The sequence below is a fragment of the Brevibacillus sp. 1238 genome, from assembly GCF_029892995.1.
Lineage (GTDB): Bacteria > Bacillota > Bacilli > Brevibacillales > Brevibacillaceae > Brevibacillus > Brevibacillus parabrevis.
Window position 1 is genome coordinate 1 of the sequence record NZ_JARXWC010000005.1, and the last position, 115,343, is coordinate 115,343.

Here is a 115,343-nt window from a genome sequence, read left to right on the forward strand (position 1 = left end):
CAGGATCAAACTCTCCAATAAAGTTTGTTACTGGTTCAAAGCTGGCAAATCATTTAATGATAGACTCATCAACGCTTTCGCTGTTCAGTTTTCAAAGAGCATTTTTTGTCGAACGTTTTACATCTTATCACGTTCGTCATTTGCGAGTCAAGAACTTTTTTATCGAAAGTTGTTATCTTTTCTCGTTTTTTGTCGTCGTTCTTGGCGACAAGGAATAATCTATCACATATAAAAAATGAAATCAATAGTAAATTTCAAAGTTTTTTTCTTCCTGTGCAATCAATGCCCGCAATAGAGCCTTGCTAATCGCTGCATTCTCCAAACAAAAAAGAGCTGTTTCCGCTACATACAGCGGCTAACAGCTCCTTTGCACCTAATGGCTCAAAGCGAACTCTTCGCGTAAAATTCCCATCATAATCGTATCGTAATACTGCCCATTCACGTACTCGTTCTGGCGAAGCCGTCCTTCAACAACAAACCCGCATTTCTCATAAGCGCGAATCGCCCGGGTATTGCCGCTCCACGTATCGAGTTGCACACGATTCAGATTCAACCGCAAAAACAGAAAGCGAAGCAAAGTCTTCAACGTATCTGTCCCGTACCCTTTGCTCCAATACTCTTTTGCCAAAATCGCGATGCCAATCGTCGCTGTCCGCGTGACCGGATTGACATTGCGATAGTCACAATTGCCAATGTGAACACCTTCAAGCGTGTAAATCGAAAAAGCGAACCGATTCCATTTATCATCCAAACGAGACGTTCTCACGCTTTCCTCATACAAAGCCCGCAGCGTATCAAGCGAGACATTGCTGTACACCGCCATAGACGTTCCGGCGGCCAATGTTGCTGCCTCTTCGTCATTGCGCCACAGATACATTCTCTCCATATCCTCCGCCGCTACCGGGCGCAGTTCCACTACATTTCCTTTGATCAAATCGTTCCCTGCCTTTCAATCGGTGATTGTTTTCGTTACCAAGTCGTTCATGCTTGACGCTTGTTGTCTTCATAAGACATCACACCTTTCGAAAGTCAGATATTGGAATCTTAACAAAAAACCACCCTACTGTACATAGAGTGGCTTCCAAACAAACTCAGGTGAGCGCCTGGAACGCTTAACGCCTGCCCCGCAACTCAGCAAGCACATCATCCAAAGGCAGCTTCTGTTCCCGCAACAAGACAAGCAAGTGAAAAAGCAGGTCGGAAGCTTCGTAGCGCAATTCCTCGTGGCTGCGATTTTTGGCCGCAATAATGACCTCCGCTGCCTCTTCCCCTACCTTTTTCAAGATTTTGTCGACGCCTTTTTCAAACAAGTAAGTCGTATACGAACCTTCCGGCCGCTCCGCTTCACGCTTCGCGATCAATTCCTCCAATTCGCCCAGAATCGCAAACCGCTCGCCTGCTTCTCCCTTTTCAAGCTCCTTTTCTCCTGCCAAAAGCTCTCCGGAAAAACAGCTGTAGGCCCCGGTATGACAAGCCGGACCATTCGGCACTACTTGCACGACGAGCGCGTCGCTGTCGCAATCCACCTGCATGGAAACAATCCGCTGGGTATTTCCCGACGTCGCTCCCTTATGCCACAGCTCTTGCCTGGATCGGCTCCAAAACCACGTTTCTTTCGTCTCCACCGACCGCAAAAACGACTCCTCATTCATATAGGCAAGCGTCAAAACAGCCTTGCTCTGTGCATCTTGAACAATGACAGGAATCAATCCGTTTTCGTCAAACCGCAACTTCTGCGCTGCAAGTGCAAGTTCTACTGTCATGGCCGCACGACAACTCCTTTTGTCTGGAGATACTCTTTCACCGATTGAATCGATGTCTCATCATAGTGGAAAATCGAAGCTGCCAAAGCAGCATCGGCCTTCCCCGCTGTCAGCACATCGTAAAAATGTTCCTTCGACCCCGCTCCCCCAGAGGCAATCACCGGAATGTTTACCGCTTCCGAGACTTGCTTGGTCAATTCAATTCCAAAGCCTTTCTTCTCGCCATCATCATCCATGCTGGTCAAAAGAATTTCGCCAGCTCCCAACGCTTCTGCTTCCTGCGCCCAGCTGATGACATCTTTTCCCGCAGAATTGCGCCCGCCGTGCGTATACACGTCCCAACGCCCTTCTCCCACCGCTCTGGCGTCGATCGCAACCACGATGCACTGGGAACCGAACACACTCGCCCCTTCGCGAACCAGCTCCGGTCGAAGCACCGCAGCCGTATTCAACGAGATTTTATCCGCACCCGCCCGCAAAATCCGCTTCATGTCCTCCACGCTGTTGATCCCGCCGCCAACGGTAAAAGGAATCGTAATATTCGCTGCCGTCCGCTCGATGACGTCCACCATTGTCTTGCGCCCTTCGTGGGAAGCGGAAATATCGAGAAAAACAAGCTCGTCCGCCCGCTCCCCGCTGTATTTTTTCGCCAGTTCGACCGGATCTCCGGCGTCGCGCAGCCCTACAAACTGAACCCCTTTTACGACACGACCGTCTTTTACGTCGAGACAAGGGATGATTCGTTTAGCCAACATTGCTTTCACGTCCCTCCATCCGACCAAGCGCTTCTTCCAATGTAAAAGCGTCCGTGTAGAGCGCTTTTCCGACAATCGCCCCGGAAACACCGTCGGCTGCGTGCTGGGCCAACACCAGAAGATCGTCAAGCTGGCTTACTCCTCCCGATGCGATCACCGACTTGCCTGTCGCTTGCGCAAGTGCAGCAATTTCCGCGACATTCGGCCCTGTCATCGTACCGTCACGGGCGATATCTGTATAAATGAACGTTTCCGCGCCATACGTGACGAGCCGCTTGGCCAGCTCAGTCGCTGACACGTCAGTCGTCTCCAGCCACCCCCGCGTCGCCACCATGCCGTTGCGGCAGTCCAGCCCGATGGCGATTTGGTCGCCATAAACTTGCAAAATCCGCTTGGTAAAAGGCTCGTCTTCAATCGCCGCCGTACCGACGATCACCCTCGCCACACCTGCTTCAAGGTAGTCCTTGATCTGCTCTTCCGTGCGGATGCCGCCGCCGACTTGCACAGGTACGGAAATCGTACGGGCAATTTCCTTGATGATCGCAGCGTTGACCGGCTTCCCTTCCTTGGCGCCGTCCAGATCAACGAGATGTACCCAGGATGCTCCCTGATCCACCCAACGCTTTGCCATGGCAAGCGGAGAATCGGCGTACACCGTTTCCTTTGCATAATCTCCTTGAAACAACCGCACGCATTTTCCACCGCGAATATCAATAGCTGGATAAATGATAAAACTCACGCCAAAACCCCCTCGCATTGAACGGCAAAATTGCGCAGCAGCCGCATTCCGGTCTCGCCGCTTTTTTCCGGGTGGAACTGCATCCCGTACACTTCGCCCTGCGCCACAATCGCTGTCACATCCTGATAGTAGTCGCTCGTCGAAAGCAGCGCCTCTGGTTTGCACTTCACATGATAAGAGTGGACAAAGTAGACATAATCGCCTTCTGCAACTCCCGCCAAAAGCGGATGCTCGCGGTGCAGACGCAACTGATTCCAGCCCATGTGCGGCACCTTGTAATCCCCTTGGAAGCGGACTGCTTCTCCGCCAATCAAGCCAAGCCCGGTATTTTCCCCATGCTCCTCGCTTTTGTCGAACAAGAGCTGCATCCCCAGACAGATGCCCAAAATCGGCCTGTTTGTAGCCGCGTACGAACGGATGGCTTGATCCAGCCCCAGCTCTCTGATGTTCGCAATAGCGTCGCCAAAAGCCCCTACTCCGGGCAAAATCAACCCGCTATACTCCTGCAAACGCTCAGGGGCGGACACAAATTCGTACGAATAACCGAGCCGCTCCAGAGCCTTGCTCAAGCTGTACAAGTTGCCCATGCCATAGTCGATGATGCCAATCATGCTACAAAACCCCTTTGGTAGACGGGACCCCTTTGACACGCGGATCGATCGTCGTCGCTTCGTCCAGAGCGCGGCCGAGCGCTTTGAAAATGGCTTCGATCATATGGTGCGTATTGTGGCCGTAATGCAAAATCACGTGCAAGTTGATCCGCGCTTCAAGCGCCAGCTTCCATAAAAACTCGTGCACAAGCTCAGTCGGAAACTGCCCAACCATGTTCGTCGGATAGGCAGCCCGATACTCCAGATGCGGCCGATTGCTAATGTCGATCACCACTTGGGCCAGCGCGTCATCCATCGGAACAAAAGCGTTGCCGTACCGTTTGATTCCTTTTTTGTCCCCCAACGCCTCGCGGATGCAATGTCCGAGACAAATGCCGATATCCTCCACCGTGTGGTGATAGTCGATCTCGATATCCCCTTTTGCTTTTACCGCCAGATCGAAATGCCCGTGACGCGTGAACAAGTCAAGCATGTGATCCAAAAAGGGTACGCCTGAAGCCTGACTGCTTTCCCCGGAACCATCCACCCCAAAGGAAAGGGCGATTTGCGTCTCATTTGTGTTGCGCTCTATTTCTGCTGTACGCAGCGTACGTTCACTCATCATTTGTCACACTCCTGCTCTTCGCGTTCAAAGTCGCGCAGCCTTTCCGCTATGGCGCGCCCATGTCCTGCCAACCCTTCCTGTTCAGCCAGGGTAACGATCTTTTGTCCGTTTTTTCGCAAATCATGCTTGCTGTAGGAAATGACACTGGACTTTTTAATAAAGTCATCCACTGACAGAGGAGAGGAAAAACGCGCAGTGCCATTGGTCGGAATGACGTGATTCGTTCCGGCAAAATAATCCCCGACAGGCTCCGAGCTGTACGGGCCGAGAAAAATAGCCCCGGCATTTTGTACCTTCCCAAGCTGTGCGAATGGCTCGGCAATCATGATCTCCAAATGTTCGGGAGCGATCTGGTTGATGACCGCAAACCCTTCGTCCAAATCCTTGACAAGCAAAATGGCTCCGTAGTCGCGAATGGCTGCCGCGGCGATCGCATGGCGGGGCAAATCCGCCAACTGCCGTTCTACCTCAACAGCTACCTGCTCGGCCAACTCCTGCGACGCAGTGACCAGGATGGCAGCAGACATCGGATCGTGCTCAGCCTGCGACAGCAAATCCGCAGCTACATAACGCGTATTGGCCGTTTCGTCAGCCAATACGGCAATCTCGCTCGGTCCTGCCACCATGTCGATACTGACCAGACCAAACACTTCCCGCTTTGCCAGAGCGACAAAAATATTTCCCGGTCCGACGATCTTGTCTACCGCCCTGATTTGCTCCGTTCCATAGGTGAGTGCCGCAATGGCTTGCGCTCCGCCCACTTTGTATATTTCCGTTACCCCCGCAATTTGCGCTGCGACGAGAATCGCCGGATTTACTTTGCCGTCCGCTCCGGGAGGCGTTGTAATCACTACTTCCGGAACGCCCGCAATTTTTGCCGGAATCGCATTCATCAGCACACTGGAAGGATAGGCTGCCGTGCCCCCTGGCACATACAGTCCCGCCCGCTGCAATGGACGAACCAGCTGCCCCAGCATCGTGCCGCTTTCTTTTGTCACAAACCACGACTGGCGCACCTGACGACTATGATAATCGCGGATGTTCTCTGCCGCTTCCTCCAGTGCAGCTTTGACCTGTGCAGATACTTGCCCGTTCGCTTCGGCAAATTCCGCCTCCGTCACCCGAAACTGTTCCAATCGCACGCGGTCAAATCTCTCTGTATACTCCCGCAATGCTTCATCTTTGCGCTCCCGAACATCCGTCAAAATGGCTCTGACAGCTTCTTGCTGTTCTCTCGTACCCGACTCCACTGACCGCTTCCCGTCAAACTCGCTGGCTGCCATAATTCGCATGGTCGCTCTCCTCTCCCCGTCTCTATTTTCTGCCTGGAATGACCTCAAGAAATTTTCCGGCGATGTCATCGACCGCTTCACTTTTCATCCGATAGCTCGCTCGATTGGCAATCAGCCTTGTCGTAATCTCGCAAATATGCTCCAGCTCCACCAAGCCATTTTCCTTGAGCGTCCGCCCCGTAGAGACAATATCCACGATGCGGTCAGCCAGTCCGATCATCGGAGCCAGCTCAACCGAGCCATTCAGCTTGATAACTTCGACCTGCTGCCCTTGCTCGCGAAAATAACGAGAAGCAATCTTCGGGTATTTCGTCGCTACTCGCGGCGAGTCGGTCGGCTTCCAATCGGGCAATCCTGCCACCATCATGCGACAGTAGCCAATCTGCAAATCCAGCAGCTCGTACACATCCCGTTCTTCTTCGAGCAAAACATCCTTGCCGACTACACCCACATCAGCAACTCCGTACTCCACGTATGTCGGGACATCGGCAGGTTTTGCCAGGATGAACTCAAGACTGGCATTTTCCACCGGAATGACCAGCTTGCGCGAGTCCTGCAACTCAGCCGTTACTTCCAGCCCAGCTTGCTGCAAAAAGTGCACAGCCTCTTCAAAAATCCGCCCCTTGGGCATGGCAATCGTCAGCTTTTGCTCATTTGCGAAAAACGCCATCTGCTAATCCTCCTGTTCCGTCATGCAAATCACCCTGCTGTATCCTTGACCATTTTCTGCCGCGATCTCTGCCCTGCCGCCAACGAGTCTCGTGATAACCACGACTCCTTCCGCCCTCAGTTGCTGTGCCTTTGCCAGCGCTTCCTGACGCCGTTTTTCCGTATACAGCAGCAAAATTCGTTCGGTAGTTTCCCCTTTTACAGAGGGAGTAACGGTCAAAAGCCGATCCATTTTGATCGCAAATCCGGTGGCAGGAGCGGAACGTCCGAATTGCGCCAAAAGCTGATCATAACGGCCGCCACCCAACAGCGGAGAGCCGAGATCGGCTGCGTATCCTTCAAACACGACACCCGTGTAGTAATTCAGATTGATAATCAAATTGAAGTCCAACAGCAAATCTTCGGTGACGCCGTAAGCTTCCAGTGAGTCCCACAGCGAAGCAATCGTTTCTACCGCCAGCCCCGCTTTTCCATCCCCTGCTAAGGCTCTCGCCTCGGCAATCTTGCCTTTTCCGCCGCGCAAACGAAGCAAGGCATCCAGCCGTTTCTGCGCTTCGGAATCAATCCCGATCGTCTCCAGCAATTGGCGAAAACCAACAAAATCGCGTTCGTACAAAAACTGGCGGAATTGCTGGCGCGTGTCCTCATCGGCAATCACATCCTCCAAAAGCCCGTCAACAAAATCAACGTGTCCGATGGCAATGCGGAACGTCTCTACCCCTGCCGCACGCAGACAAAATACAGCAAGCGCGATGGCCTCGGCATCCGCATCAACTGAGCCATCCCCGATCAGCTCAATTCCCGTTTGAAAAAACTCCGCATTCCGGCCAGCTTCCTTTTCCTGCGCCCGAAATACATTGGCCTGGTAAAACAGCCGGATCGGCAGCGGCACATCCTTATATAAAGAAGAAACAACGCGAGCGATTGGCGTAGTCATATCCGGCCGAAGCACAACGGTATGCCCCTGTTTATCCAAAAGCCGGAACATTCGGTCCGTCAATGTTGCGCTCGCCGTCCCGACCGTATCGTAATACTCCAGAGAAGGCGTGGAGATTTCCTCGTATCCCCAACGCTCGATACAATGTCGCAACGACCGCTCCAAATGCCGTTGTTTCGCCAGTGATTCCGGTAATATGTCCCGCATCCCCAGCGGTTTTTCAAATCCCAACGGCTTCGCCATCGTCATTCCCTCCACCCATTCGCTTTACTATGCTAATATGGTAACAAACTAAAGTGTTATGAAGAAGATTACCACGAAGCTCCGTTTAAGGTCAACAGAGATAAGAATAGTCGAAAAATTCTTTACCATGATCTTGCGCTACATAAAAATAGAAAAGAAGCCCGCCAATCAACGGACTCCCTTTTCTACCTAATTCTTCTACTCGCTGACGAACAACCCTACTCCCTAATGGTCCGCAAGCCCTCCGGCGCGGATCACTTGCATCGGATTGCCGCCGACAAAAGCCCCCGGCGCTACGTCTTTATGTACCACGGTTCCTGCTGCTACGATCGCTCCGTCCCCAATCGTCACGCCTGGCAAGATAGTCGTATTGGCTCCAATCAACACTCTGTCGCCGATGATTACTTCGCCCAAGCGGTATTCCTCGACCAGATACTCATGAGCGAGGATGGTCGTATTGTAGCCAATCACACTGTTCTTGCCGATTTTGATCAACTCCGGAAACATCGTATCCATCATGACCATCAACGCCACGGCAGTCTCATGCCCGACCTCCATGCGCAAAAAAGTACGGTACATCCAGTTTTTCCAGGCCGGAAAAGGCGTATAGCGGGCAAGCTGGATGACAATGAAGTTTTTCATGACTTTCCAAAAGCTGACCGTGCGATACATTTGCCAGAGAGGGTTCGCTCCCTGGACCGGATAACGTGTTGTCTTTCTCATGCGCTGCTCCTCGTCCTACAAGTCCGAATCGGCATCTTCCAAAATCGCGTTGGACTGCTTGCGCGAGAAGTGCATCGCCGCATTGTAGCCCATCCGCTTCAAGCGGAAGTTCATCGCCGCCACTTCGATAATGACAGCCAGATTTCGTCCTGGGCGCACTGGAACGGTAATGATCGGAATTTCCGTGTCCATGATCTTCAACGTTTCTTCGTCCAGCCCCAGACGTTCGTACATTTTGTGTGGCTCCCACAGCTCCAGTTGAACCACCATTTCAATATTTTTCACATTGCGGACCGCACCTGCTCCGAACATGGTCATCACGTTGATGATCCCCACCCCGCGAATTTCAAGCAAATGCTGAATCAGTTCGGGGGCGCTGCCGCTAAGCTGACCACCTTGCGTCTGGCGAATCTCGACAGCGTCGTCTGCAACCAGGCGATGCCCGCGCTTGACCAGCTCCAGAGCCGCTTCGCTTTTCCCGATTCCGCTCGACCCCATAATCAGAACCCCGACGCCGTAAATGTCTGTGAGCACCCCGTGAATCGTGGTAGTAGGCGCGAGGCGATTCTCCAGAAAGTTGGTCATTTTGCCGACAAGCGTAGTCGTAGCCAGAGGGGATTGAAGTACAGGCACGCCCCAGTTGTTCGACGCCTCGATCATTTCCTCAGGTACAGGCTGGTTGCGGGTGACGCAAAAACATGGCGTCTGCCCTTGCATCAAAAAGTTCATCCGCTCCAGTCGTTCATCTCGGTTCAACGTTTGGAAAAAGTTGATTTCCGTCAAGCCAAACAGCTGAATCCGCTCTTCCGCGTAATAGGAGTAGTAGCCAGCCAACTGCAATCCGGGACGGCTCAAATCCGTCACTGTAATCTCGCGTCCCAGCCCTTCCTCGCCACTCAAAATCGTCATATTGAAATGATCCACAATGTGGCTTACATTTGTCCTTCGCATCAAAGCTTCCCCCTTGTCTGGGATAACCGTCCCCGGTAGTTCTTCTATTGTATCGAAACCGTCTTGCCTCCGACAACCTTTGCCAGGCAAGTCCTCGTGTCTATCGGATCAATTTGTCGTATCATTTACATTTTTCTTGTTATTTCATAAGATAGAAAATGAGGTTGGTATCAGGCAAAATCCGAGTTACAGTTCATATATAGACTGTTTTTCCGAATGTCGGACAAAAAGAGGAGGCAACAACTTGGACTTTTTACTCCGTTTCTTACTCGTAGACCTACCCGAAGCCTTCTTGCTACTGACGATTAGTTTAGCTTTTTTCAACCTGTCGGTGTTTGAGAAGAAAAAACAAGCTATTCTCTTTAGCCTGTTGTTTGCCGTGACTGGTGAACTGCTTGCTTTGTTGGAGGTGCCGTATCAGCCAAAAGTAATATTGATGTTTCTTACTGCAACTTTGCTTTTCCTCACCATCTACCGATTTAATACTCTTAAAGCAGTTTTTATGGGGACAGTTGATCTTGGCGTCATGATTCTCACCGAATCGATCATTCTCGCCATTTTCAACAGTCAGCAATATTTTTTAGAAGAGATTTTGTCTACCACTATGCTGACTGTCTTTGCTCGCATATTTTACTTGGGTATGTTCCTGACTATAGCCGTTGTGTTACGTGTCAATAAGTTCGATATCCATCAGCTCTTCAGACAAAATCGCTTAAATCGGTATTTGCTTCTGCTGATTCTACTGGGAAGCATCGAGTTCTTGCTTATATTGTTCATGAATACCTCCTTTTTCCTAAGAGAAAATAATTCATCACTATTTGCAATCTATACACCACAGTTCCAAATGTTTATTCAACTAGCCATTCTAGCTTTGTTTATTGTCATTGTTGTCTTATTCAGGATTTATCTCAATTTAACGATTAACCGAGTGGAAGAAGAAACCGGAACACCTTATTTAAACAGCATTCATGATCTTTTTACCGCTGTTCGCTCCATGAAGCATGACTCTTTAAATCATTACACAGCAATCAATGGCTTTTTGAAGAAAGACTTACATAGCTACGCCAAAGAATACGTAGAACAGTTGCTAAAAGAAACCGTCCTGATTGAAAGATCAGCTGACTCCAGTGTTCAAGTATTGGAGCAAATCAAAAATCCGGCTGTTGCCTCTTTACTGCAATCCAAAATGGTGGTCTGTCTGGTTGAGAGAATCTCGCTCACACTAGAAATAAAAGAAATTACTCAGTTCTCTCAATACAAAACGTACGATCTTGTCAAGATTTTAGGTAACCTGCTTGATAATGCAATTCGTGCCACCTCGTATGAGCTAGAAGAAAATCGTTATATCCTTTTTGAATGGGGACAAACAGAGGACGAGCATTACCTGTATATCGAGAATAGTGGACCAACAATTCCTGAAAATCAATTGCAAGAGATTTTCCAAGTTGGGTATACCACGAAAAAGAATGGTGAAGGTGGACTTGGTCTCGCCATCGTAAAAAATGTTGCAGAGCGTTACAACGGCAAAATAAAAGTCAGTTCCGTCGATGGTATCACCAGTTTTCGCATTACTTTTGCCAATCGATAACAGGAGGCAACATAATGACTTGGACACAGCGGATATCCGAAAGAATTGCCCATTTCATTAAAACGAGCGACTCTCCTTACACAGTGGAGCAATTGGCACATGGAATTGAACTCTTCTTGCTTAATACTCTCAATCTTTTCGTCATTCTTCTCATATCGGCTGGATTCGGTTTAACGGGGGAAGTTTTTCCTCTGCTGTGTCTATTCTTTTTGTTCCGATTACTAACGGGCGGAGTACACCTAAAAAACCCGTGGTCATGTTTAGCCGCCACGATTGTGCTTATGATCTCAGGTGGTGCCATTATCAATTACTCCCCCGTTGTTTCCGATTCTCTCTTAATGCTTATGATACTTGCATCGACCTTAATAGCCCTTGTGATCAATTATTTATATGGCCCTGCAAAACGTGCCTACATAAACGAAGATAGCAAAGTTCGAGAAAAGCTTCGAAGAATCGTCATAATCATCATCCTTATGAGTTGTTTTCTGTCAATTATATTGGTACAATATTCCTACAAGCTACCTATGATTTACATACTAGCAGTTTTATATCAGTCTCTTCTTCTTACCCCCTTTTCATTTCATCTTGTATCTTTCCTAGAAAAATCTTTTTCGAGAGGATGATACCATTGAAGAAAATTCTTTCAGCTTTTTGTAGTTTCTTTGGAGCCATTTCTGCTTTGAATATTGCAGGGGTTTTAAAAGCTGGCTTCCTTTACGAACCACTTCCCCCGCACATGAGAGAAGAAAGCTCAAAACATCAGACATAACCCGCTTCCACTAACAAACCCGCGCACTCCTCAACGAGCACGCGGGTTTTTTGATGCTTGCTACCTTTTCTCTTTTTTCATGCCGACGACCATTTCAATCAGCCAGCCGAAAATACTCATCAGCGCAGCGGCTACCATCACGATGCCGATGTTGTCGGGCCACGGTCCTACCTCGAAACCGTCGATGAAGTAGGCTGTCAAAGCAAACGTCAGGGCGTTGATGACGAACCAGAACAGCCCCATCGTCAAGATCGTCAGCGGCAAGGTGAAAAACGTCAAAACGGGGCGGATCAACGTGTTCACGACACCCAAAATCAGAATGGCCCACAAGGCCACGGTGAAATTGGCAACATAGATAGACGTAAACCATTTGCTGATCAGAAGCAAGGCCGCGCCGTTCAGTAGCATTTTGATTATCCAACGGATCATTCTCATTCCTCCTTTGGCTGGCGTCACCAATGTCTACAAGAGCCCTTTTCCTTCCAAGTCCCAGCGCTCAAAAAATCGAACCATGAACTCGTGACGCTCCTCGGCAATTTGCCGGGCTGTTTGCGTGTACAGCCTGTCTTTGATGTGTCTCAGCTTCCATTCGTATTCTTTTGCCGGAGTATGCTGCTCCTCGTCGTCGGATTGGATAGGACCTCCAATAACACCAGTATAAGCAAAAACTCTGGCGACTCCAATAGCGCCTATTGAATCGAGTTTATCTGCATCAAACAAAATTTTCTCCTCCAACGATGCCGGAGGACGGTCTTTGCGAAAGCGATGAGCCAATATAGCCGACTGCACTCGCTTGATCTCTGCTTGCTCCATTCCCCGCTCTTGCAGCCATGCTCCTGCTGCTCTTGCGCTGATCTCGGCATGGCATTCGCCGGTTGCACGCTCTTGTGCCCTTCCGACATCGTGCAGCAACGCTGCCAGCCGCAATACCTGCATGTCCGCCCCTTCCTCGCAGCCAATCCGCTCGCACATCGCCATGACGCGCAGATTATGCTGCCAGTCATGAGCCGGGTCCTGCCCGTCAAAACAGCGCTCGGCCTCCTGAACCAAATCGGCCGGAAGCGCAGCTATCGCTTGCTTTGCGTAATCCATAGCTTCTCCTCCTCCGTCTCGCCCTTGCATTACCGCACGACCATGTGCCAGTTGCCAGTCACTCGTTTTCTTTTTTAAACAGCAAAAGACGCCCCCCTGAACAATCAGAGAGGCAGTCTTTGGTTTACTTCGACACCAGCTGTTCCAGCTTGGCAATCGTTCTCGCTTTGTCTCTTTCCAAAATCGGCTTGAGGTATGTTCCGGTATACGAGCCTTCCAGCTTCGCCACTTCTTCCGGAGTACCCGAGCCGACGATCTGACCGCCGCGCGTACCGCCCTCTGGCCCCAGATCGACGATGTAGTCAACTGTCTTGATGACGTCCAGGTTGTGCTCGATGACCAGTACCGTATCGCCATTTTCCACCAGACGCTGCAACACCTTCAACAGACGATCAATATCGTCTGTGTGCAACCCTGTCGTCGGTTCGTCCAAGATGTACAGCGTACGCCCAGTGCTGCGGCGATACAGCTCGGATGCGAGCTTGACACGCTGCGCTTCGCCACCGGAGAGAGTCGTCGCAGGCTGTCCAAGCTTCATGTAGCCAAGACCTACATCCACGATCGTTTGCAGCTTGCGCTCGATCTTCGGCAGGTTGCGGAAAAACTCAACCGCATCCTCAATCGTCATCTCCAAGACGTCTGCGATGCTCTTGCCTTTGTATTTCACATCGAGAGTCTCCCGGTTGTAGCGCTTGCCGTGGCACACTTCGCAAGGCACGTACACGTCCGGCAAAAAGTGCATCTCGATTTTGATAATCCCGTCGCCGCTGCACGCCTCGCAACGGCCGCCTTTGACGTTGAAGCTGAAACGGCCCTTTTTGTAACCACGCACCTTGGCTTCGTTCGTCGAGGCAAACAAATCGCGAATGTCATCAAAAACACCCGTATACGTCGCCGGATTGGAGCGCGGCGTCCGGCCAATCGGCGATTGGTCGATGTCGATTACTTTGTCCAAATGCTCCAGCCCGACGATTCGGCGGTGTTCGCCCGGTTTTACTTTGGCGCCGTTCAGATCGCGCGACAGCACCTTTTGCAAAATCTCATTGATGAGCGTACTTTTCCCGGAGCCTGATACCCCTGTCACAGCAACGAACAGCCCCAGTGGAAATTTGGCCGTAACGTTTTTCAGGTTGTTTTCCTTCGCGCCTTCGATCTTCACCCATTTGTCAGATGGCTTTCTGCGCTCCAGCGGAACAGGAATGAACTTTCTGCCACTCAAATAAGCGCCTGTCAGCGAGTTTTCATCTTTCATCACTTCTTCCGGCGTGCCGGCAGACACTACTTGACCGCCGTGGATGCCTGCTCCCGGACCGATATCGATAATATAATCGCAAGCCATCATCGTATCTTCGTCGTGCTCGACGACGATCAGCGTGTTCCCCAGCTTAGTCATATGCTCCAACGTTTTGATCAGGCGGGCGTTGTCCCGCTGATGCAGACCAATGCTCGGCTCATCGAGAATGTAGAGGACGCCCATCAAGCTGGAGCCGATCTGGGTAGCAAGCCTGATCCGCTGCGCCTCTCCCCCGGACAAAGTCCCTGCCGCCCGGCTCAAGGTGAGATAATCCAGTCCGACATCAATCAAAAAGTTAAGCCGTGCCTTGATTTCTTTCACGATCAGATTGGCGATCTTCGCTTCCCGCTCCGTCAGCTCCAGTCCGTCAACGAACTGATGGGCATCGAGAATAGACAAAGTCGTCAGCTCCGAAATGCTGCGCTCGCCGATCTTCACAGCGAGGCTCTCCTGGCGCAAGCGATGCCCTTTGCAGACAGGACAAGGCTTTTGGCTCATGAAGCCTTCGATTTGCTCGCGAATGTAGTCGGAGCTGGTCTCCAGATGACGCCTTTGCAGGTTGGGCACGACGCCCTCGAATGGCACGACTGCTTCCCGCACTTGCCCGAACTCATTTTCATAACGGAACTGGATTTTCTCTCCTTCGCTGCCGTACATCAAAATCTGCACCTGCTCAGGAGTCAGCTCCTCGTACGGGATATCCATGCGAATATGGAAGTGGCGGCAAGCCGATTCCAACAACTGCTGGTAATACGTCGACGACTTCGGCTCCCATGCGCCGATCGCCCCTTCGTGCAACGTCTTGGTGGCATCTGGAACAACCATATCCGGGTCTACTTCCAGCTTTACTCCCAACCCGTCGCACTCCGAGCACGCACCGAACGGGCTGTTAAAGGAGAAAATCCGCGGCTCCAGCTCGCCAATGGAAAATCCGCAAATCGGGCAAGCGTGCTTCTCGCTGAACAACAGCTCCTCTTGTTCCATCACGTCGACGATGACCTTGCCATCTGCCAGACGCAAGGCCGTTTCCAGGGAGTCCGCCAGGCGGGACTGCACATCCGGCTTCACGACAACGCGGTCCACCACAACCTCAATGTTGTGCTTCTTGTTTTTCTCCAGCTTGATGTCCTCGGACAAATCGGTAATCTCGCCATTTACGCGCACGCGAACAAAGCCTTGCTTGCGGATATCTTCCAACAGCTTGACGTGCTCGCCTTTGCGCCCCTGAACCATCGGAGCGAGAATTTGCATTTTGGTGCGCTCCGGATACTCCATCAGGCGATCGACCATCTGTTCAATCGTCTGGGATTGAATCTCGATGCCGTGTTCGGGACAAATCGCCCGGCCGACACGCGCATACAACAGGCGCAAGTAGTCGTAAATCTCCGTGACCGTACCAACCGTAGAGCGCGGGTTGCGGCTCGTTGTCTTCTGATCGATGGAGATCGCAGGAGACAGCCCTTCGATCGAATCGACATCCGGCTTGTCCATCTGCCCGAGAAACTGGCGGGCATAAGCAGACAGGGACTCGACATAACGGCGTTGTCCCTCTGCATAAATCGTGTCAAAAGCAAGCGAGGACTTCCCCGAACCGGACAAACCCGTCAAAACGACGAATTTGTCCCGCGGGATCACTACATCAATATTTTTCAGATTGTGGGCACGAGCGCCCTTGACGACAATATGTTCCAATGGCATGAAAGTACCTCTCCTTAGAGTTCCGCCTTCAGTTCCAAAATCAAATCACGCAGTTCGGCCGCACGTTCGAACATCAAGTTGCGCGCTGCTTCCTTCATTTCTTCTTCCATACGCTCGATAACAGCCAGTCGATCCTTCTTCGGCATCTTCTTGAAGTCCGCATGTGGCAAATAGTCTGCTTTTTCCTCTGCCACCTTGGTCGCCTCGATCACTTCGCGCACGGCCTTTTTCACCGTTTGCGGCGTAATTCCGTGTTTCTCGTTGTAAGCAATCTGAATGGCGCGCCTGCGCTCTGTCTCGCGAATCGCGGAGTTCATCGAATCTGTCATTTTGTCGGCGTACATGATGACGCGCCCCTCAGCGTTACGGGCTGCCCGGCCGATCGTCTGAATCAGCGAACGCTCGTTGCGCAGGAAGCCTTCTTTATCGGCATCCAAAATCGCCACAAGCGATACTTCCGGCAAGTCCAAGCCTTCCCGCAGCAGGTTGATCCCGATCAGCACGTCAAATTCGCCCAAACGCAAGGAACGCAAAATTTGCATCCGTTCGATCGTCTTGATGTCGGAGTGCAGATAGCGTACCTTGATTCCGATTTCCTTGAGGTAGTCCGTCAAGTCCTCGGACATTTTTTTCGTCAGAGTCGTGACCAGTACGCGCTCGTTTTTGGCAATCGTCGCCTGGATTTCCCCGATGAGATCGTCAATCTGTCCTTTGATCGGGCGAACCGAGATCGTCGGATCGATCAGCCCTGTTGGACGGATGACTTGCTGCACCACTTCCGGGCAATGCTCCAGCTCGTACGGGCCGGGTGTTGCAGAAATGTAGATAGCCTGGTTGACCTTTTCCTCAAACTCCTGGAATTGCAGCGGCCGGTTGTCCTTCGCAGACGGCAGGCGGAATCCGTGCTCAACCAGGACGTTTTTGCGCGCCTGGTCGCCGTTGTACATCCCCCGCACTTGCGGCAAAGTCATGTGCGACTCGTCGATCAGCAAAAGGTAGTCCTCCGGAAAGTAGTCCATCAAAGTGTACGGAGCGTGCCCTGCTGGCAGCCCTGTCAAATGTCGCGAGTAGTTTTCAATCCCGGAGCAAAAGCCCATCTCCAACATCATTTCGACATCGTAGCGCGTGCGCTGTTCCAGTCGCTGCGCTTCCAGCAGCTTTCCCGCCGCTTTAAGCTCGGCCAATCGCTCTTCCAGCTCCACTTCGATGCTTTGAACGGCCAGCTTCATTTTTTCTTCGCGGGTGACATAGTGAGAAGCAGGGAAAATGGCTACGTGGTCGCGCTGTCCCAAAATCTCTCCGGTCAACACATCGATAGAGGTAATCCGCTCAATTTCGTCCCCGAAAAACTCCACACGAATAGCCTGTTCGCTCTGCGACGCGGGAAAAATCTCCACGACGTCTCCACGAACCCGGAAGGTCCCGCGTGTGAAGTTGATATCATTGCGCGTGTACTGAATGTCGACCAGGCGATGCAAAATCTCGTCTCGGCCTTTTTCCATCCCCACTCGCAGCGACAGCAACAGTTCCTTGTACTCTTCAGGCGAACCCAAACCGTAAATACAAGAGACAGAAGCGACAATGATGACGTCCCTCCGCTCAAACAACGCACTGGTCGCCGAGTGACGCAGCTTGTCGATCTCGTCGTTGATGCTGGAGTCTTTTTCAATAAATGTATCCGATTGGGGAATGTATGCTTCTGGCTGATAGTAGTCGTAGTAGCTGACGAAGTATTCCACCGCGTTATTCGGGAAAAACTCCTTGAACTCTGCGCAAAGCTGGGCAGCCAGTGTCTTGTTGTGCGCCATCACCAGCGTCGGCTTGTTCACCTGGGCAATTACTTGGGCAGCCGTAAACGTCTTTCCCGTACCTGTTGCACCGAGCAGTGTCTGGTGCCGCTTGCCTGCCTGGATGCCTGCCACCAGTTCGGCGATAGCGGTCGGCTGGTCACCGGACGGTTGATACTCCGATACCAATTCAAAACGCTCCATTCCCTCGTTCATCTCCTCGTTGCAAGACTGTTCTATTTCCATTATAACACAATTTAAGCTCTGATAAGCCAGAAATTCGAACAAATGTTTGTCTTCATCCTTCGACAGATTATACCGATAATAAGTAGTAGTGCACAAGTATGTACGGTTAGACTCGCCACCTTCAGGGAGGATCGACATGTCAGATATCGGAACCACCGTTAAAAATAATCCTTATATACAGCCACACATGAGCTACCAGGGCAAAAAAGAGTTCTCGGCAGAGCTGGATAACAATGCGTTCATGAAACTTTTGCTGGAACAGTTGAAGCATCAGGACCCTACATCCCCGATGGATAACTCGCAGTTCATTCAGCAAACGAGCATGATGACCATGGTGGAGCAAATGAAAAAGATGTCCACCTTGATGGAGCAATCCAACAACAGCATGCTGACGCTGGAAAAATACGAAGCGCTGACCGGTCGCACCGCAACCTACTCCCTCACGACCAAAGACGAAGTGACGGGAGAAACTGCGACTCAAACAAAAGAAGGCGTGCTGGAAGCCGTCTACATGGACAAGGGCAAAATATACTTCCGCATTACTGGAGAGACTAACCCGATTCCGCTTGCAGACATCAAAGGACTGGAGTCGCAAGGCATGACGGGGAATGCGCTGGACAGCAGTCTCAAGTTCATGAATATGATCGGCAAAGACGTTTCGTACAAAACGACCAAAGAAATAGACAAAGACGGAAACCCGGCTACTACGGACGACATCACAAAAGTCGACGAAATCGCCAACGCCGTCATCACCGGGTTCACAACAAAAGACGGAATCACTCAGTTCTCGCTGAACAACGGTCAGACGGTCAAGCTCGATCAGGTCGTCGGCATGAGCGTGAAGCCGGAAAACAATGCCATGAGCAACTCGTTGCAATATGCACAAATGATCGGTTTCAACGTCACTTACACAGAAAGCCAAACCAACACGGACGGTTCAAGCTCAAACAACAGCCTGAATGGCGTCATCAAGGCTGTCAGCATGAAAAACGGCATCGTAGAGTTCGTCTTGGCTGATGACAAAAAAATTGCGCTGAATCAAATCACCGGATTTGAAGCGAGCGCCTAGTCTAGTTACACACAAAAGCCGCCTCTTCTGTAACGCAGAAAGAAGGCGGCTTCTTATTTTTGCTTATTCTTTGATAATGGTCTGCCCCGTCAAAGCATCAACATACACCGTCGTGTCAATCTTGGCATTTGCTCCGCAGAAGCAGTGCGAGCGAGTTTGCCGGAAAGACAGGTCGTAGCCCAGTTTAAAGGTAATCGCATTCGTCTGCGCATCCCGCTGGTGAATGTAGTTCAGTTCAAGCGGCAATACGCCGAGCAACCGATCCATGGCAGCCTGCTCCTTGATCGCCTTGGAGCTTGCAGGGTACACCACGTTTTCCGGACGGTTTATGCTGACTTCTTCGATTTTGCCCGTCCATGAATTTACTTTGACCGTATACATGCCAGCTTCTTCACTCTGTCCGATTCGGTAGACCGGGACATTTCCCAGCAGTGGATCAAGAGCCAGCGAGGTGTACTTCTCGTCGCCGATATCCGTCACTCGCAGCTGGTTGCTGCCGGAAAGAACAAGCCGCTTCAACAGCATTTCCACTGTTTTGCGATCGCGGTTTTTGTCGGTTTTGGCAGCAGCCCCTGGTTCATTCGCCTGTCTGTAAATAAACTGCTGCATCTGTCCCGTCTTGGCATCTGTTACGAGCATGATGTGCTGCCCCTCAGCCTTACTGACGCCCTCTGGGAACTGGCCGATTTGGTATTTCTTGTCCTGGTCAGTTGCGTCCTTTTGGAAGTGGCCCCAGATAAAATAGCGCACAGCCTCACCGTTGTCGTGTTTCTCCTCCAAAATGGTCATCGGCAATCTTGCCGTTTCCAGTTTGAACAGGATGCGCAGCAAGTTGCGTGCCTCTTTCTCCGTTTGGGCCGTCCATTTTTCTCCTGTACCGGTTACATTTAAAATTTGCGGCAATTTGTCAGGTGCGGCCAACTTTTTACCGCTCGCGGCATCCACTGCGCTTCCTGTATGTTCATTCGCAATGATGCCGCCTTTAACGATATAGGCAAGCTTCGCTTCCGTCCGGTTTGGCTGGTCCTGCTCCGGCAACAAATAGACCAGCTCCAGCGGTCGGCTCGCCTTCCATTGCGTCAGAGCTTGTGCAGGAGACAAGACGCGTTGCGCGGAAGGAAGCGTCGCAGGATTTATTTTTTCGTACAAGCGTCCGTCAAATGTTTCAAACGCGATGATCCGTCCCGCTGCGTCAAAGCTGACAAAGTTGTCGTAGGCGTCGTCCAACGCTACATTGTTTACTTTGCGGACGAGTCTGACCGTGAGTTTGCCGCCTGCGTTCGTCACTTCTCTGGCCTGATACGTGCTGCCTGATGCAGCCAAGCCCGCGACAAACGCCTGCGCCCGAGCCTTCGCCTGCTGCTCGGTAGGAAAAGCCGGCTTCGTAGCCGCTTTGGGAGCAAGTTCGAGTTTGAGCAAATTACCTGTGGCCGAATCAAAAATGGCTCCGTCGACTGCCTTGTTTGCCTCAGCAGCGGAAAGCGCAAAAGAAACCTTTGCTCCACTGACTCCGGGACCATCCACATCCCCAACGTACACAACGTGCCGTGCAGACAGTTCAGGCAAAAGGCGAACCAGTGTTTGAATCCCTTTTGTTACAGGAACAGGGACAGCAACAACTTCCTGGGCACGCGCTACTGCTCCTGACGCAGCCGCCTTGTCAGGGCTAGTGCTGGCTCCCGCAAGTGGCACCACGATCAGACTTGTCGCGGCTAATGCTCCAGTCAAGACACACAGGACCGTTTTTTTGATTTCGGACAAATGTCTCACTCCCCTTTTTTCCTCGTACATTAAGACGTTCCAGTTCCGCATAAGTTTCTGAATAGACAAACATATCAAGAAAAAAATTTTTATCGAATCCGTCCCTTTTATGAAAAAAAGGCGTGCAACATCTGTCGCACACCTTCTCTTCCCCTTTGCTCAAGCGCCTACATTCAGTTTTTCAAGCTTTTGCTTGATCAGCTCAACTACGCTGGAGCGTTTCAAATCGACAAATACGCGAGTGGTTGCATCCGGCACTACGATAATGCCCAACTGATGATGGTTGCCAGCGTAGACTGCACACTGCACGAACTTCAGCTCTCCATCGCGCGTGAGCACTTCCATTTTGCAAAAAGCCGAGTTGGCTTGCAAGGCCGGATACAAATCCGTCTTATCCCGCACAGGAATGCCGTTCACTTTGACGATGATCTCCCCTGGAGCAATCCCGATTTCTTCCGCCCGCGTGCCCGGAATGACTCCCATCACCTTGATGCCTCGCGAGGATTGGATGAAATACGGTGACCGCTGCCGCTCTTTTAGCTGACTCCAGAAAAATAACGCTTCGTGTCCGAATAACGCGAACAAAGCGGCGAGCAGAACAAGCGGCATGAACAACACCGACAAGGCGCAAAGCGCCAAAAGCCCGATAGCGTACCAGATAAGGCTTTTGGAAATTTGCTTTGCCTTGCTGCGTGGTGTCATCGTTTGGGTCATATCGGAAAAACCGGTGACCGTAGGCAACAGCAACAAGCCAAAGGAAGCAAGCTCACCCGAAAAAAACGGCCAGCCCGGATACAAAGTGCCGCTGATCGTTCCCGGCTCGACCTGAACAAACAGGGCAAGCGGAGTCAGCCAGAAAGAATGCAACAAATACGCACCGACAATGCGCCCGCGCTGCCCTTCGACAAACAGCGGAGAAGCATCTCTGCCTCCGTTCCAGCGGACGAGCATCGCTTCAATCAAATGCATGATCGCCACCAAAGCAAGCACCGGCACTGGCTTGGCTTGCAGCAACATTGTCCAGACAGGACCGATGACCTCGACGTCTTTCAGCCCCGGAGCTACTTGGGCAATTGTGTGCAAAATCGCGAGCAAGCCTGCGGCATACGCGAAGCAAAGAAAACGTAAACGAATCAGCGCCAACAGCAGAGCCAATCCCCATAAAATCCATAAATCTTGCGCCTGTACAACTACTCCCAGTCCTGCGGCGAGAAGAGAGATGCAAAGTCCCCCTACTACGCCCATGCCTGCCGCCCGGATTGTCGAAAGGAGCGGTGTTTGCATGCGTGCGGCAAACAGCTGCCTTTCCAGGTTCATTTGCCTGCGATAGTGCAAGTAAATGAAGCCGAGAAACAGGTAAAAGACAGGGTTGAGAAAAAACGCGGCAAAGCCATATGCAATGGAAAGCATATCTGCCTGAATCGCCAAATGCCTCACCTCAAATAGAAAAAAGAAAACCACGACATGTGATTTGCCGTGGTTATCATTTCTACGGAAACAAGGGGATTCCCTGCTTCCATATTCTTGTTATTTTCATTACTTGCCGCTGACAACGTCCAGAGCCTTTTGCAATTGCAGGTCATTCTCCGGTTTGCGCATGGTCTCGCGCAAGCTGTCTTCCAGTTGACTGCGCGTGGCAGCGTCCACTTTCCCGGTTACAGGAAGCTTCTTCGCGGTTTGGAACTGCTTGATTGCCTGCTCCGTCTTCTCATCGAAGTAGCCGTCATCACGACCTGGCGACAAATTCAGTCCGGTCAGGATCAGTTGCAGATTCTTCACGTCGTTGCCCGCCATGTCCTTGGCAAGCTCCTTGTCCGCTGGCAGTTGCGTCGCATTGAAATACTCAGGCTGCGCGACTTTGAAGTCCGGTTCGATCCCTTTTTTGTGAATCCATTCGCCGCTTGGCGTAACCCATTTGGCGATAGTCAGCTTCAACTGGCTCTTGTCTGTCATTTCCATCGTGCTTTGGACAGTTCCTTTGCCGAAGCTCTTTTCACCGACCAGCTTGTAGTGTCCGCTGTCGCGCATCGCGCCCGCCAAAATCTCCGAGGCACTTGCGCTGCCCCCGTTGATCAGGACAGTGATTGGATACGGTTTGGCCGCATCTGTCGTAGAACGATACTCTTCTTTTTGCTGTCCGCCAGTACCGTATTCAATAGCGACGATGACTCCTTTTTTCGGCACGAGCACTTCGCCGATTTCCTTGACTGCGAGCAAGTAACCGCCCGGATTGCCGCGCACGTCAATGACGAGTCCGCCAATCCCCTTTTTCTCCAGGGAAGCCAATTGATCTTTGAAGTGTTTCGCTGTCTCCGTCGAGAATTGGGTAATGGCGATCACGCCAACCTTCACGCCGTTTTTCTCAAGGATTTGGCTGTTCACTGTCTCGATCGGAATATCGTCACGGATGCACACGATGTTCAGCGGTTCCGCTACGCCTGCCCGAACGACTTTCAGTACTGCCTTCGTACCTTTTGGCCCGCGAATTTTCGTCACGGCCTGGTGCAAATCCAGACCCTCCAGCGATTCGCCGTTGACGCTCAAAATCTGGTCGTTTGGTCTGAGACCTGCCCGTTCAGCCGGAGAGCCTTTGAATGGCGAGACGACGGTAACCCGTCCATTTTGCATCGTTACCTCTGTCCCGATTCCCTGGAAGGTCGAATGCAGTGTAGAGGTAAACTCTTCGGCCGATTTCGGGTCCATGTAATCGCTGTACGGATCTTCCAAAGCCCCAACCATGCCGCCGATTGCGCCTTCTACCAACTGATCGTTGGTGACGGTTTGAATGTAATCTTTTTTAATCGCTGTAAAAGCTTCGTACAGCTTTTTGAACTCCTGCGGATATTCCGAGCTTCCCGAAAACACTGTGCTGGTAGAAGCCGTCAAGGCGCCACTCTGTGTTGCGTTCGCGCTGGCTGAAGTCTTCATCAGCGCTATGGTCAAAAAGCTGCTGGCTACCATCGAAATGAGCACAAGCGCTAATACAGTACGTCCTTTCCATCTCACTACTCACGTCACCATCCTTTGTGCTACCGGCAAAAAGATATGCTGCTAGTGTATGCATTCCCCGTTAGCAATATTTGTCTGGCTGCCCGCTGCATGACTATTTCAGGTACGGCATTGGGTTGACAGCAACGTCATTTTTGTAGACGGTAAAATGAACGTGATTTCCGGTAGATCGGCCTGTGGAGCCGACTTCTGCGATCTTCTGGCCTCTCGATACAGACTGTCCCGTAGACACTTTGATTCCGCCCTCGCGAATGTGTCCGTAGAGAGTGACCAGATCAGCGCTGTGCCTGATCATGACCGTATTGCCAAAACCATTGTAATACCCGGCATAAATTACGACACCGTCAGCCGCAGCCATGATCGTCGTTCCTTTATGAGCTGCCATGTCTACACCATTATGCCCAGCTGAACGTCCTGTAAACGGGTCGGTTCGCACCCCGAAGCCCGAGCTGAAGCGAAATTGTCCGTCTGCAACCGGCAAGGCCAGCTTGCCGCCCTTGTAACCCGTGCTAGATGCGCTCATCGCCCGCACACGCTCCGCGTACTTGGCGGATTCTTGCTTCGTGAACTCGATCAACTGCTGTCCATACTGCTCCAGGTCTTCTTCCAGAGCAGCTTCTTTCTTCTTCAGTTCAGCCTTGACCACGAGACTGTGCTTGTACTGCTTGTCCAGTTCGGCTTTGAGTGCTTCCGCCTCGTCAAGCATCCCTGCATAAACAGTCAGCTGGTGCTCGATCTCTTTCTTTTTTGTCTCGACTGTTTCTTTGTCGCGAATATTGTCTTCTAGAATACGCGTATCCTGCTCAAGAATCAACTGCAAACCCTCCATGCGGGTCAGGAAGTCGCCGAAATCGGACGATCCGAGAAGAACGTCCAGATAGGAGACATTTCCGCGCTCGTACATGGATTTTACCCGGGTTTTCAACAAGGTTTCCCGTTTTGCCACCCGATCTTTTGCTTCATCCAGTTCATCTTGCGCATTGGCAGCCTTTTCCTTCGTTTCATTCATTTGCTGCTCCAGCTTGTCCAACTTGCTTTGTGTTTCATTGCGGCGCAAGTCGATCGTCATGAGCTGTGTTTGCAAATCTTGCTGCTCCTTTTGCACGGCACCGATTTGCTGCTCAGCTTGCTTCATTTGCTGTTGCTGCTGCTTTTTCTTCTTTTGTATTTCCTTCAACTCTCGATTGATCTTGTCCAAAGATGCTTTGCTGGCTGCCCAGCTCACGTTAGTCGGGATCGCTGAACCGGCCAAAAGGCCAGTGATCAAGAGTGTTGCTAGGATCATCCTCTTTCTCATGATACTCCTCCCACGTTTTCCAATGTTAAACTCGCAGGAAGCGGCGAACTGACACCAGGCTTCCCCAGATTCCGATAAACGCGCCAATCGCCAGCAAAGCGAGGGCTACCTGATACACCAATGGGAACAATGGCAATAGATTGAACAGTTGGGAAGCTTCAAAACTGGAATGAATGGCATCCAGCAGGTAGTAGTAGCCAACTGCCAACAAAATGATCGGGATTAATGCCCCGGTTACACCCATGAGCAATCCTTCTACAAAGAACGGCCAGCGAATAAACCAGTTCGTGGCGCCAACAAGCTTCATGATCTCGATTTCTCTGCGCCTTGCTACAATGGTCAGCTTGATCGTGTTGGCGATCAGGAACATGGCGGTGAAGCCCAGACCGATAATGAAGGCGATCCCTACGTTTCTTACCGTGTCAGTGGCAGCAAACAGCTTTTCGACTGTTCCTTCCCCGTAGTTCAAGCTTCTGACCGATTTCATTTGCTTGATTTGATTGGCGACAGCAGGCGTGTCCTGCGGCAGCTTCGTCTTGACGACAAACGAGTCGGGAAGCGGGTTCCCTTTTTCCAAGCCGTCAAAAAGGTACGCCTTGTCCCCCATACTCTCCTTGAACTGCTTCAAGCCTTCGTCCTTGGAAATAAACTCGACAGACTCCACTGTCGGCATGTTGCGCACGCTTTGTTCAAATTTTTGCAAGTCTTCCTTGGAGGTAAGATCCGCCATGAAGACCCTGATTTCCACTTGTTTTTCGACTGATTTCGCAAAATAGTTGACGTTCATCGCCAAAATCAGGAAGACGCCAAGAATGAACAGAGTAAACGTAACGGCACTGACTGACGCGAACGACATCCAGCCGTTCCGGTTGAGGTTTTTGACCCCTTCACGGACGTGGCGTCCCAGCGTTCTAATCTTCATAACCGTAATCCCCTCTCTGCTCATCACGGGCAATTTGTCCTGCTTCGATGGCAATGACCCGTTTTCTCATGGTGTTCACAATCTCCCGGTTGTGCGTAGCCATGACGACTGTTGTGCCGCGCTGATTGATTTCCTCAAACAGCTTCATGATCTCCCACGACGTCTCGGGATCGAGGTTCCCTGTCGGCTCGTCGGCAATGATGATGCCAGGGCTGTTCACCAGCGCCCGTGCCAGTGCCACCCGCTGCTGTTCGCCACCGGACAGCTCGCTTGGCAACATTTTCGCCTTGTGCTTCAATTTGACCAGACCCAGCACATCCATGACACGCGGCTTGATCTGTTTTGGATTGCTTTCAATTACTTCCATCGCAAATGCGACATTTTCGAATACAGTGAGTGTCGGCAACAGTTTGAAATCCTGGAAGACAACCCCGATGCTGCGGCGAACGAGCGGAATTTGCCGCTCCTTGATCCGGCTTACGTTGAAGCCGCCCAGAAAAATTTGGCCTTTGGTCGGTTTCTCTTCGCGGTACATGAGCTTGATAAACGTGGACTTCCCTGCTCCACTCGGCCCAACCACATACACAAATTCGCCTTTTTCAATCCGAATGTTGATACCCTTTAGTGCATTCGTGCCGTTCGGGTACGTTTTCCAAACATCAAACATCTCGATCAAGCAAATCACATCCTACATAGTCAGATCCTTCTATATTCTCTTGATCCTGATTTTTATTTCTCTGCCGAAATGCTGCTGATTCAGGCAAAATCGACAAAACCCCTCTTCCCTCTGGCAACCTCTGTTGTTCGATGTTGAAAAACAGCGAGATTACCCATCTTATTTATTATACCACCCTGTTTCGCGGATGGTATCCACTAAATCTCTTATTTCTTGTCGAAAGCGTCGCGTTTTCTCTTCCATCCGACACGATTTGTTACCGAAAAGTTTACGAAACGCCACCAAGCCAAACTTTTTTGGCGAAGCCTCAGCACATCGCTGGCTGGCATGCATCCGGGCAGTTCGTTAAAATGTAGCTATGCAAGACGATGAAGGAGCTGACATGATGGAAAACTTCGTTTACTATAACCCGACTCAACTCATTTTCGGCCGAGGCCAACTGGCCCAGCTGGAAGATAAAGCGAAGCAGCTTGGCAGCACGGTTCTGCTCGTGTACGGCGGTGGCAGCATCAAGCGCTCCGGCCTGTATGACAAGGTTGTCTCGCTGCTTCAAGCTGCTGGCAATCGCGTGCTGGAGCTTCCAGGCGTAGAGCCAAACCCGCGTCTTGGCACTGTGCAAAAAGGGATCGACCTGTGCCGCGCTGAAGGCGTCGACTGGATTTTGGCAGTGGGCGGCGGCAGCGTGATTGACGCAGCAAAAGCAGTTGCGGTCGGCGTTCCTTACGAAGGCAACGTGTGGGATTTCTATACGCGCAAAGCAGTAGCCGAAAAAGCTTTGCCGCTCGGCACCGTCCTGACGCTCGCTGCGACCGGCTCGGAAATGAATCGCGGCAGCGTCGTAACCAACTGGGACACACAAGAAAAGCACGGGGCTGGAACTACTTTCCCGACCTTCTCCATTCTCGATCCGGAAAATACGTTCAGCGTCCCGCGCGATCAGACCATTTACGGAATCAGCGATATTTTGTCACACGTTTTTGAGCAATACTTCACGCACACGAGCGAAATCCCGCTCCAAACCCGTTTTGCCGAGGCGATCATGAAAACCGTCATCGAAAACGCCGAGCGCGTTCTGGACAATCCGCAAGATTACGACGCGCGCGCCAACATCCTGTACAGTGGGACGATGGCTTTGAACGGAACGTTGCCTGTCGGCGTGACGACTGACTGGGCTACGCACTCCATCGAGCACGCCGTAAGTGCCGTGTACGATATTCCTCACGGCGGCGGCCTGGCGATCATTTTCCCGAAGTGGATGCGGTATGTGTATAAGGAGAACGTGGCGCGATTCGTCCGTTTTGCCGTGGAAGTATGGAATGTCGATCCCATCGGAAAAACGGATGAGGAAGTGGCGCTCGAAGGAATCGCGGCGGTTGAAGCGTTCTTTGCCCGAATCGGAGCCCCTACCCGTCTCGCTGACTATCAAATTACGGACGAGCATCTGGAACTTATGGCCCAGAAGGCAACTCCTTTTGGTCCGATTGGTCAGTTCAAAACATTAACCAGTGCAGACGTCCACGAAATTTTGCGCATGTCTCTGTAAAAAATCATAGCTGCCGACCAAAGAAAAACGCCGCGCTCTCGCAAGAGTCGCGGCGTTATTGTTTCGTGTCGTGGATTTGCGGCCCGGCCAATTTGCTCCTCCACTTGTACACGATCAGCATCAGCACGGGAAGCCCGATCGAATAGGTAAAGTCGTAATACGGCCAGTATTGCGAGATGATGCTGCCATACACAACCATGTTTGGCGTAAAAATATTTGCCATGACCAACAGCATGACCATGTACGGCAACGTAAGCACAGGCATATCTTGAATGCGGAAAACATGGCGAAGTCCCAGTTGAAAAAACACACTGTAAATCGTGATCTTGGCGTTCACAGCGATGAACCAGACCACGGCGAGAATGACTTCCAGCCGCTGAATGAACGTCCCGATCTTTATTTGCTTCGCCAGGACGTACGACGGGTACATATGGCGCGCTGTCTGGTCAGCGCCCAGTACGAGGATGCACATAAAAATAACGATCGCAAGCACCATCCCGCCCAAAAAAGCCCCTTTCAAAAAATGCCGCATTCGCTTTTGAATGGGTGAGACGTACGGCAGAATCGCCAAAAATATAACCAACTCTGAAAAAGGAAACGCAACGGAAGGGATGGCACCTGCCACAATCGGCTTCCAGCCATTTTCCATCACAGGCTGTAGCCGGGAAAGATCAGCTTGCGGAATCAGGGAAAGGATGAGCAGCACGAACAGGAAAAAGAAGGTGTAAAAATAAATTTGCGCAGAGTAGGCCACCGTTTGCAGCCCGAGCCGCACTCCGAACATGATGAGAATAACGAGCAACAGCTGAATCGCGATGCTCGGCGTGTCATTCAAAAGATACGTCCCGACAAAATCTCCTGTTTCCAAGACGTGAGCTGAGGCTGAAAAAAACGTGTACCAGACGAAGGAGAGCGTAATCATGGTGCCCAGGACACGCCCGAATAATCGATCGATAAACGAAAAAAAGCTTACATTCGGATAGCGCTTGCCCACTGCGATCAGCAGCAGCACATTGCCCAGTCCGATGACAAGCCCGATCATGACTGCAATCCAGGCGTCCTGTTTCGCGAGATCGGCTGAGATAGCCGGCAGGACAAGTACAGAATCTCCAATCGTTACGAGGGTAACCAGCATCATAAATTGTCGGGGACTGATTTTGTAATTGTCCAGCATGATGATTTTGCCCGCTTTCGACCTTATGACCTTTTCACAATTATTTCCCCATACGCCCCCCGCTAAACGCCAAGCCCCGCCTCCGCTCCCCTCAAATTCATTTTTGCATGAAAAAAACGGACAGGCTCGCTGCCTATCCGTCCTCATGCTTTAGTCAAACTGCTCGATTATGCGGGTGATCCGACATCGATCAACGATTCAATCATCACTTTTTGACTGTTTTTATCTACCCAGACGTGTGTCTCTTTCAGCTTGTTCTGGAACCAGGCAATCTGTGCTTCTACCTGATTGCGCGCTGTACCGCCCAGCACGTTGCGGGCATTTACGACCGTCTCTACTGCCAGCGCATCGTACACGTCTGCCCCGATCACGCCCGAGAAGCTTTGGAACTCCTCCAAAGTCAAGTCGAGCAAATATTTTTGCTGCTCGATGCAGTACAGAACGGTTCTGCCCACGACTTCATGCGCCTGGCGGAACGGCATGTTTTTGCGCACCAAGTAATCCGCCAAATCAGTCGCATTGGAGAAATCGTTGGTGACAGCCTGACGCATGCGTTCTGTTCTCACCTGCATGGTCTGGATCATCGGCGTGAGCAGAGCAAGAGCGCCATGAATCGTCGCCACGGTATCGAACATGCCTTCCTTGTCTTCCTGCATGTCTTTGTTGTACGCCAGCGGCAAGCCTTTGAGCACGGTCAACAAACCAAACAGATTGCCGTACACACGGCCCGTTTTTCCGCGCACAAGCTCGGCGACATCCGGATTTTTCTTCTGCGGCATGATGCTGGAACCTGTGCAAAAGGCATCATCCAGCTCGACAAACGAGAACTCCTGGCTGCTCCAGATGACGAGCTCTTCACACAGACGGGACAAATGCGTCATCAACAGCGAAGCGTCAGCCAAAAACTCGACGATGAAATCGCGATCGCTTACCGCGTCCATGCTATTTTGATAAATGCCGTCAAATTGCAGCATCTCAGCCACAAACGTACGGTCGATCGGGAACGTCGTGCCTGCCAGGGCACCGGCGCCAAGCGGCAGCACATTCACGCGATTCCACGTCTCGGTCATCCGCTCGATGTCACGCTGAAGCATCGAAACATACGCCATCAAGTGGTAGCCGAACAGGACAGGCTGCGCACGTTGCAAATGCGTATAACCCGGCATGACGGTATCGAGGTGCTGACTGGCTTGCGCAAGCATCGCTTCCTGCAGGTACATCGCCAACTGGATGATCTCCATCAGCTTCTCTCTGAGGTACAGGTGCATATCCAGGGCAACCTGATCGTTGCGGCTGCGTCCGGTGTGAAGCTTGCCCCCCACCGGACCGATTTCCTCAATCAGCATTTTCTCGATATTCATATGAACATCTTCGTGCGCGACCAAAAACTCGGCCTGCCCACGCTCGATTTTGTCTTTTACTTTTTTCAAGCCCGCGATGATTTGACGTACTTCCTCCATCGGCAGGATGCCGCACTTACCCAGCATGGCAACATGAGCCAGGCTGCCGACGATGTCCTGACGCCACATCTTCTGGTCAAAAGAGATAGAAGCTGTATACTCTTCTACGAGCTGATTCGTCGGCTTCGTGAAGCGTCCTCCCCACAGTTTCATTGCGTGATCGCATCCTTTTCATCCAAAATCTTGATCGCCGTATTTTTGTTCTCATGCAATACGCCTTCGTTCACTTGCGCGTATACTTTTGTCGGCAATCCCCACAGCTTGATGAAACCAAGCGCTGCTTTGTGATCGAACTGATCGCCTGCATTGTAAGTAGCCAGCTCGTGGCTGTAGAGTGTCGAAGCAGATTTGCGGCCCACTACAATCGCATGTCCTTTGTGCAGCTTCACGCGAACGACACCTGTTACGTGCTTTTGCGTTTCTTCGATGAACGCCTGAACGGCATTGCGGATTGGCGAATACCACAGACCTTCATAGATCACTTGCGCCATTTTTTGCTCCACAATCGGCTTGAATTGCGCTACTTCACGAGGCTGCGTCAAAAATTCCAGCTCGCGGTGCGCGAGAATCAGGGTAGTCGCAGCAGGTGTTTCGTACACCTCGCGGGATTTGATGCCCACCAGGCGGTTTTCTACGTGGTCGATGCGGCCTACGCCGTGGTTTCCGGCAATTTTGTTCAGCTTCAGGATCAGTTCGGACAATGGCAGCTCCTCGCCGTTCAGCGCAGTTGGCTTGCCCTGGACAAACGTGATCTCGATTTCTTCCGCTTCTTCTGGAGCGTCTGCGATTGATTTCGTCAGATCGTACGCACCTTCTGGCGGCGCTGCCCACGGATCTTCCAGAACACCGCACTCGCAGCTTCTGCCCCACAAGTTTTGGTCAATGCTGTATGGATTGTCCAGATCAATCGGGATCGGGATATTGTTCTTTTTCGCATATTCAATCTCTTCGTCGCGAGTCCAGCCCCATTCGCGAACAGGCGCCACGATTTTGATATCAGGATTCAAGGCAGTGAAGGATACGTCGAAACGCACCTGGTCGTTTCCTTTTCCTGTGCAACCGTGCGCTACCGCTACAGCGCCTTCTTTTTCTGCGATCTCAACCAGCACGCGAGAAATAAGGTAACGCGACAAAGCCGACACGAGCGGGTATTTGCCTTCGTACATCGCATTTGCTTTCAGGGCAGGCAGGACAAATTCTTCTGCGAATGCTTCCTTCGCATCAACAACGATGGATTTGAGCGCTCCTACTTGAAGTGCTTTTTTCTGAACGAAATCGAGGTCTTTGCCTTCCCCTACATCCAAAGCAACCGCGATGACGTCAAAATTGTACGTGTCTTGCAACCATTTAATTGCTACCGATGTATCTAAACCGCCAGAGTAGGCCAAAACAATTTTATCTTTTGCCATTATTCTCTCTCCCCGTTTCAAGTGATCTCTTATGTGAGTAATTATACAAACGAGTTAATAAAAATACAACCACTTTTCGCATTTATTTGCGAGATTTTCACAGACAAAATTAGTCAGCCGTTTTTTACCCGAAAAAGCGGCAAGCTACCCGCTTTTTCCACATGTGCCATTCGCCAGTTCCCATCGCATAGGCGTTTTTCGCCATTTTATCGCGCTCTGAGCCGATCCAGACTTGCCGCTTGTGCCTTTTGTATAGGCAAAAAATTCTGTTTATTCAAAACCGACTCTGTGCTGCCTCCCGCTCGCTTCTCGCCCGCTTTTTGGCGTGCATAAAACTGTATTTATGCATAGAAAAGTGTATTCATGCGAAATGAAGCTGCGGCGACGATAGGAATGACTCCCATTCAGGGAGAATCCATATAGTTATACGCTTTGGGACTTTCAAAGCCGGATGGGAGGAACAGATGAAGCAAATTTTTCTGGTGCGCCACTGCCAGGCTACAGGCCAAGAACCAGAAGCGGCGCTCACTGAACGTGGAGCGGCCCAAGCCGAGCAGTTGGCATCTTTTTTTGCCGCTTACCCGATCGACCGCATTATCTCCAGTCCGTATCGGCGGGCGCTGGCTACGATCGAGCCATTTGCTCGCAAGCAAGGCATCCTGATAGAAACGGACGAGCGCCTGGAAGAACGCGTGCTTTCCAGCGTGCCTCGCCCTGACTGGTATGAGCGGTTGCGCGATACGTTCGCTGACCTTTCTCTCAAGCTGGAGGGTGGCGAGTCCAGCCAGGAGGCAATGGATCGGGCCTGCGCAGTCATCCACGAACTGTTGCAAAGCGAAAGCGACCAGACTTTTGTGCTTGTCACACACGGCTGTCTGCTCGCCCTCGTCCTGAAAGCTTTCGACGAGCGGATTGGCTTTTCCGACTGGGAGCAGCTTCGCAATCCAGACGTATTTCACCTCACACAAAGCCGGGAAAAATGGCAGCTAACCAGGATCGAGCTGTAGCTGAGCGTGCGTCCAAACAAAAAACAGTTACAAGGGCCAGGTTCAAAACACTGTGCCTCTTGTAACTGTTTTTTTAGTTTGCCGCTTCTTCGGCAAGCGCAAATCATAAATTCACGGCCTGTTCGGCTTCATTACGCGTATCTCTACACGAGCGCTGCCAAAACGGCTTTTTGTGCATGCAAGCGGTTTTCAGCCTGATCGAAAATAACCGAGCTTGCGCCGTCAATGACTCCCGCGCTCACTTCTTCGCCACGGTGCGCTGGCAAGCAGTGCAGGAACAAGTAATGGCGATCCGCGTGTGCTACCAGTTGCTCGTTCACCTGGTACTCGGCGAATGCTTTCAGGCGCACTTCGTTTTCTTCTTCAAAGCCCATACTGGTCCATACGTCTGTGTAAACAGCGTCTGCCCCCGCGACTGCCTCTACCGGGTCATGCGTCACGATCATTTTTCCGCCGCTCTTTTTCGCGTACTCGACCGCTTTTGCTACGATGGCAGCATCCATCTCATAGCCAACCGGCGTTGCCACGCGCACTTCGAGTCCGAGCAAAACGGCTGCCAGAACGAGCGAGTTGGCTACGTTGTTCCCGTCGCCCACATAGGCGAGCTTGACGCCTTTGAGCTTGCCTTTGTGCTCCCAGATCGTCAGCATGTCAGCCAGTGCCTGGCATGGATGGTACAAATCCGTCAAACCGTTGATGATCGGAATAGAGGCGTGTTCAGCCAACTCTTCCACGTAAGAGTGCGAGAACGTGCGAATCATGATCGCATCGACGTAGCGCGACAATACTTTTGCCGTATCGCTGATTGGCTCTCCGCGTCCCAGTTGCAATTCCTTGCCGCTCATGAACATTCCGAGCCCGCCAAGCTGGTGCATCCCCACTTCAAAGGAAACGCGCGTACGAGTCGAAGCCTTGTCAAAAATCATGCCCAACGTCTTGCCTTGCAAAGGCGTAAACGGCTGTCCCAGCTTTTGCAGCTGCTTGATGTGCGCCGCAAGATGGAGCAGCTCCATCAATTCTTCACCGCTGAACTCATCGACACGCAAAAAGTCTTTTCCTTTATGCTTTTGCAGGGGCAAGTTTTGAAAGTGTTCCAATATCTTCACTGGCTGCATGAGAGCCACCTCTTTTCATCATAATGGACTTCACATATAACGAGAATGTATCTGTTGCACAGAACAGCGGAACTCCTTGCTGGACCATGCGGCTGCGCAAGGCAAACCCTCTTCTGCCCTGTTGGTTTCCTTTTGTAGCGGTAATCAGCGCAAAGGCTGCCTGCTCTTTTTGCAGCAATTGATTCCAGGCCGCTTCGTCTTCCACGACATGTTTGACCGAAACGCCCGACGCTACCAGCCATTCGGCCGTACCAGCCGTTGCCGCTAGAGCCGCTCCTTCTGCTTGCAGCTGTCCGATCAGCTTGCCGACTTCTTCCTTTTTGTCCGCGTCAGTCAGCGAGACCATGACCAGCTTGCCTGTTTGCCAGTCGCCGTACAGATTGTCCTTGAAGGCAAACGCTTTTCCGGCCGCTTCCTCAAACGTCCGTCCCAGTCCCAACACCTCTCCGGTAGACTTCATCTCAGGACCGAGAACCGGGTCCACGCCATTCAGTTTGATCGTGGAAAAGACAGGTGCTTTGACGACGGCAAATGGAATGTCCGGCAGCAAGCCTGTTCCGTATCCCATATCCGCCAGCTTTTCACCCAATTGAGCCTTTACAGCCAACTGGACCATCGGGATGCCTGTCACCTTGCTCGTGATTGGCACTGTACGCGATGCACGCGGGTTTACCTCCAGCACATACACGGTATCCGTGTCGATGACGAACTGGATGTTGATCAGACCGACCGCTCCCATTTCACGGGCGATCGCTTCTGTATAGCTGGCGATTTTGCTCTTGATTTCAGCAGATAGGGCCGGAGCCGGGAAAAGCGCCACACTGTCACCAGAGTGAATCCCCGCTTTCTCCACGTGTTGGAAAATTCCCGGGATCACGACAGACTGCCCATCGCAAACCGCATCAACTTCGGCTTCCCGACCTGGTACGTATTTATCGACCAAAAGCGGGAAAAACGCGCTGCTTTGCGGATGATTCAGCCATTCACTGATCGTCGCTTCCAGCTCTGCGATGTCGTGTACAACCACCATTCCTTGTCCGCCGATGACGTACGAGGGCCGCATCAAAACAGGGAAGCCAATCTCTTCTGCGATCGCGGTCGCATCTTCCAGAGACGACACCCCTTTGCCCGGGATGTGCGGAATGTCGAGCTTGCGCAGCATGGCGTAGAACAGCTCGCGATCCTCTGCCCGTTCAATGGCAGCAAGTGACGTGCCCATTACCTTCAACCCGGCCTGCTCCAGCTTTGCCGCCAGATTGATCGCCGTTTGCCCGCCAAACTGAACCATGACTCCTTCTACCTGTTCACGTTCGGCAACGTGCAGCACATCTTCCACATGCAGCGGCTCAAAGTAAAGGTGGTCAGCCGTCTCATAATCCGTACTCACAGTTTCCGGGTTGTTGTTTACGACGACAGCGGAAATTCCGCTTGTTTGCAAAGCTTTTGCGGCGTGGACAGAGCAGTAGTCGAACTCGATGCCTTGCCCGATGCGGATCGGGCCGGAGCCGAGCACCAGAACTTTTCGTCCGGTCAATGTCTCGACTTCATCTACTCCTTGCCAATCCGAATAGTAGTACGGTGTCTGTGCGTCGAACTCTGCCGCGCACGTATCCACAATTTTATAAGTAGGCGTAATGTTCGCTGTCTCGCGCTGTTGTTTGATTTGCAAAGGCGTTGCTCCGGTCAGCGAAGCGATTGTTTCATCAGCAAAACCGAGACGTTTGGCAGCCAACAGCAGCTCTGTGGAGAGCGTGCTGCTGTCGTGAGCCGACAGCTCGACTTCCATGTCGACGATTTTGCGCAAGCTCCGCAGGAAAAACGGATCTACCCCTGTCAGGCCGTGCAACTGTTCTTCTGTGAACCCTTTGCGGATCGCTTCGGCGAAAACGAACAAACGGATATCAGTCGCATCCTGCAAAGCTTGAGCCAGCTCTTCATTCGTCCATGAAGCAAGCTCCGGGCGAGACAGGTGTGTGCAGCCTTGCTCCAGCGAGCGAACGGCCTTCAACAAGCCAGCCTCCAGATTGCGGGCGATGGACATGACTTCGCCCGTTGCCTTCATCTGCGTACCCAGCTTGCGGTCAGCGTGCGGGAACTTGTCAAACGGAAAGCGCGGAATTTTTACCACGATGTAGTCCAAAGCAGGCTCAAAGCTGGCATACGTGTAACCCGTAATCGGGTTGATCACTTCGTCCAGCCCATAGCCCAATGCCAGCTTGGCAGCGATCCGCGCAATCGGATAGCCTGTCGCCTTGGAAGCCAACGCACTCGAGCGGCTCACCCGCGGGTTGACTTCGATCAGCACGTAGCGGTCAGAATCGGGATCGAGGGCAAACTGGATATTGCAGCCGCCTACTACGCCCAGCGAGCGGATCACTTTTGTCGAAGCGCTGCGCAACATTTGATACTGGCGGTCTGTCAAAGTTTGCGATGGCGCCACGACGATGCTGTCTCCCGTGTGGATGCCCACCGGGTCCAAATTTTCCATATTGCAGACGATGATGCAGGTGTCGTTGGCATCCCGCATGACCTCGTATTCAATCTCTTTCCAGCCTTTTACGCTCCGCTCGATCAGCACTTGCCCGATCGGGCTGGCTGCGATGCCGCCCGCCGCAACTTTGCGCAGAGCAACTTCATCCTCGGCGATGCCGCCCCCTGCTCCACCCAATGTATAGGCAGGACGGACGATGACGGGATAGCCGATGGAGTTGGCAAATCGAATGGCCGCTTCTACGGATTCCACTGTGTCGCTCTCGGGAACCGGCTCTCCGATTTGTTGCATCAACTGCTTGAACAGTTCACGGTCTTCCCCGTTTTGAATGGCGGCAAGCGGCGTTCCCAGCAGCTGTACCTGATACTTTTCCAGGACTCCCGCTTCCGCCAGGGAAACGGCGAGATTCAGTCCGGTCTGTCCGCCCAGTGTAGGCAAAAGGCCGTCCGGGCGCTCCTTGGCGATAATCTCGGTCACCGATTCCACGGTGAGCGGCTCCAGATACACTTTGTCTGCTACTTGCTCATCTGTCATGATCGTCGCCGGGTTGTTGTTCACCAGCACGACCTGCACGCCCGCTTCTTTCAACGAAAGGCAGGCTTGTGCTCCGGCGTAATCAAATTCGGCCGCCTGACCGATAACGATCGGGCCAGAACCGATAACCAAAACTTTGTGAATGTGTGGCAATTTAGGCATATCTCTTCGCTCCTACTACACGCATCGATTGCAAGAATTGGTGGAATATATGGGAAGTATCGCTCGGTCCGGGATGCGCCTCCGGATGGTACTGCACGCTGAACACGGGCAGACTCACATGGCGCAGCCCTTCTACCGAGCCGTCATTTACATTTCGGTACGACACGGCCAACTGGCGTTTGTCCAGAGCTTCTTCTTTAACGACATATCCGTGGTTTTGCGAGGTCATGTATACCTTGCCCGTCATCATGTCCTTCACCGGATGGTTGCTTCCGCGGTGGCCGTAAGCAAGCTTCTCTGTTTTGCCGCCGTACATCAGCGCCAGCACTTGATGGCCCAGACAGATGCCAAGTGTCGGGTACTGCTCAACCGCTTTTCGCCATTCGCTGCAATACGCGAGCAGATGCTCCGGATCTCCAGGGCCGTTGGAAAACAGCAGTCCGTCTGGCGCAAGCGCGTTGATTTGGGCAAATGTCGTATCAAACGGCACCACCGTGACACGGCATCCCAGTTCCAACAGCGAATCGAGAATCGATTTTTTCATTCCGAGATCGACCAGCACGACATGCTCGCCTGTACCCGGGTAACGCTCGATTTGATTCGTGGAAACGTTCGCTACCAATGATTTTTTCGCATGCTTGTAGCGCAGTGACGCCACTTCAGCCGCTTGCATAGGCTGATCGGAAATCACACCGAAGACCGGACCATTTTGCCGTACGCGCTTCGTAATGGTTCGGGTATCGATTCCGGCCAGGATCGGAAAGCCGAAGTCTTCCGCCGCCTGGGCCAGTGTCTTGGTCGACTCGTAATGGCTAGGCTCTGTGCACAGCTCGCTGACGATCATTCCCGTCAATGCCGGCTTGGCTGCTTCATAATCTTTTTCATTGATCCCGTAGTTCCCGATCAATGGATATGTGAAGGCGACGATCTGTCCCGCAAAGGAAGGGTCAGTCATGACTTCCTGATAGCCCGTCATCCCTGTATGAAAAACCACTTCTCCGAATCCGTTAATGGGAGCACCGTAAAGCTGTCCTGCGAATACCTCGCCGCTCTCCAACGTGAGGTATCCCGTTCCCAGTGATTGATTCTCTCTGTTCATCCGTGAAGCCACTCCTCTCCAATAGGCACGTCTAGACGCCAACTGGCGCATATGATCAGGTGAATAATTCATTCACTTGTATACCGTTCATACCGAGAATTTATGCAACTCTTTGTATTAATATACATTCAACATTATAAAAATGCAACGAGTTTTTTGACTTCCGCAACTCGTTGCATTTTGGCAGAACATGCACTCTTTGCTGTTAGGCTTGCTCCAAAGCCTCTCCGAATACAGCCATTGCCTGCTTTACTTCCTCGTCCGTCGTAACGAAGGAAGGGAGCAGACGCAAAACTTGCGGCCCTGCCGTCAGGAAGATGACTCCTTTTTCCCGTGCATACGTCACGATATCGCCCGCCGGGATGGTCAGCTCTACGCCCAAAAGCAGCCCTTTTCCACGCACGGTGACGATCTTGTCAGGATGCTCGGCCTTCAATTTTTCCAGCTCTTGCGTCAACACTTGATAGATATGCGCTACCTGATCGAGGATTTGTTCTTCTTCCATCGTCGCAAGCGTAGCGATTCCTGCTGTCGCTGCCAACGGGTTTCCGCCGAATGTCGTTCCGTGCGTCCCTGGCGAAAATGCTTCTGCCACTTCTTTTGTAGCAACGACTGCGCCGATCGGGAAGCCGCTGCCCAAGCCTTTTGCCAAAGAAATCGCATCCGGCTTGACCCCATATTGTTGAAAAGCGAACCATGTGCCGGTTCGGCCAATGCCCGTCTGAATTTCGTCGACCAAGAGCAACAATCCGTGCTCATCGCACAAGTCACGCAGTGATTTCACCCAGGCTTCCTCTGCCGGGTGCACGCCGCCTTCGCCCTGAACCAGTTCCAGCATGATCGCGCACGTCTTGTCGTTAATCGCGGATTGAACCGCCGCGAGATCGTTGTACGGTACTGTGACGAAGCCCGCAGGCAAAGGCAGGAAACCATCCTTGACCTTGTCCTGGCCTGTCGCTGTCAAAGTCGCCAAGGTACGTCCGTGAAAAGACTGCGCAAACGTAATGACCTCGTAGCGATCCTCGCCTTTCACTTTTTGCGCATAGCGGCGAGCCAGCTTGATCAAGCCCTCATTCGCCTCGGCCCCGCTGTTGCAAAAAAACGCCTGATCCAGCCCTGACAGGCGGCTCAGCTTTTCCGCCAAAATTTGTTGCTGCGGAATGTGCACCAGATTAGAACAATGCCACAGCGTATCCAGCTGTTCGTGCAGCTTGGCTGTCACTTTTGGCGGGACGTGCCCCAAAGAGGTGACCGCGATGCCTGAGGTAAAATCGAGATAGGCTTTCCCCTGATCATCCCACACTTGATTTCCTTTGCCTTTTACCAGGCTGATTGGCCATCTTGCATAGTTATTCATAACATGCAATGGCGCTGTCACTGTACTCATGTCTTTGCCCTCCTTAATTGGCGTGATTTACATTCATTCTGACCGTTGTACCGACTGTCTCCCCTGTGCAGACGCCGAGCAAGTCTTCCGCTGTTCCCCTGCAAATGACGACCTGATTGACGCCTTGACCGAGTGCATCCAGTGCTGCCTGAACCTTCGGAATCATTCCGCCGGTAATGATTTGGGCCTGGATCATCGCTTGAATCTCTTCTGTGCTTGTTTGCGCGACAACTTCTTTGGTGCCGTCTGCTTGCGGCCGCATGATCCCTGGAACATCTGTTACCATGATCAGCTTTTCCGCAGAAAGTGCTGCCGCGATTGCGCCCGCTGCTACATCCGCGTTGACGTTGTACGTATCCACCCCGTTATCGCTCACGGACAGCGGAGCAATGACCGGAACGTAGCCTTTTTCCAGAATCGCAGCCGGAATGGCCGTATCGGCTTTCGTAATCTCTCCTACCCAGCCCAGCGGTTTGGACGTTTTTTGCGCCACGAGTGTCTGTCCGTCGATTCCGCTCACGCCCCATGCCTTGGCGCCCGCTTGGGTCAAGCGCCGCACGAGTAGCTTGTTGATGCTTCCGCACAAAATCATTTCCACGACGCGCAATGTATCTTCGCAAGTCACGCGCAACCCGTCGACAAACTGCGGCGTGATTTGCACGCGGTCCAGCATGCTGTTAATCGCAGGCCCCCCGCCATGCACGATAACGATCTGCTTGCCTTCCTGTTGCAGCTTCGCAATCGCCTGAAAAAAAGAGTCCGGCAACTGATCCATCGTGCTGCCGCCGCATTTGATAACGACTATCCCCTGCATCGCTTTTCCTCCTCTACGGGAATACCGGAACGAGCGGCAAACCCGTTTTTTCTGGCATTCCGAACATGACGTTCATATTTTGCACCGCTTGGCCTGCTGCCCCCTTCATCATGTTGTCGATCACGGACAGCAAAACGACCCGACCCGTACGCTGATCTACATGAATGGCGATGTCGCAGTAATTGGAGCCGTACACTTCCTTCGTATGCGGATAGCTTCCCGCTGGACGTACACGGACAAACGGTTTGTCAGCATAAGTCGCTTCGTACAGCTCCTGTATTTGTGCCTGGCTTACCTCCTGGCTCAGTTGACCGTAAGCCGTGACCAAAATCCCGCGCGTCATCGGCACGAGGTGAGGAGTAAACTGCACGATCGTCTCCACGCCGCTCTGCTTGTGCAGCTCCTGCTCAATCTCTGGCGTATGCTGATGGCTGCCTACTTTGTAAGCATGGATGCTTTCGTTGATTTCGCTGTAGTGAACGCCGAGCGAAACACCTCGGCCCGCCCCGGAAACACCTGACTTGGCGTCAACGATCCAACTGTTCGGCTTGACCCACCCGCTTTTCATCAAAGGAATCAAAGCGAGGAGTGCCGCTGTCGGATAGCATCCCGGATTGGCAATGAGGCTGGCACCTGCGACCTGCTCCTGATTCCATTCCGTCAGTCCGTATGCCGCCTGCTCGACAAAGCTGGCTGGCGCTGGCTCTTTTTTATACCAGGCTTTGTATACATCGCCCTTCTCCAACCGAAAATCGCCGGACAGATCGATCACCTTCACGCCGCTCTCGACCAGTTGTGGAGACAATCCGGCGCTGATCCCCGCAGGCGTGGCCAGAAAAATCAAATCATTCGCTTTGCTCATGCTGTCCGCATCAATAGGCAAAAGCTTTGGCAACCCCAGCCCGCTTACATGCGGAAACGTTTTTTCCAGTCCCTCTCCATCCGCCGAGCTTGAATATACATTTGCTATTTCAACTTGAGGGTGGCCAGCCAGCAGACGAATCAATTCCGCTCCGCCGTAACCAGTTGCCCCAACGATTCCGACCCGAACCATGAACCTCTCCCTTTCTTTATATCCGTTTTTGTATTTTTATACATGAATGATAATAAAAATTCAGATGAAATACAACTGGCAAATCTGTATGCGCTAATTTTTCTGCTGGTGCTCAGCCTTAATTGGTTCTTCGCCAGCATGAATTTTTATAAGTCCCTAGCAATAAAAAAACGCCCGGATATTCTCCGAGCGCTTCGTTCTTGCCGTTATTTACTTTTTGTCAGCAAGCCAAGCTGCGATGTTTTCCGCGTCTGTCCCTTTTACCAGTCCAGGCGGCATCGCGCCCTTGCCTTTGTTCAACACTTCCAAGATTTGATCTTTTGTCAGTTCCGAGCCAATCTTTTGCAGGTTGGGACCAACTGCGCCCTCCAGCGATTGGCCGTGGCACCCGGCACAGGTGTTTTTAAACAGCGTTTCTGCCGTTGCAGCATCGTAGCTGCCGGATGGAGCCGTGGTGGAAGGCGATTCAGTAGCCGGCTTCTCAGCAGGGGGTTGCGTCTGCTGATTGCCGCCGCCACAGGCGCCTAGCGAGAATGTGAGTACAGCCGCAAGCAGGGTGAACGGGATGCGTTTCAAGGCTGTTCCCTCCTTATTTAAGTAGAAATTCTTCGCTAAGTATGCCTCGACGACGACTTCTTCATTCCTCTCCCTGCCGAATTTAGGTCAAAGGCAGTTCAAGCGGGCTCCACTCGCGCAGCTCCAAAGTCCGCGCCCCTTCTACTACGACCGGATCGGCTTCGGCCAGTTTGCGCGCTTCTTCCAAGGACTCTGCCTTGTAGATGACCAGACCGCCCTGCTTGTCCGTGAATGGTCCTGCCATAAACACCTTGTCCTGACGGTACAGATCGTTAATATACTCCAAATGCGCTGGCCTGATTTTGGCATTCAATTCCTGATCAACAATCGGCAAAAAAGCGACATACAACATGCGTGAACCCTCTCCTTATCAGTTCGTGCGTTTGTTTGCAGTATACCATATTTGACAATCAGGACTTTAGCCCGGGTAGGATTTTTTCACTCTACAGCGAACGTTTTGAAATGGAGCAAGAAGCGACAGAAAGGCGGTCAGGTATGGGTACGCAGTTGCAGTTGTACAATTCGCTCTTCCATAACAATCCCGATGCTGTTTACATTATCGACATGCATGGCAACCTTACTGGCGTCAACGCCGCAGGAGAAGAACTGTTGGGCTACTCCGCTCCTGAACTGCTGCGGATGAAAATGTGGGAGCTGATTGCCCCTGTTCCTCAGCCGGACAAGGAAAGACTGGTTAGCCTGCTTAAAGAAGGCGTTCGCAAAAATATACCGTACCGTCTCCGACATCGGGACGGACGTTATTTGGAGATCAGCATCTCCAGCTTCCCAATCTTTCATAACGGAGAAATCGTTTGCCGCTATTCGATTGCCAAGGATGTTACACGCCAAAAGCAGACAGAAGAAGCGTTACTTTTCATGCAAGAAAATTTTCGGCTGATTTCGGAAAACATCATGGATCTGATTTTGATTGTCGACTTGAACGGGCACATTACATATGCATCGCCATCGATTCAATCCGTTCTTGGTCTGTCTGCCTCACACATTTTGCTCCGGCACTTTTCCGTTTTGATACAGCCTGAGCAGCGTCAAGCCGCCAGCCTTGATTTTCAAAAGATGATCGTGGACAAGATACCACTGGAAGCCGAGTATTCGTATCGTCATCCCGATGGCCGGATGCTTATTTTTGAGTTCAAAGGAACGCCGGACATCGGAGCAGACGGCCACGTGAAAAATACCGTAATCGTTGCCCGCGATATTACAGAGCGGCGGCATTCGGAGGAGCTGCTGCGTTACTCGGACAAGCTCTCCGCCCTCGGCGAGCTTGCCGCAGGCATCGCGCACGAAATCCGCAATCCGCTCACTTCATTGAAAGGATTCCTGCAATTGATGGAAAGCGAACCGGCAACAAACCATCAATATGTGCAAATCATGCTTTCCGAAATCGAGCGCATCTCTTCCATCACGAGCGAGCTTTTGCTGATGGCCAAGCCACAGACTCAGCGGTACGCGCCAAACGGTCTGCTGCCGCTGCTTCACTCTGTCATCAAGCTGCTTGCGCCACAAGCGCTGTTAAAAAACGTGAATATCGTGACACATTTTCCGTCAGCTACTTCGCTGATTCCTTGTGAGGAGTATCAAATCAAACAAGTGTTTATCAACATCATAAAAAACGGCATGGAAGCCATGCCGTCAGGAGGAATCCTCTCCATCGCAGTCGTCGAGGACGATCAGAACGTCCTGGTTCGGGTAACCGATCAAGGCCACGGCATACCCGAGGAGCTGCTTCCGCGATTGGGAGAGCTATTTTACAGTACAAAAGAAACCGGAACGGGTCTGGGGCTTCTCGTAAGCTCCAAAATCATTCGCGATCATGGTGGTACGCTTGAAATCACGAGCAAACTCGGCAAAGGAACCACCGTCATGATTACTTTGCCGAAAGTCGTGCAGTCATAAGCGACTCTCTATCGATTGATCTGCGCGCGCAGATACGCGTCGATAAAAGCGTCGATCTCGCCGTCCATGACAGCCTGAACGTTTCCTACCTCCATGTTCGTCCGGTGGTCTTTTACCAAGCTGTACGGATGGAAAACGTAGGAACGAATCTGGCTTCCCCAGGCGATATCCTTCTGCTCGCCCTGAATCGCAGCCAGCGTCTTTTCCTGCTCCTCCCTCTTTTTTTCAAACAGGCGAGCCGTCAGCATTTTCATCGCCCGCTCCCTGTTTTTGATTTGTGAGCGCTCGGTTTGGCACGTAACCACAATGCCTGACGGCAAGTGGGTAATCCGGACAGCGGAGTCAGTCGTGTTGATGTGCTGACCACCCGCACCACTGGAACGATAGGTGTCGATCTTGAGGTCTTCCGTGCGGATGTCGACTGCATTGTCGTCCTCGATTTCCGGGAGAACGTTGCAGGAAACAAATGATGTATGGCGACGCCCGGAGGCATCGAATGGGGAAATGCGCACGAGACGGTGCACGCCTTTTTCCGATTTCAAATATCCATAAGCGTTGTACCCTTTGATCAGGAGGGTAACGCTTTTGACACCTGCTTCATCCCCTGGCAGATAGTCGAGTGTCTCGACCTTAAAGCCTTTGGCATCCCCCCAACGTGTATACATTCGCAAGAGCATGGATGCCCAATCTTGCGACTCCGTTCCCCCGGCACCAGGATGCAGCTCCAGGATCGCGTTGTTTTTGTCGTATTGATCGCTTAAAAGCAGCTCCAGCTCAAAGCTTTCAAACGACTTTCTCAGCTCCTGGGTACTGTCGTACAAATCCTGGATGAGGGAAGTTTCGCCTTCTTCGATGACGAGTTCCAGCATCAACTGGAGGTCTTCGTATTGGGAATCCAGCTTGCCCATCGTCTCGACAAGACTTTTGATGGCGTTCAGCTCGCTGATTGTTTTTTGCGCAGCCTCGTTGTCGTCCCAGAAGTCTGGAGCAAGCATGCGCTCTTCCAATTCGCCGATCCGCTCTTCCTTTACAGGGAGGTCAAAGAGACCCCCTGATATCCGCTAAACGCTTAGCCATACTGGACATCTCTTGTTTGATGTCCGCAATATCGATCAATGCCATTTTTGCGAGTCACCTTCTCTTTACGTAAGCTAAGTTTATTGTAACGTAATTCGCTAGATCCGCAAACCTGGCAACCTGCCGTGCGTAAAAAGTGTGATTCGCCTTTTGTCTGGCGTGTGCTCTGCTATGTGGCCATCGGCGGTGATGGCGAGGATCTCAAGTCTCGGATTTCATGTGGTTGTTTATTATCCGCCTGCGGCGCCACCACCAATGAGAGATGATCCTTGCGCACCTGTACCGCTCGTTTGCGTATCATTTGTTTGCTTCGTTCTACTCTGCGTTTTCTCTGCCCCGCAGCCACCGGACTTCGCTGGCGTTGATCCAGCATGCCTTTTGGCGGAATGAGCACTCCTTGCGTCCAGTTCGGCTCGGGGATCTCTGCTGTCAGCCGTTCTTCATAGAAGACAGGGTCTTCTGCGGTAAAGACGGCCGGCTCCTCCCCGCGCTCTTCCTTCGCGATCCATTTGACTTTTTTATGTTCTCCCGCTGTTTTCAATACCGCTTTGAGTGTAACCCCAATTCTCTCCATCATGTTTTTCGTCTGTATGCCCATCACGTTGACTGTCGCTTTCATGTCCCATTCCCCCGTCCCCGTGTATTTGGTAAAAGTGTTGTACTTATGATTCTATTGATTTTTCCGAACATTTCCACCTGAATCGTTCGATGACTTTTACCAGTGTTAGACAAATAGACCGACCATAACAGGCGGCGAGGAAAAGATCAGGACGAATAGTGTCTATGCGTCAGGAAACAATTTGCAAATTCGGCTTGTTCGAGCTTTTTGGCAACTACATGCTCTCATTGTGTCGAGATGCCACTTCTTTTGAGCAAAGAAATGAAAAAAGCACCCCTCTCGCAGCAAAATGCGGCTGCAAAGAGGAGTGCTCGATTGACCTACTGTTTTTTGTTTTGACGGCGGCGTTCCTGTTCCTGAGCACGGCGCTGTGCGCGGTTTTTCGGGTCCGCATCGTTGGACTCTTCCGCTTCCGGATTTTCCGAAGGGCCGGAAGTTTGCAGCTGGCTTGGATCAATGCCTTGGCCGCGGATGACGTCCTGGCGCTCCAGGTTTTGGCTCACTTCAGCCTTCATGATGTACATTGCCACCTCTTCCTGTACGGAAGCAAGCATGGCTTGATACATCTCGTAGCCTTCAAACTGGTATTCGCGCAACGGATCGTTTTGCGCATAGGCGCGCAGGTGAATCCCTTGGCGCAGCTGATCCATCGCATCGATATGATCCATCCACTTGCTGTCGACAGCGCGCAGAATGACCACTTTTTCGAACTCGCGCATCATCTCGCCGATTTGAGCTTCGCGCTCTTTGTACTGTTTGTTGACTTCGGCTTTCAAAAGCTCGAGAATTTCTTCTGCTTCTTTGCCTTTCAGCATGGAAACGGTAATGTTCTCTTCGTGCAGGAAGCCGTTGTTCGCCGCATCTGCCAATGCTTGCAGATCCCAATCCTCTGGAACCTCTTCTTTTGGACAATGCTGTTCGACGGCACGCTCCAGCACGCTGTAGATCATATTCAACGCGACATCGCTCAAGTTAGCTTGCTCCAGGATGTCTTTGCGCTGCTTGTAAACAACGAGACGCTGCTGGTTCATCACGTCGTCGTACTGGAGTACGCCTTTACGTGCATCGAAGTTAGAGCCTTCGACACGTTTCTGGGCGGATTCAACCGCGCGAGTCACCAGACGGCTCTCGATCGGCATGTCTTCTTCCATGCCCAAGCGATCCATCATGTTCATGATGTTGTCCGCGCCAAAGCGACGCATCAGCTCATCCTGCATCGACAGGAAGAACTGGGAAGAACCCGGGTCCCCTTGACGTCCGGCACGTCCGCGCAGCTGGTTGTCGATCCGGCGGCTCTCGTGGCGCTCTGTACCGATGATGTGCAGACCGCCCAAGTCCGCTACGCCTTCACCCAACTGGATGTCGGTACCGCGACCGGCCATGTTGGTAGCAATCGTCACTGCCCCGTACTGACCGGCACGAGCGACGATTTCCGCCTCGCGCTCATGGTGCTTCGCATTCAATACGCTGTGCGGAACGCCTTTTTGCTTCAACATATGCGACAGGCGCTCAGAGTTCTCGATGGAAATCGTACCAACGAGAATCGGCTGGCCTTTTTTATGACGCTCGACGATATCGTTTACAACCGCACGATACTTGGCTGCTTCTGTCTTGAACACCAGGTCAGGCATGTCTTGACGAATGACTGGCTTGTTCGTCGGAATGACCACGACATCGAGGCCGTAAATCTTTTTGAACTCTTCTTCCTCGGTTTTGGCCGTACCCGTCATACCTGCCAGCTTCTCGTACATACGGAAGTAGTTTTGCAGCGTAATCGTCGCGAGTGTCATGCTCTCGCTTTGCACGCGCAGCCCTTCCTTGGCTTCGATCGCCTGGTGCAAGCCATCGCTGTAGCGGCGGCCGACCATCAGACGTCCTGTGAACTCGTCGACGATTACAACCTCGCCTTCCTGCACCACATAGTCCACGTCAAGCTTGAACAGCACTTGTGCTTTCAGCGCTGCGGTAATATGGTGGTTCAACGTGATGTGCGCCGTGTCGTACAGGTTGTCGATATTGAAAGCTTGCTCAACCTTGCCTACCCCTTCGTCCGTGAGGTTGACGATTTTCAGCTTTTCATCAATGGTAAAGTCTTTTTCCGGCTCCAGTCGCTTCACAAAATGCGAGCAGATGTAGTACAGCTCAGTCGATTTGTTGGCCGATCCGGAAATAATCAACGGAGTACGCGCCTCGTCGATCAGGATGCTGTCCACCTCGTCAATGATGGCAAAAAAGAGCGGACGTTGCACCATCTGTTCTTTGTACAGAACCATGTTGTCCCGCAAATAGTCAAAACCGAACTCGTTGTTCGTACCGTACGTAATATCACAAGCGTAAGCTTCCCGCTTTTCTTCCGGGCTCAGTCCGTTTTTGTTCAGACCGACTGTCAGCCCCAGGAAGTTGTAGAGCTGACCCATGATCCGCGAGTCGCGCTCTGCCAAGTATTCGTTCACAGTTACGACGTGAACGCCTTTGCCGAGCAAAGCATTGAGGTACGTTGCCAGGGTGGCAACCAATGTTTTCCCCTCACCGGTTTTCATCTCGGAGATACGGCCTTCTTGCAGCACCATACCACCAATCAGCTGAACATCGAAGTGACGCATGCCCAAAACCCGCTTGGACGCTTCGCGGACAACAGCAAATGCTTCATTCAAAATTTTGTCGAGCGGCTCTCCCTGAGCAAGTCTCGCTTTAAATTCCGCTGTTTTTTCTCGCAGCTGGTCATCGGAAAGCGCAGATACAGTTGATTCCAGCGCATTGATTGCTTCCACGCGCTTGAACATTTTTTTTACTTCACGTTCGTTGCTGTCGCCAAATATCTTTTTAACGAGTCCTAACATGAGGACACCCCTTCCATATGCTTCCGAACAAACATATCGTATGATTTGGCCTAAGCCTGAAATAAAATAAGATCGATTCTACGAAAATAAGACTTTCTAAAAAGCTATTTTAACAAATAGAAGCTCATATACACAAGTAAAGGGAGTTGCCAAAAGCAACTCCCTAGTCTTATACGAGTAACAAGGTGTAAAGTTTCGTTATTTCGGTTCAATTAATCCATAGCGCCCGTCGTTGCGGCGGTACACCACGCTGACATCGTTGGTGTCGCTATTTTGGAAAACGAAGAAGCTGTGTCCCAGCATATCCATCTGCATGACGGCTTCCTGCGCATCCATCGGTTTTAAGTCGAAACGTTTTGTTCTGACAATATCGATATCAACATCTTCCTCATCGACATCTGGTATTATCACAGCTACGGATTGACTGTCGCGCTGGCCTACTTTCGCAGCGGAATCAACTCGCAGCTTGCGCATCAATTTCGTTTTGTGCTTGCGAACTTGACGCTCGAGCTTTTCTGCCACCAGATCAATAGCGGCATACATATCCTCGTGTGTTTCTTCTGCTCGGATAATGACCCCGGCAAGCGGGATAGTTACCTCGATCGTGCCTTCTCCGCGATGTACATGCATGGTAACTTGTACATCGGCAGGCGTTGTTTCGAAATATTTTTCGAGACGGCCGACTTTCTTTTCCACATACTCTCTCAGTGCTGCGGTGACTTGAATGTTTTCTCCACGAATGTTAAATTTCATGGTTCCAACCTCCTTCCGTCTATATATAGATATTCGGCACCCCTGTAAATAATCCTGCTCCAATCTCAAAAAAATCTTAGTGAAAATTTTACAATCCGGCAACAGTCGACAGAATTTTACCAATACTTACTAGATGCCCTATGCTATAATAGAAGGGTAATCACTCTATCCTATATATCGCGGTCGTCATCGCACTGGAGGAATCCTCATGGCAGAGGTGAAACCTTCTCATTCCATTATTGGCACAACGCTCGCGCAAGACGTCTACAATGAGTACGGCCTGCTTCTTTTGCCCGCCGGAGCTGTCCTTCACATGAGTGACATTCGCCTTTTGGAAGCGCATCAAATCCAGTCGGTGCATGTCGCTTCTGAACAGGAAACTCCTGAGGTGCCGTTGCCCATGCTGCATTGGAACGAGGCACAGGCTGCCCGTGAGTACATTGCAGCAGTCAAGCAAACCGAGCATTTATTCAAACAGATCGCTACAGGTTCTGTTCCTCCCTTGCAGCAGTTCAACAGCACGTTTTATCCGCTGCTGGATCAGGTTCTCCAGCAAATGGGCTTTCTTCGGTTCATCTACATCAAAGAAGGGACGGAAGACTACACGTACCGCCATTCTCTTCATGTAGGAATCGTGGCTGCCCTGATAGGAAAAATTTTAGGACGACCCCAGGAGGAAATCTATCGCCTGGGACAAGCAGGTCTTTTGCACGACGTCGGGAAAATGATGATCCCGGATGAGATTTTAGCCAAGCCAGACCGCTTGACCGATGAAGAGTATGAGATCATGAAACGCCACACCATCTACGGCAATGAGCTGCTCATGTCGATGGAAGACGCTGACGAATGGATTGCCAGATGCGCCTTGATGCACCACGAGCGTCTCGATGGCAGCGGCTATCCACTCGGCCGCAAAAAGAAAGACATCCCCTTTGAGTGCCAGATCATCAGCGTGGCAGACGTTTTTGATGCCATATGTACGGATCGCGTCTATCGTCGCGGCACCTCTCCTTTTCAGGCTGCCAACGTCCTGTGGGAACTGGCATGCCAGGGCAAGTTGAATCCGCTGATCGTCTCCCGCTTTATCCAGTACATCATTTTGCTGTATGTCGGCTCCCAGGCTTTGCTCAACAATGGCGACCACGTCGAAATCATCATGATTCATACGGATGAACCCATGCGTCCACTCGTTCGCAGAGGAGACGAATTTGTGGATTTGCGCGATTATCGGGAGCTATTCATTACGAGAATGATCAGCTGAACTACAGCTGCCTTACTAAAAATCCCCCTGAGCCGGTAGCGCGGCCAGGGGGATTTGCTGTCATCGATATGTTTTACAGTTTGACGACGTTCGCTGCCTGTGGCCCGCGGTCGCCCTCCACGATATCAAATTCCACAGCTTGTCCTTCTTCCAGTGTGCGAAATCCATCCGTTTGAATGGCCGAGAAGTGGACGAATACATCATCGCCATTTTCCCGCTCGATAAAACCGAATCCTTTTTCTGCGTTAAACCATTTAACTTTGCCTTGCATGAAACAGCACAACCCTTTCTTTTGTAAAAATTTGGATAAAGATCCTTTGTGTACAACCATAGTCTCCCCAATTCGAGGAAACGCATTCTTCTATCTCGTAGAATATTTTTTCTCCAAGCCGCGCACGACGACCCGTGACAAAAACAGTGTTAGCACCAGATAGACGGCTGCCTCCGTCAAGTAAGGAGGGTAACGCTCAAATGTGCTCTTCGCCACGTTCATGGCGGCGTAGTTCAACTCTGGGGTCGCAATTACCGCACAGAGGGACGAATCCTTCAAAAGGGCAATAAATTCGTTCCCGATCGCCGGCAGCATGCGCGTAAACGCCTGTGGCAATACAATCAGGCGCATCGCCAGCCCCTTTGTCATCCCCAGCGAGCGCGCCGCTTCCATCTGCCCTGGATCGATCGATTGAATCCCCGCCCGAAAAATCTCGGCGATGTACGCAGCAGCATTGAGCGACAACGCTACAAAACCGGAATAAATCGCTTCAGGACTGTTCTCTCCCGGAAAAAACACCGCCCATATCGACGGAATGACGGCGAAGTGGATTAGCAAAATTTGCACCAGCATCGGCGTTCCCCGAAACAACTCTACATAAATAGAGCATGTCCACCGCCAAAAGCGGTTGGCCGACATTTTACCCAAGCTGATAAACAGCCCGAGGAAAGTCCCGCAAACGGTAGCTACTGCCGTCAGTAAAATCGTATTGATAATGCCGCGGATAAACAGTTCCCTGTACTCATAGATGACGCTCCAGTCCAATGGCAAGTCCTCCCTTCCTGTGTGTCAGCACTGGAGTTCACAAACACCGGGCGCGTCCTCGCGGCGCACCCGGCTTGTTATCGCTGACTACTTGCTGCCGAAATACTGGGTATAAATTTCTTGGAGCTTGCCATTTTCCTTGATTTTCTTCAGACCGTCGTTGATTTTGTTCAGAGCGTCTGTGTTTCCTTTTTTGACCATGATGCCGTAAAATTCTTTTTCAAAAGAGTCGTCCTTGATCAGTTTGAATTTCTTGTCTTTGATTTTATTTACGTAATATTGCAGTACGCCATTATCACCTACAACTGCATCGACACGGCCATTGAAGAAGTCGTCCACAGACGAAGGCATGTCGTCATAGCCTTTCAAGCCTTCATACGTATCGCCAAACGCCTTTTTGACCACCTCTTCCCCTGTAGTGGCAGCTTGTACCCCGATCTTTTTGCCTTTCAGATCAGCCAGCTTGCTGACAGGGGAGTCTTCTGCGACCAAAATCAATTGATTCGCCTCGAAGTAAGAATCCGAGAAGTCGTATTTCTCCTTGCGCTTGTCCGTGATCGTGATGGACGATATCCCGATGTCCACCGTGCCTTTGTCCAGGCCGTCAAACAGCGGGTCCCAGCCTGTGTTTTTCCACTCGATCTTGAATCCTCCCGCTTCCGCAATCGCATTCATCACATCGATGTCATGCCCGCTGATCTTGTCAGCCTCAAGCATTTGGAATGGCGGGTAAGCCGCATCCGTTCCGACCACGTATACTTTGTCCTGGGAACCGCCACCGCTCGTACCGCTTCCCGAAGACTGCTGGCCTCCCGAACCACAGGCAGAGACCAAAAGCCCCACACCTGCTACCAGCACAAGAGACTTGAACCACTTTTTCCCGAAACCCATTCGAAATCCCCCTTGTTTCTCTCTGTATAGCATACTTTTCCCCAGCACTGTCCACATGGAAATCGTGTGTTTTTTGCGTTCTCCACAAAGTTATCCACATTATCCACATAGCGTTGTGCACAAGCTGGGTATAACTATTTTCCTGCTTGTTCTGCGGCCCTGGTACTATGGTTACGGAAGCGATAGGAGAGATAGAACCGGAGCTGGCAACAAATGGTCAAGACCGTTTGGTTGGCCGCAAAGCGACATATCCGCTTTCATGAAAACCGCCGAGACGTTTTTCACAAGAAAAAACAGGATTCGTATACACCGGATATACTTCTATCCTGTATATAAAAATCCTGCCTAAAAACATTAATTTATCAGAAAAATACGAATTATTCTTTTTCCGCCAAAATAATAATCTCCACTCGCCGGTTGCGCGCGCGGTTCTCATCGTTGGAATTATCCACGAGCGGCTTGTATTCTCCCAATCCCGCGACCGTAAAGCGCGATGCCGGCAAGGAATATGCATCAACCATTTCCCGCATTACTGCAATGGCGCGGGCAGAGGACAGCTCCCAGTTGGATTTGAATGAACTGCGCGAGATCGGCACATCGTCCGTGTAGCCCTCAATCCGCACTTTGTGCTCATAGCGCTGCAACACCTGGGCTACGGTGCCTACGACCTCTTTCCCCTGCTCCTGAAGATCAGCAGAGCCGCTGCCGAACAAAATTTTCTCCGGAAGCCGGATACGCAATCCCTCTTCGGTCTCCTCATAGTCCAGATTCAGTTCCGCCAGAGCAGAGGAGAGCTGGTTGTGCACCGTCTCCATATCGCGTTCACCCGAGTCTGGCATGCCAGCAGGCAACTTAGGCAAATTCGCCATTTCTTGCTCCTGCGAGCCTTTCTCGTCAATCGTGCCTGTGAGCACCTTCTTTTGCCCCTCCAGCTGATGAATCTCGCGCTCCAGCTCGAGCTTTTGCAAATTCAACAGATCAAGGCTTTGATGCACCTGCTTAAGATTGGCCTCGTGCTCCACCTGCTCCTTTTTGGCAGCCTCGCGCTCGGTCTGAATCCTGGTCAACTGCGTCGCTGCGATGATGATCACGATGACAAACAACAGCGTAATCAAGTCACTGTAGCTGATCAGCCAGCTTTTCTCCAGCTCCTTCTCGTCGTACAACCGATCGTCATGCATAGCGATCCTGCCTTTCAATCGTGCCCTTCATGCTGCCAGGCTCCTTGACGAGCACCAGCTTCTGGTCGCCAGGCAAAAACGAATTGAGCTTCTCAAACAACAGGCGCGGCGTCTCCATCCGCTGCAATCCAACACAGCCTTCGATGTAGAGCCGTTTTTCAAACATTTCCCGGTCATACAAGTCCATCATCCGGTAGTAACACGGCAGAGCGAACAAATTCGCAAGGAGCGCGCCATAGAGCGTGGCGACCACCGCTGCGCTCAGACTGTGCCCAGTGAGCGCCATGTCTTCGAGCGACTTCAATACCCCTGTCATCCCGAGCAGCGTCCCTACCAGCCCCATCCCTGGCGCCAGCAAACTGATCAGCCGGAAGAAGCCAGCTGCCTGCTGATAGCGATACTGCTCGCCCTTCAGCTCGTTTTCCAGAATCATTCGCAGCTCTTCTTCTGGCACACCCTCTACCGCCAGCAGGCTGCCGCGCTGCACGAACGAATCTTTCTCCTGGTGCAGCTCGCGTTCGAGCGCGATATATCCCTGTTCTTTTTGAACGAGCGCGTAATAGTAGAAGCGCTTGATCGTTTCCTCTACGTTGCTGTCCCTGCCGTGAATCAAAAGGCGGACGATTTTTTTTACATCAAGATGCTTGCGCTTGATCGCGTACGACACAACCACGGAGAGCGCGACCAGTTCAATCGCGGTCACGTTCAGCAAATCACCGAGGTTGCCGTTCAAGTAAACCGCGTGTATGAAAATGAGGAGGACGGCTCCGATCAAGACGAGTGAGCGGCGTTTTGTGGACAATGGTGTCACCTTCCTAGTTTTAAAACAGATCACTTTAAATTATAGCAGATAGAGAATGCTCAAAAGACAGACAAATGATTGTAATGAAAGTAACGTTAAAAAATGTCGATAATTAAAAGGTAAGGAAATTTTTGAAAAGAGGTGACCATCTGTGAATGCTATCCAACTGCAACAAGCAGTTAGCATTAGTGTAACCAAACAAGTACAAGAGACGATGCAAGCACAAGCTTCTATCATGCTGGAGGGATTGGCCCAGACCCAGAACAACGTTCAAGTGGCTCAGGCAAGTCATCCTACTCTTGGGAAAGCCATCGATATTCGCGTATAAGATTCGGAAAAGAAAAAGGCCGGTTACCCGGCCTTTTTTTATTTTTTTCGATCGAAAAAAGCCCCGTAACCGTTTGGACCTGCCTCGTTGTAAGAATTCATGGCGAGCTTGCTGCGGTGGAGGTTGTTTAACTGTTGTTGTACGCCTTGTTTACAACCTTCTATCAAAGGAATCAGCCGTTGATTTACTTCATAGATTTGAGTCAATTGAACGCGTTGAGCTTCTGTCAGCACTGATCCAGCACTGAATCTCTCCTGCATTTGATGGATTAACTCTTCACGCTCATCCAAAATTGCCAGCCAATCATCCGGATTCGACTCCTTTACTGCCACAGCTTGCTCCAGACGTTGTGTCGCTTCATGCAAGCTTTCCAAGAGAGTAGCCATCATCTCGTCCATCATGTGCACCTTATCCTTGTTTCTTGGCCAATTGCATGGCTTCTTTCCACGTATCACGGAATTGAACAAACAATTCTTCTACTTCACTTAGAATCGCTATATCTTTGCGCATGTTTGCTTGAATAGTACGTTGGAGCATATACTCGTAAAGTTTGACAAATTCTTTGGAAATAGAATAATCGTTGTTCAAGGTGGACATAAGCTCATACAAGATGTTTTGCACTTTCAGAGAGGCCTCATGAGCCTTGGTTACATTTTTTTCTTCGATGGCATTTTTGGCTTGTTTAATGAACTTAAGCGCACCGTTGTATAACATCAATGTCAAATCTGCAGGAGTAGCGGTCGTTACCTGATTGGATTGGTATGTCTGAGCAGCGTTCTGCAACATCTGCATCACTCCTTTTTAGCTCTTGCCTAGCATTTGGGCGAACCAAGAGCCTTGAGATTGGGCTTGGGACATCGCTTTTTCCATTGCTGAAAATTGTTTCCAGTAACGATCTTCGATAACTTTCAGCCGATCTTCCCAGCGAGAAATATCATCATCTGTTTGCTGGATTTTCTTGCTCAAAACGCTATTATCCGCGATTGTGCCTGCTGCACCAGCTTCTTTCGTAATTTTGTCCATGACTTGATTCAATTGACTATACAGACGTTCTGCTACGCCACTTTCATTGTATTTCTTTCCGAGATCGGTTTTCTCATCGCTATAATTGGTGAAAAGCTTCAGAACATCATCGCCATTATTTCGAATCGCTTCACGAAGTTTAGTCTCGTCGAGGTATAGCTTACCATTTTCCAAATAGGCATTTTTACCGCTAGGAGCACCTGTAATTCCAATTTCGGAAAGAGTATCGAATGCTTTATTGATACCTGTTGCTTGCAAAGGCGTGCTTATGGCGCGGCGCAGTTCGTTCAATCCGCTCGACAGAATAGGATCCCTTAACAAAATTCCGCTCTTGGCCATAGCCTCCAGTTTCTCTGCGGTTTTTTCCGGGAGTTCTTCTTTTTCTTCGTCAAGCAACGGTTGGTAGCCTTTATTTTTCGGTTCAGAGATTTTCTTGTTGATCGTTTCAATGACCGCATTATATTTATCGACAAAATCTTTTACCATGTTGTAAACGGCATCTTCGTCAGTCTTGGTGCTAACGACTACTGGACCACCTGCGCTTGCCTGTTTTAACGTGATCTCCATACCGTCAAAAGAAATCGTGTTTGTAGGTGAGGTATATTCTACCCCGTTAATTTTAAATTTTGCCTCTTCTCCTGCTGTTCCGGCAGTGGAAGTCTTAACAGCGGTATCGATATCTAAGTTGTTGCTGGCAGAAGCCTGTACCTGGAATGTTTTTCCGTCCTCTGAGGTCATTACTAACTTATTGTTAAATACACTAGCTTTTACACCAGCATTTGCACTGTTAATTTTGTTCACAATCGCCTCTAAAGAATCATTGGCTCCTGCAACTGAAATTGTCACTCCTGTAGCGTCCGATCCATTAATGCTACCATCACCGTTCGTATCCTTGCTAATGGTAAAAGTAAAATCGGATCCCCCAACAGCAGCCTTTGAATCAGTCACCGAGGTATTGAACTCAGCAGTAGGTGGAGTCCCTGCTTTCGCCAACTTGGTAACCTCAACAGTGTAAGATGACAAGGAAGGCTTGCCTACCACTTTGGCAGAGGCAATGCTTTCGTTCTCTGAAGCAGCTATCTTTTTGTTAAAACTACTCGCCATGCGAAGACCCTTAATCGTGTTTTGCAAGTCAACCAGAATACTGTTCATATCCCGGTAAGCGTCGCGTTTCCACTCAGTGCTATACTTGTTCCGCTGCAAGCGATTAACAGGTTCACGCTGTGCTTTCATCAGATCCTTGATAATTTTCTCCGTGTCCATTCCAGAAGCCATACCACTAATTCGAATACCCATCTTTATACCTCCTATCTCTTCTCGTCAACAAGCAGTCCGATCATTTCGTGCATTTTGGCAGCCATATCCATCATTTTCTTTGAAGGTATTTCTCGTATGACTTCATTCGTCTGATCGTTAATAATCTGTACATAATACTCGTTTAGTTCTTCATGGAGGGTAAATTTCACATGCGAGCTGGTAGTTTGCAGCCACTTGTTGATGCCCGCTAACTCCTGCTCAATTTCTCGCTTCGTTTCTACTCGCTCTTGAAGTGGTGCCTGCTTTTCCACTGGCGGATTTTGACTCTGGTTTAACTCTGTGAATGGCTTTGCTTTTCCATAATTGTGAATTGAACCGACATCCATTCCTGATCCTCCTCAAGAATCATTTCTTATGTTAGTTATCGGTTTTTTCACGATAAAGCTTTACTTTCTCTTCGTGCTTTCTACCCAGTACTATTGTTCAATTTCTCGACTAAAGACATTGTATGTACTGCATCATGGATAGACATACTTCCCTCGTAAGTAGCATCTGTTCGATTACTGCTCACGTTGGTAACAAAATACTTAAGTTGTGCAGCGAATCCCGGCTTCGCACCGACATCAGCCTCATCCGGAAGTAATCGATAAGGCTCGCGATTTCGAAAGAAAACAACCGCTTCCTCTAAGTTTGTAAATTGAATCTTACCGTCAGGGATGTAAAGCTCGTAATTCCAATTCCCCAATGCATGCCAATACGCCTGAAAAGTAATCGGTACATCTGTTTGTGATACAATCAGGGCTGCATATCGATGATTCAATGGCTCTGCCTTTAGCGGATTTTGAAACGTATTTACCGCTTTTGTCTCGCCACAATAGTATCGAATTAAGTCAATGCAATGGATACTGTTTCCGGTAAAGAGCATTTCTAATTTTTCCTCTGGATAATTCGCTTCTCGGAGAGTCCGGTACCGCTCAAATACGTCCATCCTCATCCCAAGCAGCCCTCCCATTTCATCAATTAGCAGCTTCGCTTGGCGAACCACGCTGTAAAATCGACGGTTAAAGGCTACCATCACACTGGTTTTAAACTGTCTGGACATCTCTGATAGATGATTGGCTTGCTGTTTCGTTAGTCCGGGCGGCTTCTCTAATAGCACTGGTATTCGGTATGGGATTAATTCAAGTGCAATATCATAGATTGCTGTAGCTGGAACCGCAACTACGATACCGTCCAACTTTTCAAAAGAAAGCATGTCAGAAATGCTCGTATACGTCCGAGGTATGTTTAAATCGCACCGCGCCCTTTGGTTACCAATCTCGGTACGATTTACCGCCGCTACAACTTGAATCTTCTCGTCATGGTTCTCGTTTAGCCAATTGATTGCTTGAATATAAGAAGGAGCAATCGTCCCCGTTCCAATTATGCCCAGAGAAATCATCGAATCGCTCCTTTACGTAAATTTGAATAATCGATTTATGCACTCCTCATCCGCAATCGGTAAGGCAATTTGTTTATTACCCTTTTCATGGGACAGATGAATCCCGATCACAGCTTCTAGAGCCTTGACCGCATACTCGGGGTCAGCAGGTGCCTCATCCTGAAATACAGCTTGCAGCAGATCATGACTTAAAGCGTGAATATCGAGTTCCAATTTCTCTTTTTCAACTCGCCGCAATGGTGTTCCATAACGAGTCACTGGCAGTGCCCAATCGTCCTCGTTTCTTGTTTCAATCAAATAGAAGCGCTCTATTTCGTTGATCGTAACACGCCCGCATTTCCCATTAATAACCATCAACGGAGGAATCCCCAAATCTTCTGCCATCTCAAAAAACATGCGTGCGCCCGCTTCAAAATGGACAATCGCATATCCACCTGGGTCTTTAAAATTAGCCCCTCTCGGGTTCGCTATATTTTCATCATTCAGGAATCCGCAAACTTGTACTACATTTTGCTCCAGCAAATAACCAGCAAGATCGATAAAATGGGTACCGTTGCACCCCATTTGTCCGCCGCCCATTGAAAACATGATACTTTCCACTGAACCGATAATTCCGCTGCGCAGCTTTTCCCGTAACGATACATAATCCTTTGACCATCGTCGCCCATGATTGACAGCCAGGGTAATGCCTTCTGCGCGGGCAATTTCAACCATTTCCCTAGCTTGGGCAATAGAAGTTGCGATCGGTTTTTCGCAGATGATACGTTTCACGCCATGCTTTACCGCATCCAGATAGATGGGGTAGTGGCTGGGGCCGTTCGTTGCAATGATCAGAACGTCAAGTTGCTCATGTTGAAGCATGTCCGCATGAGATGAATAGGCGACGACCTCATGCTTCAATTGCCGCTCTTTCACTTGCTGAATTGCTTCTTGCCTCAAGTCCACTACTGCCAGTTTAATCTGTTCCATTTTTTTCATCACTTCTACGTACCTAAGCCCCATCGGACCAAGTCCAACAATCCCAATTGTTTTCATCACTTCATTTGCTCCTTGATCGTTTCAACAAGCTCAGGTAAAACAGGATGCTGAATTTTATTTTGTCGAACGAATTTGATATATTCAGTGGTTTTCCCAAAGTCGTTCATTTGATACGAAAGAGCAATCAGGTTGTACAAGTTGTCGCCGTAATAAGGGTATGCCTCGAATGATTGGGAAAAATGCATATAACTCCTATGCATATCCTCTTCAAAGCATCGACACCCCAATACGTTCTCATAAAAGGCTCGTGTAATCTGGAGGAGATGCCGACTTACAAGCTCATTTCCTCTTTTATTCAAATGATGGTCATCCGGCAACAAATACGTATGCGGATGATAAGCATCAACATGTGATTCCATATCAATGAAAAATACTTGGTGACGGTTTGCACCACTTTTCAAAACTTGGTTGTATGCAGATATTTGATGCAAGATTCCGGGATAGCGTTGCTCCATCTTCATTGAAGTTTTGCAAATTCCCAAAACAACCAGTTTCGTCTGAGGACGCATCTCAGCAAGGTAGAGAATCTCTCTGTAGAATCTCTCAAAGTCGCCAATCTCAACAAGCTGTTTCCCGCCCAAATTTTCTCGAAACCAACAGTCGACAATCCCTACTTGAAGGACAATTACGTCTGGTTGAAAGAAGAACAAATGGTTTGCAAATTGTTCGTGAATATCCTTGATGGTAGAGAAGCGTTGAGCACGATTCGTTACGCTTATGTCCGCTTCAGGATAGTTGGAACGCAACTCTTTCTCTAAAAGATACCCGTACGTCTCGTTAAAATGAACGGCCAACTCTTTATCAACAACTGGATCAAAGTTGTTAATTCGGTGAGGGCGCGGCAAAGCAAGGGAATCACCCAAAATAAGTATGTTCATGAAATCCACCCTATGTCGATTTTTCCATTACCAGGCTGACAAACCACCGTCAATTACAAATTGCTGACCCGTTACGTAACTCGATGCATCAGAAGCCAAGTACACCATTACCCCTACAATCTCATCTGGTCTTCCCATTCTGCCTAACGGAACACGATTAGAGTATTTCTCAATAAAGACTTCATTTTGGCCGCTTTGAATTCCACCAGGAATCAGAGTATTGACACGAATTTCCTGCGGAGCCCAATAGCTAGCCAAATATTTAGTCAGTCCGACGACTGATGCCTTAGAAGCCGAATAAACGGCAGGGGTGTTAATCTGCCGCCCTAAATAATGGGACCCTTCATAAATTCTATTATCCGGAGCTACGATCCCGTAGATCGATGCCGTTTGAATAATAGATCCCCCTTTTCCCTGCTGTACCATTTGCTTCCCTACTGATTGAGCAACCAAAAACATGCCATCGATATTGACGGACATAATTTCACGCCATTGATCCATAGAATACTCTTCGAACGGCGAGAAAAATGCATCTAAATCTTTGGACTTGCTTGCAGCATTGTTGTGAAGAACATGAATCTCCCCCAACGTTTTGACAACTTCATTTACCATTTCTTTCACAGATGTTGGCGAGGAGACATCACATGCTACCCCCAAACACTTGACACCAAAGGACTCTGAAAGCTCTTTGGAAAACTCTTCTGCTTCCTGTTGATTTAAATCAATAACAGCAACATTGGCACCGAATTCAGCAAGTCCCTGACAAATTTGCTTGCCGAGTATCCCAAGTCCCCCCGTTACAATAGCGGTCTTTCCTTCTAAGCTAAACATATTTTTATACAAATAAGGTTTCATATTTCTCCCTCTTTTCGCTCATTAAAAACTCGACAAATTTAAAATCAATTTCCGAATCAATATCGATCGAGCGATCCTCAGGCATTACATACAGCAACGTCTTTTCATTAAAGAGAGTTTTCTGAGCGAAAAATTCTTCGCGCTTCCACACATAAATAGAAGCATTCATATCAAAACACTTTGGAGAATCCTGTCTTCTAACAACCTGTCGCTCCAATGGCTTCGACAAGCGGACAATATTATTCGAGTCGAGTTCAACCAAGTTAAAATATGGAGACCTTCTGGCAGGGGCACCCGTTATCAAGTTAGCTCCATCTTGTTCTTCCAGAATCCGAATAGCCTCTTGAATGTCCTCTACATATCTCAATGGAGAAGTCGCATCCATATCGACAACAATATCAAAAGTCGTTTTCATCTGTTGCTCCACGGTTGTTACACAATGCTGGATAGCCGGTAATTTCGCTGACTCATCAGTTGCCATCTCGCTGGGACGTTCAATCAGTATGTCTGCACCATACTTTCTGGCTGCCTCCAGTATTTCGCTAGAATCACTGCTGACCGCTACACATTCAAACATTCCAGAAGCCTTCGCCTGCTTAATGCTAAACGCAATGAGAGGATGACCTAGCAAGGGGCGTATATTTTTATTTTTCACCCCTTTTGATCCTCCTCTGGCACAAATGGTACATAACCTCTTCATCTTGTGACCCAACTCCGTTTCTCATTTGCCTCTTCTGCTGCTTTTATCATGCTCATTACTTGCATAGCTTCATCAGATCGGCAAATGTCATGATCCACTCCACTCAAAGCAGCTCTGTGTTGCTCGATATACGTAAAATCACGTGATACGTTAAAATCCGTGTGTTCCTCGTTTACTGTTATCGTACTTTGAATCATGTCCAGCTTTATGGTGCCGTGGTCTGTATTCACTATTACAAAACGTTTCGCAACTCGATCTAAATAATTCACACTGATGGTTACAGCAGGGCAAAGCTTTGTTCTCATCAATAGCGTGTACACATCGTCGCTGCTTATCTCGAGTTCACTGAACTTCCCGCCTACCGCAGTCAGGCTTTCCCAACCTCCTAGTAACCAATTCGTATAATCAAGTTCATGGCTCAAATCTCGTAAAACACCGCCCCCCTTTTCTTTGCTCGCAGAGTAAGACTCTCTATAATCAGCCTGAGGGCGCCACTGCGGAAGATACTGACCTGTATATACATGAAAAGATAAAACTGTTTTATTGGCTAATAGCGACCGTAATTTTTGAATACCTGGATGAAAGCGAAGATTATAGCCCACATATAATTTTTGAAAAGAGTTGTTGGGCATGTTACATTCATGATCAAATATCGGCTTTTCTATAAGGACTTTCCCTTTAAATCCGTTCGCATTTAATTCTGAGATGGTGGCTAAATGTTCGGATGTTCTGTTAGCTACAATGACATAGTCAGGCTCTTCTCTTATTAACGCTTCCGAAATAGAAGGATAATAACAATCCCATTCAATTTCACGACGACTCACAACAGCTACTTTACAACCAAGACTGGTTAGCACTCTCGCATGCCGCATCCCGATAGACCCGAAGCCAATAACAAGTGCCTTCAACTGAATACCTCCATGTATTCCCTATTCGCTTTCTCAAAGTCTGTGATTCGCCCAATGTCCAACCAATACTCTCGAATCGGGAACGCAATCGTATCTTTTGCTTCTTTCAATAGCTTGTCGAACAGGCTTGGCATATCCAGATATGTGTTATGCGGGATATATTCAAGTACACTTGGATTCAACACATAGATTCCAGCATTCACAAAAAAGCGCTGTATTGGCTTCTCTTCAATGCTTGTCAACCGCTGCTTGTCCAGTCTGACTACCCCGTACGGAATCTGATGATCGTACTCACGAACACACATAGTTGCATGAGCCTGATAGTTCTTATGAAAGTCAAGCAATTGTTCAAAATGTACCTTCGTCAATAAATCGCCATTCATGACGAAAAATGGATCAGTCGGTCTTGCCGGCAACAAGCTCAGTGCTCCTGCCGTCCCTAAAGATTGCTGTTCTTCAATATAGCGAATCGTCACACCCCATCGCTCACCTGATCCAAAATGTTTCTGGATCATCTCTGCTTTATACTTCACTGAGATATAAAATTTATAGAAGCCTTGGTCTACAAAGCTTTGCAAGATCGTTTCTAATATTGGTTTGTCCCCCACCTTTAAAAGCGGTTTAGGGCAATCATGCGTGAGGGGATGTAACCGGGTTCCCAAACCCCCGGCCATTAATACGACCCAGTTTTCCTTCTTCTTCGGCCTAAGCAGTTCATCTAAAATTTCCACATGAACAATCCGACCATCCTCGTCAACAACCGGGATCTGGTGGAGCTGTTTAATTTTCATCAAAGCCAGCACATTATCCCTAGTATCGTAGGGAGAGGCCACAGTAGGGAACGAGTTCATTACTAAAGAAATATGATCGGTCAAAGCTCGTCCCTTTAACAAGCCTCTACGTATATCACCATCGGTTACAGTACCCAGCAAGCGATCTTCTTCATCCACTACAAGTGCAATTTGCCGTGCATTTTTATCTATAATTTCCAACGTATTAATGATAGGAGTTTGAGGAGATACTAGCAGATCTCTCCAGTTCACTATTCCTCACACCTTTCTAGCTGCAAGTCCCAATTATTTTAGCAGGTACTCCCACTACCTTCGTCTGTTCCGGGACATCCCTTATCACTACGGTCCCAGCTCCGATGATGCTCGACGTTCCTACTACGATGCCCTGAATAATGACAGCGCCCGTGCCTATATGAGAACTCGCATGAATTGTTATGCCTCCAGACAATGTAGCCCCAGGTGCAATATGAACGTGCTCTCCTATGATACAATCATGATCTACTGAAGCACGTGTGTTGACGATGGTATTGCATCCCAACTTGGTACCCGCTTGGATAACTGCCCCCGCCATAATTTGCACGCCTTCCCCTACAATTGCATTAGGAGAGATGATTGCACTTGGATGAATTGCATTGATAAACGAATACCCTTTTTCCTTAAAAGAAAGGTAGAGTCGCATTCTGCCCGAATTATCGCCTATGGAACCAAGGCCGTTGGCTAACAAAATCTTGTCCGCTGAGTAGGTCTCCACAACAGAATCATCGCCCAAGTAGTGAATACCCCAAAGCTTTCCTTTATTCGTTACATCTGTGTATCCAACAATTTGATAGCCCTGAAGCATCAACACCTCGGCGACAATTCTGGCATGATCACCTCCACCAAGAATTAGCACACTTTTCATAGTTCAATCACTTCATCAGGCTGATAATCTTTCATTGCTGGCTTTCCAATCAGTTCCCAAAAATGCATTGGCGTAATTCCATTCCCCGGCCGTTTGGCAGTAATATTTTCGCTGGTTAACAGCTCTCCCTTTTTAATACTGTGCGCGGCTACCAAGCTTTTGCGTGCAACATGCTTGTTTTTTAGTTCCGACAATGTCGGCATTTTCACGTTGGTTCCCAACGCCAACTCGATCTGCCTGATGGATTCTATCATTTGTTTCAACTCTTGCGGCTCAAGAGAAGCTTTATGGTCCGGGCCAGGCAAATTTCTGTCCAGAGTAAAGTGTTTTTCAATAATAACGGCACCACGCGCAACGGCTGCGATGGGAACAGCAATACCTTCTGTATGATCAGAGAATCCAACAGGGAGACCAAATGCTGTAGACAACGTATCCATTGCCCTCAAGTTGACTTCCCTAAAAGGGGCTGGATATTCCGTTGTGCAATGAAGCAATGACACTTTCTGTTGTAACGCTCGTTGTCCTTCAGCACTCGCGAACGCTCTCTGAAAGGCTGAAATGGATGAACTCTGATCCGAATGCACATATCCAAACGCAAGGACACCGAGTGCATCCTCAATTTCCCCCAAGGTAGACATTCCTGTGGAAAGAATAATCGGCAAGCCTGTCATCGCAGCTTTCAACAAAAGTGGAGCATTTGTAATTTCCCCAGAAGGCAGCTTGAGTTGATCCACGCGGATTTGCTCGGCCAATAAATCCACACTTTCAAGGTCAAATGGTGTAGACAAAAATTTAATGTTCAATTCTTTGCAGTATGCCACTAACTCCTCGTGCATGTCTGCCGTCATTTCAAGCTTTTCGACCATGTTAAGCTGGGACTCTTGCTCATCAGTCGTCTTCTTTTGATAATCGGCTTTTTCAGCATGTTTGCTGATAATATTTTTCGCCTTAAACGTCTGAAACTTCACTGCATCAGCCCCTGCTACTGCCGCTTGATGCACAAGTTCTTTTGCCATTTTCAAGGAACCATTGTGATTGACGCCTGCTTCAGCAATGATAAAGGTTTTTCTTCTCACAAAATCACCTTCTTTTTACAATATCTCTTTTAAGAGCATGAATGCTTCCGCAGCTTCAACACCAGCAGCCGATCCGCGGACATATGCGAGAGAACGAATAGTTTGTTCACTTCTTGGAAACGGAAAAGTACCCACTTCGCTTTCAAACATACGCATTACTTCTAGTTTTTTTTCTAAGTGGTCGGTAATATCCACAAAAACATTTGGTCGAAACCCGTTCGTATCCGGGTTCAAACCGAATTCCGTTTCAGATAAGGTTTCGTAAGCCAACACTCTTTTTACAAAGGAGTAGCGAAACCATTTAGTACATGAGACGGCAGCATCGAAGACATATTTATGATCGGTGTGGACATCTCCTGGATATGGAATATAGAGCACTTCTGGTTGAATGGCAAGAATAGCTGCACCCATTCTCTCCACAATCAGGCTCATCCCTACTTCATCCAGTTTCGTAGTTGGTAACTTTAGCTTATGTGTACTTGTGAAATTGTACTTCGTGGCAACCGCTTCTATTTCTCGCTCTCTAACCGCAATTTTCTCAGCGGAAAATCCTTGCTCTTCCCTCATCTCCGTAACAATTATCCAATGAACCTGATCGCCCTGTTCACCGTGTTTATAAATCGTCCCCCCACAACCCAATGTCTCATCATCGGGATGCGGAGCAATAAAAAGTACATTTCTGCTCATTAGTATGTAATGTCCTTTACTAAAAGATTGTCATCAATAGGAATATCAGCCAGCACATTTGCTATTTTCTGTGAAGAAAATCCATCGCCATAAGGATTGACACAATTCTTTACCTGTTCTCGATAATTCCTATCTGAGATAGCCTTGATAACAGCCGAACATATTTGCGGAACGGAGTGCGGAACAAATTGAACATTTTCTGCATGTAATCGGCCCTTCTGCCTGTTTCCTATATTAATTACAGGCAGATGCAATAAAGGAGCTTCAAGAATTCCAGCGCTAGAATTGCCAATCATGCAGCTCGCCTCTCTCATGATATTAACAAATTCCAGTCTGGGAATGTTTTTTGCCATATAAAGATACGGAAGATCTTGATATTCTTGTATAGCTTTAATTAATTGCTGGCTACCTGCATCTGAGTTCGGGTAACTTAGAATCGTTTTGATTCCCAGTTCCTTAACCGCTTCCATCGTCTGCTTCATCTGAAAGTAGGCTTCGTTAATTTCTGTCGAGATAATATGCTGAATCAGCAAAAGGAGTGGCTCGTTTTCTTCGATTGTAAAACCCAGTCTTGTAGATAATTCTTTTCTGGAAAGAACTGGTGTCTGTCGAATACGATCCAATCCTGGATTACCTGTATTGTAAACGCGGAAAGATTGTTCCCCCATTTTAAGCAACCGGGTAGCACTCTCTTCGTTTGTAACAAAATGCAAATGAGCTAGCTTGGAAACTGCATGCCTAACCTGATCATCTACGTTACCCACTACGCGGTCTCCTCCAGCAACATGAGCAACAGGAATGTTCATGTATGCTCCCACCAGAGCAGTCGTCATTGATTCTTCACGGTCTCCCAATACTAGTAAAAAATCTGGTTTTATCCGATTTACTGCCTGTACCAGACCTTGCAACTGTATAGCCAAGCCTTTTACTCGCGCAGAAGCCTGGTCACCATTTATCAAACTCTCGATTTCCTCTGCAATAAAAAAGCCGTCTTGTTTGATTTCGTTAACAGTAAGTCCATAAGCATCACTTAAATGGGCTCCAGTCACAATCAATTCCAGTTCCAAGTTAGGATGGGATTCAATCGCACAGTAGACAGAAGACATGATGTCATATTCAGAACGAATTCCGGTCACACCTAGCACTTTCCGCTTTTTCATCTTGACGCTCTCTCCCTTTGCAAACAATGGGTTAAAACAAACTGATATCCAATTCCTTTGGCGAACTGTTCGTCTACCTCTCTATCACCGAAAAAAACTACCTGTCTTGGATTCTTCACATCATGTAAAAGCTTTATTTTGTTTACTATGAGGGGAGATGGCTTCCCATATGCACTTCCATAAAGACCTGTAAAACCAACATTTTCTTCTTCAAACCACTTTGTTAACCCAAGTGCGTGGAATTTGGACCTCTGTAATGGAACCCTACCATCCGTTATAAGAAACATACCGTATTTTTGGTGAAAGTGCTGAAGCAAGTAAGTAACTCTATGTGTCAATGCCAATTTTGGCGAATAATTTCTGAATATATGCAAGCATTCCTCAATGATAGCTGCTTTTTCGCTCTCACTTAATTCACCATTCGAGAGGATTTCGTCAAAAATTCGATTGTACGAGCTTCCTTTCTCCAGCCATCTTTCTAGTAGACTTTGATAGACATCAGTAGCAGGCGAACTGACAAATGGGGCTATCAAGCTGGCAATAGGCTCATACACCTGCCTGATAAACTCCAGTTCATCATATAAGGTCCCATCCATATCAAATCCGACGTATTTCACAATATCCCAATCAATTGTTGGAAACAAAGACTTCAGCATAATACCTCTTCATTTTCAATCCATATTGGATAGGCTTAGGAGTGATTCGTTTTCCATAAATAAAATGATCTACCATCAACGAGATCCAATTTTCTGTGGCCGCAAAACCTAGAGCCATGCCGCCCGCAATTCGAGGATTAATTTCAATAAATTGAATCTCACCATTTTCTTGCAAAAAACATTGCATATTAACCGGCCCGGCAAAAGGGATAGCCCTGCATATTTTTTGCACCCATTCTTCGATCAAGGGTTGCTTCTCTACAATTCCTCCAGTAGACTTCCCTTGAATAACCCCTTCTCTGCGACGTGGTACAATGTATACTGGATGTGACTCTTTATCACAAAAAACATCTACGGTATATTCAATTCCACTTGCAAGCTCTTGTGAAATCATCCCGTCCATTTCCACACTGGATTTTTCCACTCGTACTCCAACTGCCCCGCGACCATTCCTTGGTTTTACCAACGGGAATATTTGCTCAAGGCTCGTAGCAGGAGTCGGTATTCCTTCACGAACAAAAAATTGATAAGTTTGCCACTTATCCTGAAAAGTACGTACCGTTTCTACAGGAGACAAAATTATATCAATACCTAGTTGGGACATTTGCTGTTGGCGCTCTGCCCAGCCACTCAATGTTTCATCTAGCGAGGGAATAACCGCATTCACTTTATGATCTATCAGTTTTTCCACCGTTTGTTCCCAAAGATCAGGGGCATTCTTAGATGGCATCCGAATGAAATCTGTTGCGAGGTATCGCCCGACACAATCCGGGTCGATATCAGATGCAATTGCCGCATGACCAGCTTGTCGAATGGCACGAATGATGTAGGCGGCTGACATGCTCCCGGATGCTTCAGTCAAAATCCTTAGCATAGCGAGTCTCCCCCTATCTTTTTATCTACTACAAGACTATATACGAGATATTTGGCTCAAACGGAAAGCGATTGACTTGTGTTTTTCTAAGGTCCAATGTTTCTAGTAATGCTTGTGTCTCCCCAGGCCACCATGGGTTGTGAATTTCGTCAAAAGCCAAAATTGCTCCTTTTGGCATCCGATGGAGAAAATGATCTAATGCTACTTTTGTCGGCTCATACAGATCAAAATCCAAAAATAACAAGCTTACCAATAAATGTGGATTTTCTTTTATATATTGCGGAATAGTATGAGTCGCATCGCCTTTTACCAATTCCACTTTAGAAAATTGATTCAAGAATCGGTTTTGATCATATTCTTGAATCACATCTGTCAATTCCTGAAAAGAATCGTAACCTGTAGCAAAACCACCTACACGCATTTGACTATTCTCGTTACTAATACTTCCTTGATCGCTCTCATGAATAGAAGGAAATCCTTCAAATGTATCAAATCCAATAACTCTTCGATCAAAAGCATACGGTTCAAGACCCGAAGACAGTTTTGCCCATGCCATTACGCCACCGCCATGATGCAACTATGCTTCCCTTTATATTGGCTTGTAGTTTAAACAACTCATATCTAGCTAAAAATCTAGTCATCGTTTGTCGCCGAATATATTTCTCAAAATTATCAAGTCTATTCTGTAGAGAACCATATCCTTTTTCAAAAACAGTCGACACTCTGATTCCTCCTTTATAAGGATATCAACCCAGGACTACTTGGAATATTGATCAATTTCCGTTCAATGACTGTCGCTGTGTCGATTTTCATACTCGGGCATCCCTCGAAAATTTGCAGTGTATGTAACAGCTTCCACACAGGCCTTGTCATAATGCCCTCTGAATTAGTTAACTCCAGTATCTCATCGCGAAGCTCCACGTTATCCTGATCCAGCAACAATGCATTGAGCCAAAAATTACTCGAAACGTTTTCTTGCTCCTCCCAAAATGAAATCCCAGCCAATTGGCTAAAAGCATCTCGATATAAATTGGCCAGCTTTCTTTTTCTGCTCAGGAAGTCTGGTAACTGTTCCAGTTGTGCGCATCCCAGAGCTGCGTTTATGTTGGGCAAGCGGTAGTTATAACCGACTTGATCATGCTCGAATTCCCATTTGTGCATTTTTTTGGCCGTGGTGGTCAAATGCTTCGCCAATTTCCCTAATGACTCATCATTGGTTAAAATTGCGCCACCGCCACCTGTTGTAATAACTTTATTCCCGTTAAAACTGAGTGCCGAAACACGTCCCCAGTTCCCGGTATGCTTTCCCTTGTAATAAGATCCTAGTGATTCAGCCGCATCTTCTATCAATTCCAGCCGGAACCGCTCGCATACGCTCACAATCGCGTCTAGGTCCACAGGATGTCCAAAAGTATGCATCGGCACTAACGCTTTAATTCGCCTTCCGGTAATTCGGTTGTAGCAACCATCGCCGCGGACTTCTGCAATTTCCTGCAAATAGCCTTCAAGCTTGTGAGGATCAACTCCCAATGTCTTTTCACATGCATCAACAAAATGAGGAATCGCTCCGCAGTAAACAACTGCGTTTGCCGTTGCAATAAAAGTCAGCGTTGGAATCAACACCTCGTCCCCTTGCTCGACCCCCACCAGCTTCAAGCAAATATGCAAAGCAGCTGTGCCATTTACCACGGCAACAGCACGCTTCACACCTGTATATTCGGCAAGCATTTCCTCAAAACGATCTACATATTTGCCAACAGACGACACCCAGCCAGTATCCAGGCAGTCTTTTACGTACTTCCATTCATTCCCTTGGAAACTAGGTTCATGAAGAGCAACAAATGCTTTATCGGTATCGGCTACTGCTTTTATAGTGGATACTACCGCTTCAACTGAAAATGGTCGCATCATACGTTATATATACCTGCCTTATACTGCGATAGATTCGCTGGATTCGTAAACCACTCGATCGTTTCCTGCAATCCGCGTTTCAACCCGTTTTTGTCCCCATATGCCGGTTCCCATCCCAACAATTGCTTGGCCTTTGTATTATCCGCCCACAAACGCTCAACTTCACTTTTTTCTGGACGAATCCGTTTATCATCTGTTTGGATGTCAATCGATTGCCCCATCAATTCAGCAATGATCTCTGCTGTCTCTCCGATGGATACTTCGTAGTTGCTACCTATATTAATTACCTCTCCTACGGATTGACTCGACTGTGCTATCGCTATAAAGCCACTTACTGTGTCCTGTACATAATTAAAATCACGAGTCGGATGAATGGAGCCCAGACGAATAACGTTTTGCCCACTCGCGATTTGCGTGATAATGGTAGGAATCACAGCGCGAGCGGACTGTCGAGGGCCATAGGTGTTAAAAGGACGAATAATAGCGACAGGTAAATCAAACGAGTTATAGAATGACATTGCCATTTGATCAGCACCAATTTTGCTTGCCGAGTAAGGCGATTGGCCTTGTAACGGATGCTCTTCAGTAATAGGTACAAACTTTGCTGTCCCATAAACTTCACTGGTAGAGGTATGTACAATCTTTTCCACGCTACATTCACGAGCAGCCTGCAGAATATTCAGCGTCCCTTTAATGTTCGTATCCACATAAGTATCGGGTGAATGGTAGGAATATGGAATGGCAATAAGAGCCGCCAAATGCATGACGACGTGACAGTCCTGCATCGCTTTTTTTACTCCATGCGGATCTCGAATATCCCCAGCAAAAACATCCAATTCGCTCAGGATTTCTCTTGGGGAATGATCCAGCCATCCCCATGAGTTAAACGAGTTATAATTCACAAAAGCCTTTACATCTACTCCATCTCGCACTAATTTCTCCGTCAAATGGGAGCCGATAAAACCATCCGCTCCAGTAACAAGCACTTTTTTTCCACTGAGGTTCATCTCAGCGCCTCCAGTCTATACTACGATTGGTTCCCCCAGTATTTTCTCGTGAATATCTTCCAAGATCTTTTTGACAAGCACAGAATCACTTTTGCAAGAACTCAAATAGTTACCGAATTGATCAACCACACGACGTGATTTTGTTTTTGGATCAGGCTCTGGCCGTATATCATCAAACATTTTTAGTACCAACTGAAACTCCATATGATTCATCGGTTGAACGATTCGCATATTAAGTTTATTCGCCTGGAGTCGATCAAACAATTTATCAAATTTGGTAAGGCAAACTTCCAACTTCTTGTTATTTTGACTCTCAATAAATCGATCCATATCCTCCAGCAGTTCAGCAAATCGTCGAATGATTTTGCCAAGTTCGTCGCAGGAAGAAAGCAACTCTCGAATCACCTTTTTAAAATACTCCAAGTCGTAGCGATAACCATCTTGTTGGGAGATTACTTCCAGCCAATCTGTCTTTACTACATGCGGGATCGTTAGTTGTTCTGCAATCAACTGTTCCATAGGAAGGAAGACGGTACCCTCTATATGTGCGCCGCCTTTGGTTGTGTTTATAATATCTGTTCTTGCAATCTTTTGAATGAGGGCTTCCATTTCCTCTCTCATTTCAACATGACCCCGACCGCTTAATGTGACATTGCCGTGTACATCTTTTACCTCAACCGCATATTCTTTTTTCTTATCTCCCAAATCAGTACCTGTATATTCGACACCCTGGGCGTATACCTGGCCGCCGCGATAGGCAAGGTTTTGTCCTGTGAAAATGATAGGGGAGAAGCCCAATTGGTCCAGAATCTGCAAAGTTAAGGTAGCAATGCTGCCGAACCTGTCAATATAGTGGAATGGACGATTATCTTCATCCTTCAAAAACAGATCGATGATATAATCATCACGCACCAAAAAATTGCTCATTTTCCCTGGATAATTTTGTACTGTTTCAAATCCCATCGTACTACCAAAAATCAAAGGAACACTGTCAATCTCGTTTTCGAGTACCTTTCGGAAAACTTTCGTGTTCATCGCGCTACCATCGTATGCGAAAGCGGCATCTGGCACTATTCCAGCATTCAGCAATTGGTTGATAGATGATCCAACAGCAAAAATGTATGCTAAACCATTTTCCTTGATATAACGCAGGTTTTCGAATTCGTCGTTGAGCGATGGTCCCGCCCCAACAATGATCGCTGGCTTCCCTTTGAAGTACCCGTTATGTGCAGCAAGGATATTGGGTGTCTTGACGATGGCGGGCAAATTAAACAACCCATTAATTGCCATTCTTTTCGCAAAAACTTTTCCGGTAATAATCCGTTCATGCGCAGCATATACAACATCGCGAAACATTTTGATGAAAGTTTGCGTCTGTTCAGAAAAGATCCGTTTATAACTTGGTAAAATAACGAGATAAATTTCGTCTTCCAAAAGATTAGTCAGTTCTATTAAATATTTTCTGCAATCGTCTGGATTTTCCTCAACCATCAAGTTTTTCAACCTTTTGACAGGAATCCATTCATCAATTTTTTTACGCTCGATCAGATGCTGAAAAATAGCCATATTCGGCTCATAAATGGAAAAGGGCGTATTGGGAAATTTTTTAATGAACGCATCAATATGATAACCAAATCCCGCACCATAAAATAATACATGCCGATCCTGGATCTCTTCCAACGAATCGATAAAACGCTCGGCTTCCTTTTCCGGATTATACTTGCTGTGAACGTAATTCCATCCAGACTCCATAAGAATGGATACTGTCCAACCTTGCATCTGAGTTGGTTCCAATTTCACCTGATCTTTTATTTCAAGCTTCGGGTTTCGACACTTCGCCCAGATTTCTGGATAGTGCTTTTTTAAAGAGTTCACATTATCAATTAGCACCATTCCCATTCACCTCTTGAGAGCCAATATCCTCCAGCGCTTCTTGGATAGCTTGATAGCGAGGGATAATCTCATATTCAATCATGTCGCCAAGCAAACCAGTATCCTGTTGAATTACTGCCGTATTGATGGTTTCCATTTCGCTAGTGAAAGTAAAGAGCGTTTCATACTCTGGATAAAATGGAGTGGTATTTTGGATCCACATCAGTCCTTCTACAAGCTTGCCCAAATCCTCCCACGTTTCAGAAGTGACATTCTCTGTCTGAAAGTGGTAAGCCAACCCATTGAGATACTCTATCGAACGGCTCGTATAATCCTTTATCGATAATAACGTTTCCTTCGCCAACTCTTCTTCTGTCATTAAAATTGGTTCAATCGTTTCAATCGTTTCAATCGATTCGGCGATTTCTTCCTCAAAATCTTTGTATACCTCTCTGCCATCGATTCGCACTCCGCAAAACGTCATTGTTTTTTCTGCCATCGTTGCTTTTATAATAGAAAAAATGTATTCGATAACGTTTTCTTGTGTCCGATCAACATGGTACTCTTGGCCAGCTACTAGTATCTTCATGAGAACCTCCCTTTCATCGCTCTTTATGTATATCGGTTCCTTTTCAACATTCAATTATATGATAAACATGGAAAAATAAAAAAGCATGGGCTTCCAGGTGGAAACCCATGCTTTATTTTGCACTGAAAAATTAGCGGAGCAATTGCAGAACGCCTTGTGGCAATTGGTTTGCTTGTGCCAGCATTGCTTGAGAAGCTTGTGTAAGAATGTTGTTCTTAGTGAACGCCATTTGCTCTTTCGCCATATCTACGTCGCGGATACGGGATTCAGCAGCTGTCAGGTTCTCAGCAGTGATGTTCAGGTTGTTAATGGTGTTTTCCAAACGGTTTTGGTTAGCACCCAAGTAGGAACGAGCAGCAGATACTTTGTTAATGAATGCATCGATGCTTTTCAGCACGCTTTTCGCAGCGCTTTGAGTATCGATTTTCCAAGCGCCAACTTTAGTTGCAACGCTGGTCAGATTGAACTTGGAAGTGTCCAGAGTCAGAACTTGGGCAGCATCTTGACCGATTTGCAGGTCGATGTCTTTATTGGAGTTTCCATCCAACAGGCTGATACCGTTGAATTTGGTGTTAGTTTTGATGTTTGTTACCTCGTTGGACAGCTCTGTCAACTCTTCTTGCAGGCGTTTGCGGTCTGCATCGGAATCGTAAGTACCGTTCGCAGATTGAGTAGCCAGTTCTTTTACACGAACGAGGATGTTGTTTACAGTTTGCAATGCACCTTCAGCTGTTTGTACCAAGGAGATACCGTCTTGAGAGTTGCGGGAAGCTTGCTCCATACCACGGATTTGTGCGCGCATGCGCTCGGAGATGGAAAGACCAGCAGCATCGTCAGCAGCACGGTTGATACGGTAGCCGGAAGACAGCTTTTCAACGTTTTTCGACAGGTTGCCTGTGTTGACACTCAATTGACGGTGAGTGTTCATTGCGGAAATATTGTGGTTGATAATCATTGTTTTTCCTCCTTGATTTATACCCGTCACGTCCATGTGACTGAGATCTATTTAGGACTATTTTACAATCGCGCGCTTGTAACTTTGTCCCTACATTACTTATATCGGTAAATTACTCGTCAACTTTAATGGATTTCAAAAGTTTTTTTCAAAAAAATCTCCTCTTTGTACACTTAACCAAAAAGGAGATTCAAGTTACTTCATATTTCGCAAAATGAGATGATACCTGGAAGAGTAGCCACCCGTATTAACGTTCTCGCGTCTGATCAGATTACATTCCAATATTTCGAAATTACATCCAATCAGCTTTTCAATTTTCCCGTAGTTAAAATAAGACTGGACGGTTCCTTTCTCATGAAGAGTTTCCACGTCTTCTTCTCCCGAAAATTCCCGAGCATGACGAGAATCATCTCCGGAGATTAAATCACAGTAGAATAGCCCGCCCTTTACCAATACTCGCTTAACCTCGTCCATGGTTTGAGTGGCCTCTTCAAACCGCATACTATCCAAGACTCCGTGACTTATAACGAAGTCAAAAAAATCATTTTCCCACGGCAGACTTTGCGTGTATCCTTGTCTAACTTTACTGTCTAAATTTGAAATGCCTTCTTTTTCCGCCCATGTGACCGCTACTTGAATCGCCGTATCAGAAAGGTCGATGCCGTAAGCATCCAGCCCCATCTGATGAGCATATATTACATGCCGTCCAATTCCGCATCCCAAATCCAATATTTTAGGCTTAGACGAATTCGTGTAAACATCTCGAAACTCGAACAGACCTGTTCGCTTGCGAATATACTTCGATGTGAACCTGATAATTTCTTCATGAGGATAAAAAACAAAGTTATCTTTGTTCTGATAGGAAGCTTCCCATTCTGACTTGTAGCTACTCATGTCTCATCATCTTCTTTCTCATGAACATCCTCATGTACAGTCCTCTGTTCTTCTTTCAAAATAGCCTTCATAGAGGACCACGACACTGTGCTTTCAGAGGCTACACGATTCTCTTCTTGAATCGCTTCATATATTTCGGTTCGATAAATTTCTACATCTCTTGGTGCTTCAATCCCTAGTCGAACCGTTTCTCCATCAACAGAAATCACTTTAATGACTATATTGTTATTCAGCATGATAGACTCATTTTTTTTGCGAGATAATACTAGCATTTGAACATCACCTACTCTCTTGTCGAGATTTGCTCGACTAACAACGGCTGGTGAATGGAATATGTGTCGTCCTGTAAAATTACTTGTTTGGCCATACGATTTGCGAGATTAACCACAATAGGTGCCTTCAAGTTCACAGAGACACGCTGCATTTCTCGAATAGTTACAATTGTAAAGATTGCTATGGGGGTTTCATCTTCTATGCGGAGTGAAGTCTTAGCTGCTTCAGAAAGTTCAAATTCGTATCCGCTGAAAAAAACAAATGGATTGACCACCCAAAACCCGATCTCCCTTTCTTCAGCAGACTGAATCAGAAAAAAAGGGCTTTCTTCTTCCTGCATCAACTGAAAAAACTGCAAATGGGAAAACCCCGGGATACCATCTTCAAAAAATAGCTTGCCCAATTCCACTCGTTGACTTGCGTTCATGTTTTCCCCTCGCTTATATCGTTTGATCCAGTTGACCGCCTACAGTATCAATTTTCAGGCTATTGTACTGTATCATATATGGCTCCACCTTCCCCGGCTTGTATGACAGTTCAGGTTGTTTAATCACAGGATCAATACTCATTCCGTTGCGCTCAACATGGATGTTCACAGGCGTCGACTCGACACGGATCTCTACACCTTCATCAGTTGACGCTGCCGGCGGTGTATATCCACTCTCCAACATGCGCAAACCTTTTTCTCTGCCAATAGATGCTATGACATTCTCTTTTGTATAGATCCGCATCATTCTGTCTCCCTCCTGACTTTTCTCCGCAATGGCTTGGAGGGCTTTTTGTTGACCATATGAAGCAAGACTAGCTGTAAATTCCATAGAAGTCATAATACCAATGTTGGTACGCGCCTGACTAGAATCAATGGACAAAACAGTGCGAGCTTGTTCAATTCGCAGCTTTGCAGGTACTTGTCGCAGGTTCAATTCAGCTTGCGGCTGTTTAATCTCCTGGACAGGCTTGTTTATATTTAATCCTAGTTGAGCAAACGTGCTCTCCAATCGAATTTTTGGAATTTGCATCGGCTACTCTCCCTACTTTTTCTAACGCAGAAAATCCAGCAAAGTTGGCTGAATGATTCTGGCGCCTGAACCTAGAGCTGCGGAGTGAACACTCTCCTGTGTTTTCAGATCTGTCATCACCTTTGCCACATCAGCATCTTCATTCTTTGACATTAGCTCATTAATACTTACCTCTTGCGTCTTTAAACGGTCCGCAATTAGTTCAACACGGTTTACACTTGCTCCCAGTGCGGCTCGCTCAGCTAATAATTTGTCAAACTGCTGCTCCATCCCTGTGAGAAACTGAGTAGCATCTCTACCATTTTCTAACTCACCAATAATATTATCCAATACCTTAAACATATTGTTTGCATTATCCGGAAAATTGAATAGGTTTTGCGCATTAATATTTGATGTTACAAAAACATTTTGGCTTACTTCCAAATTGATAGAAGAGCTATTCGTACTGACAAAATCACCTTTGCCCCCATTAGCTGTAAAATCGTACGGCGCTTTATTTGTATCTGTACCAGCAAAAATATACTTTCCATTAATTTGCTGATTGGCTAAAGTTCCTAAGTGGATTTTCAGTTCGCTAACTTCAGACGCCATTGTCTTCAAATCGTCAGGCGAAATAGCTCCATCCCCGGAGTATACAAGAAGCTCCTTAATACGCTTCATGACGTTCCCAATTTCATCCATCGTACTATCCGTCATATCCATCCAGGACTTCGCTTCATCCACGTTCCGCTTATACTGATCATTCTCCATCAATGAGGAACGATAAAACATCCCGCGTGCTGCCACTACCGGGTCATCGGATGGTTTGGCAATTTTGCTCCCCGACGACAGCTGTTGCTGTAGCTTGTCCATGCTGCGCATGGAATTATGCAGATTCCGCAGCATATTGCTGTTCAGCATGTTCTGCGTTACACGTACCGCCATGATCTATTTCCTCCTAACTAGAGGCCAACTCGGCCCATGCCATTGATGACTTTGTCCAAGATTTCGTCCATGCTTGTCATGACGCGGGCAGATGCGCTGTAAGCGTGCTGAAATTTCACCATTTCTGCCATTTCGTCATCGATCGATACGCCTGATACGGATTGCCGCTGGCTGTCTACAGTTCCGACCAGCATTTCCGAGTTCAACTGATTGCGGGTAGCTTCTTGTGCGTCCACACCCAATTGGCTGATCGTATAACGATAGTAGTTATCCAAAGTTGAGCTTTCCGCCAGATCGTTCGAGCCCGTTCCGGCAGCCAACACTTTAAATTTGATGGAGGCAATCGCCAACGCGTTTTCGTTGTTTCCAACCGGTGTATGGACTGCTTCCGGTTTTGCCGCAGCGATAGCATCCAGGCTTCTCATAATCTCGGGATTAACGACAAGACTAGAGGCACTTGTTGGATAATTTTTCGTTGTAGCATCTGCAGCCAAAGCAGTTGCATCTACAAAGAATGGCAGATCCTGTGCGGTGCCATTATTAATATCGTTCAAGCTCCGTCCTGCGCGATGTATATCATTGATTTCCTTAGCCAAATTCACAGCCAAGACATCCAGACGTTTTAGCATATTTGGCACAATCTGATCACGCGATTGGAGAGTGCCTGCCATATAACCAGATGTCGGAACGAAAGCCGCTCCACCCAGCGTGAGATCACTCAAACCCGTGGCGACATTTCGCTGAGCAACTACTGGTTGGGCAGCAATGCCGTTAACAAATTCGCGTCCTTCAATCGTTACGTTCACCATACCTGCAGTGGTTTGCGTCACTCGGATATCTACCAGCTTGGAGAGCTTATCCAAGAGAACATCACGTTGATCATACAAATCGTTTGGCTGGTAGCCATGTGGCACGATATTGGAAATCTGATTGTTCAAGCTGGCTATTTGCTGTCCCAAAGAGTTGATTTCCATCGCCTTCACATTCACTACATTGTCCAGATCAAGTTGCACTTCTTTGATATGGTTCGTCAATGTGTTAAATGTATCCGCAACCGCCTTGCTGCGTTCGCGAACAACAGCACGTGCCGATGTATCTGTCGGGTCTTTAGCCAAGTCCTGCCAGGCTTGCCACATCTGGTCCATGACTTTTTGCAGCCCTGTATCAGAAGGTTCGTTCATTATCCCTTCCAGCTTTTCAAGTGTTTCCAAGCGACCATCCCAATATCCTTGACGCTTGTGCTCATTTCGATATTGAATATCCAGAAACTCTTCTCGCAACCGCTGAATACTGTCAGCTTGCACACCCGTACCAAGCAATCCTGGCTCGATGGTTGCCTGCATCCCAACATAAGGCAACCCGGTAGTAGCCTGCATGTTGACCCGCTGACGGCTGTATCCTTCCGTATTCGCATTCGCAATGTTATGCCCAGTCGTATTCAACGCGGATTGCTGTGCGAACAGGCCGCGTTTGCTTACTTCAATTCCGTGAAAAGTCGAGCGCATGTCAGCACCTCTTTACGCTTTTTTATTGAAAAAAGTTCGGCTCGCCTGACGGTAGGTGTCCGTGCTCGGATTGCCGTAAATGAAGTCGTCCTCCGGCGTGTCCGTGATCAGGTCGAGTGTCATGTTTACAAAAGAAAGGGATTGCTCCAGCAACTGCTGATTCAGCTCGTTTGCCTCACGCAGTTCGGCGACAATCCGGACAAGCTCGTCTCGATAGGATGCAAGCCGCGTCTTCTCTTCCGCACTGGTCGTCAACTTGATCAATTCAGCCAGTGTGCCTTCCTGAAGCGCAAAGCCTTTCTTTTCGGTCAGTTCTTGCACCAAGGTTTGGCGGGCTGCTTCAGCAGCAGTGACGCCCTTGATCAGCTTTTGTTCCTGGCGGGTAATCGCCACCAGCTCATCGACATCTCCTTTTACCAGCACGTCTTTTTTGTGTGCGGCCAAAGTGTACAAGGCTTTGTGCAACCGGATCAAGTTGTCGAGCAGATCGTAGAGTCTATCCATGTTCGCGCTTCTCCTCGTCTTCCCTAGAGAACTGGTTTATAGCTTTTTCCAAAAGGACAGGAGCTTCTCTGCAATTCGCTCGCTGGAGACACGATACGTGCCTTCCTCCACTTGCTTCTTCAATTGCTCCACCTTTTCACGACGCTGTGGCGCGTTCGTGTCTTCCACCTGGCGCTGCATTTCCAACGCTTCCGTAGAAATGTTTACTTCATCCTTGCCCATCGGGATTTTCCCACTTTTGCCTACCTGGTTGTTGCTCGTCTTGTTGTAGGCGTTGATCATCCCGACACGGTTCGGTTCATTAATCCGCATCTGATTACCATCCTCTCAATCCACCGGACATTTTCATGGGAACACGTCCCTTTATCAAAAGAAAAACCGATGATACCTCTTAGTAGTATCATCGGCAATTTCCTGATTGACGATTAGTTTTTTTGCGCAAAACTATTCGTCAGTATTCTTCCTTCTTCGATAAGCGGCTGCTTCCGCCTGACGTGCGCGAGCATCTTCTGCAAGGCGCCGATCCACTTCAAGCTGCTGCGAAATCTCGTGTTTCAAGTCTTTCATGCACGAGTCGCACATGTTTCCGGTACGGATCAAAATTCCACAAATTTCGCATGGGTAACCAAGTTCCGGGTTGCCTTCTACAGAAATGCGCCCTTCCTTGATAAACTTCGTAATTTGCTTCACGCTCACACCAGTAGCTTCGCTCACCTGATGAATATTAGCTCCGCGATTCTCGCGCTTGCGCAGAAACCGGGCGCATTTTTCATATTCCTGCTCCACTTGTTGATAGCATTTGGGGCAAATGTCACGGACTGTTTGTACAAATAAAGCATCACACCGCGAGCAGTTTGCCAGTTTGCCCAGAGACATAGAAACAACCCCTTCAACATCCAGAAAGTTCATTTGGTTCGCAACTGCTGATTGCTTCCATGATAACGTAATTTTACCAAACTGGCTATCTGTATATTGTCAAGGAGTAAATTTCACAAACTGTTCCCAAGTGTGCTCGCAACGTGCTGGCGCAAGAACGAAGAGTCGAGCCTGTCGTATATATATCGTCGATCAGGAGAACTCGCAGAGGAGTGCCGGACATTACAGGACTATTCGCCCCGCCCTTGACCTTGGCTCGCGCGATCCCGCCAGAGCAAGCGGAGGATAGGTCTGCAAGCACAGCCCCTTGCGCCCACGCAAAAGCATCTCTCATGCTCTCCTCGCGATGCACGCGCCCGCCTTGCTTGCTCAGCTTCTCTGTCGCTTTCGTTCGCTCCAGCAACGTTTTGACCGGAACTCCTATGGCGTGTCCCAAAGCTTTGGCAAGCAACTCCACCTGATTGAAGCCTCTTTCCCGAAGCCTTGTTGGATGAAGCGGAACAGTCGTGATGCAAGTAAAACGCGAAGGCGTATGGTAGCGGTAAATCGCGATGGTTAAAAGCGCACTGAAAAAACTAGCCAATCGCTCATCCCCACGGTATTTGAACAGGCTGACCAGACTTTTTCCTTTCTCGTCATATTGGAGCAGGCTGCGGTTGTTAGACAACGGCACGCTCGCTCGATCTACGCAATCGCGGCACAATCCATCGCGACAAATGACCTCGCTGCACATGTCTCGCCCGCACTGACGACAAATCTGCTCTCCGATGAACGGCAGGGCTTCCAAGCAGCCTGCACACACCTGGAGCTTTTGCAGCAAACGATATACGACCGGGTAAGTAGCGGCTGAACTGGAAAGAGATCGCGCACGCTTGCGGACAATCCCTTCTCTTTGCAGGGCATTCAAATGTCCGCCACAAGCCACACATGACTGGATTGTCACGCATTATCCCCCCCAGCTTCCGCAAGCTTTTTCGCCAATTGATTCATCCGGCTGATTTGCCTGACTGCCAGCTTCGTGGCCGCAGCGCGCTCAGCCTGCAAGAAAAGCACAGAGCCTGCCGTGTCATCGAACGATCTGCCCACGCGCCCCGCAATTTGCACCAAAGAGGCTTCATCGAAGACGGGCGCCTCCGCTCCTACGACAAGCACATCGCTCTTCGGAATGGTGACCCCGCGTTCCAGAATCGTGGTTGTCACCATGAGCGTATAGCGTCTGTTGCGAAAAGCGAGCACCTTTTCTTCGCGCAACGGGTCGGAGGCGTGGACGCCCGCCATCTGTTCCGACCGATCCGGCATCGCCTTTTGCAAATAGGCAAGCACCACGTCCACGTCGTCAATGCGGGGAACGAAGACGAAAACTTGCCGCTCGGCATCCAGTGAACGCTTGACTGCATCTGTCATCTGCGGCACCGCTCGCTTCGTCCGAACGCGCTTGTGCAACCCTTTGATCGTGAGAATCTCAGGCACAGGCAATGGCTTGCCGTGGTAGCGACCGGGTAAAAGCACATGAGTGGCTGAAGCAAGCGGCAATGCCGCGGAACTTGCTGATTTTGAACGACCGTTTGAAACGAGCCGTTTTTGCAAATAGAGCGGGGGAGTCGCGCTCAAATAGAGCAGCTTGCCCGTCTCGTGTACGGCTCTCGCCAGCGCCCGATAAAGCACAGGATTGTTGTGATAAGGAAAAGCATCGGCCTCGTCAAGTACAACCAGCAGGAAGCGGCGATGATAACGCATGACTTGGTGGGTCGTTGCAATCGTGATATCGCTCTCTTCCCATTTCTCGGCACTGGCGCCATGGACAGCAATTACACGCGCTTCGGGAAACACTCGCCGAATACGCGGAGCCAGCTCCAGCACTACGTCTTTTCGCGGAGTAGCGATCAATACACGCCCTCCCGACGAAAGTGCCTCAGCGACAGAAGGAAAGAGCAGCTCGGTTTTCCCAGCCCCGCACACTGCCCAAATCAAAAACTCCGACCGCCCCGGATGTGAGCCCGCTACGAACCGCCGAGCGCGTTCGGCAGCTCTCGCCTGATCTTGCGAGTAGCGCCCTGTCCACTCCAGCCTGGCCGACTGCCCCATGCCTGTTTCTCTCCCAACGGCAGTTGAGGCACTTGACGCAATCAACATATACGGCGTGCAGCACTTGCTCCTGCCCATTCCCAGGCATATCGTGCAGTAGGCGCAGCCTTGCTCACACGAATGGCAGTATATCAGCTGCAACGCTCTGCCCTCGCTGCCGCATCGCTCACAGAAAAGCACCAGTCGCTTGCGCCGCCAATTGCTGACGACTCCCATGCGCACTCCTGGAAGCCACTGCACTTTGCCAGCGAGGACTCCTTCATGCAGCGCAGCTGCCAAATCGCCAACTTCTACCCCTCGCTTGCACAAAAGCGTCTCGATCTCTTCCCAGAGAAGCGCTCGTCCATCCAGCAGTTTGCCGAGAACGCTTGCGCTCGCTCCATCCGCTGTGAGCGAAGTTCTTCGAAGCAATGAATGGCGCGGGAAAATCTTGTACCCTCCTGCTGATTCAGCATCCTTTTGACAAGCATGCACTTCGCATCTGAACTCTACAACCTTCCATGCAAACCAGTCTTTTGGCGGCTGCCTCATGCAAGCGAACGCACTGGGCCAGAAAACTTGATTGTCATCCCGCTCCCTGTCGGTCACTTCCCGCCCATACAGCACACTCGCCTCCCGAACCTTCCCCACAGCCAAATGCCGCAGCTCAGCGACCACTCCATCCGTCAGCTTTTGCCGCTCTGCCAGCCGCTTGCGTATGTATTCGTTTATTTGCTCCCGCAAGGAAAAGGCCAAAGCGAGCGATGACGTCTTGCCGATGACGTGCAGAATGCAGCTCTCTCGCTCCTGCCAAAAAGATTGGTCGACAGCAAAGCTCGGTGTCACGTACGTCTGAACCGACGACACTGCTTCTGTGCCCGATTTGATGTACAGCAAAAACTCGCGCATGTGCCTTCCCCCGCTCCCCACCTGTCCTCTTACCATCAGTTTGCAAAAAGACAAGACGGGTCAGCAAATCTTTTTCACGAGCAAAAACGCAGCATCACCGTCTCGCTGACCGCAAGCAGCCCCATCGACTGTCAGGAAAAGGACCGAGACATTTTTCACACAAACACAAAAAAGACTGCCGATGTCCTCGACAGTCCTTTTCGTTCATCCATATGCCTGAAAACAAAAACATCAGGCTCCTTCTTGCTTGTTCCGCAGATCAACTACAATAGCTCCCACCAGCTCGGCTTGGCTGTCAGCTACAGGCACCCCACAGCAGTACGGCTCGCGAGTCAAAATCGATAGCATCCGGGATGTATCATCGGTAGATCCTTCATCTATCAAAGTAATCCGGACAGGCTTGCCACTCCATTCGGAGCGAAACAGCAAACTTCTGACCGCCCGCTCCAGCACCTGCTCCGAATTGTGCACCAACAAGCGGTAATGCTCGTGCGAAAGCTCTGTCACGCTGTCCATTCGACTGGCCCATCGATCAGCGATCATCACCAGCAATGAGGAGAAGCCAAATGCCGCCAGTAGCCATACAACCAGTTCTTCCATCACGGTCATACCCCCTCCTATACAAAGGTATGCCGAACAGCTTGAACAGGGTGCCAACTGGACGCTCATACGGATTCTACAGTTTTACCCATCCGTTTTTGATCGAGATGACAACCGCTTGCGTGCGGTCTTGAACGTTCAGCTTTTGCAAAATGCTGCTGACGTGATTTTTCACAGTTTTCTCACTGATGAACAAAAATTCTCCGATCGCCCGGTTGCTCTTTCCTTCAGCCATCAGTTGAAGCACTTCCCGCTCGCGGCGAGTCAGGGACTCGATCACTTTTGGATCGATCGTTTGCGAATCATCCACGGAGAAGCTGCGCTCTGTGCTGCCTTCATGCTCGCTGAGACGACGGAACTCCTCGATCAGCTTGCCCGTTACCTTCGGATGGATGTAAGCGCCGCCGCTTGCTACGACGCGCACGGCATCCACCAGATCGCTGGTGCCCATTTCTTTGAGCAAATAGCCCGATGCACCGGAACGCAACGTGCGGTAAACGTATCCTTCATCATCGTGAATAGAAAGCATGATCACTCGCGTAGAGGGACTCACAGAAATTACATTTTCCGCAGCAGAGACGCCATTGATGTTCGGCATATTGATATCCATCAACAAAACATCCGGCTTGTGCTCTTCGGCGAGCAAAGCAGCCTCTCCGCCGTCCGCTCCTTCTCCGACGACCTTGAAGTCATCTTCCATTTCCAAAATGCGCTTGACTCCTTCACGGAACAATTGGTGGTCGTCCACAATCACGATGCGGAGCTCTTGCTGTCTTTTATCCATGTTTCATCCCCCTGTGTACATAATTCTGTATCGGTTCATATTTTTAACGGTATTTGGAAAATAACCTTTGTTCCCTCACCCGGAGCTGATTGCAGGTCCACATTGCCTTCCAGCAGCTGCACACGCTCGCGCATTCCCAACAGTCCAAAGGAATTTCCGTTTGCCATGCGCTTCTCCAGATCGAATCCAACGCCATCGTCTTTGACGACGAGACTCAGCGACTCCTGAAGAAACTCAAGCTTCACTTGTACCGAAGAAGCTCCTGCATGCTTCTCCACGTTGTTCAGGCACTCCTGAACAAGCCGGAAGATTGCAGCCTTGACGGAACTGCGCAGCGGTGGCTCCACACCAAATACTACCAGATCAATCGAAGCCCGGATACGTTCTTCGCACGTCTGAATGTATTTTTGCAAAGTGGGAACCAAGCCGAGGTCGTCCAAAGCCATCGGACGAAGGTCAAAAATGATCCGTCTTACATCAGCCAAACTTAACCGAACCATTTCTTTCAGCTCGTGAAGCTCCATTTGCGCTTCCAGAATACGTTCGTTTTTCAACATGCGCTCGACGATTTCGGAGCGCAAGACGACGTTTGCCATCGATTGAGCCGGACCGTCGTGAATCTCGCGCGCGACACGTTTGCGCTCTTCTTCCTGCGCCTGAATGATCTTCAACCCCATCAGTTGATGCTGCTTGGCCGATTCCAGCGCTTCCCCGATCTTGCTCAGGTCGCCAGTCAGGTAGCCAAGCACCACACCCATCTGGGATACAAGCTTCTCGGCGCGTACAATCGTTTCCTCCAATGTACGCAATTGCCGCTCCAGATCATTGCGCCGGCGCTTCAAGTTGTTTTCCCGCTCGCGATAGATGGAAAGCTCCACCTGGATGCGGCTCGCCTCTTCATAGGCGATACGGATGTCATCCTCCGTGTACATGTGAAAGTTGCGGCTGACCTGCACAAGCCTGTTGCGCGACTTTCGATAGGCCAATTCCAACGCATCGACCTTTTGGATTACTTTGGAAATTTCTTGCCTCAGCTCATGCAAATCAAACTTTAGCGAGTTGCCTTGTTGTCTTGCATCTTCGGCTATATCAAAAATTTGCGTTTTACTTGTTTCTACTGTTTCAATGGTTCTCTTGATCACCCCATCCAGCACGCTGATGTCGATCGCTTTGTTCATGATTGCTCTCCTTCGAACTCTTTTTTCGCTTTCGTGAACAGCTGTTGGAGTTTGACCTCATCTACGTCTCGCAGACCCACATCATTGCGTGGGATGGCAAAAGGATCTACCTCTCGTTTGGCGAAACCGGGCGTAGAAGTAAACACATACTCATACCCTGCTTGTCGGGCTGTTTCCAAAACGATCGGATTCGTGTAGCCAAAAGGCAGTGAAATCGCCTTAATATCCTTGCTCATCCAACCGTGCAAACCTGCGCGAGACATACTGAAATCAACATAGAGCCGATCCCTGTATTCCTTTTCATTTTCTAATCGCTTTACATCCTGCAAGTAGACGGGAGCAGTCTCTGGTCCCATCTCTCCCCATTCATTCCGCGCTTCCTCTTCATGCAGGCTGTAGGTATGGGAACCAATATCAGCCAAGCCAGAGTGAAGCATTTCCATGACTTGTTGACGCGTGAGTGGCGTCGTCATGTTCTCCCGTTTTCGTTCGGCTACATCTCGCAAGCGTCCTGCAATCACGAAGTTCACTGACGGGTAGCCGTATGTACGCAATATCGGAAAAGCCTTCGTATAATAACTTTCGTAGCCATCATCAAACGTAATCAGGACAGCATTTTCTGTCGGCAAGCTCCCGGTATCGACAAAGCGCAAAAACTCATCCAGCGTAATGGGATGCAGGTCATTTTCGTGCAAAAATGCCATATGTTCTGCGAATTGTTCGGGCGCAATCACGTAACGTTGGCCTGCAGCATCTGTCACATGATGATACGTCAGGACGACGACTTGATTGTTATACCACTTTTGCGGCTTTACCGTTGCTTTTTCGTTTCGCGTGACGTTTGGCTCAGCGTTTTCCGTCTCGCTTATGCTTATAGACGTATCGACTTGGGGAAAAGGTTGCACTTTTTGCGCATTCTTTTTTGACTGGTACAAATCACCAAGCCCCAATATCGTCACAACCAACAGTAAACAACTGATAAACACTGTCAGGAAGAGCCTTTTGTTCGGCAAAGAAACCCCTCCTTCACTTCCTCACTAGGAGATTCGACACAGTCCTACATTTTCCCTTTGATCAGGATTCACCAATAATTGGAAATTTCTTCCCATAACAAAAAGAGCCCAGTAGCTTTTACCAGGCTCTTTCTTTGCCGTGCTTATTTTGCCAGTTGAGCAGCCTCTTGCTTCAGAACTTCTGCTTTGTCTGTTTGCTCCCAAGGAACATTCAGGTCATTGCGTCCGAAGTGGCCGTAAGCCGCTGTTTGTTTGTAGATAGGACGACGCAGGTCGAGCTGTTTGATGATACCAGCTGGGCGCAGGTCGAAATGTTTGCGAACGAGTTTCACGAGATCTTCTTCGGAAACAGTTCCTGTACCAAAAGTATCAACTGCGATGGATACTGGTTGTGCTACACCAATCGCATACGCTACTTGTACTTCGCACTTGTCAGCCAAGCCAGCTGCCACGATGTTTTTCGCAACATAGCGAGCAGCATAAGCACCGGAGCGGTCTACTTTTGTCGGATCTTTACCGGAGAACGCGCCGCCACCGTGACGAGCGTATCCGCCGTAAGTGTCTACGATGATTTTGCGGCCAGTCAAGCCAGCATCCCCTTGTGGTCCGCCGATAACGAAACGGCCAGTTGGGTTGATGAAGTATTTGGTTTCAGCATCCAGAAGTTCAGCTGGAACTACTGGTTTGATTACATGCTCAACCAGGTCTTGTTTGATTTGCTCCAAAGTTGTTTCAGGAGCGTGTTGAGTAGAGATAACGATCGTGTCGATGCGAACAGGCTTGTCTCCATCGTACTCAACCGTTACTTGTGTTTTACCGTCAGGACGCAGGTAAGCGAGTGTGCCGTTTTTGCGAACTTCGGTCAAACGACGAGCCAGTTGGTGGGACATGCTGATCGGCAATGGCATCAACTCAGGTGTTTCGTTGCAAGCAAAGCCGAACATCAGACCTTGGTCGCCTGCACCAATCGCTTCGATCTCAGCGTCAGTCATTTTGCCTTCGCGCGCTTCCAGTGCTTGGTCTACACCCAGTGCAATGTCAGCGGATTGCTCGCCGATTGCTGTGATAACACCGCAAGTGTCAGCGTCAAAGCCGAACTTAGCGCGATCATAGCCGATTTCACGAATGGTTTCGCGAACCAGCTTTTGAATGTCTACATAAGTGTTGGTTGTGATCTCACCCGCTACGAGAACCAGACCTGTCGTTACAGAAGTTTCGCACGCTACGCGAGCGTTTGGATCTTTGGACAGGATGGCGTCCAGGATGGAGTCGGAAATTTGGTCACAAATTTTATCCGGATGTCCTTCGGTTACAGACTCAGATGTGAACAGACGACGACCTTTTTGCAAAGCCATGAGAAAATACCTCCTTTGACCTCATACAAATAGTTTGGTAGCCGAGTCAGGATTTTATCGACGTAAACGCAAATAAAAAACCTTTTCCATCTTTCGGAGGAAAAGGTTTGAGCGCTTTTAGCTTCCTTCATCCTCTTATCGGCCAGAACAGATTTCCGTCCTGCTGGTTAGCACCGCTCTAGTCGGTTGCCGGGCTTCATAGGGCCAGTCCCTCCGCCTGCTCTGGATAAGAGTATCCATTACGGATTATAGAATAATTGTTTTTCGGGGTGGTGTCAATAGACTTTTCCCACAACTCCGGTTCGAAGCAGGCCAGCCTGTACAAAACGTTGATGAAATCGCCTGCGGGAAGCGAGCGATGATGACTGTAGCGCATGGACAGCGCCTTTTGCACAAGCTGGTCAAGCCTCTTTATACTTGGTACGATTTGGCGATCAATACAACAACCTCGGCCCGCGTAGCGGTTCCCTGAGGCTTGAAGGTCTTGCCATATCCGTTCAGCCACTTTTTTTGCGTCAACGCCTCGATCGCCGGCGATGCCCAATAGTTGACCGGAACATCGCGATAAGAGGACACGCTGCGGCTATTCACAGCTACCCCTTTCGCCCTGGCGATCATGGAGGCCATCTCGGCCCGCGTTACCGCCTGATCAGGCTTGAGTTGACTGTTTGGATACCCCTTCAAGACTCCGAGCTGATAAGCTACCCCAAGGGTGTTGTACGCCCAGTGCTTTTTTGGCAAATCGGAAAAGACGTCCTTGCCCGTGTACATACTGGCTACTTTCGAGCCGGTGACACGCATCGTCGAAACGAGCATGGTCGCAAATTGGGCGCGGGTCACTGCCTGATCCGGCTTGAATGTTGCGTCGTCGAAGCCTTTGATGATGCCTTTGTCGCTGAGCTTGGCGATTTGCGCACGCGCCCAGTGGTTAGAAATATCCCGATAGCCGGAAATGAGCGGCTGCGGGCTGAGCGTCAATTTGTAGGAATCGTACTTGAAAGGCACGATGCTGCTCATGCGCACGAAATACTTCCCTTTAGGCAGCCGTATGCCGAAAATTTCACTGCCTTGGTCTGACCGCTCTGCCACTTCGGTTGTCGAAGCAAGCGCCACGTTCATGTTTTTCTCATTGTAAAGGGCAATGTGAAACCCGCTTGCTACCGGGATGAACGGAGCGCGAACTGTGACGTACGATTCCGCATCCAATGTAAATTGAAACCAGTCTGAATCTGTCGACGCCGGAATGGTTCCTGACATGACTCCTCCACTGGCAAGCGGAGCAGCTTTGCTATACGTATTATTCGGCTCGTTCCCATCTTTTTTCAACGGGGTAAAGGCGAGATCGAGGCGATATTCGCCGTTCATTGCATTTTGCTGATACTCGCTGACGCGAATGTAGTATTTTCCTGGCGAGACGTCCTTGCTTGCACGTTCGGAAGGATTATCCCTGTCGCTGTTATCGTATACCGGGTCCCAGACCGTATTTTTTCCCGGCTCTTGCTTTCCGATGGCAAGTACCAAGTCCACCCGCTTGTTATCAGGTGTGACCGTCACGTCCATATGCCCGTACTCGCGGACATAGTAGGAGAACCAATCCTGATCCCCTTCCTCATGGAAATTGCCCGTCACGCTGATCTGGTTGCCCACCAGCGGCCTTGCCGTAGCCATCGTATTGTTCGGTTCATTCCGATCCGGGTTGATGGTGAATTTGCTCGTCAGCACATAAGTAAACGCATTAACTCCACCGTTTCTCACCAGCTTGATGTTCATTCGCCCAGCTTTTGCAGGAACCGTTATCGTATCCCCGTTCCCGATATAGTAAGTGACCGGCTGACGATTTGCCGGATAAAAAGTCGCTGACATGGCTGAAGATACGCCTGAGTTTACGGATGCGGTGAGACTTACTTTTCCATCGTAAGGAACGTCCATCTTGAACCAGTCAACCGTATCGTTTGGCCCCAGATTGCCACGGACTTGCGCTTCGATCGGAAACGCCTTGGCTCTCTCCAAAACGTTGTTCGGCTCCAAAAAGTCGCTGGACAGCGCACTGCGCACTGCCTTGTTTACGTCCAGAAGACCGTAGCCCGCTTGCCGATCCCAGCCGCCTTCGCCAATATCTGTCGCCGTCTGATAAAGCATCTGCCTGACGTCGAGAGCAGACAGCTTGGGATGACGAGCCAGAATGAGAGCAGCCGCGCCTGCTACCTGAGGCGCCGCTACAGATGTTCCGGAAACCGAACCGTATTTGCCGCCGAGCTTGGTTGTATACACATTAAGCCCCGGTGCCACCAGATTCATCTCCGGCCCTGTATTCGACTGGTAAAGGACCTGGTTTCTTCCGTTTATCGCCCCCACCGCAATTACGGTCGGGTACGCTGCCGGATACGCGACACGGCTTGCCTCATTTCCGCTCGCCGCCACCAGAACCGCTCCGTTTCGTTCCGCGCGGTCGACCGCATTTTTCATAGCCCGGGAGTAAGCCATGCTGCTAAAAGACATCAAAATGACCTTTGCCCCCCGATCGAGGGCGGCGTTGATTCCTTTGGCGATCATGTCAACATCCGTAGTAGATGCGTTTTTGTTCAAGACTTTGACGGGCAAAATTTTGGCGTTCCAGACCACCCCGGCTACGCCGATCCCGTTGTTTCCTTTTGCCCCGAGGACCCCGATGACTTCTGTTCCATGCCCATTGTCATCCTGCGCACTTTTCCCCGGATTGACCAGGTTAACACCAGGGAGCAAATTCCCCTTCAAATCAGGGTGATTGTAATCGGCCCCTGTATCGAGTACAGCAATCGTGATCGCCTGATTGCTGTTCACCACTGACCATGCCTTGTCCGCTTTGATTTGACTCAGGTGCGTCTGGTTGCTCAGGTAGCTGTCATTGGAGGCAGGAGCAGCAGCGAGTGCCTGCCTGGCTTCCAAAGGAGCGACGGTGAGCAGCAGCGCCAGTGCGACGGTCACTTGAATTGATTTTTTCATAAAAAACAGTCCTTCCCTCTCTCCCTGCAAATCATGCAGCAAGAAAACCTCTGTCGAAGCCGTTTCCGTCATAAGGCCGCGCTTTAGCGGAAGGTTTTCTTAACGTATGAATACCCGCAAACTTTTGCAATCAATCCCAATACGTTCAAAAAGGTATTCGAGTATGATATTCCTCGTCCTAGCATAGCGGATAAAAAGGGCGAATTGCAACCCTAATTCCCCAATATTTGGAACGTTTTGGCAGTAGAAAAACCCTTTTCACCAGTGGCAAAAAGGGTTTCGTTCATTACTGCAGCAGACCTTTATTGTCTTCGGTTTCAGGCGCTACGTATGTTTCCTGTTTTTTTCTTTGGCGCGCTTGCGGAATGAAAGCAGTCAACTCTGTCACGTCTACTCCTGCTTTTTTAATCGAAGAGGACGGGATGTCAAATGCCCAGACACGCTGGCTGTTCGCTTCCACCTTCATGTTTTGCAAGGTGTAGTTGACGCGGGCAACCGCTTCGCCATCCTTGTCGTGCACCAGGATCGGCACCTCGGTAAACTCCAGACGCTTCTCCAAACCGTTGCGGAATACAACAACGACTTTCAGACCGTTATCCTCGTTCGGCTTGATTGCGAGAACTTGCAAGTCCACCTGCCCAGCTTCTACCGGAGCTTCTGCCGCTGCTTTTTGCAAATACTGCTCTTGCTCACTGGCACTCAGCCCCATGTTCAGCTCGTGGCTTCCTTCGAGTCGCTGTTTTTGCGGCTTTTTATACACAATCGTCAGCGGTACTTCTTGCTCCGGAATGCGGTCAAACTCTTCCCAACGGAACATAAACTCCGCCGGACGACTGGACATGGAATCGACTGGTCCGCTTGTCATCAAGTCGAACGTCTTTTTCGCCACCTCTTCGCCTTCTGCTGTTACGAGAGAGAGCGGCAGTTTTTGCAACAGTACGTTGCGGTCTGTCGCATTGCGAATGTAGGCAAGCACCAAATAGCCTTCTACGGTCGCCTGTGTGAAGAACGGAATGACACCGACCTCATCACGTACTACAGGCGGCAACTCATCGTGCACATATTGCAGCAATTCCTGCTCGGCCTCGTCCAGCTGCGCGTCCCACGGACCGTTCATCGACAGGAACAGCTCTTTCGACTCCACGCGGTTTGCAGACTGCTGCGGATTTTCAATACCGGATACGCCCAAGTAAAATTCATTGTGCAAATACTCATGAATGTCCTCTCGTACCTGCTCCAAGCTTTCTTTGGAACCAAACCAGTTTTCCAATAACCAACTCATATGTCAACCTCCTCTTTCCCACTTTAGAAAAATCACGCGTCTACTCTACGTCAAGAATCCATCTACGCAGATTGGCATCAGGCTTTTTCACAAATTCCGGCGGGAACACGATCAGCCACGGACGACTGTTGCCAGGCTGGACACAGATCTTTCTGGCGTCAAGAACGCCTCGCGCAACGACATCCCCGTCTGTATCGGAAATCGTTACTTTCAGTTGCTCAGGGCGATACTCCGTTGACAGACCATTGCGGAACAGCATCGCAGCGACCAGTTGCCCTTCTTTCGTTTTGCCGATATCAAAGCCCGTAACTTGTACGGTATTCACCGGGATTGGCGGCAAAGAATTGGCGAGCTTCTCCAAACGATCCTTTTGCCGATCGGTCATGCGGTTCTCCATCTCCGGGTCCAGTTCAAGCGTACGTGGCCAAATATGCGCGCGGTTCCCTGCCTTCATCACGACTTTCCAGCGACTGAACTGGAAGTTGTCGTGCAGATAGGACTCTTCCGGGAACAGCACTTCCCATGGACGGCTCGTATGCGGCGGAATCGAGCCCATCTCGGACAGATCGATTCTGATCCGCGCAAACGGCTTGTCGTCCAGATAGATCGCCAAACCAATCGTTTTAAAACGAACTGGCTTATCTGTCGCATTGCGGAAGAACATCGTCACGATCATGCCGTTCGGTTGGGGAATCATACTGAAGCCCGTCACGCTGATCAAACCGCGCGCGATTTCCGGAAGCTCCTCCTGCAAAAAGCGCAGCGTGTACTTTTTCTCGGAATCCAGCTCTTGCTCCCACAAAGGATGCAGCGACAGCTCTGTCTTGATTTTCTCGCGTTTAGCCGGAGCGCTGGTCTTCGCCTGTTCCTTTTCCACTTCCACTTCGGTTTCTTTCAGTTCGTCAATGTCGAATGCCGACTCTTCCTGAATTTCTTTCTTCAATTCATCCAGAGCTTTCTCGCCCTGTTCCTTGCCAAACAAATTCTTCATAAAAGAAAACATGTGTTACCTCCTCACACACGTCCGAACCCGAACGCAATTTCTCTCTCTTCATCATAAACATTTCTATACGGCTCATGCAAATCTAGGCTTGCTGCGGAACATTTACTCGCCAGCGAGAAAGATCCGGCTGCTCCAGCAAAATGCTTTCCGGAGGATAAATAAACAGCCACGGCTTGCTCGTATTGGCATTCACCGTCAAGCTTCCCAGTTCAAACACTCCTTCAGCCACCTTTTCTCCTGTCGCATCATAGAGAGCAAGCGGCAACGTTTCAAAGGAAAGAGACTGCGGCGAGCCGTTGCGAATCAAAAGCATGACGTGAAGTGCGCCTTCCTCGGAGCGACGAATTTGCACACCCTGGATATTTACTTCTCCCTCATTGAGCGCAGGAAGTGTTTTCGCCAGCTCGATCAAGGAATTTTTTTGTTCATTCGACAGCGCCTTGATCCAGGACTCTTCCAGTTCCAGCTGCTGTGGCAACACCATTTTCTTTTGTGCCATCTCGAATGCAATCTTCCAGTTCGCCAGCAGCACGTTCACTTGCAGGAAGTGTTCACGCGCAAATACAAACGACCACGGTCTTGCAGATCGCGGCGGAATTTCCCCTATCTCGCTAAAGTCAAACGTCTGGCGGGTAAATAGCTGCTGATCCCCGAACAATACCACCAGCGTCATTTCCTTTAGGTTGATTGGATGGTCCGAACTGTTGCGAATAAACGCCGTGATTTCGATTCCATCATCATGCGGAACGAGCGCTGTTCCAGCGAGGGAAATGTTCCCTTCCTGCAGCGGCTCCAGCTCCTGTGCCATAAAGGAAAGCGCGTATTTCTCCTGCGCACCCAGATTCGCTTCCCACGATTCATGCAGGGACAGCGTGGTAATGACGCCGGCAGATGTTTTGTGTAGACCTTGCTTTTCCTGATGAGACTGTTCGGTATCAGAAGCGGACAGAATGGATTCCTCCTGAACCTGTTCTCGCACCTCTTTTGTGGTAGGCGTCTTCCCCATTAAACTCTTCAAGAAGGATAACATAGCACCGCTCCCAACTTTTCTCTACATCTATATAGTGTTTGCGTTCGTCATTCACTATAGCATAGTGACATCCTTTTGCAACATAGAAAACTTGGCATTAACCCGCCTGCTGCAAGCGCGGTTCCCGCGTCTTTGGTCCGGCAACAAACCACCCGCCTTGCCAGGGGAAAGCGGCGAGTAATATTTGTTAGGATACCTGTACGAATCAGTGATGTCAAGGAATGGAAAGATGTCACCAGAACGAGGCCAATTCCATTTGATGAGAAAGTTTACAATATTATTCATTATTGATAAAATGGAAGTGTCTAAACAAATAACTTGGGGAATACCTTTTGCGCCAGCTGACCGATTCAGCTGGTTCTTTTTTTGGGCAAAAACAGTGAAAATGCCGACAAAGCTGCCAGCGTTGGATTATAAAAATTCATAATTGGACAAACTGTCTAGTAACAAAAATTGGCCTCACTGTGTCGGAAAGGAGGGCCTCGCTTGAATCGCAACGGACGAAAATGGTGGAGAACAAACAAGCATAAACTCGAACCTGCCAGGCAAAACAGCCCAAGTCCCTACGCTCATTTGACCTTATCAAAAGAGACGAAGGAAAACCTCCAAACGTTGCAAGACATCTACTCCAAATGCTCGGACGTCATTTTCCGGCCTTTTTATATCGGGAAAACAATCAAGGCGCATGTCGTGTTTATTAGCGGTCTGTGTACCGTTCAAGACGTAGATCAGTACGTGTTGACGCCGCTCATGCAAGCAAATGAAAACGAATTTCCTGACATGGAGCAAATGGCTGAGCAGGTTTTGGCTGTCTCTCGCATCAAAAATCTTGCTACGATTGCCGACTGTATTGAAGAAATCGGCAGCGGCAATCCCGTCTTGCTGTGGGAAGGAGAAGAACGGGCGCTGTCGCTTGGTCTGGCCAAATGGGAAAAGCGAAACATCGAGGAGCCTTCAGCAGAGGTGGGGATACGTGGACCGCGAGAAGGCTTCACGGAAACACTGGACGTGAATACCTCCCAAATCCGCCGCAGAATCAAAGATCCGGCTTTGAAAATGGAACGCATGAAAATCGGGGGATACACGCAAACGGAAGTGATCGTGGCCTATATGGAGGGAATTGTCGACCAGACCTTGGTCGAAGAGGCAAAAGCGCGACTGAATCGCATCCAGATCGACGGGATTTTGGAGAGCGGATATATAGAAGAAATGATTGAGGACAATCCTGCCTCGCCTTTTCCGCAGTTAAAAGATACGGAACGACCGGATACAGCTTGCTCCGCATTACTGGAAGGCAGAGTCGTCATTCTCGTTGACGGCACGCCTTTTGCCCTGATTGCTCCCGTGACGTTTTTCGCTCTCTTTCAGGCTGCGGAAGATTATTACCAGCGTTATATCATCAGCACGGCGATTCGCTGGCTGCGCTATCTGTTTCTCGGGATCTCTTTATTGCTCCCTTCCTTGTACGTAGCCATCATTACGTTTCATCAGGAGATGGTGCCGACGTCTCTTCTGATCAGCATGGCGGCTTCCCGGGAGGCTGTGCCTTTTCCCGGCCTGGTCGAGGCGCTCTTGATGGAAATCACCTTCGAAGCTTTGCGCGAAGCCGGAGTAAGATTGCCCAAGCAAATCGGGGCTGCCGTCAGTATCGTAGGGGCGCTCGTCATCGGACAGGCTGCCGTTGACGCCGGACTCGTATCCGCTCCGATGGTCATTGTCGTAGCCATTACCGGAATCGCCAACTTCATGGTGCCGCGGTACAGCGTCGGTACGGCCGTCAGACTGCTGCGCTTTCCGATCATGTTTCTCGCGGGCACACTCGGACTGTTGGGAGTCATGCTCGGACTCATTGCGATCGTGGTTCACCTGTGCACCTTGCGTTCGTTCGGCGTGCCGTATTTGTCCGGGATTTCCCCGCTCAAACCAAAAGAATGGAAAGACATTTTGTACCGCTCTCCATGGTGGGCCATGAAGACGCGCCCCCACTTCACCGGAGAATTTAATCAGTACCGTCAGGCTCCCGACCAAAAGCCTGGCCCCGAACGCTCGGAAGATCCATAAACAGACAAGGGAAAGCGAGGTGTAGGAAGCAATGCTGGAAAAAGGAAAAATATCCGCCTTTCAAATGGCCGTTCTCATGTACCCGACCATCGTCGCTACGGCTTTGCTGACGGTCCCAAGCATTACTGCCGCCTACGCCGACAATGATCTGTGGCTCTCCCCCATCTGGGCTTCCTTGATCGGTTTTGTCACGGTGCTGGTCGTAGACGCCTTGCACAGACGTTATCCGCAAAAGACGATCATCCAGTACAGCGAGCATATTCTCGGGAAACTGCTCGGAAAAGCATTCGGCGCATTTTTGATGCTGTTATATGTACTGCTGACCGCTCTGGTAGTCAGAATCTACGCGGAGTTTCTCGTAGGCAGTTTTCTCACCCAAACACCAATCGTAGTCGTCATCTCTACCATGCTACTGCTTTGCGCTTTTGCCGTCCGCGGAGGCGTCGAAGTAATCGCGAGAGCGGCAACGGCATTCTCGCCCTTTTTTGTCCTGCCGCTGCTGCTCCTGATTGTCTTGCTGTTCACAGACTTTCAGCTCGACCGAATTTTCCCGATCATGGCAGACGGCGTAGGACCATCGCTAAAAGGAGCGCTCATTCCGCAAGGCTGGTTTACGGAGTACATGCTGCTTGCCTTTTTGCTCCCTTTTTTGACCGATCGGGAAAAGGGCAGAAAATGGGGTGTCCTCTCTGTTTTTGCTGTCATGCTGACATTGCTCATCTCCAACCTGATCGTGCTCTTTTTGTTCGGAACCGATGTGGCAACGATGCTTTATCCATTGATGGCAGCCGCTCGCTATGTCAGCTTTGCCGACTTTTTCGAAAATCTGGAATCGCTTGTCATGGCGATCTGGATTATGGGCGCCTTCATCAAAATTTCCGTCTTTTATTACGCCACTGCCCTTGGGAGTGCGCAATTGCTCAACTTGTCAGATTATCGCCCGATCGTTCTCCCGCTAGGTTTTCTCATTACACTATTCAGTTTTTGGAGTATCCCCAGTCTGATGGAAACCAGCAAGTTTGATGTGGCCGTCTTCCCGTTTCTCGGCCCGCTCGTTCTGACTCTTTTGCCTCTGCTGCTCCTCTTGTTGTCCTTCGTGCGTCCTGCCAGACAGGAGGGAAAATCGTCATGAAGCGGATTTTGCCGACGCTTCTCATGATGTCGCTGTTGTTTCTCGGCGGGTGCTGGGACCGAACCGAGATCAATGATCTGGCGATTATTACTGGAGCTGCGATTGATGCAGCAGATGACAATCAGATCGAGCTGTCTGTCCAAGTATTCATCCCCCGCGCCCTTAGTGCGGGCAGAGGCAGCACAAGCAGCGGCGGCAATCTCACGCTTGTAAAGTCGGCGAAAGGTGCCAGTATTGCCGATGCCATCGCTCTGCTGCAAACGAAGATTCCGCGAAAAATTTTTTGGGGCCACTGCGAAGTATTCATTTTTGGAGAGGACATGGCAAAACGGGGAATTGCCGAAGAAATGGACTTTCTCGTTCGCCACCCGCAACCGCGCGAAAGAGCTTACATGTTTGTCAGCAAAGGCAAGGCAGCGAAGACCCTGGAGCTTCGTCCCGAGCTTGAACGCTACTCGTCCGAAGTCATACGCGAAATGTCAAATATGCATATCGGAATGCTGGTCACGATCATTCAGTTAAAAGAAATGCTGCGCGGCAAATCAAATGCTGCCGCTCTCCCCCTGATCGATGTCATGCCGCCGCCAAACGAGGCCAAAGGGTTGGAGACAGCGCCATACATCATGGGAACCGCCGTTTTTCGAAAAGGCAAAATGGTCGGAGAGATCAACGAAAAAGCGACGCGCGGCGTCATGTGGATACGCGGAGAAGTAGAGCGCTACACCGTCACCGCCAAGCTTAAAAATGTGCAGGGCACAGTCTCTCTCAACCCCATCCACTCGGATATCAAATTCATCCCTTCGATCCGCAATGGACAATGGCAAATGACGATAAAGGCGAAAACGGAAGGAGACGTTGTGCAAAACGGCACGAACCTGGACATGAGCAATCCCGAGATGATCAAGCTTGTGGAAAAAGCATTTCAACAGGACATCGAAGACCGCATTGAGCTTGCCCTCAAACAGGTGCAGCACGAAATGAAGGCAGACATCTTCGACTTTGCCACGGACTTTTATCGGGAATATCCTCAAGAGTGGAAGGCAGCCAAAAACAACTGGGACGAAATTTTCCCCAACGTAAAAGTAATCACGGATATTCATGCATACGTTCGCCGACCTGGCCTGGTTACGCTTCCTGGCGGCATACCCGAGGAGGAGGTGAGAGAAAAGTGAGATGGGGCGTTACGCTAGGCGTTACATTGCTTGTCCTGCTCATCATTCTCTTTGAGCTTCCAGCTTTGCGGCAGAAGCCGCTTCGAGACAAAATCGCTTTTTTCTCCCTCTTGTTGTGTGGGTGGGTATTGGCCCAATTCGATTTGCCCAATATGGCCGGGCCTGTCACTTGGCTGAATGAACTGTTCAAGCCTTGGGGAAATTTGATGAAAAAATAAATGGCGGCGCGTGTGATCTGCCAGAGGTGATCATCCATGCTTGAAAAAGGCAAAATATCGGCTTTCCAGATGGGCGTCATGATGTACCCCACGATTATCGCCACAGCCATCCTGTCCTTGCCGGCAACAATGGCTACCTATGCCCATAACGACCTGTGGCTGTCTCCCATTTGGGCATCATTCGCCGGTTTTCTGACGGTTTACGTCTCCCATCGGCTTCATCAGTATTACCCGCAGCAAACGCTGATCGAGTACAGCTGCCAAATCGTCGGGTTGATTCCCGGAAAACTGATCGGCTTTCTCTACTGCTTCCTCTACTTGATGTGGACGGGGCAAATCGTCAGAAACTACGCCGAGTTTGTCGTCGGCGCTTTTCTGTTCAACACTCCGATCGTCGTCGTCATCGCAAGCATGATTCTGGTCTGTGTCTTTGCTGTTCGCGGCGGCATTGAAGTAATTGGCCGGGCAGCCCTGTTGTTCATGCCGCTGTTCGTACTTCCCTTATGCCTCATGGTCCTTTTGCTGCTGCCTGATCTGGATTGGCAAAACTTTTTTCCGGTACTGGAAAACGGCATTGTCCCTTCGCTGAAAGGAGCTGTTGTTCCGCACATCTGGCTTGGCGAGTTTTGGCTGACGGCTTTTCTCTTTCCGTTGTTAGCCGACAGCAGCAAAGGCCGAAAGTGGGGAATGCTTTCCGTGCTGGCTGTAACCATCACGATGATTGCCACCAATTTGTTTTCCCTGTTCTTGTTTGGCAGCGATGTTTCCAGCATGCTCTACCCTTTAATGATTGCTTCGCGCTACGTCAGTATTGCCGATTTTTTCGAAAATCTGGAGTCTGTGGTGATGGCAGTCTGGGTGCTGGGCGCTTTTGTCAAAATATCGGTATTTTTCTACGTCATCGTCCTCGGCAGTGCACAGCTGATGGAAGTAACTGACTATCGACCGCTCGTATGGCCAATCGGCTTTTTGATCGTGCTGTTCAGTTTTTGGGGTATCCCCAACATGATTGTTTTTAACTATCTCGACGAAACTTCGCTTCCTTACTACGGCTTTTTCATGCAAATTCTGTTGCCACTGCTTCTCTTGCTGATTGCCAAACTGCGAAACAAGCCGCAACGAATGAAGTCAGCCGCATAACAACAGAGCGTGACTTTGAGCAAAAGCCAGCCTCAGGTTATGCGGCTCGATTTTATAGTTTTATTATTCAGTCAATTAATAACAGCTTTATCCACAGGTTGTGGATAATTTTTTGCTCATTTATGTGTGTAACTGGAGGCATTTTTGGTATTTGACGATATACTCATCCAATTTTTGCGACATATCGATCACAGTCGGATGCAGAAAGCTTCCTTTTTCCAAAACAAGTTCGGATAACTCTTTACGCATGCTCTCGATACGATGCAACAGATCAGTTGGTTGATCCATGCTAATTCCTCCAGAAACAGTTAGATCATAAGTCCCAGGATTATTATATCATTCGATAGACAGGAAATATAAGGGAAATTATATATTCTTATATAGGCAGCCGCTCATCCGCTGTCAGTCTGACAAGCTCAAGCAAATGAGTCAGATCGCGAATCTCGTACGTAGGCTCGATGTCCAACCGATTTTCCTTGCCTTGCGGATTGAACCAGCATGTATCGATCCCGTAGTTGTGTCCGCCTCGAATATCGGAAGTAAGCGAATCTCCTACGATCAAAGCTTTCGACTTGTCTGTCACTTGCAGTTTGGAAAATGCATAGTCAAAAATTCGCGCATCCGGTTTCTGAAACCCGGCCTCTTGGGAAATAATCAACTGTTCGAAAGCATGGCGAAGAGGCGATGCTGCGATTCTCGCTTTCTGCACTTCGGCAAAGCCGTTTGAAATGATAGCCAGGCGACATCCCGCCAAACTGCTGCATACTTCCTGCGCTCCTTGAATCAGCGGCGTTTCCTGTGCCAGATTGGCCAAAAACTCTTCGTTGAAAGCAACAGCATCATAGGACAGCTCATGCGCTGAAAACAGACGGCTAAACCGCTCCACTCCAAGCTCGTCCAGTGACACGATTCCTTGTTCCAGCTCCAGCCACAGTCTTTTGTTGATTTCACTGTACGTTGCTTGGTAGGCAAGCCAGCCTTCGGGCATTCCAAAACGGTGGAAAGCTTTATCCATCGCATTTTTTTCCGAAATGCCAAAATCGATCAACGTATCGTCCACATCAAAGAAAATCACTTCGTATTTCACAGTTCTCTCCACCCGTCTCTTCCGGCTCGGCACCAGTCGTTTCTTTTTTCATCAATCAATCTATCATCTTATTATAACAGATTTGACATAAGGAACTGCCTATCATCTGGAAGAGTACGGAAGAAAAGTAAAAGAGTCTCCTCTTGCACAGCCCATCAGGTAAAGCGTTGCGTCTTGTACCATCTTCTCTTTCTTTTTGTCACTTTATCAGCCAGCAGTCCCCAAAATGCTTGCACCGAGATGACGATGAACAGCTGCGCATACGTAAAATACGAGAGGCAAGACAAGACGAAGTTTCTCGTCGTGCTTTGACCGATATCGGTAGCCAGAGCCAGATTGATTTGCAACACATACATGGAGTACATCAGCGCCCAAGCCACGACCAAGTAGACGTAGATATCCTCGGAAAACTGGAAGGGAGACACGACCTCGGGATGAAACCAGGAGATCACCTTGTATACGAGGTTCGTCACAAAAATGATGTCGGAAACAACAATCGCCACCATAAACCAAAAGTAGCTCGCTGCATAATACAGCACCTTCAGCTTGATGCGCCAGCTCGTACTGTCAAATAAATGCGAGATGTTCCCGATAACTGTGTGGTAGTTCCCCATCGCCCAGCGTTGACGCTGCTTCATGTAGACGTCAAGCTTTTCCGGCTCCTGCTGGTACGCCTCCGCCTGCGGTGCGAGAGCAATCAGCTGGCCCCGCTTTAATATTTCAAAAGAAATCGCCGTATCCTCCGTAAGGGACTGCTCGTCCCATCCGCCCAACTCCGCGATCAGCGAGCTTTTGACGATAAAGTTCGTTCCCGGAATAGACCCTAGCTGAAAAAGCTCCCATAGCCCCGTATGATAAACACGATGCATGGTCACCAGTTCCAGATTGATGAATTGGGTGAGTAGAGTTTGGTCGCGATTCCGTGCCTTGTTCCGTCCAAAAACCGCCCCGTACCGCTCCGGCTGCTCCAGCGCTTTTTGGATCAGAAAAGCCAGCGCGTTTTTCTCTGGTGCGGCGTCGGCATCATACACGCAAATCCATTCCCCGGTAGCGAGTTTGAAAGCGTCATTCAACGCTCCCGATTTCCCTCCCTTCCCGGTTCGTTCCAGAACAGTCAGGTTGCGCTGCGAGAACTCTGGCTTGCCATGTACCGCCCGCACGATTTGCGCCGTTTGGTCTGTGCAATTGTCGGCAATGACGATCACTTGCAGCTTGTCCGCCGGATAGTTCAGCCGTAAAATGTGCTCGACTGTCGCGGCGATGACCAGCTCCTCATTGTGGGCCGGAACGAGTATCGTCACAGCTGGAAAAGCGTCCATCTCCGTCGGGATCACCAATTCCTCTTTGCTCTGTCTGGACACAAAGCGTATGGCTCCAGCCATAATCAGCGCAGATTCAAACACCGCGACCCAAATACTGATAATTGCGAGCAAAAAGAGCCACTCAGCCACTGATTTTCCTCCGATCGTATTTTTTGCTCACTCTGTCACGAAAAACCAACGTGGCGATCGTCAGAAAAACAATCGTAACGGCGAAGATCATACTGATCGCAATGCACAAGGGGATAAACCAGCTGGTGTATGACATAAGAAGCCCCCTCCCTTTTCCTGACCAGATCGGATTACACGTACTCTCCGATCAGATCAAGTTCCGCATTTCGTTCAAGCGCCGCTATGACGCTGTCGATTTGCTCATATTGATTGAATTGTTCCTTTTGAAAAACAAGCGCTCCCGAGCGAATGACAAGCTTCAACTGTCGTCCTTTTTTGTCCGGAAAATCCTTGTCCATCATGGCGTGTTTAATTCGTTCCGTCAGTTGCCGCAAATAATCCTTGTCCGTCATCGGCAGCAGCACGACAAACCGTCCTTCATCGAGCGAAAACTTGTAATCTTCGAAGCGGAGTTGCTTTTGAATCGTCTGGGACAATTCCAGCAAAAGCCGCGAATACCCCTCTGAGCCAAGAGATTCTTGTACGAACGGCAAAAACTCGATTTTGAACATCGCCAGGCAAAAGCTGTATTTCCCCTCATAACGTTTTGCCAGATTAGACTGTCTGAGCATCGTTTCCGCAAAGGCCATTTTGTTGCCCAGTGTCGTATCGAGATCAATGACCGGGTTGATTTCTTTCAGTTCTTCCAACCGTTCCACGAGTCGCTTGCTGCGCAGCAAGTACGTTTTGATAAACCCTGCAATCAGCACGTTCGCGGGCATGACCAGCAACCAGGCGTACACAATGACACTCGTATTCGCATACGTAGCCAGACAGACAACATAACTGACCAAGTAAACAAACACCAAAACGACCGATACCCCCATCGGCAGCACATAACCGAGCAGGAGCGCCAGCAAAATAGCCATGCTCAAAACAAACTCAACCATCGCAAACGACTGATCTATGTAGACATGGACATAAACCAGCGCTTCCTGAAGCACCGTAAGCAGGAGCAAGATGCCGTACCCTATCTCCATCTTGCGTGTCGGAGAATTGTTGTTCATAATTCAGCTCCTCTCATTGCTTATTCGGTTTTCTCATCAGTCCTTATACGTTCGCAGCGCCTCCTCGGCCAAAAGCGGCACCAAATTATCGAAGGCATGCGTATCTTCCTGAAAAACATAGCCGCCCAAAAAGCGGGAGTCATGACTGCGCAGCTGCACCATTCTGGCTTGCAGCTGATTTGCCCATTGCGGATCATCCAGCTTCAGAGCCAGCAAGATTGCCAATCCGTAAACGGCAGGAGATTCATAGGACACAGCTGCTGTGCGACTAGCCCGGTCGTAGCGCCCCGGCAATTGGTGCTGCTGCGCGAACTCCTTTTTCAAAAAAACAACCAGCTCCCGAGGCGTACGCCCGGCCTCTGCCAGATTTATCGCTACAATCAGTTGATCAATGAGATTCACCGAGTCAGCATAGCTGTACATTTGATTCTCGACGTGGAATATTTTAGGGTAAAATATTCCGTCGTTCGGCATGTTCATTAACAGATCACGGTAGCGCTGGTACACATCTGCGTCTATTTTGTTGTGATCCGCCATCCTTTTCAGGGCGGACATGTCGACGTAAACGAGGCTGAGTGTCTGCGGAGACTCCTTTTTTGCGAAGTCATAAAAGTCGACGAGATATCCATGTTGTATGGACGAAGCGAATAACGATTGTGTTACCGCTTCTGCCGCTTTTGCGTATTCCTCATTTTCCCAACCATCAGCCGCTTTCCAGAGCGCATCGACAATTCGCAGATCATCCCCGAGAGCATTTGTCGTCACATGCGGCTGCCCGTCCGGCGACAGCTTCCAGTAAATTCGGTTTTGTGGAGTCAGAAAAAAGGTCCGCAACAACCGAAAGCTGTCGGCAAACAATTGCCGGTCACCTTTCACCCACGCATATTGCATCCATATGCCGAGAGACTCAGACAGCGCTTCTCTGCCTGCCACTATGTCTTCATTCGTGGAACGGGCTTCCTGCAAATAAGTAGCCAACGTGCCATTCGGATTCGTCATGTATTGCCGGATAAACGTCTCTGTCGGGGAAACAGGCGAAAGCCGCTCTGCAAACACGGCCAAATAAGTAAGGGAAGACACCGTCAGAATGGACAAGCCGGTAACTAACAGCTTTTTCTTGTTCGTAAGCAAAGCATTGTGCAAGCTGGCATCATTCCTGTCCAATAGAAAGGATTATTTCGTTTAATTTACTTTTATTTACTAATTATGTTATTTGTTATTCAGTATAGTATATTGGTTTTTGGCCGTCTATTTATATTGTAAAAAGTAATATAGAAGATGTTTCCATTTGAAATAATCATGGCCATTTGATTGGTCAAAAGCAGTCACATCCCTGCTCATGAACACCCTCGAAACGTTTTTTCACGGAAAAAAAGCCTGTCAGCTTTCCGACAGACTTGCCTATTGAGCGTGAGCAGCCATTACTCTCGCTTCTGTTGCGCCTTCACGCGCTGTTTCTCCCAGTCGATCAGCCGCTTGCTTTTTTTCGAATAAGAGGATGCCCCGACGACTTTGTCCCATTCCTTGCTTCCACACATCGGACATCGATATCGTTGTCGCCTCACTTCGATCTCGATAACCTGACCATCAATCATGTCTTTGAACATCTGGTCTTTATGATCGGTTTTATGCAGCTTTTCATGTCCGCACCCATTGCATTTGATAACAGGGATAATAAAGAAATTCCATACAGGTTTCATCACACTCACCTCCCAGAACTTTGGACATGTCCTGTGGCAGGTACGGCTTTTTTATTGTATCAGGGGCAACTGAACAAATTCTAAACAGGCATCTGCCTTTTGCCTAAAATGTAACGCCATACAAAAAGACCGTTCTATAAAACGAACGGTCTTCTGCTTTGTGTGTGAGTCTATAATTTGATCCATCTGTTGCCCGTCTTCCATCGGCCTTGGCATTCAATCGCTCACTAACATACAGTTCGTCCGAAACGGTGAGCATTAACGCGCTTTTGCCGCTAGAAGAACCAAACTCACTCTTCGTGCAACCCATGCCGGAAAATGCTTGCCGAGCCCATTTCTTGCTTTGCTGAATGCTGCCATCATCAAAAATAACCGTAACGCTTCCGTCGTTCATCGCACTCGTTTTGGCAAAATCCAGCTTGTTCATTTCAGTCCTGCCACCAGCCTTAGCCTCACCTGCCACCACTTGTTTTGCCTTCCACTCCATTTCTTTCACGCTATTCTCGCCTTATCCCTGCATCTCTTCGGATTATAGCGAGCCTACACCGCACAGGCGACTTTCATCGCATACGGCGTGTCATCAACAAATAAAGAAGGTGAAAATGTACAACGGGCATGTTCAGTATATTTATTTGCACTGAACAAACACTGAACAAATCGCCTATACAGTCCCTCCTAACGAAAAATCCCCATATCGAGTGTCTTTCAGCGGCTCGGCCACTAACTGCTGCACTCGCTTTTTACATAACAAAAAGCCCTGCATCTCCGATAGAGAGACAGAGCTAGATTTGGTGCTGCCACCGTTTTTGATTTTTACAACCTTCTTTAAACCATCCTGTTTTACTTCCACTTTCGTTCCTGATTTACATAACAGACGAAACAAACTTGAGCATGTGATTGAAAAATCCAGCCTACAAAATGCTCTTCTTAAACGAAATGAGCTTCTTTCGCCGAATGATAAAAGGAGTAAAATGCTTTCTGACCATTTGCAGCATCGCCGCATTGTCTTTTTCCACAACAAACATCGCGTATCGTATCTCCTGATTCTCCAATACTTTTTTCAAGCCTTCGACGAGAACCACGCCAACTCGGCCCAGTCTGGTAAATTCCTCTCGAACAAACAGACTTTTAAAGAGAGCCATGTTGCTGGCTGCCCGCTTGACCATCAGCCAACCGATTATCTCTCCTTTGTATTGGAGAGCGACACTAAGTTGATGGTCAATGTCGTAGCCTTCCTGCCAAGGGGAGAATTTCTCCGGATACCACCGATTACACCCTTCTTGAATGGAAACCAGCTTTTCTTCAGTCAGTTCCGCCCAACTGAATGTACGAAAATGCAAGGGAGCACGTATCGTATTCATCCATTTGGCAGATTTCAATTCCTCCATGTCTGCGATATACACCGTAGATAAAACTTGCCCGCTATCCCAGCCATCCTCCGGCTGCAAAAACTCCCTGGCAGCATTCTCTGATTCCTGTACAACGATGTCGTAAGTGAGATAATGGTAGCTTTGCTCTTTAAGCTTGCCCTCCAGAAATTGCAGCAAAATTGTCTCAAGCCCGTACCCACTGTAACTTTTCTCTACCTCTAGAGCGATAATCGAAGCCTGAGACTGTTCACGCGATATTCGAACCACCATATACGCAATGGGTGTGGATGACTCCCGGACACCTATGCCAATGTGTTCACCTTGCGTTTGGCTTACCAGGTATACATGCTCCGGCCGCATCAATCTCCCGTACAGCTCCAAATCGTTTCTTATGTCGTCCAGGGTAAATTTCATCCACGCCCTCCATTTCAAGCTTCCTCATTAAATCATAAGAAAGAGCCAGACTACTTCCAGTCTGGCCATTGGATTTTAAGGTATCAAAAAGCAATTAACGTCTACAGTGACATTTCCTACTTCTACATCTTGAGCATCTTTCAGTGTTGCTTTGAGATGACCAACTGAACCATTAGTCATCGATGCCTGAGGGTCGATGAAAGCACCTTCGCTGAAGTCAAACATCCCATCTACTTTGGTGAATGTGACACTGCCAACTTCTGTTCCGGATTGTTTTACTTTGAAGCTATCGGTTACAGGGTCATATTCATATTGTACAGCATTGGAGTTGTTTGTAACGGTGATGAGATTGCTAACATTTTTTCCAGTTCCTGAGCTGCTTGGGTTATTGTTCGAGTCTCTCAATACAACCAAATCCGTGTTGTCAGACTTAACCGTATTAACTTCAACATGAAAAGAACCATTAACAATGTTTAAGCTCGAGCTATTCTTGACTATCCTTTCAGATCAAGGATTTCGTCAAGCCTACACCGTGCAAGCAACTTTCATCGCACACGGCGTACTATCAACGGTAAGGGTATGTACTATTTTACAATGGGCAATTTAAATTGTTGCATAAAACCCGATGATTTTCAATAAAATTGTGACAATTTAACTATTGAAAAAAATGGATTATCCTCGAAGGGAATCTCGATAAGGAATACCGCTAATTTCCTGTAAAAAAGATGCCTCTACATAAGGAAAGGTGTCACTTTGTTTAACGTTTCCTTGGGCTGAAGGAACTTTTTCTTTTGTTATGGCACATTTCTGTACTCGTTAAAGAATAAAGTCGTGCTTGCTTTTGCTCCGTCAGACTTGTTACCGAGTTGGTCAACAGCGTGTACAGTGATATGCACCGTATTCCCATTTGCAGCATTTAGCTTGTCTATAGCTTGTCTATATGTCTAAAATCTTTGCTTCACCTCTCAGCAAATTGTTGCCTTTATAGGTTTTGAGGCAAATGTTCGCGTGACCCAATGTTGTTGAGGATGCTTCGAACCTTTATTAAGGTACACTTCAAAGTTGTCCACATCACTTTCGCTTGACTGCTCATTCCAAGCATGCGTCATCGTGTCGGAATCCGGATTATCCACTAGAGGAAAACTTGTTGGTTGATTTGGTGGGGTTAAGTCCCATGTAACCGCTGTGCTGCCATCTCCACTTGAAGTAGAAGCGTTATTGGGGCGGCATCATAAGCAACAACAATAAAATGTACACTGTGTCCGTCAACAGGCGTAACTCCGCCATTCATTAGGTTGGACAGGCCGATGTCTTGTTCTTCTGGAAGGGTTGCTTTTTGATACTTATCTAGCGAAGGATTTGTGCCTGGAGGGGTATCTACACTGACAAATGCTTTGTAATGATTGATTCCTTGACTAACCGCGCAACGCTGTCGGCAATCGTCAGCATTGCCACTGTTGTTAGCTTTTGAACGGCGGCGGTTAAAGCTGCACGCTAAGATCATTCGGTGGTACTATGTCGCTATTCTTGTCTTATAACCGCATGGATTTTCAAATCGAGCCTACACCGTGTAGGCGTTTTTCATTGTACGCGGCGTTCCCTCAATCAATTAGGACCCTGAAAAAAACAAATAGGACTGCAGCTATAACTCTATCCGCAATCCCTTTGGTTGGTTTTCAATTGTCATCGGTTTTGTGAAAACATTACAATGCCCGTTGTAAGTTTTCCATCCTTCTTATCCGCTGACTGGGTTCCTTCGCTCCGGTCAGTTTTCTCCTCCTCGCCTGTGTTACCACTACGAGTTCAAACGGCAGACCATCGACGCTACTACAAACCCGCCGCCATCTTCCCGGCCTCTTAGGTGCCAACCCACCTCTTCCGGCAAGACTTCAAACGTTCCACCTTGTCTATCCCTTGTTTTGCTGACCTTAGGTCTCCACTATACAATCCGAGAAAAACAGGTTTAACAGCCCAAATTGTTCCTGTCTCGTCTGCACGATCACACGTACAGCGACTGTTGCCAAACCCCTAGCGCTTGTTTTACCTAGCAACAGCTATCTCGTATTGGGTCACCATGGATTCGTCACCTGACCATAGCCAACTTTTAAGGAGCCCCGCCTTGCGCAGTTATCGCAAGTACGACTTCACCTGACTTCATAGGTATTAACGGGTTAGGTTAATCACCTTTGCAGGAGGATTAGGCACATGAGAGTTTTGGCTGTTTCTCATGGATTGGAATTGCACCAATCAATTGAATAAGGCAGTTAGAGTTGTTCTCGCCGTCAAACGAGAGCCAATCCACTTCTTTCACTCTCATTTGAGAGCTTATGAAGTAACGTTTCGTAATTTTTTTAAGGGGTTACTGTTACCGGAATAGTAATGTCTGTGCTTGTTTTTCCATCTGTTACTTTTACCATCACAGTAGTTGTACCTGCTGCAACACCATCAATCTTAAGCTTGCCACCTGTAATTGATACAGTTGCTACAGAAATATTATTAGAGATAGCTGAACCACCTACTAAACTAAGTGTATCGCCACTGTCTTGATCAGAGGCCAAGTCTGTTGCTATTCTTTCTACATTCTCGTTATCTCTAATCGAGACATTTAAGCTTCCTTTTGCAACTGGTGCATGATTGTTCACTGGAATAACATCATTGCTATTCCTGCCTAACCACAATATCAAGTGGTTTTCGGTCAGGCCTACACCGTGCGGGCGACTTTCATCGCACACGGCGTTCCATCGATTATAAGTAATAGCAATTATGTAATGCGGACAGAGCAAAAACGTATACTATTCTGCTCTGTCCACCATTTCTTAGATGCCAACTTCACTCATAACCGACTGGGTTCCTTCGCTCCAGCCTGTTTTCTCCTCCCCGCCTGTGTTACCACTACGGGTCCAAACGGCAAGCCTTCTTCACTACTACGAACCCGCCGCCATTTCACATGGATCGCTGACGCTACCCCGTCTCCTCATGTGAAACTTCAAACGTTCCGTCCCATCTATCCCTCTTTTTGATGACCTTAGGTTCCCACTACTCATTAGAAAGTCTAACCGGTTTAACAGCCCGAATTATTCCGGTTCTCAATGCAACATTTCAGATCCATGAAACAAGACCGAACCCTTAGCCTTTTAACGGTCTTATTCACTTTCTAATCCCTCATCATGGGTTCGTCTCCTAACCATAGTCACCTTTTATGGAGCCCCGCCTCTTATGAGAGTACGACTTCACCTGACTTCACCCCTGAGACGATTGGTAGAACCTCACTGGATGCAGGAGGATTAGGCACATGACCCTAGGCTGTTGTCATGGACGGGATTTTTCACCAGTCAAATCAATGGGACAGTTAGAAAAACCCCCATACACACTTCGGAGTATGGGGGAATTTCTACTTCGTTCGCTCTCAAAGAGCTTATAAAGTAACGTTTCGATTAAGGCGCAAGAGTAACGTTAACAGATGTCAGATCCAATTTGTTACCTGCAGCATCCACAATGTTCAGGTTAGCAGATGGTTTTACAACTACACCTTTGCTCAACTTAGTAGAGTCAATTGCATCCCCTGCGTCTAAAGTAATGGTTGCTGTTTTTACACCTGCAAGCGCAGACTCAACGTGTTTTCCAGCAGCAACTGCTGCTGCAGATACAGTGTACTCTGCACCATCTACATACACAACATAGTCGTCAGCATCACTCGTAGTAACAGCTTCACTGAAAGTAAGAGTAATGATGTTTGTTGCAGTCAGTTCGGCTTTTGTTACAGTTGGAGCAACATTTTCTCTAATGTTTTCATTAGTAGTTACTGCATCCATTACTGTACCCTCTTCACTCTTAACTCCAGATACAGTTACAGTTCTCAGACCAGTAAATTGAGAGGAGCTCTTAGTAAGAGTCAACTGAACGATAGCACCAGTGTTATCGTTTTTAGTAAGTTTAGTAGATGCAATTGTTGCACCTTCAATAGAATAATTAGCTGCATTCAAAGCAGAGAGAGCATCAACTTTATTAGTGAAATGTACCTCTACAGTGTTGTTATCAGCTACAAGTTGTTGAATACCGTTAGTATCAAACCCAGTATCCAATGTCGGTTTACCTGCAGAGCTGTTGCCACCTCTAGTGAAAGTAATAGTGGATTGAGCACTGTCATTACCATTTACATCTTTTACCAATCCTTTGGGAAGGGTAACAGTATAAGTTGCCGCAGTAGTCAAAGCAGACAGGTCAATTTTAATGGATTTAGAAGCACCACTTACCGGGCTATAAAGACTAACAGGGGCATTTGCTACAGCTGGAGCGTCAATCTCAGTAGTAAGAGTTGTCATGTTTTTAGTAACATAGTTTTCAATGTAAGTTCCGTCGATTGCTTTAGCATCTTGTGGAGTTACATTTTCATCATAAGTTACTACGAGATATTCTACGCCACTGATTTTCTCAACTTTTGTAGATTGCAAAACTGGAGCTTGAGTATCCAATGCTACGTTTACAATTTTTGTGCCAGCCGGTGCGGTATTACCAGCAATATCCTTAACAGATGGAATATTAACTGTTTGCAAACCACTTCCGAAAGCAGATGTGAATACAACAGTGTACAATGTTGGGTCAGTAGAATCTTTAGTTACAGATGTAGAAACATTTGCACCAATAGAGAACGAACCACTTGGTGGATCTTGAGCAAGTTGCTCGCTGAACTTAACTTTTACTGTGGTATTGTTAACCACAGTAACACTTGCAACTGTAGGTGCAGTTGTATCAACAACATCATACTTAATGGTTGCAACACCTGGGTTCGGAGAAATCAGGTTTCCAGATGCATCTGTCAAACCTGTAATGGTAACTTTGATGTCTTTTCCTTGGTCAGCAACTGCAACAGCATCCAAAGTAATTACCAATTTCTTATTATCGGATCCAGGCAGATAGGCAATTGCTGTATTCACAAAGTTAGTTGTAGCATCCAGAGCTACTCCATCAACACGTGCAAATCCGTAAGTTGCGGAAGTTGTAACAACTGGCTCAGTGAATTCAACAATAGCTTGTCGATTAGTTCCATCATTTGCATAGCTTACGCCAACAATACCTGGTCGAGTAGTATCACTCACATTAACAACTTTAGTATATGCTTCAAATGCCTTGCCATCTTCATCTGTTACATTTGAAGTTACACTAGCAGTGTAATCACCTTTAAAGAAGTTAGTTGCTGTGATAGTCAGAGTTTTACCATCTTTGCTAAGAACTCCTGTAAGAGGCCCTGGATCGTTAGAAGCTGCAGAGGCTGCAACTACGGAGACATCAGCAGTCAACGAAGAACCATTACCAGCACTCAATACTGTAGTATCTTTAACTGCAGTACCAAATTTAACTTCGATTTGTTTACCGTTAATAGCACTTACAGACTCAACTTTCAACTCACCAGGAGTTGTTGGGTCTACTTGGGAGCGAGGATCTTCAGTACCATTAACAGTACCATCGTTTTGTACTACACCATAGGAATCAACAAAATCGCTTTGTTTCAAAGGATCAGCCAGAGCTACTTTTGTTCCCAGGTTGATCATTTCTTGAATTGTAGCGCCTTGACCTTTGATGTTTACGAAAACGAGGTTTTGGAAACCTGCAGTTTTCAGCTCGTTTTTGTAAGCAGTGCGAGCATCTTTGGTCATGTTCAGCAAAGTGCTAGTAGAGTAGAACTTCTTAACATTTCCACCGATGTACAGACCTTGTTTTGGTGCGGCAAATGCGGAAGCAGCCATGCTAGCTACTACAGCGGTCGCGAGAACAGAAAGAACAACTTTTTTATTCACGTACTACCCCTCCGTATTTTTGATAGGAAGTTCTCTGTATATAGGGTATGTAGAGCATAGAGGGGATTAGCCCCCTCTATGCCCAGCAACAATCCCTACATGATTGTTAGAGGTAATCTTATTCAGCTTCTTTGAAAGTTACTTTAGCCTTGTCAGATTTACCATCTTTGTTGAATACTACGATTTCGCTGGAAGTTACTTTCTCGTCAGTAGTGTACTCAAGTACTTTTACTTGATTGTCTTTTACTTCGAGAACGTATTCGCTAGCTGCAACTTTGTTGCCATTGATGTAGAATTCAACTTTGTCAACATCAGCGGATTTAACATCTTTGTTGAGGTCAGCAACTACTTGGTAACCGTTCACACCACCACCGATGGAAACGAATTTACCAGTTACAGTGGAAGGAAGAGCATCCCACTCATCGTCACCTGGCTTGTAGCCATCAAGTCCTTGAGCCAGGAACTTGTTGATAGCATCTTCTTTGATGTCGTTCTTATCTGCCCAATCTTCGCTACCTACGATCAGGACATAGTCATAACGATCGCCATCGATGTCTTTGCTGTCCATCAGAACGATGTAGTCGCCTTCTTCTACACCATCTTCACCTGCCATGTCATCGTAAGTGTCGATGAATGCAGTGGAAGCTTTCGTGTACAGTTTTTGTACGCGATCTTTTCCATCTTCATCTTTGAATTCGTAAGTGATGGTGTTGCCATCTACTTTGTCAACGCGAGCAACTGTCATTTTCTCGATGTTTGCTTCGGACCATTGAGATTGTTTCAGCAATTTTACTGTTTTGTCGTCTTTGTTGCTGATAGCTTTGTTGTTTACTACTTCAACAACATCTTCAACAATCACTTCATCATCGGAGTTCAGTTGGAACGCGATGAAATCACCACGAACGATGCCTGCATCTTGCAGTTCTTCACGATCATCGTTGAGTTTGAATTCTTTAGAAAT

111 protein-coding genes and 1 riboswitch (1 of these 112 running past the window's edge) are annotated in these 115,343 nt (G+C 48.9%); of the genes, 15 read left to right on the top strand and 96 right to left on the bottom strand.

Features of this window, described 5'->3' with window-relative positions:
* Positions 1-218 (top strand): hypothetical protein (locus tag M2298_RS13600; RefSeq protein ID WP_280648622.1); only part of this gene is annotated, 218 nt, incomplete at its 5' end.
* Positions 219-373: 155 nt separating this feature from the next.
* Here M2298_RS13600 and M2298_RS13605 read toward each other — a convergent pair.
* The 11 genes from M2298_RS13605 to hprK form a co-directional block, all read right to left on the bottom strand.
* Positions 374-934: a GNAT family N-acetyltransferase gene (locus M2298_RS13605; RefSeq protein WP_242774050.1), complete on the bottom strand. Its 561-nt coding sequence runs from the start codon at positions 932-934 to the stop codon at positions 374-376.
* A gap of 178 nt (positions 935-1,112) precedes the next feature.
* Complete coding sequence (hisIE, locus tag M2298_RS13610; RefSeq protein WP_122966118.1) at positions 1,113-1,763, bottom strand: bifunctional phosphoribosyl-AMP cyclohydrolase/phosphoribosyl-ATP diphosphatase HisIE; 651 nt, start codon at positions 1,761-1,763, stop codon at positions 1,113-1,115.
* On the bottom strand, positions 1,760-2,518 hold the full coding sequence (hisF, locus tag M2298_RS13615; RefSeq protein ID WP_173596445.1) for an imidazole glycerol phosphate synthase subunit HisF: 759 nt from the start codon (positions 2,516-2,518) through the stop codon (positions 1,760-1,762). Before hisF ends, hisIE begins: the two co-directional genes overlap by 4 nt.
* A complete protein-coding gene (gene hisA / locus M2298_RS13620) occupies positions 2,508-3,257 on the bottom strand; it encodes a 1-(5-phosphoribosyl)-5-[(5-phosphoribosylamino)methylideneamino]imidazole-4-carboxamide isomerase (protein ID WP_173596444.1) in 750 nt (249 codons plus the stop codon). The genes hisF and hisA overlap by 11 nt, the downstream gene beginning before the upstream one ends.
* Complete coding sequence (gene hisH / locus M2298_RS13625) at positions 3,254-3,868, bottom strand: imidazole glycerol phosphate synthase subunit HisH (protein WP_122966115.1); 615 nt, start codon at positions 3,866-3,868, stop codon at positions 3,254-3,256. Before hisH ends, hisA begins: the two co-directional genes overlap by 4 nt.
* 1 nt (position 3,869) lies before the next feature.
* Complete coding sequence (hisB, locus tag M2298_RS13630) at positions 3,870-4,469, bottom strand: imidazoleglycerol-phosphate dehydratase HisB (RefSeq protein ID WP_122966114.1); 600 nt, start codon at positions 4,467-4,469, stop codon at positions 3,870-3,872.
* The gene (hisD, locus tag M2298_RS13635; protein WP_280648623.1) at positions 4,469-5,764 is read right to left on the bottom strand and encodes a histidinol dehydrogenase; all 1,296 of its coding nucleotides are present in this window, start codon (positions 5,762-5,764) and stop codon (positions 4,469-4,471) included. The genes hisB and hisD overlap by 1 nt, the downstream gene beginning before the upstream one ends.
* A gap of 22 nt (positions 5,765-5,786) precedes the next feature.
* Complete coding sequence (hisG, locus tag M2298_RS13640; RefSeq protein ID WP_063229311.1) at positions 5,787-6,434, bottom strand: ATP phosphoribosyltransferase; 648 nt, start codon at positions 6,432-6,434, stop codon at positions 5,787-5,789.
* Between the two features lie 3 nt (positions 6,435-6,437).
* Positions 6,438-7,613, bottom strand: coding sequence for an ATP phosphoribosyltransferase regulatory subunit (locus M2298_RS13645; protein ID WP_280648624.1), 1,176 nt, complete (start codon positions 7,611-7,613; stop codon positions 6,438-6,440).
* Between the two features lie 225 nt (positions 7,614-7,838).
* A complete protein-coding gene (locus M2298_RS13650; protein ID WP_122966111.1) occupies positions 7,839-8,336 on the bottom strand; it encodes an acyltransferase in 498 nt (165 codons plus the stop codon).
* Between the two features lie 15 nt (positions 8,337-8,351).
* Entirely contained in the window at positions 8,352-9,287 is a 936-nt protein-coding gene (hprK, locus tag M2298_RS13655; protein ID WP_063229308.1) for an HPr(Ser) kinase/phosphatase, read from the bottom strand.
* Positions 9,288-9,531: 244 nt separating this feature from the next.
* Between hprK and M2298_RS13660 the strand changes: the two genes are divergently transcribed.
* Both M2298_RS13660 and M2298_RS13665 read left to right on the top strand, forming a co-directional pair.
* Positions 9,532-10,875 (top strand): sensor histidine kinase, encoded by a 1,344-nt coding sequence (locus M2298_RS13660; RefSeq protein ID WP_122966110.1) that lies wholly within the window; start codon positions 9,532-9,534, stop codon positions 10,873-10,875.
* Between the two features lie 14 nt (positions 10,876-10,889).
* Entirely contained in the window at positions 10,890-11,498 is a 609-nt protein-coding gene (locus M2298_RS13665) for an accessory gene regulator B family protein (RefSeq protein WP_280648625.1), read from the top strand.
* A 206-nt stretch (positions 11,499-11,704) separates the two neighbouring features.
* On the opposite strand, the gene M2298_RS13670 is transcribed toward M2298_RS13665, so the two are convergent.
* The 4 genes from M2298_RS13670 to uvrB form a co-directional block, all read right to left on the bottom strand.
* Entirely contained in the window at positions 11,705-12,073 is a 369-nt protein-coding gene (locus M2298_RS13670; protein WP_063229305.1) for a phage holin family protein, read from the bottom strand.
* Positions 12,074-12,106: 33 nt separating this feature from the next.
* Entirely contained in the window at positions 12,107-12,736 is a 630-nt protein-coding gene (locus M2298_RS13675) for an HD domain-containing protein (RefSeq protein WP_280648626.1), read from the bottom strand.
* Between the two features lie 124 nt (positions 12,737-12,860).
* On the bottom strand, positions 12,861-15,728 hold the full coding sequence (gene uvrA, locus M2298_RS13680; protein WP_063229303.1) for an excinuclease ABC subunit UvrA: 2,868 nt from the start codon (positions 15,726-15,728) through the stop codon (positions 12,861-12,863).
* A gap of 14 nt (positions 15,729-15,742) precedes the next feature.
* On the bottom strand, positions 15,743-17,719 hold the full coding sequence (gene uvrB, locus M2298_RS13685; RefSeq protein WP_122966107.1) for an excinuclease ABC subunit UvrB: 1,977 nt from the start codon (positions 17,717-17,719) through the stop codon (positions 15,743-15,745).
* A 178-nt stretch (positions 17,720-17,897) separates the two neighbouring features.
* Between uvrB and M2298_RS13690 the strand changes: the two genes are divergently transcribed.
* The gene (locus M2298_RS13690; protein WP_122966106.1) at positions 17,898-18,830 is read left to right on the top strand and encodes a flagellar hook assembly protein FlgD; all 933 of its coding nucleotides are present in this window, start codon (positions 17,898-17,900) and stop codon (positions 18,828-18,830) included.
* 63 nt (positions 18,831-18,893) lie between these two features.
* Here M2298_RS13690 and M2298_RS13695 read toward each other — a convergent pair whose 3' ends face one another.
* The 6 genes from M2298_RS13695 to ftsE all read right to left on the bottom strand — a co-directional run bounded on the left by M2298_RS13695 (position 18,894) and on the right by ftsE (position 26,495).
* The gene (locus M2298_RS13695; protein ID WP_173599940.1) at positions 18,894-20,600 is read right to left on the bottom strand and encodes a hypothetical protein; all 1,707 of its coding nucleotides are present in this window, start codon (positions 20,598-20,600) and stop codon (positions 18,894-18,896) included.
* Between the two features lie 150 nt (positions 20,601-20,750).
* Entirely contained in the window at positions 20,751-22,019 is a 1,269-nt protein-coding gene (locus M2298_RS13700; RefSeq protein ID WP_280648627.1) for a PDZ domain-containing protein, read from the bottom strand.
* 108 nt (positions 22,020-22,127) lie between these two features.
* Entirely contained in the window at positions 22,128-23,597 is a 1,470-nt protein-coding gene (locus tag M2298_RS13705; protein WP_242774038.1) for a S41 family peptidase, read from the bottom strand.
* 97 nt (positions 23,598-23,694) lie between these two features.
* Positions 23,695-24,897 carry a murein hydrolase activator EnvC family protein gene (locus M2298_RS13710; protein ID WP_122966102.1) on the bottom strand — a complete coding sequence of 401 codons (1,203 nt, stop codon included), beginning with the start codon at positions 24,895-24,897 and terminating at the stop codon, positions 23,695-23,697.
* A 25-nt stretch (positions 24,898-24,922) separates the two neighbouring features.
* Positions 24,923-25,819 (bottom strand): permease-like cell division protein FtsX, encoded by an 897-nt coding sequence (gene ftsX / locus M2298_RS13715; RefSeq protein WP_122966101.1) that lies wholly within the window; start codon positions 25,817-25,819, stop codon positions 24,923-24,925.
* Positions 25,809-26,495 (bottom strand): cell division ATP-binding protein FtsE, encoded by a 687-nt coding sequence (gene ftsE / locus M2298_RS13720; RefSeq protein WP_063229295.1) that lies wholly within the window; start codon positions 26,493-26,495, stop codon positions 25,809-25,811. Before ftsE ends, ftsX begins: the two co-directional genes overlap by 11 nt.
* A gap of 385 nt (positions 26,496-26,880) precedes the next feature.
* Here ftsE and M2298_RS13725 point away from each other — a divergent pair, with 385 nt between their 5' ends.
* On the top strand, positions 26,881-28,038 hold the full coding sequence (locus M2298_RS13725) for an iron-containing alcohol dehydrogenase (RefSeq protein WP_173599939.1): 1,158 nt from the start codon (positions 26,881-26,883) through the stop codon (positions 28,036-28,038).
* Between the two features lie 55 nt (positions 28,039-28,093).
* On the opposite strand, the gene M2298_RS13730 is transcribed toward M2298_RS13725, so the two are convergent.
* The 3 genes from M2298_RS13730 to M2298_RS13740 all read right to left on the bottom strand — a co-directional run bounded on the left by M2298_RS13730 (position 28,094) and on the right by M2298_RS13740 (position 32,081).
* Complete coding sequence (locus M2298_RS13730; RefSeq protein WP_122966099.1) at positions 28,094-29,212, bottom strand: GerAB/ArcD/ProY family transporter; 1,119 nt, start codon at positions 29,210-29,212, stop codon at positions 28,094-28,096.
* Between the two features lie 167 nt (positions 29,213-29,379).
* Positions 29,380-30,825: an argininosuccinate lyase gene (gene argH / locus M2298_RS13735; RefSeq protein WP_122966098.1), complete on the bottom strand. Its 1,446-nt coding sequence runs from the start codon at positions 30,823-30,825 to the stop codon at positions 29,380-29,382.
* Positions 30,822-32,081 (bottom strand): argininosuccinate synthase, encoded by a 1,260-nt coding sequence (locus tag M2298_RS13740; RefSeq protein WP_063229292.1) that lies wholly within the window; start codon positions 32,079-32,081, stop codon positions 30,822-30,824. The genes argH and M2298_RS13740 overlap by 4 nt, the downstream gene beginning before the upstream one ends.
* A gap of 464 nt (positions 32,082-32,545) precedes the next feature.
* On the opposite strand from M2298_RS13740, the gene M2298_RS13745 reads away from it, so the two are divergent.
* Positions 32,546-33,088, top strand: a complete 543-nt coding sequence (locus tag M2298_RS13745; protein WP_280648628.1) for a histidine phosphatase family protein — start codon at positions 32,546-32,548, stop codon at positions 33,086-33,088.
* Positions 33,089-33,231: 143 nt separating this feature from the next.
* On the opposite strand, the gene argF is transcribed toward M2298_RS13745, so the two are convergent.
* The 8 genes from argF to M2298_RS13785 form a co-directional block, all read right to left on the bottom strand.
* The gene (gene argF / locus M2298_RS13750) at positions 33,232-34,203 is read right to left on the bottom strand and encodes an ornithine carbamoyltransferase (protein ID WP_122966120.1); all 972 of its coding nucleotides are present in this window, start codon (positions 34,201-34,203) and stop codon (positions 33,232-33,234) included.
* Entirely contained in the window at positions 34,148-37,390 is a 3,243-nt protein-coding gene (gene carB, locus M2298_RS13755; protein ID WP_280648629.1) for a carbamoyl-phosphate synthase (glutamine-hydrolyzing) large subunit, read from the bottom strand. The genes argF and carB overlap by 56 nt, the downstream gene beginning before the upstream one ends.
* The gene (locus M2298_RS13760; protein ID WP_274874460.1) at positions 37,383-38,489 is read right to left on the bottom strand and encodes a carbamoyl phosphate synthase small subunit; all 1,107 of its coding nucleotides are present in this window, start codon (positions 38,487-38,489) and stop codon (positions 37,383-37,385) included. Before M2298_RS13760 ends, carB begins: the two co-directional genes overlap by 8 nt.
* 205 nt (positions 38,490-38,694) lie before the next feature.
* The gene (locus M2298_RS13765) at positions 38,695-39,876 is read right to left on the bottom strand and encodes an aspartate aminotransferase family protein (protein ID WP_280648630.1); all 1,182 of its coding nucleotides are present in this window, start codon (positions 39,874-39,876) and stop codon (positions 38,695-38,697) included.
* Between the two features lie 13 nt (positions 39,877-39,889).
* The gene (gene argB / locus M2298_RS13770; RefSeq protein ID WP_280648631.1) at positions 39,890-40,690 is read right to left on the bottom strand and encodes an acetylglutamate kinase; all 801 of its coding nucleotides are present in this window, start codon (positions 40,688-40,690) and stop codon (positions 39,890-39,892) included.
* 13 nt (positions 40,691-40,703) lie between these two features.
* A complete protein-coding gene (gene argC / locus M2298_RS13775) occupies positions 40,704-41,744 on the bottom strand; it encodes an N-acetyl-gamma-glutamyl-phosphate reductase (RefSeq protein WP_173596428.1) in 1,041 nt (346 codons plus the stop codon).
* 210 nt (positions 41,745-41,954) lie between these two features.
* Positions 41,955-42,320: a cytochrome c551 gene (gene cccB / locus M2298_RS13780; protein ID WP_063229284.1), complete on the bottom strand. Its 366-nt coding sequence runs from the start codon at positions 42,318-42,320 to the stop codon at positions 41,955-41,957.
* An 82-nt stretch (positions 42,321-42,402) separates the two neighbouring features.
* On the bottom strand, positions 42,403-42,672 hold the full coding sequence (locus M2298_RS13785; RefSeq protein ID WP_122966091.1) for a YciI family protein: 270 nt from the start codon (positions 42,670-42,672) through the stop codon (positions 42,403-42,405).
* 143 nt (positions 42,673-42,815) lie between these two features.
* On the opposite strand from M2298_RS13785, the gene M2298_RS13790 reads away from it, so the two are divergent.
* Positions 42,816-44,234, top strand: a complete 1,419-nt coding sequence (locus M2298_RS13790; RefSeq protein ID WP_242774015.1) for a PAS domain-containing sensor histidine kinase — start codon at positions 42,816-42,818, stop codon at positions 44,232-44,234.
* 8 nt (positions 44,235-44,242) lie between these two features.
* Here M2298_RS13790 and prfB read toward each other — a convergent pair.
* From prfB to hpf, 4 genes are all read right to left on the bottom strand, one after another.
* Positions 44,243-45,356, bottom strand: a protein-coding gene (gene prfB / locus M2298_RS13795; RefSeq protein ID WP_122966089.1) for a peptide chain release factor 2 whose coding sequence is annotated in 2 segments (ribosomal slippage) — positions 44,243-45,274 and positions 45,276-45,356 — 1,113 coding nt in all. Because the reading frame shifts where the segments join, the coding sequence is not laid out codon by codon here.
* Between the two features lie 124 nt (positions 45,357-45,480).
* Positions 45,481-45,930: a hypothetical protein gene (locus M2298_RS13800; protein WP_063229281.1), complete on the bottom strand. Its 450-nt coding sequence runs from the start codon at positions 45,928-45,930 to the stop codon at positions 45,481-45,483.
* 320 nt (positions 45,931-46,250) lie between these two features.
* The gene (gene secA / locus M2298_RS13805; RefSeq protein ID WP_122966088.1) at positions 46,251-48,770 is read right to left on the bottom strand and encodes a preprotein translocase subunit SecA; all 2,520 of its coding nucleotides are present in this window, start codon (positions 48,768-48,770) and stop codon (positions 46,251-46,253) included.
* Between the two features lie 198 nt (positions 48,771-48,968).
* Positions 48,969-49,523 carry a ribosome hibernation-promoting factor, HPF/YfiA family gene (gene hpf / locus M2298_RS13810; protein WP_122966087.1) on the bottom strand — a complete coding sequence of 185 codons (555 nt, stop codon included), beginning with the start codon at positions 49,521-49,523 and terminating at the stop codon, positions 48,969-48,971.
* 208 nt (positions 49,524-49,731) lie between these two features.
* Here hpf and M2298_RS13815 point away from each other — a divergent pair, with 208 nt between their 5' ends.
* On the top strand, positions 49,732-50,784 hold the full coding sequence (locus M2298_RS13815) for an HD-GYP domain-containing protein (protein ID WP_280648632.1): 1,053 nt from the start codon (positions 49,732-49,734) through the stop codon (positions 50,782-50,784).
* 73 nt (positions 50,785-50,857) lie between these two features.
* Here M2298_RS13815 and M2298_RS13820 read toward each other — a convergent pair whose 3' ends face one another.
* The 5 genes from M2298_RS13820 to M2298_RS13840 form a co-directional block, all read right to left on the bottom strand.
* The gene (locus M2298_RS13820; RefSeq protein ID WP_063229318.1) at positions 50,858-51,055 is read right to left on the bottom strand and encodes a cold shock domain-containing protein; all 198 of its coding nucleotides are present in this window, start codon (positions 51,053-51,055) and stop codon (positions 50,858-50,860) included.
* A 90-nt stretch (positions 51,056-51,145) separates the two neighbouring features.
* Positions 51,146-51,820: an amino acid ABC transporter permease gene (locus M2298_RS13825; protein WP_173596424.1), complete on the bottom strand. Its 675-nt coding sequence runs from the start codon at positions 51,818-51,820 to the stop codon at positions 51,146-51,148.
* 87 nt (positions 51,821-51,907) lie between these two features.
* Positions 51,908-52,711, bottom strand: a complete 804-nt coding sequence (locus tag M2298_RS13830) for a basic amino acid ABC transporter substrate-binding protein (RefSeq protein ID WP_063229276.1) — start codon at positions 52,709-52,711, stop codon at positions 51,908-51,910.
* 377 nt (positions 52,712-53,088) lie between these two features.
* Positions 53,089-53,892 (bottom strand): OmpA family protein, encoded by an 804-nt coding sequence (locus M2298_RS13835; RefSeq protein ID WP_217022141.1) that lies wholly within the window; start codon positions 53,890-53,892, stop codon positions 53,089-53,091.
* Positions 53,885-54,694, bottom strand: coding sequence for a motility protein A (locus M2298_RS13840; RefSeq protein WP_122966083.1), 810 nt, complete (start codon positions 54,692-54,694; stop codon positions 53,885-53,887). The genes M2298_RS13835 and M2298_RS13840 overlap by 8 nt, the downstream gene beginning before the upstream one ends.
* A 151-nt stretch (positions 54,695-54,845) precedes the next feature.
* Between M2298_RS13840 and M2298_RS13845 the strand changes: the two genes are divergently transcribed.
* Positions 54,846-55,022: a putative motility protein gene (locus M2298_RS13845; RefSeq protein WP_173596422.1), complete on the top strand. Its 177-nt coding sequence runs from the start codon at positions 54,846-54,848 to the stop codon at positions 55,020-55,022.
* A gap of 38 nt (positions 55,023-55,060) precedes the next feature.
* Here M2298_RS13845 and fliT read toward each other — a convergent pair whose 3' ends face one another.
* The 43 genes from fliT to M2298_RS14060 all read right to left on the bottom strand — a co-directional run bounded on the left by fliT (position 55,061) and on the right by M2298_RS14060 (position 95,796).
* On the bottom strand, positions 55,061-55,423 hold the full coding sequence (fliT, locus tag M2298_RS13850) for a flagellar protein FliT (RefSeq protein WP_254456801.1): 363 nt from the start codon (positions 55,421-55,423) through the stop codon (positions 55,061-55,063).
* A gap of 7 nt (positions 55,424-55,430) precedes the next feature.
* Positions 55,431-55,808, bottom strand: coding sequence for a flagellar export chaperone FliS (gene fliS / locus M2298_RS13855; protein ID WP_173596421.1), 378 nt, complete (start codon positions 55,806-55,808; stop codon positions 55,431-55,433).
* 15 nt (positions 55,809-55,823) lie between these two features.
* Positions 55,824-57,341 (bottom strand): flagellar filament capping protein FliD, encoded by a 1,518-nt coding sequence (gene fliD, locus M2298_RS13860; protein WP_173596420.1) that lies wholly within the window; start codon positions 57,339-57,341, stop codon positions 55,824-55,826.
* A gap of 11 nt (positions 57,342-57,352) precedes the next feature.
* A complete protein-coding gene (gene flaG, locus M2298_RS13865; RefSeq protein ID WP_173596419.1) occupies positions 57,353-57,688 on the bottom strand; it encodes a flagellar protein FlaG in 336 nt (111 codons plus the stop codon).
* A gap of 80 nt (positions 57,689-57,768) precedes the next feature.
* Complete coding sequence (locus M2298_RS13870) at positions 57,769-58,743, bottom strand: Gfo/Idh/MocA family protein (protein WP_173596418.1); 975 nt, start codon at positions 58,741-58,743, stop codon at positions 57,769-57,771.
* A gap of 12 nt (positions 58,744-58,755) precedes the next feature.
* Positions 58,756-59,778: a Gfo/Idh/MocA family oxidoreductase gene (locus tag M2298_RS13875; protein WP_242775242.1), complete on the bottom strand. Its 1,023-nt coding sequence runs from the start codon at positions 59,776-59,778 to the stop codon at positions 58,756-58,758.
* The gene (locus M2298_RS13880; protein ID WP_173596416.1) at positions 59,778-60,659 is read right to left on the bottom strand and encodes an SGNH/GDSL hydrolase family protein; all 882 of its coding nucleotides are present in this window, start codon (positions 60,657-60,659) and stop codon (positions 59,778-59,780) included. The genes M2298_RS13875 and M2298_RS13880 overlap by 1 nt, the downstream gene beginning before the upstream one ends.
* Before the next feature lie 27 nt (positions 60,660-60,686).
* Complete coding sequence (locus tag M2298_RS13885) at positions 60,687-61,514, bottom strand: SDR family oxidoreductase (RefSeq protein ID WP_173596415.1); 828 nt, start codon at positions 61,512-61,514, stop codon at positions 60,687-60,689.
* Entirely contained in the window at positions 61,495-62,214 is a 720-nt protein-coding gene (locus M2298_RS13890; protein WP_280648683.1) for an acylneuraminate cytidylyltransferase family protein, read from the bottom strand. The genes M2298_RS13885 and M2298_RS13890 overlap by 20 nt, the downstream gene beginning before the upstream one ends.
* Entirely contained in the window at positions 62,211-63,122 is a 912-nt protein-coding gene (locus tag M2298_RS13895; RefSeq protein WP_173596413.1) for a Gfo/Idh/MocA family protein, read from the bottom strand. The genes M2298_RS13890 and M2298_RS13895 overlap by 4 nt, the downstream gene beginning before the upstream one ends.
* On the bottom strand, positions 63,119-64,168 hold the full coding sequence (locus M2298_RS13900; RefSeq protein WP_173596457.1) for a nucleotidyltransferase family protein: 1,050 nt from the start codon (positions 64,166-64,168) through the stop codon (positions 63,119-63,121). The genes M2298_RS13895 and M2298_RS13900 overlap by 4 nt, the downstream gene beginning before the upstream one ends.
* A 13-nt stretch (positions 64,169-64,181) precedes the next feature.
* Positions 64,182-64,814 carry an acetyltransferase gene (locus M2298_RS13905; protein WP_173596412.1) on the bottom strand — a complete coding sequence of 211 codons (633 nt, stop codon included), beginning with the start codon at positions 64,812-64,814 and terminating at the stop codon, positions 64,182-64,184.
* The gene (neuB, locus tag M2298_RS13910) at positions 64,811-65,890 is read right to left on the bottom strand and encodes an N-acetylneuraminate synthase (RefSeq protein ID WP_173596411.1); all 1,080 of its coding nucleotides are present in this window, start codon (positions 65,888-65,890) and stop codon (positions 64,811-64,813) included. Before neuB ends, M2298_RS13905 begins: the two co-directional genes overlap by 4 nt.
* Before the next feature lie 15 nt (positions 65,891-65,905).
* The gene (locus M2298_RS13915; RefSeq protein WP_173596410.1) at positions 65,906-66,577 is read right to left on the bottom strand and encodes a PIG-L deacetylase family protein; all 672 of its coding nucleotides are present in this window, start codon (positions 66,575-66,577) and stop codon (positions 65,906-65,908) included.
* Entirely contained in the window at positions 66,577-67,737 is a 1,161-nt protein-coding gene (gene neuC, locus M2298_RS13920) for a UDP-N-acetylglucosamine 2-epimerase (RefSeq protein ID WP_173596409.1), read from the bottom strand. Before neuC ends, M2298_RS13915 begins: the two co-directional genes overlap by 1 nt.
* The gene (locus tag M2298_RS13925) at positions 67,734-68,393 is read right to left on the bottom strand and encodes an HAD family hydrolase (RefSeq protein ID WP_173596408.1); all 660 of its coding nucleotides are present in this window, start codon (positions 68,391-68,393) and stop codon (positions 67,734-67,736) included. The genes neuC and M2298_RS13925 overlap by 4 nt, the downstream gene beginning before the upstream one ends.
* On the bottom strand, positions 68,365-69,267 hold the full coding sequence (locus M2298_RS13930) for an ATP-grasp domain-containing protein (protein WP_173596407.1): 903 nt from the start codon (positions 69,265-69,267) through the stop codon (positions 68,365-68,367). Before M2298_RS13930 ends, M2298_RS13925 begins: the two co-directional genes overlap by 29 nt.
* A gap of 28 nt (positions 69,268-69,295) precedes the next feature.
* Complete coding sequence (locus M2298_RS13935) at positions 69,296-69,823, bottom strand: TylF/MycF family methyltransferase (RefSeq protein WP_217365012.1); 528 nt, start codon at positions 69,821-69,823, stop codon at positions 69,296-69,298.
* Between the two features lie 179 nt (positions 69,824-70,002).
* On the bottom strand, positions 70,003-71,178 hold the full coding sequence (locus M2298_RS13940) for a LegC family aminotransferase (protein WP_173596406.1): 1,176 nt from the start codon (positions 71,176-71,178) through the stop codon (positions 70,003-70,005).
* Positions 71,175-72,185, bottom strand: coding sequence for an NAD-dependent 4,6-dehydratase LegB (locus tag M2298_RS13945; protein ID WP_173596405.1), 1,011 nt, complete (start codon positions 72,183-72,185; stop codon positions 71,175-71,177). Before M2298_RS13945 ends, M2298_RS13940 begins: the two co-directional genes overlap by 4 nt.
* 15 nt (positions 72,186-72,200) lie before the next feature.
* The gene (locus M2298_RS13950; RefSeq protein ID WP_280648633.1) at positions 72,201-74,078 is read right to left on the bottom strand and encodes a motility associated factor glycosyltransferase family protein; all 1,878 of its coding nucleotides are present in this window, start codon (positions 74,076-74,078) and stop codon (positions 72,201-72,203) included.
* Complete coding sequence (locus tag M2298_RS13955; RefSeq protein ID WP_173596403.1) at positions 74,065-74,646, bottom strand: hypothetical protein; 582 nt, start codon at positions 74,644-74,646, stop codon at positions 74,065-74,067. The genes M2298_RS13950 and M2298_RS13955 overlap by 14 nt, the downstream gene beginning before the upstream one ends.
* A 130-nt stretch (positions 74,647-74,776) precedes the next feature.
* Positions 74,777-75,601: a flagellin N-terminal helical domain-containing protein gene (locus M2298_RS13960; protein ID WP_173596402.1), complete on the bottom strand. Its 825-nt coding sequence runs from the start codon at positions 75,599-75,601 to the stop codon at positions 74,777-74,779.
* 195 nt (positions 75,602-75,796) lie between these two features.
* Positions 75,797-76,495: a class I SAM-dependent methyltransferase gene (locus M2298_RS13965; protein ID WP_173596401.1), complete on the bottom strand. Its 699-nt coding sequence runs from the start codon at positions 76,493-76,495 to the stop codon at positions 75,797-75,799.
* On the bottom strand, positions 76,492-76,767 hold the full coding sequence (gene csrA / locus M2298_RS13970; RefSeq protein ID WP_173596400.1) for a carbon storage regulator CsrA: 276 nt from the start codon (positions 76,765-76,767) through the stop codon (positions 76,492-76,494). The genes M2298_RS13965 and csrA overlap by 4 nt, the downstream gene beginning before the upstream one ends.
* 11 nt (positions 76,768-76,778) lie before the next feature.
* Complete coding sequence (locus tag M2298_RS13975; RefSeq protein ID WP_173596399.1) at positions 76,779-77,195, bottom strand: flagellar assembly protein FliW; 417 nt, start codon at positions 77,193-77,195, stop codon at positions 76,779-76,781.
* A 13-nt stretch (positions 77,196-77,208) separates the two neighbouring features.
* Positions 77,209-77,787, bottom strand: a complete 579-nt coding sequence (locus M2298_RS13980) for a DUF6470 family protein (RefSeq protein WP_173596398.1) — start codon at positions 77,785-77,787, stop codon at positions 77,209-77,211.
* Positions 77,788-77,808: 21 nt separating this feature from the next.
* Complete coding sequence (gene flgL, locus M2298_RS13985; protein ID WP_173596397.1) at positions 77,809-78,711, bottom strand: flagellar hook-associated protein FlgL; 903 nt, start codon at positions 78,709-78,711, stop codon at positions 77,809-77,811.
* A 17-nt stretch (positions 78,712-78,728) separates the two neighbouring features.
* Complete coding sequence (flgK, locus tag M2298_RS13990; RefSeq protein WP_280648634.1) at positions 78,729-80,216, bottom strand: flagellar hook-associated protein FlgK; 1,488 nt, start codon at positions 80,214-80,216, stop codon at positions 78,729-78,731.
* Positions 80,217-80,228: 12 nt separating this feature from the next.
* Positions 80,229-80,720, bottom strand: coding sequence for a flagellar protein FlgN (locus M2298_RS13995; RefSeq protein WP_063230725.1), 492 nt, complete (start codon positions 80,718-80,720; stop codon positions 80,229-80,231).
* A 36-nt stretch (positions 80,721-80,756) separates the two neighbouring features.
* Positions 80,757-81,032: a flagellar biosynthesis anti-sigma factor FlgM gene (flgM, locus tag M2298_RS14000; RefSeq protein WP_063230724.1), complete on the bottom strand. Its 276-nt coding sequence runs from the start codon at positions 81,030-81,032 to the stop codon at positions 80,757-80,759.
* 132 nt (positions 81,033-81,164) lie between these two features.
* Entirely contained in the window at positions 81,165-81,596 is a 432-nt protein-coding gene (locus M2298_RS14005) for a TIGR03826 family flagellar region protein (RefSeq protein WP_122962640.1), read from the bottom strand.
* 85 nt (positions 81,597-81,681) lie between these two features.
* Complete coding sequence (locus tag M2298_RS14010; protein ID WP_280648635.1) at positions 81,682-82,539, bottom strand: ComF family protein; 858 nt, start codon at positions 82,537-82,539, stop codon at positions 81,682-81,684.
* Positions 82,536-84,569: an ATP-dependent helicase ComFA gene (locus tag M2298_RS14015; RefSeq protein WP_280648636.1), complete on the bottom strand. Its 2,034-nt coding sequence runs from the start codon at positions 84,567-84,569 to the stop codon at positions 82,536-82,538. The genes M2298_RS14010 and M2298_RS14015 overlap by 4 nt, the downstream gene beginning before the upstream one ends.
* 231 nt (positions 84,570-84,800) lie before the next feature.
* Positions 84,801-85,178, bottom strand: coding sequence for a glycosyltransferase (locus tag M2298_RS14020; RefSeq protein ID WP_229049761.1), 378 nt, complete (start codon positions 85,176-85,178; stop codon positions 84,801-84,803).
* 67 nt (positions 85,179-85,245) lie between these two features.
* A complete protein-coding gene (locus M2298_RS14025; RefSeq protein WP_063230720.1) occupies positions 85,246-85,953 on the bottom strand; it encodes a response regulator in 708 nt (235 codons plus the stop codon).
* A 35-nt stretch (positions 85,954-85,988) separates the two neighbouring features.
* Positions 85,989-87,131 carry a sensor histidine kinase gene (locus tag M2298_RS14030; RefSeq protein ID WP_122962636.1) on the bottom strand — a complete coding sequence of 381 codons (1,143 nt, stop codon included), beginning with the start codon at positions 87,129-87,131 and terminating at the stop codon, positions 85,989-85,991.
* The gene (locus tag M2298_RS14035) at positions 87,128-88,144 is read right to left on the bottom strand and encodes a polysaccharide deacetylase family protein (protein ID WP_242773983.1); all 1,017 of its coding nucleotides are present in this window, start codon (positions 88,142-88,144) and stop codon (positions 87,128-87,130) included. Before M2298_RS14035 ends, M2298_RS14030 begins: the two co-directional genes overlap by 4 nt.
* A 143-nt stretch (positions 88,145-88,287) precedes the next feature.
* Positions 88,288-89,499: a methionine adenosyltransferase gene (gene metK / locus M2298_RS14040; RefSeq protein WP_122962634.1), complete on the bottom strand. Its 1,212-nt coding sequence runs from the start codon at positions 89,497-89,499 to the stop codon at positions 88,288-88,290.
* A gap of 132 nt (positions 89,500-89,631) precedes the next feature.
* A riboswitch (SAM riboswitch) is annotated at positions 89,632-89,732 on the bottom strand.
* A gap of 178 nt (positions 89,733-89,910) precedes the next feature.
* On the bottom strand, positions 89,911-92,481 hold the full coding sequence (locus tag M2298_RS14045) for a S8 family peptidase (RefSeq protein WP_280648637.1): 2,571 nt from the start codon (positions 92,479-92,481) through the stop codon (positions 89,911-89,913).
* Between the two features lie 286 nt (positions 92,482-92,767).
* Positions 92,768-93,763 (bottom strand): SLAP domain-containing protein, encoded by a 996-nt coding sequence (locus M2298_RS14050; protein ID WP_122962633.1) that lies wholly within the window; start codon positions 93,761-93,763, stop codon positions 92,768-92,770.
* 40 nt (positions 93,764-93,803) lie between these two features.
* Entirely contained in the window at positions 93,804-94,766 is a 963-nt protein-coding gene (locus tag M2298_RS14055) for an SLAP domain-containing protein (protein WP_122962632.1), read from the bottom strand.
* 82 nt (positions 94,767-94,848) lie between these two features.
* Positions 94,849-95,796, bottom strand: a complete 948-nt coding sequence (locus M2298_RS14060) for an accessory Sec system S-layer assembly protein (RefSeq protein WP_122962631.1) — start codon at positions 95,794-95,796, stop codon at positions 94,849-94,851.
* Positions 95,797-96,025: 229 nt separating this feature from the next.
* On the opposite strand from M2298_RS14060, the gene M2298_RS14065 reads away from it, so the two are divergent.
* The 6 genes from M2298_RS14065 to M2298_RS14090 are packed head-to-tail and all read left to right on the top strand — an operon-like array spanning position 96,026 to position 101,519.
* A complete protein-coding gene (locus M2298_RS14065) occupies positions 96,026-96,223 on the top strand; it encodes a hypothetical protein (RefSeq protein ID WP_173596393.1) in 198 nt (65 codons plus the stop codon).
* Positions 96,224-96,282: 59 nt separating this feature from the next.
* Positions 96,283-97,857 carry a spore germination protein gene (locus tag M2298_RS14070; protein WP_122962630.1) on the top strand — a complete coding sequence of 525 codons (1,575 nt, stop codon included), beginning with the start codon at positions 96,283-96,285 and terminating at the stop codon, positions 97,855-97,857.
* Between the two features lie 31 nt (positions 97,858-97,888).
* The gene (locus tag M2298_RS14075; RefSeq protein ID WP_122962629.1) at positions 97,889-98,989 is read left to right on the top strand and encodes a GerAB/ArcD/ProY family transporter; all 1,101 of its coding nucleotides are present in this window, start codon (positions 97,889-97,891) and stop codon (positions 98,987-98,989) included.
* Positions 98,986-100,161, top strand: a complete 1,176-nt coding sequence (locus M2298_RS14080) for a Ger(x)C family spore germination protein (RefSeq protein WP_280648638.1) — start codon at positions 98,986-98,988, stop codon at positions 100,159-100,161. Before M2298_RS14075 ends, M2298_RS14080 begins: the two co-directional genes overlap by 4 nt.
* The gene (locus tag M2298_RS14085) at positions 100,158-100,379 is read left to right on the top strand and encodes a hypothetical protein (RefSeq protein ID WP_122962627.1); all 222 of its coding nucleotides are present in this window, start codon (positions 100,158-100,160) and stop codon (positions 100,377-100,379) included. The genes M2298_RS14080 and M2298_RS14085 overlap by 4 nt, the downstream gene beginning before the upstream one ends.
* Before the next feature lie 36 nt (positions 100,380-100,415).
* Entirely contained in the window at positions 100,416-101,519 is a 1,104-nt protein-coding gene (locus M2298_RS14090) for a GerAB/ArcD/ProY family transporter (RefSeq protein ID WP_122962626.1), read from the top strand.
* A 120-nt stretch (positions 101,520-101,639) separates the two neighbouring features.
* Here the strand turns inward: M2298_RS14090 and M2298_RS14095 are convergent, their stop codons facing one another.
* From M2298_RS14095 to M2298_RS14150, 12 genes are all read right to left on the bottom strand, one after another.
* A complete protein-coding gene (locus M2298_RS14095; protein WP_063230709.1) occupies positions 101,640-101,807 on the bottom strand; it encodes an aspartyl-phosphate phosphatase Spo0E family protein in 168 nt (55 codons plus the stop codon).
* Between the two features lie 88 nt (positions 101,808-101,895).
* The gene (locus tag M2298_RS14100; RefSeq protein ID WP_173596389.1) at positions 101,896-102,606 is read right to left on the bottom strand and encodes a YjjG family noncanonical pyrimidine nucleotidase; all 711 of its coding nucleotides are present in this window, start codon (positions 102,604-102,606) and stop codon (positions 101,896-101,898) included.
* 155 nt (positions 102,607-102,761) lie between these two features.
* Positions 102,762-104,057: a glycosyltransferase family 2 protein gene (locus tag M2298_RS14105; protein ID WP_280648639.1), complete on the bottom strand. Its 1,296-nt coding sequence runs from the start codon at positions 104,055-104,057 to the stop codon at positions 102,762-102,764.
* Between the two features lie 170 nt (positions 104,058-104,227).
* Positions 104,228-105,103: a GGDEF domain-containing protein gene (locus M2298_RS14110; RefSeq protein WP_280648640.1), complete on the bottom strand. Its 876-nt coding sequence runs from the start codon at positions 105,101-105,103 to the stop codon at positions 104,228-104,230.
* Positions 105,104-105,139: 36 nt separating this feature from the next.
* The gene (locus tag M2298_RS14115; protein WP_173596386.1) at positions 105,140-106,246 is read right to left on the bottom strand and encodes a glycosyl hydrolase family 8; all 1,107 of its coding nucleotides are present in this window, start codon (positions 106,244-106,246) and stop codon (positions 105,140-105,142) included.
* 278 nt (positions 106,247-106,524) lie between these two features.
* Positions 106,525-106,803 (bottom strand): transposase family protein, encoded by a 279-nt coding sequence (locus tag M2298_RS14120; RefSeq protein ID WP_173596385.1) that lies wholly within the window; start codon positions 106,801-106,803, stop codon positions 106,525-106,527.
* Between the two features lie 103 nt (positions 106,804-106,906).
* Positions 106,907-107,299 (bottom strand): hypothetical protein, encoded by a 393-nt coding sequence (locus M2298_RS14125; RefSeq protein WP_280648641.1) that lies wholly within the window; start codon positions 107,297-107,299, stop codon positions 106,907-106,909.
* Positions 107,300-107,714: 415 nt separating this feature from the next.
* On the bottom strand, positions 107,715-108,587 hold the full coding sequence (locus M2298_RS14130; protein ID WP_280648642.1) for a GNAT family N-acetyltransferase: 873 nt from the start codon (positions 108,585-108,587) through the stop codon (positions 107,715-107,717).
* 75 nt (positions 108,588-108,662) lie between these two features.
* A complete protein-coding gene (locus tag M2298_RS14135) occupies positions 108,663-108,992 on the bottom strand; it encodes a hypothetical protein (RefSeq protein ID WP_141254115.1) in 330 nt (109 codons plus the stop codon).
* Positions 108,993-110,938: 1,946 nt separating this feature from the next.
* Positions 110,939-111,229 (bottom strand): hypothetical protein, encoded by a 291-nt coding sequence (locus tag M2298_RS14140; RefSeq protein ID WP_280648643.1) that lies wholly within the window; start codon positions 111,227-111,229, stop codon positions 110,939-110,941.
* A gap of 792 nt (positions 111,230-112,021) precedes the next feature.
* Positions 112,022-114,382: an Ig-like domain-containing protein gene (locus M2298_RS14145; RefSeq protein WP_280648644.1), complete on the bottom strand. Its 2,361-nt coding sequence runs from the start codon at positions 114,380-114,382 to the stop codon at positions 112,022-112,024.
* Between the two features lie 118 nt (positions 114,383-114,500).
* On the bottom strand, positions 114,501-115,343 hold the 3' end of the coding sequence (locus tag M2298_RS14150) for an S-layer homology domain-containing protein (protein ID WP_280648684.1). The gene runs 2,352 nt beyond the window's last position; 843 of the gene's 3,195 nt are visible here — the last part of the coding sequence; its start codon lies beyond the right edge, outside the window — the gene reads right to left on this strand; it ends in the stop codon at positions 114,501-114,503.

Bases quoted from the DNA above. Each gene is read 5' to 3' on its own strand.
- hisIE (WP_122966118.1), bottom strand. From the start codon at position 1,763: ATGACAGTAGAACTTGCACTTGCAGCGCAGAAGTTGCGGTTTGACGAA.
- hisF (WP_173596445.1), bottom strand. From the start codon at position 2,518: ATGTTGGCTAAACGAATCATCCCTTGTCTCGACGTAAAAGACGGTCGT.
- hisH (WP_122966115.1), bottom strand. From the start codon at position 3,868: ATGATTGGCATCATCGACTATGGCATGGGCAACTTGTACAGCTTGAGC.
- hisB (WP_122966114.1), bottom strand. From the start codon at position 4,469: ATGAGTGAACGTACGCTGCGTACAGCAGAAATAGAGCGCAACACAAAT.
- hisD (WP_280648623.1), bottom strand. From the start codon at position 5,764: ATGCGAATTATGGCAGCCAGCGAGTTTGACGGGAAGCGGTCAGTGGAG.
- hisG (WP_063229311.1), bottom strand. From the start codon at position 6,434: ATGGCGTTTTTCGCAAATGAGCAAAAGCTGACGATTGCCATGCCCAAG.
- M2298_RS13645 (WP_280648624.1), bottom strand. From the start codon at position 7,613: ATGGCGAAGCCGTTGGGATTTGAAAAACCGCTGGGGATGCGGGACATA.
- M2298_RS13650 (WP_122966111.1), bottom strand. From the start codon at position 8,336: ATGAGAAAGACAACACGTTATCCGGTCCAGGGAGCGAACCCTCTCTGG.
- hprK (WP_063229308.1), bottom strand. From the start codon at position 9,287: ATGCGAAGGACAAATGTAAGCCACATTGTGGATCATTTCAATATGACG.
- M2298_RS13665 (WP_280648625.1), top strand. From the start codon at position 10,890: ATGACTTGGACACAGCGGATATCCGAAAGAATTGCCCATTTCATTAAA.
- M2298_RS13670 (WP_063229305.1), bottom strand. From the start codon at position 12,073: ATGATCCGTTGGATAATCAAAATGCTACTGAACGGCGCGGCCTTGCTT.
- M2298_RS13675 (WP_280648626.1), bottom strand. From the start codon at position 12,736: ATGGATTACGCAAAGCAAGCGATAGCTGCGCTTCCGGCCGATTTGGTT.
- uvrA (WP_063229303.1), bottom strand. From the start codon at position 15,728: ATGCCATTGGAACATATTGTCGTCAAGGGCGCTCGTGCCCACAATCTG.
- uvrB (WP_122966107.1), bottom strand. From the start codon at position 17,719: ATGGAGCGTTTTGAATTGGTATCGGAGTATCAACCGTCCGGTGACCAG.
- M2298_RS13690 (WP_122966106.1), top strand. From the start codon at position 17,898: ATGTCAGATATCGGAACCACCGTTAAAAATAATCCTTATATACAGCCA.
- M2298_RS13710 (WP_122966102.1), bottom strand. From the start codon at position 24,897: ATGAGAAAGAGGATGATCCTAGCAACACTCTTGATCACTGGCCTTTTG.
- ftsX (WP_122966101.1), bottom strand. From the start codon at position 25,819: ATGAAGATTAGAACGCTGGGACGCCACGTCCGTGAAGGGGTCAAAAAC.
- M2298_RS13725 (WP_173599939.1), top strand. From the start codon at position 26,881: ATGGAAAACTTCGTTTACTATAACCCGACTCAACTCATTTTCGGCCGA.
- M2298_RS13730 (WP_122966099.1), bottom strand. From the start codon at position 29,212: ATGCTGGACAATTACAAAATCAGTCCCCGACAATTTATGATGCTGGTT.
- argH (WP_122966098.1), bottom strand. From the start codon at position 30,825: ATGAAACTGTGGGGAGGACGCTTCACGAAGCCGACGAATCAGCTCGTA.
- M2298_RS13740 (WP_063229292.1), bottom strand. From the start codon at position 32,081: ATGGCAAAAGATAAAATTGTTTTGGCCTACTCTGGCGGTTTAGATACA.
- M2298_RS13745 (WP_280648628.1), top strand. From the start codon at position 32,546: ATGAAGCAAATTTTTCTGGTGCGCCACTGCCAGGCTACAGGCCAAGAA.
- argF (WP_122966120.1), bottom strand. From the start codon at position 34,203: ATGCAGCCAGTGAAGATATTGGAACACTTTCAAAACTTGCCCCTGCAA.
- carB (WP_280648629.1), bottom strand. From the start codon at position 37,390: ATGCCTAAATTGCCACACATTCACAAAGTTTTGGTTATCGGTTCTGGC.
- M2298_RS13760 (WP_274874460.1), bottom strand. From the start codon at position 38,489: ATGAACAGAGAGAATCAATCACTGGGAACGGGATACCTCACGTTGGAG.
- M2298_RS13765 (WP_280648630.1), bottom strand. From the start codon at position 39,876: ATGAGTACAGTGACAGCGCCATTGCATGTTATGAATAACTATGCAAGA.
- argB (WP_280648631.1), bottom strand. From the start codon at position 40,690: ATGCAGGGGATAGTCGTTATCAAATGCGGCGGCAGCACGATGGATCAG.
- argC (WP_173596428.1), bottom strand. From the start codon at position 41,744: ATGGTTCGGGTCGGAATCGTTGGGGCAACTGGTTACGGCGGAGCGGAA.
- M2298_RS13785 (WP_122966091.1), bottom strand. From the start codon at position 42,672: ATGTTGTATGTCGCTTTTTTGCCGATTGTTGATCAGGAATTGAATGCC.
- M2298_RS13790 (WP_242774015.1), top strand. From the start codon at position 42,816: ATGGGTACGCAGTTGCAGTTGTACAATTCGCTCTTCCATAACAATCCC.
- M2298_RS13800 (WP_063229281.1), bottom strand. From the start codon at position 45,930: ATGAAAGCGACAGTCAACGTGATGGGCATACAGACGAAAAACATGATG.
- secA (WP_122966088.1), bottom strand. From the start codon at position 48,770: ATGTTAGGACTCGTTAAAAAGATATTTGGCGACAGCAACGAACGTGAA.
- hpf (WP_122966087.1), bottom strand. From the start codon at position 49,523: ATGAAATTTAACATTCGTGGAGAAAACATTCAAGTCACCGCAGCACTG.
- M2298_RS13815 (WP_280648632.1), top strand. From the start codon at position 49,732: ATGGCAGAGGTGAAACCTTCTCATTCCATTATTGGCACAACGCTCGCG.
- M2298_RS13820 (WP_063229318.1), bottom strand. From the start codon at position 51,055: ATGCAAGGCAAAGTTAAATGGTTTAACGCAGAAAAAGGATTCGGTTTT.
- M2298_RS13830 (WP_063229276.1), bottom strand. From the start codon at position 52,711: ATGGGTTTCGGGAAAAAGTGGTTCAAGTCTCTTGTGCTGGTAGCAGGT.
- M2298_RS13835 (WP_217022141.1), bottom strand. From the start codon at position 53,892: ATGCATGACGATCGGTTGTACGACGAGAAGGAGCTGGAGAAAAGCTGG.
- fliT (WP_254456801.1), bottom strand. From the start codon at position 55,423: ATGATGGACGAGATGATGGCTACTCTCTTGGAAAGCTTGCATGAAGCG.
- fliS (WP_173596421.1), bottom strand. From the start codon at position 55,808: ATGTTGCAGAACGCTGCTCAGACATACCAATCCAATCAGGTAACGACC.
- fliD (WP_173596420.1), bottom strand. From the start codon at position 57,341: ATGGGTATTCGAATTAGTGGTATGGCTTCTGGAATGGACACGGAGAAA.
- flaG (WP_173596419.1), bottom strand. From the start codon at position 57,688: ATGGATGTCGGTTCAATTCACAATTATGGAAAAGCAAAGCCATTCACA.
- M2298_RS13870 (WP_173596418.1), bottom strand. From the start codon at position 58,743: ATGATTTCTCTGGGCATAATTGGAACGGGGACGATTGCTCCTTCTTAT.
- M2298_RS13875 (WP_242775242.1), bottom strand. From the start codon at position 59,778: ATGAAAACAATTGGGATTGTTGGACTTGGTCCGATGGGGCTTAGGTAC.
- M2298_RS13880 (WP_173596416.1), bottom strand. From the start codon at position 60,659: ATGAACATACTTATTTTGGGTGATTCCCTTGCTTTGCCGCGCCCTCAC.
- M2298_RS13885 (WP_173596415.1), bottom strand. From the start codon at position 61,514: ATGAAACCTTATTTGTATAAAAATATGTTTAGCTTAGAAGGAAAGACC.
- M2298_RS13890 (WP_280648683.1), bottom strand. From the start codon at position 62,214: ATGAAGAGGTTATGTACCATTTGTGCCAGAGGAGGATCAAAAGGGGTG.
- M2298_RS13905 (WP_173596412.1), bottom strand. From the start codon at position 64,814: ATGAAAAGTGTGCTAATTCTTGGTGGAGGTGATCATGCCAGAATTGTC.
- M2298_RS13915 (WP_173596410.1), bottom strand. From the start codon at position 66,577: ATGAGCAGAAATGTACTTTTTATTGCTCCGCATCCCGATGATGAGACA.
- neuC (WP_173596409.1), bottom strand. From the start codon at position 67,737: ATGAAAAAGCGGAAAGTGCTAGGTGTGACCGGAATTCGTTCTGAATAT.
- M2298_RS13925 (WP_173596408.1), bottom strand. From the start codon at position 68,393: ATGCTGAAGTCTTTGTTTCCAACAATTGATTGGGATATTGTGAAATAC.
- M2298_RS13930 (WP_173596407.1), bottom strand. From the start codon at position 69,267: ATGCTAAGGATTTTGACTGAAGCATCCGGGAGCATGTCAGCCGCCTAC.
- M2298_RS13935 (WP_217365012.1), bottom strand. From the start codon at position 69,823: ATGGCATGGGCAAAACTGTCTTCGGGTCTTGAACCGTATGCTTTTGAT.
- M2298_RS13940 (WP_173596406.1), bottom strand. From the start codon at position 71,178: ATGATGCGACCATTTTCAGTTGAAGCGGTAGTATCCACTATAAAAGCA.
- M2298_RS13945 (WP_173596405.1), bottom strand. From the start codon at position 72,185: ATGAACCTCAGTGGAAAAAAAGTGCTTGTTACTGGAGCGGATGGTTTT.
- M2298_RS13950 (WP_280648633.1), bottom strand. From the start codon at position 74,078: ATGGTGCTAATTGATAATGTGAACTCTTTAAAAAAGCACTATCCAGAA.
- M2298_RS13955 (WP_173596403.1), bottom strand. From the start codon at position 74,646: ATGAAGATACTAGTAGCTGGCCAAGAGTACCATGTTGATCGGACACAA.
- M2298_RS13960 (WP_173596402.1), bottom strand. From the start codon at position 75,601: ATGATTATCAACCACAATATTTCCGCAATGAACACTCACCGTCAATTG.
- M2298_RS13965 (WP_173596401.1), bottom strand. From the start codon at position 76,495: ATGAGTAGCTACAAGTCAGAATGGGAAGCTTCCTATCAGAACAAAGAT.
- csrA (WP_173596400.1), bottom strand. From the start codon at position 76,767: ATGCTAGTATTATCTCGCAAAAAAAATGAGTCTATCATGCTGAATAAC.
- M2298_RS13975 (WP_173596399.1), bottom strand. From the start codon at position 77,195: ATGAACGCAAGTCAACGAGTGGAATTGGGCAAGCTATTTTTTGAAGAT.
- M2298_RS13980 (WP_173596398.1), bottom strand. From the start codon at position 77,787: ATGCAAATTCCAAAAATTCGATTGGAGAGCACGTTTGCTCAACTAGGA.
- flgL (WP_173596397.1), bottom strand. From the start codon at position 78,711: ATGGCGGTACGTGTAACGCAGAACATGCTGAACAGCAATATGCTGCGG.
- flgK (WP_280648634.1), bottom strand. From the start codon at position 80,216: ATGCGCTCGACTTTTCACGGAATTGAAGTAAGCAAACGCGGCCTGTTC.
- M2298_RS13995 (WP_063230725.1), bottom strand. From the start codon at position 80,720: ATGGATAGACTCTACGATCTGCTCGACAACTTGATCCGGTTGCACAAA.
- flgM (WP_063230724.1), bottom strand. From the start codon at position 81,032: ATGCGGATTAATGAACCGAACCGTGTCGGGATGATCAACGCCTACAAC.
- M2298_RS14005 (WP_122962640.1), bottom strand. From the start codon at position 81,596: ATGTCTCTGGGCAAACTGGCAAACTGCTCGCGGTGTGATGCTTTATTT.
- M2298_RS14015 (WP_280648636.1), bottom strand. From the start codon at position 84,569: ATGCGCGAGTTTTTGCTGTACATCAAATCGGGCACAGAAGCAGTGTCG.
- M2298_RS14020 (WP_229049761.1), bottom strand. From the start codon at position 85,178: ATGACCGTGATGGAAGAACTGGTTGTATGGCTACTGGCGGCATTTGGC.
- M2298_RS14025 (WP_063230720.1), bottom strand. From the start codon at position 85,953: ATGGATAAAAGACAGCAAGAGCTCCGCATCGTGATTGTGGACGACCAC.
- M2298_RS14030 (WP_122962636.1), bottom strand. From the start codon at position 87,131: ATGAACAAAGCGATCGACATCAGCGTGCTGGATGGGGTGATCAAGAGA.
- metK (WP_122962634.1), bottom strand. From the start codon at position 89,499: ATGGCTTTGCAAAAAGGTCGTCGTCTGTTCACATCTGAGTCTGTAACC.
- M2298_RS14045 (WP_280648637.1), bottom strand. From the start codon at position 92,481: ATGAAAAAATCAATTCAAGTGACCGTCGCACTGGCGCTGCTGCTCACC.
- M2298_RS14050 (WP_122962633.1), bottom strand. From the start codon at position 93,763: ATGAGTTGGTTATTGGAAAACTGGTTTGGTTCCAAAGAAAGCTTGGAG.
- M2298_RS14055 (WP_122962632.1), bottom strand. From the start codon at position 94,766: ATGTTTTCTTTTATGAAGAATTTGTTTGGCAAGGAACAGGGCGAGAAA.
- M2298_RS14060 (WP_122962631.1), bottom strand. From the start codon at position 95,796: ATGTTATCCTTCTTGAAGAGTTTAATGGGGAAGACGCCTACCACAAAA.
- M2298_RS14065 (WP_173596393.1), top strand. From the start codon at position 96,026: ATGTCACCAGAACGAGGCCAATTCCATTTGATGAGAAAGTTTACAATA.
- M2298_RS14075 (WP_122962629.1), top strand. From the start codon at position 97,889: ATGCTGGAAAAAGGAAAAATATCCGCCTTTCAAATGGCCGTTCTCATG.
- M2298_RS14080 (WP_280648638.1), top strand. From the start codon at position 98,986: ATGAAGCGGATTTTGCCGACGCTTCTCATGATGTCGCTGTTGTTTCTC.
- M2298_RS14090 (WP_122962626.1), top strand. From the start codon at position 100,416: ATGCTTGAAAAAGGCAAAATATCGGCTTTCCAGATGGGCGTCATGATG.
- M2298_RS14095 (WP_063230709.1), bottom strand. From the start codon at position 101,807: ATGGATCAACCAACTGATCTGTTGCATCGTATCGAGAGCATGCGTAAA.
- M2298_RS14110 (WP_280648640.1), bottom strand. From the start codon at position 105,103: ATGAACAACAATTCTCCGACACGCAAGATGGAGATAGGGTACGGCATC.
- M2298_RS14120 (WP_173596385.1), bottom strand. From the start codon at position 106,803: ATGAAACCTGTATGGAATTTCTTTATTATCCCTGTTATCAAATGCAAT.
- M2298_RS14130 (WP_280648642.1), bottom strand. From the start codon at position 108,587: ATGAAATTTACCCTGGACGACATAAGAAACGATTTGGAGCTGTACGGG.